We start from the raw sequence: 98619 nt of genomic DNA, 5'->3' as shown, positions 1-98619 counted from the left end.
CCCTGCGCCGACGCCCTCGGGAGGCCCCGCGCAGGCGGCTTGCCGCCCGGCACCCGTGCCGCCTGGCGGGCCGCCGATGCCGGCAGCTCCGGCGGAGGCGCGTCGCGCCACTGCCCCGGCAGCAGACCTTCGAGCCCCCACGGCCCGATCGCGATGCGAACCAGGCGCAGGGTCGGAAAGCCGATCCTGGCCGTCATGCGCCGCACCTGCCGGTTTTTGCCCTCGCGCAGCACGATCTCCAGCCACGACGTGGGCACCGTCTTGCGAAACCGCACCGGCGGATCGCGCGGCCACAGCCATTCCGGCTCCGCCACCCGGCGTGCATCACAGGGCTGCGTGCGGAAGTCGCCCAAATCCAGCCCGGCGCGCAGCGGCGCCAGCGCCGCGTCGTCCGCTTCGCCCTCGACCTGCACCAGATAGGTCTTGGGCAGCTTGTGGCGCGGATCGGCGATGTGATGCTGCAAGGCCCCGTCATCGGTCAGCAGCAACAGGCCCTCGCTGTCCGCATCGAGCCGGCCCGCGGCATAGACGCCAGGCACGGGCATGCAATCCTTCAAGGTCGCGTGCCCGGACTCGGCAGTAAACTGGCACAGCACGCCATAGGGCTTGTTGAGGAGGATCAGGCGGGACATGGGCGGGATGATACCTGTCGACCCGGACACCACGCGATCCGTGTCCAGGTGTCCGGGCTCGGCGGCCGGCGCCTCATGGGCGACGCGCCTCCGGAGAGGCTGTCGCGCGGCAACGGGAGGGCCTGGTGAACACGCCTGCCCGACGGCTCGACCCCATCGCCGAACGCGCCATCGACTGGCTGGTGCGGCTCGACTCCGGCAGTGCCACCGCCGAAGAGCGCAGCGCCTTCGAAGCCTGGCTGGATGCGGACCCGCGCCACAACAACACCTGGCAGGCGATTTCCGGCCTGCTCCACCCGCCCATCGCCGCCCTCCGCGAAGACGACCACCGGGACGATGCGGTCGGTGGCGTACAGTTCGGCCAGGCTGGCGCCGCGCCAAGGGGGTTCAGAGCTGCGGCTCCATGATCCGGCGGTAGAACTCGTGGAAGTGCTGCATGCCGTCCTCGTACGGCGACTGGTAGGGGCCGACTTCGTTGCGCCCTTCCTTCATCAGCGCAAGGCGGCCGCGGTCCATGCGTTCGGCGATGTCGTCGTCCTCGATGGCGGTTTCCATGTAGGCGGCCTGTTCGGCTTCGACGAATTCGCGTTCGAACTCGACGATGTCTTCCGGGTAGTAGAACTCGACGACATTGGTCGTGCGGTTCACATCGGTCGGGATCAGGGTGCTGACGACCAGCACGTGCGGATACCACTCCACCATGATGTTGGGGTAGTAGGTAAGCCAGATGGCGCCGTGCTCGGGTTTTTTCTCGCCATAGTAGTCGAGCACCGCCTTGTGCCACTTGGCATAGGCGGACGAGCCCGGCTTGGCGAGCGAGGTGATGCCGACCTGCTGCACCGAATACCAGTCGCCGAACTGCCAGGAGAGGTCGTCACAGGTGACGAAGCTGCCCAGCCCCGGATGGAAGGGCACGACGTGGTAGTCCTCGAGATAGACCTCGATGAAGGTCTTCCAGTTGTAGTTGCACTGATGCATCTCGACGCGATCGAGCTTGTAGCCGGAGAAGTCCAGGGCCGGGGCGACCTTCATGCCGGCAAGATCGGCATTGGCCGAGCGCGGCCCCTTGAACAGCAGGCCGTGCCAGTTTTCCAGTGCATCGCGCCTGAGCCCGAGACAGGGTTTTTCGGCGAAATGCGGCGCGCCGATCAGTTCGCCCTGCTGGTTGTAGGTCCAGCGGTGTACCGGGCACACGACGTGCTCGGTGCTGCCACTGCCCTGCAACATGATTGCCTGACGATGGCGACAGACGTTGGACATCTGGTGGATGCCGGCGCCGGTGCGGAACAGGAGCTTGGAATGGTCGAGCCATTCGAGGGAGCGGTAGTTGCCGACTTCGGGCACCATCAGCTCGTGGCCGACGTACCCCGGGCCGGCATCGAAGAGGAGTTTCTTCTCCAGTTCGAAAATCTTTTCGTCGAAGTACCACGATACAGGCAGTTGCGAAACGGCCTGGGCCAGTTGAGCCTTGGAAGCGATGTCGGTCATCCCCGAACCTCCCTTGCGGACAAGAAATCCGGAAAAATAAACGGGTTAGTGTAAGCCAGCCTCTGTTTGACCGCCAGACCTGCGATCGGTTATTTTCCCGTTTTTGCCGCGCGAATATTCATCCATGCCAAAGTCGGCGACCGCCCCCAAATCCTTCGAAGCCGCCGTTTCCGAGCTGGAAGCCATCGTGCAGGAAATGGAATCCGGCACGCTCCCGCTCGAGGACGCGCTCGCACGCTATCAGCGCGGTGTCGGCCTGCTTCGCTACTGCCAGGGAACACTGGCCGACGCCGAACAACGCGTGAAGGTCCTGGAAGGCGAGGAGCTCGTCGACTTTGCCGATGGAGGAAAGGCGCAATGAGCAACAGGCCATCGTTCAAGGACTGGATGGGGCAAATCCAGCAGCGCACCGAAAGTGCGCTCGAAGCCCTCCTGCCGGACCCAGGACGCGCCCCGCAGCGCCTGCACCAAGCGATGCGCTACGCGGTGCTGGGCGGCGGCAAGCGCGTGCGCCCGCTGTTGGCACACGCCGCGGGGGAACTGAGCGGCGCCCCGGCCGAACGCGTGGACCGCGTGTCCTGCGCCGTCGAGCTGATCCACGCCTATTCGCTGGTCCATGACGACATGCCGTGCATGGATGACGACGTGCTGCGCCGTGGCAAGCCCACCGTCCATGTCGAATACGATCAGCCCACCGCCCTGCTGGTCGGCGACGCCCTGCAGACCCTGGCCTTCCAGGCGCTGACGGACGCGCCGGCGGCCGACGATGCCGCCACCCAATTGAAGATGGTCGGCATGCTCGCCTGTGCTTCGGGCTCGCGCGGCATGGCCGGCGGCCAGGCCATCGACCTCGCCTCGGTCGGCGTGCAGTTGAGCCGCGAAGAGCTGGAGTTCATGCACATCCACAAGACCGGCGCCCTCATCCGCGCTTCCATCCTGCTTGGCGCGCGCGCCGGGCGCTCGCTGGATGCGGGCGAACTGCAGCGTCTGGACCACTATGCCAAGGTGGTCGGACTGATGTTCCAGGTCGTGGATGACATCCTCGACGCCGAGGCTGACACCGCCACGCTGGGCAAGACCGCGGGCAAGGATGCCGACAACGACAAGCCGACCTACGTCAGCCTGCTCGGATTGAACGAGGCCAGACGCCTCGCCGACGAGATGCTGGCTGACGCTCGTGCGACACTATCGCCCTTCGGCACCGCAGCCGGACGCCTCGAATCCCTGGCCGACTACATCGTGCATCGCGCTTTCTAGGCCCGCGCCCGCACGACTCGACGCCCACGACAATAACGACTCAGCACCGGACCGCACATGTCCTACCCGACCCTGGAACGCATCAGCACTCCCGCCGACCTGCGCGCGCTCGACCGCCGCGAACTGGGCATCGTTGCCGACGAACTGCGCGCCTTCCTGATCGAATCCGTCTCCAGGACAGGCGGCCACCTGTCGTCGAACCTCGGCACCGTCGAGCTGACCATTGCCCTGCACAGCGTATTCAATACCCCCCACGACCGCATCGTGTGGGACGTCGGCCACCAGACCTACGGCCATAAAGTGCTGACCGGCCGCCGCGAAGCCATGGCGGGCCTGCGCCTCTGGGGCGGGATTTCCGGCTTCCCGCGGCGCTGCGAAAGCGAATACGACACCTTCGGCACCGCGCATTCATCGACCTCGATCTCGGCCGCGCTGGGCATGGCCGTCGCCGCCCGCAACAGAAAGGAAAGCCGCCACTCCATCGCCGTGATCGGCGACGGCGCGATGTCGGCCGGCATGGCTTTCGAGGCCCTCAACAACGCCGGCGACATCGAGGACATCAACCTGCTGGTGATCCTCAACGACAACGAAATGTCGATCTCGCCGCCGGTCGGCGCGCTGACCAAGATCCTCGCCCGCATGCTGTCGGGTTCGACCTACAACACCGCCCGCCGCGTCGGCGAGAAGGTGCTGGGCATGGCACCGCCGGTCGCCGAACTCGCGCGCAAGGTCGAGGAATACGCGAAGGGGATGATCAGCCCCGGCACCCTGTTCGAGGAATTCGGCTTCCATTACTACGGCCCGATCGACGGCCATGATCTGGATGCGCTGATCCCCACGCTGCAGAACCTGAAGAAGCTCAAGGGCCCGCAGTTCCTGCACGTGATCACGAAGAAGGGCCAGGGTTACAAGCTCGCCGAAGCCGACCCCATCCTGTATCACGGGGTCTCGAAGTTCGACCACACCGCGGGCATCCAGGCCAACAAGGGCGGCGGCAAGCCGACCTACACCCAGGTGTTCGGCGACTGGCTGTGCGACATGGCCGCGGCCGATCCGCGCATCGTCGGCATCACCCCGGCAATGCGCGAAGGCTCGGGCCTAGTGCGCTTCGCACAGGAGTACCCCGAACGCTACTTCGACGTCGGCATCGCCGAACAGCACGCCGTGACCTTTGCCGCCGGCTTGGCCTGTGAAGGTTTGGTGCCGGTCGTGGCGATCTACTCCACCTTCCTGCAGCGTGCCTACGACCAACTGATCCACGATGTCGCGCTGCAGAACCTGCAGGTCGTGTTCGCGATCGACCGCGGCGGCCTGGTCGGCGCCGATGGCGCGACCCACCATGGCGCCTACGACCTCTCCTACCTCGCCTGCATCCCCAACATGGTGGTCATGGCCCCGGCGGACGAGAACGAATGCCGCCAGATGCTCTACACCGCCACGCAATACCCCGGCCCCACCGCCGTGCGCTATCCGCGCGGCAGCGGCAGCGGCGCGGTGTTGTCCGGCGCGCCCATGAGCGCACTGCCCATCGGCAAGGCCGAAATACGCCGCCAGGGCAGGCGCATCGCCCTGCTCGCCTATGGCAGCATGGTCGATGTCGTCCGACGCGTTGGCGACACACTCGACGCCACCGTGGTCAACATGCGCTTCATCAAACCCATCGACGAAACGCTGCTGGCAGAACTCGCCACGAGCCACGAACTGCTGGTGACGATCGAGGAGAACGCCGTCATCGGCGGCGCCGGCGCCGAGGTTGCGCGTTTCATCGACACGCAGCCGCGCCGCCCTCGCATGCTGCGCCTCGGCCTGCCCGACCGCTTCATCGACCACGGCGACCAGGCCAAGCTGCTGGCCTCCGTTGGCCTGGACGAGGCAGGCATCCTCGCCAGCATCAAGGCAATCGATCAGGCCGATAGTTGAGCATTTTTGTCGGGAAAGCTAAGATGGCAGGCCTGTTGCAACTGGGTTGCATGTCACATGCGAACGGCCTCCGTTCCGCAGCCTTTCCTGAGAGTCGCTCATGAACACCCCCATCGACGCTTTCATGCCGGACGTCCAGAGCAGCGCGGACACCCGGCAGATCGCGATCAACAAGGTCGGCATCAAGTCGATCCGCCATCCCGTCAAGGTCAGCGACAAGGCGGGCGGTATCCAGCATACCGTCGCGAGCTTCAACATGTACGTCGGGCTGCCCCACAACTTCAAGGGCACCCACATGTCGCGTTTCATCGAAATCCTGAACTCGAACGAGCGCGACATCTCGGTCGAATCCTTCGAGCCGATGCTGCGCATGATGGTCGAGCGCCTCGAAGCGGAAACCGGCCACGTCGAGATGAGCTTCCCGTACTTCATCAACAAGGCTGCGCCCGTGTCGTGCGTGAACAGCCTGCTCGACTATGAAGTGAGCTTCGTCGGCGAAATCCGCGAAGGCGGCCGCTACGAATTCACGATGAAGATCGTGGTGCCGGTCACCAGCCTGTGCCCCTGCTCGAAGAAAATCTCGGACTATGGCGCGCACAACCAGCGCTCGCACATCACCGTCACCGCCGTGCTCAACGACCACCTGTGGATCGAGGACATGGTGCAACTGGTCGAAAGCCAGGCCTCGTGTGAAATCTTCGGCCTGCTCAAGCGCCCAGACGAGAAATGGGTCACCGAGCGTGCCTACGACAACCCCAAGTTCGTCGAAGACCTGGTGCGCGACGTGGCCAGCCTGCTCAATGCCGAAGCGCGGGTCGACGCCTACGTGGTCGAATCAGAGAATTTCGAGTCGATCCACAACCACTCGGCTTACGCGCTGATCGAGTGCGACAAGCGTTCAGGCTGAGCCCCCTCTCCGTTCCAGTCAAGCGGCGGCCTGCACTTTGTGCGGCCGCCGTTTCCGTTCACCGGCGGAGCGGCTGCAGCGCACGCTCTTCGAGGATGGCAATAGCAGGAATCATCGATTTCGTATTAACATTAGAATTCTCTTAAATTCTTAAACACGGAGCTGCTGCAATGTCCAAGTCCTTCGTCCAGATCACCACCGACGTCTCCAAGGCGCTCGCCACCTTGCGCAAGGAAGCGCCGGAAACGATGCAGGGCTTCAATGCGATGGCCAAAGGCGCGCTGCAGGACGGGGCACTGGGCGAACTGCAGAAGGAACTCATCGCCCTTGCGATCGCCGTCACTCAGCGCTGCGACGCCTGCGTCGGCTTCCACGTCAAGGCGCTGCTCCGCCTCGGCGCCACCCGCGAGCAAATGATGGAAACCCTGGCGGTGTGTACCTACATGGGCGGCGGGCCGGCGCTGATGTACGCAGCGGAAGCCGTCCGCGCCTGGGAAGAGATGTCCCCCAAGGCCGCGACCGCCTAAAAAATTCGGCCATGGCGTTTACTTGTCCGGAAAACGCCCTATAATGCCGACCTTCGAGCGGAGAGGTGGCAGAGTGGTCGAATGTACCTGACTCGAAATCAGGCGTAGGTGCAAGCCTACCGTGGGTTCGAATCCCACCCTCTCCGCCAAGAAAGCAGTTGAAGAAGTGTGGATAGCAGTTATAATCCCGCTCCTTCGCAGTGCAGTAAAAAAGCGCCCGTAGCTCATCTGGATAGAGTACCTGGCTACGAACCAGGGGGTAGGAGGTTCGAATCCTTCCGGGCGCGCCAGATTTCCGGCCTTTCGATGACGGGCCATAAACGTTTCGAGATTGCGCCCGTAGCTCATCTGGATAGAGTACCTGGCTACGAACCAGGGGGTAGGAGGTTCGAATCCTTCCGGGCGCGCCAGATCCACGCAAAAGGCCCAGTCTCCGGACTGGGCCTTTTGCGTCTTGGCCCTCTTCCCGCGCCCTCACCTGCCGACGAATGCCAACCATGCGCAAAGCCTACGAACTGCTCGGTCTGGCGCCGGGCGTCACCCCGGCCGACATCAAGCGCGCATTCCGCCGGCTGGCAATGCACTGGCATCCCGACCGCAACCCGGCCCCCGCCGCGGCCGAGCACTTCAGGGCGCTGCGCCAGGCGCACGACCGCCTGCTCACTGCATGCGCGTCCCCGGACGCAGGCACGACGGCGGAGACCATGCAAGAAGATGGACACGCGGACGGCCCGGCATCCGCTCACGATGGACCCCCGCCTCCCGGAGACGATGCAGGACCGCGCGGAGCAGACCGCTTCATGGAGCTCGATCTGAGCTTCGAAGAAGCGTTCCGTGGCGGCTCGAAACAGATCTGCCTGCATCAGCCGGCCGCCTGTACGCATTGCACAGGCACCGGCGAGACGCGGCTGGCCGTTACCCGGTTGTGCGAACCCTGCCGCGGCTCGGGGCGGATTCGCAGCAACAAGGGTCTGCAACGCTGTACGGCCTGCGAGGGTCGAGGCTACCGCAACACCGAACCGTGCCGGGCCTGTGAAGGCAGCGGCCGGCAGACGCAGGAACGCTGGCTGGCGGTAAGCCTGCCGGCCGGCCTCAGCAATGGCGACAGTCTGCGCCTGGCCGGCGAAGGCGAGCCCCACCCGGAATACGCCGACCGGCCGGGAGACCTCCACCTCCGCATCCGCCTGATTCCGCATCCCTTGTATACACGCAGCGGGCGCGACCTGCTGATGCAGCGCCCGATCAGCGCGCTGCGTCTGTTGATCGGTGGAACGGTGCGAATCCCGCATCCTGGCGGCTGCCGCGACCTGACGCTCGATGCCGGCAGCGCCTCCTCACGCCGGGTAATCCTCGAGGGCGAGGGCTTTCCCGCACGCCCTGGCCGTGCTGCCGGCAAGCTGGTGATCGATTTCGTACCCCTGATGATGACGCAGGCAGACGACGGACTACGCGTGCACCTCGAAGCCCTGGAAGCGGAACTCCAGCGCCGGCTGTCACATTGCCTGCCCGAACTCGACGCCTGGGAAGCACAGTGGCTGCGCGACGTGCAATGAGCGCTCGCCCTCCTCAGCTCCCACGCTGAGGCGACACCGGGGCAAAGCGACATCTTGCCGAGCCATGCCGGACCGAACTCGGCTATATTGCTCCCCCAGCGCGCTCACAGACGCTGCCTGTATGGCACCCCATCGGTTTTCGCTCCCCGGAGCGAGGTGATCTTGAAGGTCGACAAACCCCATACCCAGGCCGGCCGCCTCACCGACTGGGTTCAACGTTTACGCCCAGTGGCGATTCCCGCCCTGGCCGTCGCCATTCTCATCCTTGCTTGGACGGCAATCAGCCATCTCGCGAGCGAGGTTTCCTACGCCGACGTGGAAGCCGCACTGGCGGCAACGCCGGCAGGTGCGCTGGCAATCGCCCTGGCGTGCGCAGGCCTCAGCTTCGCCGCTTTGGTGGTCTACGATCTGGGCGCGCTGGATTTCATCGGCCGGAAAGTACCGCGCGGCGCCGTCGCACTGACATCGTTTTGCGCCTACGCCGTCGGTAACACGGTAGGTTTCGGCCCCCTGACCGCGGGCGCCATCCGCTACCGCTTCTACACGCCTTATGGCCTGGAACCGGACCAGGTCGCCCGTGTGGTCGCATTCGTCACCGTCGCCTTCGGCCTCGGGCTTGCCGGCACGACTGCCCTCGGCCTGCTCATCGCCGCCGGCGAGTTGAGCATGCTGCCGCTCCCGGCCTTGACGCTCCAGATACTGGGCGCTGGCGTGCTCGCATTCCTGGCAGGGCTTTGCATCACCGCCGGACGGGGACGGACCTTTCGCATGTTCCGCCTCACCCTGCGGTTGCCCTCGGGGCGCCGCATGCTGCATCAGTTCGTCGCCACCCTCGTCGATATCGGCGCATCGGCCAGCGTACTGTGGATACTGCTGCCACCGGACAGCATCGCCCTGCCGGCCTTCATCGCCATCTATGCCGTCGCCGTGGGCTTGGGCGTGATCAGCCACGTACCGGCGGGCCTGGGGGTGTTCGAAACGGTGATCGTGTCCACCTTGAGCAGCCATCTTCCGATCGACAGGATTCTCGCCGCCCTGGTCCTGTACCGCGTGATCTACCACCTCGTGCCGCTGGTGCTGGCCGTGCTCCTGATCACCGGGCTGGAGCTGCGCAAAGCGGCAAGAACACCGTTGATGGATGCACTGCTGAAAAGCGGGCACCGTCTGGCGCCGCCCATGATCGGCGGGTTCACCCTGGTGCTCGGCGCCCTACTCGTCTTTTCCGGAGTCACTCCCGCCGGCAGCCATGCGCTCGAAGCGCTCGGCGCCAAGATCCCCCTGCCCGTGCTGGAAAGCGCACACTTCCTTGGCAGCGTCCTCGGTATGGCCTTGCTGGTCGTCGCGCGCGGACTGGTCTACCGCCTGGACGGCGCCTGGTGGCTCGCCGTCATCATCGTGCCGATATCCGCCGTGCTGGCCCTGTTCAAGGCCCTGGCCATAGGAGAGGTCCTGCTGCTGGCGACCTTGTTCCTGGCCCTGCTGGCTTCGCGGCGGGCCTTTTCGCGGCATGCTTCCTTGCTGCATCAAGCCATGACGCCGGGCTGGCTGGCAGCCATGGCCGTCCTGCTCGTGACGGCGGCCGCATTGCTGCTGTTCATGTACAAGGATGTGAACTACACCCATGCGCTGTGGTGGCAGTTCGAGTTCTCCAGCGAAGCACCCCGCAGCCTGCGCGCCCTCGTCGGCATCGTGCTGGTGGCGGGTTTCGTCGCTTGGTGGTCGCTGATACGGCCGGTGAACACCCCGTCGGCACTACCGGACGGCAATGAGCTCGAACATGCCTTGAGAATCGCATCCGCCCAAGCACGGGCGGACGCCGGGCTGGTGGCCATGGGAGACAAGTACCTGCTGTTCTCTGCCGACGGGCGCGCCTTCATCATGTACGGCCGCCAGGGACGCTCCTGGGTTGCCTTGTCCGACCCCATCGGTCCGCGCGAATGCTGGCCCGAACTGGTCTGGCGCTTTGCCGAGATGGCCCGGCATGCCGGGGGACGGGCCGTGTTCTACCAGGTCGCCCCGGAATCGCTCGGCCTCTATGCAGATGCGGGCCTGATGGCCTTCAAGCTCGGCGAGGAAGCGCGTGTTCATCTGCCGTCCTTCGACCTCAAGGGCGGCAAGCGGGCCAATCTGCGCCAGGCGCTGAACCGCGCCGAGCGGGAGAGCCTGCGGTTCGAGATCGTGGCACCGGATGCGCTGTCGGACTGCATGGACGAACTCGCCGCCGTCTCCGACGCCTGGATGGCACATCACAAGGTACGCGAGAAACGCTTCTCGCTGGGCGCATTCGACCCGGCCTATGTTCGTCGGCAGCCGGTTGCGGTCCTGCGCCGGGAAGGCCGGATCATCGCTTTCGCCAGCTTGTTGCTCACCGGCCTGAAGGAAGAAGCCAGCATCGACCTGATGCGCTTCGCACCCGATGCGCCAAACGGCACCATGGAAGTCCTGCTCCTGCGCCTTCTGATGTACTTCCAGGACACGGGCTACAAGTGCTTTTCACTCGGCATGGCGCCCTTGTCGGGACTGTCCCCAAGCACCGCGGCACCCATCTGGCACCGCGTCGGGCGAGCGGTGTTCGAGCATGGCGAACGCTTCTACAACTTCAGCGGCCTGCGGGCCTTCAAGGCCAAGTTTCAGCCGGACTGGCAAGCGCGCTACCTGGCAGTGGCCGGCGGCATCAATCCGATGCTGGCGCTGGCCGACATCACCGTGCTCATCAGCGGCGGCCTGAAAGGAGTGATCGGGAAATGAAGCTGAAACACTGGCTGGCGGCCTGTACGATCCTGTGCGGCGCGCTGTCCTCCGCCTGCACGAACACTCATGCGGCCGAGAACGGCCCGACGATAGGAGAGCCGGAGATCATCCTGCCAGCGGCGCCGCCCACCGCTGCAGTGGTCTGGTTCTCGGGCGCCGAAGGCTGGGGCAGCACGGAGCGCTCCGCCGCCGGCACCCTCTCCAAGCAAGGAATCGCAGTGATCGGCATCGACCTGCCAGGCACGCTGGTACGCATGGCGGCACGCCGCGAGGATTGCGTGATCCTGATCGGCGAAATCGAAGCCATCAGCCATCGGATACAGCGCCAGGCAAACGCCGACGCTTACCATTTCCCGGTGCTTGCAGGGATTGGCGCCGGAGGAAGCCTGGCGCTTGGCATCGCGCGCCAGGCGGCTGCGGCGACGATTTCCCGCGTCGTTGCCATCGACCCGCTGCCCACCCTGCCTACCGGCAAGGCACTGTGCGGCATGGACGGCCAGAAGGCCGGCGAGGCCCCTCCGCAGCCGCCATCTCCCCAGCCCTTCAGTACCGTGGTCCTCACCACCGGCGAGGCCAGCCAGGCCACCCGGGACTACGTTGCGGGGCTCCGCACCCGCGAGGGTCTCGAAATCGCCGACAGCGGCCAGGCCTCCATGGACACGCTGCTATCGAAGTTGAGGGACAGGCGACACCCAGCCGAGGAGGACGTGCTTGCCGACCTGCCCCTGATCGAGCTGCCGGCAAGACAACCCGATGGAACACTCGCCATCCTGTATTCGGGCGACGGCGGCTGGCGGGATCTCGACAAGGATGTCGCCGCGCTGCTGCAGCGCGAGGGTCTGCCAGTGGTCGGCGTGGACGTGTTGCGCTACTTCTGGACGCGGCGCGCTCCGGAACAGGCCGCGCATGACCTGGCTCGCATCATCGACGCCTATGGCCGTAAATGGCAGGCGCAGCACATCGTGCTGATCGGTTACTCCTTCGGCGCCGACGTTCTCCCCGCGATCTACAACCGCCTTCCCGCACACGCAAAAGCGCGCGTTGCACAAATCTCGCTGCTCGGTTTTGCCGATAGCGCGGCTTTCGAGGTCAGCGTCTCGGGCTGGCTCGGACGCCCGCATGCAGACGCCGCACCCACCCTGCCGGAAGCTGCCCGCATCGCCCCCGGCCTCCTGCAATGCTTCTACGGCACGGAAGACGAAACAGCTGCCTGCACACGATTGAGCGCGGGCGCGGAGATCGTGCGCACAACCGGAGGCCACCATTTCGACGGTGACTACGAAGCGCTGGCTCACCGGATACTATCCGGAGCGCGGCAGAGATCAAGCAGCGCCGTGGCGCGATGAACCGACATGCGCATCTCATTCACCACGGATCGCTTCACGCTTCCACTCCCATCCATGCCGAGCATGCTCGCCAAATGGCTCTCCACAGCCTTGCTGGGCCTGCTGCTGACAGCCTGCGGGCCAGCCGACACGCCGCGCATCGCGGACTACCGCAGTCTGGGCGAGTTGCGCGTCGCCACCCGCCACGACGCCATCTCCTACCGCATCGACGAGGATGGCCGGGCCAGCGGCTTCGAGCATGATTTGTTGCTGGCGCTTGGCGAAACGCTGGGTGTGACGGTCACTTTCGTTCCGTATCCCGACGCCACCCGCGCGCTGGATGCGGTCGTCAATGGCCAGGCGCACATGGCGGCGGCCAGCCTGGGGAAGAACGAGCGGCTGCCCTTGACGTGGTCGAAACCGCTGCGCGAGGTGGAATACGTCATCGTCGGCCGCAGCGACGGGCGGATGACGAACACCGAGAAGGATCTCGCGGGGCGGACGGTATCGGTGCGCCGTGGAACCTTGGCGGCGGAGAAGATCATGGAGATCCGCAAGCGCCTTCCGGGCGTGAACGTGCATTTCCCGATCAGGGCGGGCGAGGAAAAACTGCTTGCCGATCTTGCCGGCGGCACGCTCGATCTCGTCGCCACCGACCGCCTGCACTACGCTTTCGCCGCCCGCCTCCATCCCGAACTGGAAATCGTGCATGAACTACCGGGCCGCTCCGGCATTGCCTGGGCGCTTCCTGCCGACCAGCCCGCCCTTGCCGACGGGGTCGACGCCTTCATCGACGGCATTGGCGCCAACGGCCGTCTCGCGCGCCTGGCCGATCGCTACTTCGACTACGTCCGGCGCCTCGACGATGCCGACATCGCCACCTTCCTCGCCCGCATCCGCGAGCGCCTGCCGCGCTACCGGGATTTTTTCCAAGAAGCCGAAGCCCGGACCGGCGTCGACTGGCGCTATATCGCCGCAGTTGCCTACCAGGAGTCCCACTGGGACCCGCAGGCCACCTCCTTCACCGGCGTGCGCGGCATGATGATGCTGACGGGGGACACCGCCGACCGCCTGGGTGTGGACAATCGCCTGGACCCGCGCCAGAGCATCCTGGGCGGCGCCCGCTATCTCGAGATGCTGAAGGAACAACTGCCCGACGAGATCTCGGAACCGGATCGAACCTGGATGGCGACCGCCGCCTACAACCTGGGCATGGGCCACATGAACGGCGCACGCGCGATCGCCCGCCGGCTGGGCAAGGACGACCGCGCCTGGTGGGAAATGAAATCGGTACTGCCGCTGCTGTCGCGGCCCGACTATGCGCAGCGGCTCAAGTCGGGCCCCGCCCGCGGCGGCGAGGCCGTCGTGATGACCGAGAACGTGCGCAACTACCACGACATTCTGGTGCGTCTGGAGCCGCCCTACGAGCCGGCGCTGCCCCGCCTGCGGCTGGGCCAGGCCGACTGACGATGCGTCAAAGCGCGGGTTCGAGCCGCTCGACGCCGCCCATGTAGGGCACCAGGGCCTTGGGAATCGCGATGGAACCATCGGCCTGCTGGTAGTTTTCCAGCACGGCGACCAGGGTGCGGCCGACGGCCAGGCCCGAACCGTTGAGCGTATGCACCAGTTCGTTCTTGCCCTGCGCGTTCTTGAAGCGCGCCTGCATGCGGCGGGCCTGGAAAGCCTCGCAGTTCGAGCAGCTCGAAATCTCGCGGTAGGTGTTCTGCGCCGGCAGCCAGACTTCCAGATCGTAGGTCTTGGTCGCAGAAAAACCCATGTCGCCGGTGCACAGCGTGATCACGCGGTACGGCAACCCCAGCTTCTGCAGGATGGCTTCGGCATGGCCGACCATCTGTTCGAGCGCATCGTAGCTGGTCGACGGCTCGACCACCTGCACCATTTCCACCTTGTCGAACTGATGCTGGCGGATCATGCCGCGCACGTCGCGCCCGCCGCTGCCCGCCTCCGAGCGGAAGCAGGGACTGTGCGCCGTCATGCGGATCGGCAGCGCATCGAGCGCCAGCACGTCCTCGCGCACACTATTGGTCAGGGTGATCTCGGCGGTCGGGATCAGGAATTGCTCCAGGCCTTCTTCGTCACCGCCACGCAGCACCCAGAACAGGTCTTCCTTGAACTTGGGCAGTTGTCCGGTACCGAACAGCGCCTCGCGGTTGACGATGTAAGGCGTGTAGCACTCGGTATAGCCATGCTCGCGGGTGTGGGTGTCAAGCATGAACTGCGCGAGAGCCCGGTGCAGGCGTGCCACCGGACCGCGCAGGAAGGCGAAGCGCGAGCCCGACAGCTTGGCGCCGGTCTCGAAATCCAGCCCCAGCGGCGCACCGAGATCGACGTGGTCGCGCACGTCGAAATCGAATGCCGCCGGGGCGCCCCAACGGCGGACCTCGACGTTGCCGCTTTCGTCCTCGCCCACCGGCACGCTCTCGTGCGGCAGGTTGGGCAGGCGGGCAACGAAGTCGTTGATGCGTTCGAGCAGCCCGGGCAAGGCTTGCTCGCAGGCCTTCAATTCGTCGCCGAGCTGGGCCACCTCGGCCATGACCGGCGCGACGTCCTCGCCCTTGCCCTTGAGCATGCCGATCTGCTTCGACAGGGCATTGCGGCGCGCCTGCAGTTCCTGGGTCCGGGTCTGAAGCTGCTTGCGCTCTTCCTCGAGCGCCAGGAAGGCGGCATTGTCCAGTTGCATGCCGCGGCTGGCCAGCCGGCTGGCGGCAACGTCGATCTGGTTACGCAGAAGCTGAATATCGAGCATCGGGTTTTCCTGAGGTCGTTAATGAGTGGGCGGGCCAGGATCGAAGCCTTTGGCCGGCGGAGCCCTCGGCGGCCGGAGTTCGGCCCGACGCATGCTCCACCTGCATCCGCCGCGATGCCGCGGCGCACAAATCAATTATCAAAATCAATTACTTGCAAGCTTGTCGAAACGTAAATTGAACTTGCATTTCCGGCCCTGTCAGATACCTTTATAGAATCATCAAGCCGCAACAGACGGCACCATCAATGGAGGAGTTCAGCATGCTATCGATTCGAGACTGCCTCGACTACTGCGATCTGACCGACGACGAAGTCGCCCTCGTAGCCGAGCATGAAGGCATCCCCGACGCCGCCGCCGCCCAGGTGGTTTGCGGCCTGGTCCAGACACCCGAAGGCGTACTGCTATTGACCAATTTCATGCTCGAGCTCGTCGAACGCGCCGATGAGCGCGGCGACAAGGCCAAGGCGGCCAGGGCGCGGTCGGTATGCGCGCGCTTCATGGCCGATCATCCGCTGCCTCACTGAGGCCGGCGCTGCCCGGCTCCGTCCCTGCCTTCGCGCCCCCGTCCGCCCGGCCAGTGGCCGGGCGGACGCTTTCTTGCGCCGCCTCGTCCAGGGCGCGCAGTTGAGCCAGTTTTTCACCGATGCGGCCTTCCATGCCGCGCGGCGTGGGCTGATACCAGCCGGGCCGGGCCATGCCGTCCGGCAGATAGTTCTCCCCGGCCGCATAGGCGCCGGGTTCGTCGTGGGCGTAGCGGTAGGCCTTGCCATAGCCCAGCCCCTTCATCAGCTTCGTCGGCGCGTTGCGCAGATGCATCGGCACCGGCCGTGAAGCATCGCGTTTGACGAAGTCGCGCGCGGCGTTGTAAGCCTTGTAGGCCGCATTGGACTTGGCCGCGCAGGCCAGGAAGAGGGTCGCCTGCGCCAGCGCCAGTTCTCCCTCGGGCGAGCCGAGGCGCTCGTAGGTGGCACAGGCATTCAGGCTGATTTCCAGCGCCCGCGGATCGGCCAGGCCGATGTCCTCCACCGCCATGCGGATCAGGCGCCGCCCCAGGTAGAGCGGATCGGCGCCACCATCGAGCATCCGGCACAGCCAGTACAGCGAGGCATCGGGGTCCGAGCCGCGTACCGCCTTGTGCAGGGCCGATATCTGATCGTAGAAGGCCTCTCCGCCCTTGTCGAAGCGGCGCAGGTTCTGCGACAGCGCGGCATCGACGAAATCCGCGCTGACCGGGTCCACCCCCGCCGTCTCGGCGGCCACCTGCACCTGCTCGATCAGGTTCATCAACCGCCGCGCATCGCCATCGGCAAAACCGATCATGCGCTCGCGGGCGTCGTCGTCGAACACCCGCTCCGGGCAGGCCAGCACGCACGCACGCTCGAAGAGGCCGGCCATGGCCTCGGTGTCGAGCGATTCGAGCACGTACACGGCCGCGCGCGACAGCAAGGCCGAATTGACCTCGAAGGACGGATTCTCGGTCGTGGCGCCGATGAAGGTCACCAGCCCCTGCTCGACGTAGGGCAGGAAGGCATCCTGCTGCGACTTGTTGAAGCGATGCACTTCATCCACGAACAGGATCGTGTGCCGGCCGCGCGCCTTGGCCGCCTGTGCCTGCTGGATCGCCTCGCGGATCTCCTTGACGCCGGAAAACACCGCGGAAAGCGCGACGAACTCGGCGTCGAAGCCCTTCGCCATCAGGCGGGCGAGCGTAGTCTTGCCGACACCCGGCGGCCCCCACAGGATCATCGAATGCAGCTTGTGCGACGCGAAAGCCAGGCGCAGAGGCTTGCCCTCGCCCAGCAGGTGCGCCTGTCCCGCCACCTCGTCGAGCGACTTCGGCCGCATGCGCTCGGCCAGCGGCACCTGCGGCGGCTCGATGGATTCGAACAGATCGGCCATCGAATGGGAGCCGGTCAACGCCCCGGCGCCGCGTCGCTGCCGCTCACGTCGCCGATCACGTCGGCACCGGCCGGCGGCGTAAAGCGGAAGCGGTCGGCCGCGAGTTGGGGGTTCGGCTGCAGGCGTGTGAAACGGATCAGGGTGGTCTGCCCGAAGTTGTCGCGCATTTCCATGCTGTGCAACTGGCCATCCTGCAAGCCGATGCGCAGGGATTCGAAACCGCTGTCCGTCTGCCTGGGGCGCGCTTCCACCCAGATGAGCCCGCCATCGCTACCGCCTTCGGCGAGCGTGAAGCCGTCTTCCAGCGCACCGCTGCCGAACAGGATGGCCGCCGGAGTCGCGCCCAGGGCATCGCCAATCGAGCGCACGGTGACCTGATTCAGGTCCGGGTCCCATGTCCACAGCCTGCTGCCGTCGCCGACCAGCACCTGGCGGTAGGGACGATCGTATTCCCAGTGGAACCGCCCCGGCCGCGCATAGGCGAAGCTGCCCGAAGCCTGCTGCGGCTTACGGCCGGACTGCGCAACGACGGTCTGTTCGAAATCGCCCTCGGCGCTGCGTGTGGCCGACACGAACTGGCGCAGTTGGGCAACCCCGTCCGCCGCCAGCGCGATGCCACCGGTGGCGGCCAAGGCCAGCGCAAGCGAAGCCCGCGCGAAACATCCTGCCGATTTCGCGGCAAAGGACACGGCCGCGGTTCGCGGCCCGAAAACCGACGCCATCACTCGCTCTCCTTGGCAGGCACGATCACCTCGCGATTGCCGTTGCTGCCCATCGCCGACACCAGGCCCGCACGTTCCATCTGCTCGATCAGGCGCGCCGCGCGGTTGTAGCCAATGCGCAGGTGGCGCTGCACCAGCGAAATCGACGGACGGCGGGTCTTGACCACCACTTCGACAGCCTGGTCGTAGAGCGGGTCGGCTTCGCCGTCGCCCCCCTCGCCGCCCAACGCCGCCTCGAGATCGTCTTCCGGCGCGGAAAGAATGCCTTCGATGTAATCCGGCGGCCCGATGCGCTTGAGATGGTCCACCACCTTATGCACTTCGTCATCCGCGACGAAAGCGCCATGCACGCGCACCGGCAGGCCGGTGCCGGGCGCGAGGTAGAGCATGTCGCCCATGCCGAGCAGGGTTTCCGCCCCCATCTGGTCGAGGATGGTGCGTGAATCGATCTTGCTCGATACCTGGAAGGCGATGCGGGTCGGGACGTTGGCCTTGATCAGGCCGGTGATGACATCCACCGACGGGCGCTGCGTCGCGAGGATGAGGTGGATGCCGGCCGCGCGCGCTTTCTGCGCAAGGCGCGCGATCAGCTCTTCCACCTTCTTGCCGACAACCATCATCATGTCGGCGAGCTCGTCCACCACGACCACGATGTACGGCAGCGTGTCGAGCGGCTCGGGATTGTCGGGCGTGATCGAGAACGGGTTGGTCAGCGGCGTCTCGGCCTTGCGCGCCTCCTGCACCGCCTTGTTGTAGCCGGACAGGTTGCGCACGCCGACGGCAGCCATCAGCTTGTAGCGCTTGTCCATCTCCGCGACGCACCAGTTCAGCGCATTCGCGGCATGCTTCATGTCGGTCACGACGGGCGCGAGCAGATGCGGAATGCCTTCGTAGATCGACAGTTCGAGCATCTTCGGGTCGACCATGATCAGGCGCACACGATCCGGCTCGCTCTTGTAGAGCAGCGACAGGATCATCGCGTTGATGCCGACCGACTTACCCGAACCCGTGGTGCCGGCAACCAGCAAGTGCGGCATCTTGGCCAGGTCGGCCACCACCGGCTGGCCGCCGATGTCCTTGCCCAGCACGACGGTCAGCGGCGAAGCCATGTCGTGATAGACCTTGGAGCCGACGATCTCGGACAGGCGCACGGTCTGGCGCTTCGGATTGGGCAGCTCCAGCGCCATGCACGACTTGCCGGGCACCGTTTCGACCACCCGTACCGACACCAGCGACAGCGCACGCGCCAGGTCCTTGGCCAGATTGACCACCTGGCTGCCCTTGACACCGGTGGCGGGCTCGATTTCGTAGCGGGTGATGACCGGCCCCGGATAGGCGGCGAGCACCTTGACCTCGACACCGAAGTCCGCGAGCTTGGTCTCGATCAGGCGCGACGTGAATTCCAGCGCATCGGCCGACGGCGGCTCGACGTCGCCGGAAGCCGGATCGAGCAGGGCCAGCGGCGGCATCGCACCCTCGCCGCTATCGGCGAACAGGGTCTGCTGCCGTTCCTTTTCCACCCGTTCGGACTTCTGCACCGCAGCCACCGCCGGCTCGATGCGCAGGGGCGCAGACGCCGCCTTCTCGGTCTTGCGCCGCCTCGTTTCCACCACGGCCTCGCGCTTCTGCGCCACTTCGCGGCCGACGCGGCGGTCCTGCCAACGCTGCCATCCCTGCCGCACGCCGTCCACGGTCTGCTCCAGCAGCAGGCCCACCCGCTCCACCACCGCCAGCCAGGACACGCCGGTAAACAGCGACAGCCCCGAGGCCGTCAACGCAAGCAGCAGCAGGGTTCCGCCGGTGAAGCCGAAGTAACGCTGGACGAGTCCGCCGATTTCCATCCCCAGCAGCCCCCCGGGCGCCAGGGGCACTTGTGCGCCATGGCTGTGGAAGCGCAGGAACTCGAGGGCGCTGCTGGTCAGCAGCACGACGAGAAACCCGATCATGACGAAGATGAAAGACCGGTGATCGAGCGTGAGCTGGTTCTTCAGCCGCCGGAACCCCCACAGCAGGCTGTAGCCCAGGAAGACCACCCACCACCACGAGGAAATGCCGAACAGGTAGAGCAGCAAGTCTGCAAGCCAGGCGCCGAAGCGCCCGCCCGGATTGACCACGCGCGCGACGTCCGAGGCATGGGACCAGCCCGGGTCGGCCTTGCTGTAGCCGAGCAGGATCAGCCCGACGTAAAGGGACATGACGCCCAGGATCAGCCAGCGAGCCTCCTGCAAGAGCAGCGAGATCTTTTCCGGCAGGGGCTGGGAACGGGACGAGCGAGACTGCATGAGGCGACGGCGCGGAACCTGAATGAAACAACAGCAGCGATTATAAGCGATGCGCCGCAGCACTCGGCCGTCGCGTTGCGCATCCTCACAAAGCCGCGCGACCGACCGTCATGGCATGCAGGCCGTCGGGCTGCGGCAGGGGGCGCCCTGCCTTTTGCGTCACACCTCGCTGAGGCGCTCGCGCAGCACGATTCCCTGGGGACGTTCCTCGATCAGGCCCTGCTGGCCGAGATCCTTCATCACGCGGCTCACCATCTCGCGCGAGGCGCCGATCATCTTGGCGATGTCCTGCTTGGAAATCTTGCGCACCACGACCGATTCGCCACCGACATCCTCGGCCATCTCGATCAGCAGGCGCGCGACACGGCCGTAGACGTCCATCAGCGCAAGGCTTTCTATCTTGCGGTCGGCGTTGCGCAGGCGGCTGGCGAGATTGCACATGATGCGCCAGGCAACGTCGAAGTTGTCGCGCATGATCACGCGGAAATCCTGCTTGGCGATCAGCACGAGATCGGCCGGCACGACCGCCACCACCGAGGCCGAACGCGGCTGCTCGTCGAACATGCCCATTTCGCCGAAGAGTTCGCCCTGCCCCAGGATGGACAGGATCACCTCGCGCCCATCCTCGTCGCTGACGACCACCTTGAGGCTGCCGGTGAGGACGAAGTAGACGAAGTCGGAACGATCGCCCGCATTGACGACCGGCTGACCGCGCGCGATCCGCCGCATCATGGAAACACGGGCCACATTGGCGAGCACGTCATCCGAGAGACCATGAAAAAGCGGAAACGTCTTCAGGGCGATGACGGACACTGCGGTGGGTTTCGACATGCTGACTCCACGGAAGAACCTGCAAGAACAGGCTTGTCTAGACGATATGTCACGAGTGTAAACGAATATTGCACAATCGATTGCAGAGGTGAGAAATCCGTCACGGTCGCCAGCCCCTCCATTCATCTCCGCTATCACGGCCATCGCCTCGGCCCCCCGCAGGGCTCGGCTATAATCGCAGCTTCGTTCGCAACCCGCAGGAAAGCTCCAGATGACCACGAAACACGCCCGCCTGCTCATCCTCGGCTCCGGACCCGCCGGCTACACCGCGGCGGTCTATGCCGCGCGCGCAAACCTCTCCCCCGTCCTCGTCACCGGCCTCGCCCAGGGCGGCCAGTTGATGACCACGACCGAGGTCGACAACTGGCCCGCCGATGCCGACGGCGTGATGGGGCCGGACCTGATGGCGCGTTTCCAGAAGCATGCCGAGCGCTTCAATACCGAGATGATCTTCGACCACATCCACACGGTGAAGCTGGGCGAAAGGCCCTTCCGCCTGATCGGCGATGCGGGCGAATACACCTGCGACGCACTGATCATCGCCACCGGCGCGACGGCCAAGTATCTCGGCCTGCCTTCCGAAGAAAAATTCGCCGGCCGCGGCGTCTCGGCCTGCGCCACCTGCGACGGTTTCTTCTACCGGAACCAGGACGTGGCCGTGGTGGGCGGCGGCAACACCGCCGTCGAGGAAGCGCTGTATCTCGCCAATATCGCGAAGAAAGTCATCCTGGTGCACCGCCGCGAAAAATTCCGCGCCGAGAAGATCATGATCGACAAGCTGATGGAGAAGGTCGCCGCCGGCAGGATCGAGCTCGCCCTCAACAGCACGCTCGACGAAGTGCTCGGCGACGGCAGCGGCGTGACTGGCATGCGCATCCAGGACGTCAACACGGGAGCAAGCCGCGATATCGGCCTGCAAGGCGTGTTCATCGCCATCGGCCATAAACCCAATACCGACATCTTCGAAGGCCAGCTCGACATGGAGGGCGGCTACATCGTCACCCAGGGCGGGCACAACGGCAACGCCACGCAGACCAGCATCCCCGGCATCTTCGCCGCCGGCGACGTGCAGGACCACATCTACCGCCAGGCGGTGACTTCTGCCGGTACCGGCTGCATGGCCGCGCTCGACGCCGAACGCTACCTCGACGCGCTCGGCAGCTGAGCAGAGCAATGAGCCGCCGTTCGCGCACGCCCTCGTCGGCCACAGCGGCCGTCCCGCGTGCCGACGGCAGCCAGCCATTGAAAGCCGCCGCCGGCAACAATCCCTTTGCCGGCCTGCGCAAGCAGCTCCAGGCGAACGGCGACGGCTCGCCGGAGCGCTCCCCGCAGCAGCCCGCGGCGAAAAAGATACGCCCCTCCCGGACGGCCGGCGAAACCGGCGCGCCCGAGCCCGCCAGGGTAGCGGACGAAGCCGAACTGGCGCTGTTCCACAAGATGGTGGGCGCGACGACACCGGTCCGCGGCAGCAACCGGGCCGAAATCGAACACGCACGCCCGGCCCCGCTGCCCCGGCCGCGCCAGTACGGCGACGACGAAGACAGCACCGACCGAGCGGCGCCCGCTGCAAGACACGACCCATTGAGCCTCGCCTATGAAGGCGTGACCCCCTTGCGCGGAACGGGACGGGTCGAGCTCGATACGCCGTTGCGCCACGGCGCACGCCTTTCGGCGCAGGACAAGGCGCCCCAGGCGCAGCGCCCGGACGCGCTCATCCTGCCGGCCGACACCGGCCTCGACGACCCTGCTTCGCTGTTCCGCAGCGTGGTGGGCGATACGCGGCCGGTCGACACCTGCAACCGCGTCGAGCTGCAGCGGCCGGCGCCGCACCCTGCTCCGGTCAAGCGCGAAGAGGACGAGCGCGCCGCGCTCGGCGAGTCCCTGGCTGCTCCCCTGAGCTTCGAGGACAGGCTGGATATGGGAGACGAGGCGGCCTTCCTGCGTCCCGGACTGCCACGCCGGGTGCTGACCGACCTGCGCCGGGGACGCTGGGTGCTGCAGGGCCAGCTCGACCTGCATGGGCTGGTGCGTGACGAAGCCCGCGACGCCCTGGCGCATTTCCTGAATGACAGCCTGCTCCAGGGCAGGCGCTGCATCCGGGTGATCCACGGCAAGGGCCATGGCTCGCCCGGAAAAATCTCCATCCTCAAGCAGTTGTCCCGCGGCTGGCTGGCGCAGCGCGAGGAGATTCTGGCGTTCTGCCAGGCGGGGCCGCACGACGGCGGCGCGGGCGCCTTGCTGGTGCTGCTGCGGGCGCAGAATGCGGCCCGGAGCCCGAACCCCCGGACCTAGGGTTCAGATCGCAGCTTCGTTGATCTCGCCGGTGCGGATGCGGATCACCTGCTCGACAGGCGTGACGAAGATCTTGCCATCACCGATCTTGCCCGTATGTGCCGCCTTCACGATCGCTTCGACGGCGGCATCGACGCGCTCGTCGGTGACCACCACCTCGACCTTGATCTTCGGCAGGAAGTCGACCACGTACTCCGCACCACGATAAAGCTCGGTATGGCCTTTCTGCCGGCCGAAGCCCTTGACCTCGGTCACGGTCAGCCCCGTGATGCCCACGTCGGACAGGGCCTCTCGCACCTCATCCAGCTTGAACGGCTTGACGATCGCTTCGATCTTCTTCATCCACTCCTCCTTGGTCCTAGAACTCATCCTGGTAGCGGGATGTTATCGGATAACGCCAGTCCTTGCCGAATCCGCGCTGGGTCACGCGGACGCCGATCGGCGCCTGGCGGCGCTTGTACTCGTTGCGCTTGAGCATCGCCACGGTACGGCGCACCTCGGCCTCGGGAAAGCCGGCGGCAGCGATCTCGCGCGGCGACTCGTCGCGCTCCATGTAGGCTTCGATGATCGCATCGAGCACCTCGTATGGCGGCAGGCTGTCCTGGTCCTTCTGGTCGGGCTTGAGTTCCGCGGACGGCGGGCGATCGATGATGTTCTGCGGGATCACCGGCCCGACGGTATTGCGCCAGTTCGACAGGCGGAACACGAAAGTCTTGTAGAGGTCCTTCAGCACCGCGAATCCGCCCGCCATGTCACCGTACAAGGTCGCGTAGCCGGTCGCCATCTCGCTCTTGTTGCCTGTCGTCAGGACGATGGCACCGGTCTTGTTCGACAGCGCCATCAGGATCATGCCGCGGATCCGGCTCTGCAGGTTCTCTTCGGTGGTGTCGGCTGGCAAGCCCGCGAACTGCGGCGCAAGCATCCGATCGAAGACTTCCATCGCGGGCTCGATCGGAATCTCGTCGTAGCGCACGCCGAGACGGCGCACCATCTCGCGCGAATCGTCCAGGCTCATCTGCGCGGTATAGGGCGACGCCATCATCACCGCCCGGACCCGATCGGCGCCAAGCGCATCCACGGCGATGGCCAGCGTCAGCGCCGAGTCGATGCCGCCCGACAGGCCGATGATCGCGCCCGGAAAACCGTTCTTGCCGAGGTAGTCCCGCACCCCGGTCTTGAGCGCCTCGTATACTTCCGCCTCCAGGCAGCGCGGCGTCGCCTTCACTTCGCTAGACCAGCGCGCGCCATCGAAATGCAGGATGTCGATGCGCTCTTCGAACGAGGGCGCTCCATAGCCCAGGCGGCCATCGGCGTCGAGCGCGAACGACGCACCATCGAACACCAGCTCGTCCTGCCCCCCCACCATGTTGCAGTACAGCACCGGAAGCGCGGTTTCGCGCACGCGGTCACGCAGCACCTGCGTACGCTGCGCATGCTTGTTCATGTGGTAGGGCGAGGCATTGAGCGACAGCAGGACCTGTGCGCCCGCGGCACGGGCGGCGGCCGCCGGCGCGGGCTCCCAGACATCGGCACAGATATTCACGCCGAAGCGCAGCCCCTTCAGTTCAAACACACAGGGCGCCACGCCGGCTTCGAAATAGCGTTCCTCGTCGAACACCTCGTAGTTGGGCAGCAGATTCTTGTGATAGACGGCGACCACCTGGCCGTCCCGCAGTACCGACGCGGTATTGAAGCGCGCACGCCCCTCTTCCGCGGGATGCCCGAGGACCACGCACAATTCGTCCGCCGCGTCGGCGATTCGCCGTGTTTCACGCGCGCAGGCGCGGTAGAAATCCGGCCGCAGGAGCAGATCCTCAGGCGGATAGCCGGACAGCGCCAGTTCCGGCGTGAGCAGCAGGTCCGCGCCGGCGGCACGCGCCTGCGCAACGGCGTCGATGATGCGGTCGGCGTTGCCGGCCAGGTCGCCGACGGTCAGATTGAGCTGAGCGACGGCAACGGTGATCGAGGTTTTGGCATTGGTATTCATGGAGCGAAACTATACCGCTTCGCCGTCCTTGCAGCGCAGCGCGCCCCCTTCCGCAAACCCACAGCCCAAGTGTGCAAGCCTGTGGATAAGCCGTGGACAGCGCTTGCAAGTGGTCGCCGCCACAGCGTATCTTTGCCGTGCCCAAAAAATAGGCGAAAGACCGCTGCCGCCATGGCACGGCGCCCGGACCTCACAATTTTTAACCTGCCCGACTGCAAGCCATGGCCGCCCTGAACGGACTCCATTTCCTCGACTCGATCGATCTCGTCGCTCCCCGGGACTGGGATGCCCTGCTACCGCGGACACCGCCGCCCTGCCTCCATCACGCCTACCTGCATGCGCTGGAAGCGAGCGCGTGCGTGGGGCCGGACAGCGGCTGGATACCCCGCCATGCCACGCTGTGGAAGGAGGGGCGCTTGATTGCCGCGATGCCCTTGTACCTGAAGGCGCATTCATGGGGCGAGTACGTTTTCGACTGGGCCTGGGCCCGGGCCTACCAGCAGCACGGCCTGGACTACTATCCAAAATGGCTGGCGGCCATCCCTTTCACGCCGATTCCAGGGCCGCGCGTGCTCGGACTCGCCCACGAAGCTCGCCGCACGCTCGTCGATGGCGTGCGCAGCCTCGCCGAAAACAGCGGCCTGTCGTCGCTTCACGTGCTCTTCCCGGACGACGACGATCTCCCCCTGCTGCAGGATGCGGGCCTTTCCGTGCGCCACGGCGTGCAGTTCCATTGGGAGAACGCAGGAAAAGGAGCGAATGCCTACACGGATTTCGCCGACTTTCTCGCCGGCCTCAACCACGACAAGCGCAAGAAGATCCGCCAGGAGCGGCGCCGTGCAGCGATGCACAGTCTGCGGATGCGCTGGCTGGACGGCCACAGCGCCGGCCCCGGCGACTGGGCCTTTCTCTACCGGTGCTACGCGAACACCTATGCCCTGCACCGCTCCACCCCCTACCTGAACCTGGATTTCTTCCTCAGGCTGGCAAGCGGGCTACCCGACAAGGTCTCTCTCCTGCTCGCCGAGCGCGAGGACGGGCCCGTCGCCTGCGCGTTCTTCCTGCGCGACGACGAAGCCCTGTACGGGCGTTACTGGGGTGCGGTCGAAGCCCTGCCCTTCCTGCATTTCGAGCTCTGCTACTACCAGGCCATCGAATACTGTATCCGGCATGGCTTGCGGCGCTTCGAGGGCGGCGCGCAGGGCGAGCACAAGCTCGCGAGAGGGCTCATGCCGGCGCGGACGCAATCGGTGCACTGGATCGCGGACCCGCGCTTTCGCGCCGCGGTGGACGATTACCTGGACCGCGAACGCAGCCAGATGGGTTTCTATCTGGATGAACTGGGCGAACACGCGCCCTACCGGAACGGTCTCTAGAGGCCTGCGGTTTCAGCGCCTCCGCATCGGCCTCAATGCGAAATTCAGCCGGACATCGCCCTGATCAGGGGCAAGCAGCGATAAAGCGCGGAGATCGACTTGCCATCGGTAATCTCGCCGCGATGCACGGCATGCTCGGCCTCATCCAGGGACAGGCTGAACACCTCGAGGAATTCGCCTTCGTCCCGGCAATGGCCGACGTGCGCCAGCCCTGTGGCAAGAAAGATCTCGATGCGCTCGTCCGAATAGCCGATGCAGGGATGCATCACGCCTACGTACTGCCAGTCGGCAGCCTGGTAGCCGGTTTCCTCGCGCAGCTCGCGCCGCGCGCAGTAGAGGATGTCCTCGCCCGGGTCGATTTTGCCGGCAGGCAATTCGACGAACGCCCGCCTCAGCGGATAGCGGAACTGGCGCTCGAACAACAGACGCCCGTCAGGCAATACCGCCACGACGACCACCGCACCGGGATGGCGGACATACTCGCGCCCGCCCTCCGAGCCGTCCGGCAGCCGGACCCGGTCCCGCCAGACCTTGAGCAGCTTGCCGTCGAAAACCTGCTCGCTCGCCAGTTCCCTTTCTTCGAGCGGGTCCTGGCTCACGCAATCCTCAGGCATCGCCGGCAAGGGCACTCAAAGCGAGCCGAGCAGCGCGTAGGCGCACAGCGACATCAGCATCTGCGGCGCAAGCCCGAGGGCGGCGATCGCGATGCCGTTCGCCGACAGCATGACGCGGACTTCGGCGGGAGCGTGGATCGGCGCTTCGTCGTCCGGCGCATCGAAATACATCACCTTGACGACGCGCAGGTAGTAGAAAGCGCCCGCCACCGACATCAGCACCGCGACGACGGCCAGCCAGAAGTAGCCGGCGGCCACCACCGCCTGCAGCACCGACAGCTTGGCGAAGAAGCCGATGAAGAAGGGGATGCCCGCCATCGAGAACATGACGAACAGCATCATCAGCGCAAACCACGGGCTGCGCTTGTTGAGGCCCTTGAAGTCATCGATGTTCTCTGCGTCGAAGCCCGCGCGGGACAGCAGGATGAGCATGCCGAAGGACGCCAGGCTCATGATCACGTAGGACACCGCGTAGAACATCGCCGAGCTGTAGGCATTGAGGGCGAAGTGGCGGTCGCCGTCGACGACCCCGGACAGCAACCCGAGCAGCATGAAGCCCATGTGCGAGATGCCGGAATAGGCCAGCATGCGCTTGATGTTCTGCTGCGCGATCGCCGCCAGGTTGCCGAGCACGATGGAAGCGACGGCAACCAGCATGAGCATGCCCTGCCATTCTTCCGCGATGTCGAACAGCGCCCAGATCAGCAGACGTACGGCCATCGCGAAGGCAGCCAGCTTCGGTGCGGTCGAGATCATCAGCGTGACGGCGGTCGGCGCCCCCTGATAGACGTCGGGCACCCACATGTGGAAAGGCACCACGCCGAGCTTGAAGCAGATGCCGGCGACGAGGAAGACGAGGCCGAACATCAGCACGGTCTGGTTCGCCGCCTGGTTGTAGACCGCCTGGGCGATGGCCGAGAACTCCAGCGAACCGGTCGCGCCATAGATCATCGACATGCCGTACAGCAGCAGGCCCGAAGCCAGCGCGCCGAGGACGAAGTACTTCATCGCGGCCTCGGTCGAGCGCGCGGAGTCGCGATCGAAGGCGACCATGGTGTACAGCGCCAGCGACATCATCTCTAGGCCGATGTACATCGGCAGCATGTGGTTGGCCGTGACCATGACCATCATGCCCAGCGTCATCAGCAGCGCGAGCAGGTAGTACTCCGGCTTGTCGATCTTGCGATCGGCAAGGTAGGCGCGGCCATAGAGCAAGGCGATCGCCGTCGAAAAATAGATCATCAGCTTCAGGAAGCTGCCCATCAGATCGCTGATGAACAGGTTGCTGAAGGTGTATACCGGCTCGCCCTGCATCGTGTAGATCGTGACGAAGGCCGCCGCGATCAGCGTGAACTGCGTGGCGTAGTAAGCCAGCGTTCGCGCGATGCTGCGCGCGAACGTGCTCGCAAGCATGATCACCAGGGCCATCACGGCAACGAATATCTCGGCCGCGGCGGGGTAGAAGTCGGGGACGACAAAGTTCATCTTCTGACCAGTCCGTTAAGTGTCTCTAAGGGTGCCCGGGCGCGCGGCACTCAGAGCTTGCTCACGGCAACATGCCGCAGGAGTTCGTTGACCGAAGCGTGCATCACTTCGGTGAAGGGATAGGGGTAAAGCCCCATCGCCAGCACGCAGGCGGCGAGGATGCCGAGGAAAGCGAATTCGCGGGCATTGATGTCCTCGAGTTCCGCCACATGCTTGTTCGCGACCTTGCCGAACACGACACGCTTGTACATCCACAGCGAATAGGCAGCGCCCAGGATCAGCGTCGTGGCCGCAATGAAACCGATCCAGAAGTTGTACTGCACCGCGCCGAGCACGACCATGAACTCGCCGACGAAGCCCGACGTCGCGGGCAGACCGGAGTTGGCCATGGCGAACAGCATGAAGAAAGCCGCGAACTTGGGCATGGTGTGCACCACGCCGCCGTAGTCGGCGATCTGGCGCGAATGGACGCGGTCGTAGAGCACGCCGATGCACAGGAACATGGCAGCCGACACGAAGCCGTGCGAGATCATCTGCACGATCGCCCCTTCGATGCCCAGCGGGTTGAAGATGAAGAAACCCAGGGTCACGAAACCCATGTGCGAGATCGACGAATACGCAACCAGCTTCTTCATGTCGGCCTGCACCAGGGCGACGAAGCCGATATACACCACGGCGATCAGCGACAGCGCGATCACGAGCCACGAGAGTTCATGCGCGGCATCGGGCACGATGGGCAGCGAGAAGCGCAGGAAGCCATAGGCACCCAGTTTCAGCGCGATGGCGGCAAGCACCACCGAGCCGCCAGTCGGCGCCTCTACGTGGGCGTCGGGCAGCCAGGTATGCACCGGCCACATCGGCACCTTCACGCCAAAGGCGATCAGGAAGGCCAGGAAGATCAGGATCTGCGGCTCGATCGGCAGGGGCAGTTGGTGCCAGTCGAGAATGCTGAAGCTGCCGCCCGACTGCATGAACAGATACAGCAGCACGACCAGCATCAGCAGCGAGCCGAGCAGCGTGTAGAGAAAGAACTTGATCGCCGCGTAAACCCGGTTCGGTCCGCCCCACACACCGATGATGAGGTACATCGGGATCAGCGAGGCTTCGAAGAAGACATAGAACAGCACGCCATCCAGCGCGGAGAAGATGCCGTTCATCAGGCCCGACATGATCAGGAAAGCGGCCATGTACTGCGCGACCTTGTCCTCGATCACCTTCCAGCCTGCCAGCACCACCGTGATGGTGATGAAGGCATTGAGGATCACGAACAGCACCGAAAGGCCATCGACGCCGAGATGGTAGTTGATGTTGAAACGCGGCACCCAGGAGGCGATCTCGACGAATTGCATCGCGCTCGTCGTCGTATCGAAGCCGAGATAGAGCGGAATGGTCACGACGAAACCAGCCACCGCGACCGCGAAGGCGAGCATCCGCGCCAGCGGGGCATTGCGATCGGAGCCGGTCGCGAGCACCAGCAGGCCACCGAAAATCGGCACCCAGATCGCCAGACTGAGGAGAGGAATGTCCGTCATCGTTGCTTTCCGTTCAGTGCGCCGCGAACGGCGCGTTCCATCTTGTTATGTGTACGTTCCTGCTTGTCCCGCTTACCCGCGGTTGAACCAGAAGGTAAGCAGAATGAACACGCCGATGATCATCATGAAGGCGTACTGGTACAGGTGGCCGGTCTGGAACAGGCGCGACATCTGCGCCACCCAGCCCACCAGCCTGGCAGTGCCATTCACCGCGACGCCGTCGATCAGGCCCTGGTCTCCGACTTTCCACAAGCCCTTGCCGAGCGCGCGTGCGCCGCCGGCGAAGACGATTTCGTTGAAGCGATCGAAGAAGTACTTGTTTTCCAGCAGGCTGTGGATCGGCTTGAAGGTGCGCTGAATCGCGGCCGGGATTCCCGGCTTCACCATGTAGAAGAACCATGCCAGGGCGACACCGCCCATCGCCAGCCAGAAGGGCGCGGTCTGCAGGCCGTGGATCGCCATCGCGAGCGGGCCGTGGAAGCTCGCTTCGAGTTCCTTCAGGCCGACGTGGTTGTCGCCGACGAAGATCACGCCCTTGAACCAGTCGCCGAACAGCATCGGCTCGATGGTGAAGAAGCCGATCAGGACCGAGGGTATCGCCAGCAGCACCAGCGGCAGCGTCACCACCCAGGGCGACTCGTGCGGCTTCTGCCCCGGCGCCAGCCCGTGATGGTGCTCGTCATGGCCATGGTCGTCGTCGTGCGCGTCGGCATGATGATCGTCATGCCCGTGATGCGCCTCCTGGCCGAAGCGTTCCTTGCCGTGGAACACCAGGAAATACATGCGGAAGGAGTAGAACGCCGTCACGAACACGCCGAGCATGACGCAGAACAGCGCATAGCCAGCACCCGGAATCGTCGATGCATGGACGGCCTCGATGATCGAGTCCTTGGAGAAGAAGCCCGAGAACAGCGGGAAGCCGATCAGCGCCAGCGACCCCAGCAAGGACGTGAACCAGGTGATGGGCATGTACTTCCACAAGCCGCCCATGTTGCGCATGTCCTGGTCGTGGTGCATGCCGATGATCACCGAGCCGGCGCCAAGGAACAGCAGGGCCTTGAAGAAAGCGTGCGTCATCAGGTGGAAGACCGCCGCCGAATAGGCCGACACGCCCAGCGCCACCGTCATGTAGCCCAGCTGTGAAAGCGTCGAATAGGCCACGACGCGCTTGATGTCGTTCTGCACGATGCCGAGGAAGCCCATGAACAGCGCGGTGGTGGCACCGATCACCAGCACGAAGGACAGGGCCGTATCCGACAGTTCGAACAGTGGCGACATGCGCGCCACCATGAAGATGCCCGCGGTAACCATGGTCGCGGCGTGGATCAGCGCCGAAATCGGGGTCGGGCCTTCCATCGAATCCGGCAGCCACACGTGCAGCGGCACCTGGGCCGACTTGCCCATCGCGCCGATGAACAGGCAGATACAGATCGCGGTGATCAGCGGCCACCCCGTCACGGCCATGTCCTGAGCGGCGAGCTCACCCGCCTTGGCGAACACCTCCGCATAGTTCAGCGTACCCGCGTAGGCGGCGATGAGGCCGATGCCGAGCAGGAAGCCGAAGTCTCCCACCCGGTTGACGAGGAAGGCCTTCAGGTTGGCGTAGATGGCCGTCGGCCTGTCGTACCAGAAGCCGATCAGCAGGTAGGAGACGAGACCGACCGCTTCCCAGCCGAAGAACAGCTGCAGGAAGTTGTTGGACATCACCAGCATCAGCATCGAGAAGGTGAACAGCGAGATGTAGCTGAAGAAGCGCTGGTAGCCTGGGTCCTCGGACATGTAGCCGATGGTGTAGATGTGCACCATCAGCGACACGAAGGTCACCACCAGCATCATCATCACGGTCAGCGAGTCGATCAGGAAGCCGACCTCGAAGGTGATTCCGCCAGCCACCATCCAAGTGTAGACCGTGCCATTGAAGGTATTGCCGGCCTGGACATCCTGGTAGATGTACACCGAAGCTGCGAGGGCGATGGCCACGCCGAGGATGGTGACGACGTGCGCACCGGTGCGCCCGATCGTCTTGCCGAACAATCCTGCCAAGATCGCGCCGACGAGCGGCGCCAGCGGCACGAGGAGATAGAGAGTCTGCATGTCCGTCATCGTGACGCTTCCTTAACCCTTGAGGCTGTCCAGATCATCCACATGGATCGTGCGCATGTTGCGGAACATGACGATCAGGATCGCGAGGCCGATCGCAGACTCCGCCGCGGCGACCGTGAGGATGAAGAAAACGAAAACCTGGCCTGCGATATCGCCCAGATAATGCGAGAAGGCAATGAAATTCATGTTCACCGCGAGCAGCATCAGCTCGATGGCCATCAGCAGCACGATCAGGTTCTTCCGGTTCAGGAAGATCCCGACAACGCTGATCGCGAACAAGATCGCGCCCAGGATGAGGTAGTGGGAAAGCGAAAGCATCTGTGACTCCCTGATCGCACCCGTGTGTCACGGATGCGTTTCTATGTTCGCGTGCTGGTTCAGTCTTCTTTCTCGGCCTGCATCTTGACCAGTTCGACGCGGCCTTCGCGCTTCACCGCCACCTGTTCGGAGGCCGGAATGCCCTTGATGCCCTTGCGCTTGCGCAGCGTCAGCGCGACCGCCGCGACCATTGCCACCAGAAGCACCAGCGAGGCCAGTTCAAACGGATAGACATAATCGGTATAGAGCACGCGCCCAAGCTCACGGGTGTTGCTGTAGCCCTCGCCTGCAGCGGGCGGCGCCGGCATCGCTTCGAGCCCGAAGTAAGAGCCACCCAGCACCATGACCATCTCGATCAGCATCAGGATGCCGACCAGCGCGCCGACCGGCAGGTAGCTCCAGAAGCCCTCCCGGATCCGGTCGAGGTTGATGTCCAGCATCATCACGACGAACAGGAACAGCACCATCACTGCGCCGACATACACCATCACCAGCGTGATGGCCAGGAACTCGGCCTGCAGCAGCAGCCAGATGCCGCCTGCGTTGAAGAAGGTCAGCACCAGGAACAGCGCGGCGTGCACCGGATTCCGGGCGGTGATCACCCTCAGCGCCGCGAACACCATGATCACGGCGAGAAAGTAGAAGACGAAGGTCTTGAATTCCATGTTCTTAGCTCATGGCGCAGAGCGCCTTCCGTTAGCGGTATTTGGCGTCCTGCTCGCGGTCGGCCGCGATCTGCGCCTCATTGCGATCCCCCACGGCAAGCAGCATCTGCTTGGTGTAGTAGAGATCGCCCCGCTGTTCTCCGTGGTATTCGAACACGCGCGTCTCGACGATGGCATCGACCGGACAGGCTTCCTCGCAGAAGCCGCAGAAAATGCACTTCGTCAGGTCGATGTCGTAGCGGCTGGTACGGCGCGAGCCGTCGTCGCGCTGCTCGGACTCGATCGTGATCGCCATCGCCGGGCAGATTGCTTCGCACAGCTTGCAAGCAATGCAGCGCTCCTCTCCATTGGGATAGCGCCGCAGGGCATGCAGTCCGCGGAAGCGGTTGCTTTGAGGCGTCTTCTCCTCGGGAAACTGGACGGTGATCTTGCGCTGGAAGAAATGCCGCCCGGTCAGGGCCATGCCCTTGACCAATTCCTTCAGGAACAGACTGCCGATGTAATCCTTGGCACCCATGGTCTTCTCAACTCCAGATCGACAGAGGCGACATCATCCACACCGCCACCACAAACACCCACACGAGGGTCACAGGGATGAACACCTTCCAGCCCAGTCGCATGATCTGGTCGTAGCGGAAGCGGGGGAAGGTCGCGCGCGCCCACAGGAAGATGAACAGGATGGCAGCGGTCTTGAGCGCCAGCCAATGGAAACCATCAGGCAGAAAGCCGATCGGCGACAACCACCCGCCCAGGAACAGGACCGAGGTCAGGATCGAGACCAGGATCATGTTGGCGTATTCGGCCAGGAAGAACAACGCAAAGGCCATGCCCGAGTATTCGACCATGTGGCCGGCCACCACTTCGGCTTCGCCTTCGACGACGTCGAACGGGGCGCGGTTGGTCTCGGCGATGCCGGAGATCACATAGACGACGAACATCGGCAGCAGGGGCAGCCAGTTCCACGACAGGAACCCCAGCCCCATGTCTGCGAAGCGCCCTTCACCCTGCGACGTGACAATGTCCGTCAGGTTCAGGCTGGCCGAGATCAGCAGGACGCAGATCAAGGCGAAGCCCATCGAAACCTCGTACGAGACCATTTGCGCCGCTGCACGCATCGACCCCAGGAACGGGTACTTCGAGTTGGAGGCCCAACCCGCAACGATCACGCCGTAGACTTCCATCGACGTGATGGCAAGCAGAAACAGCAAGCCGGCATTGACATTCGCCAGTACGAGTCCGTCATCGAAGGGGATCACTGCCCAAGCTGCCAGCGACGGTGCAATGGCGAGGATCGGCCCGAGGATGAAGAGGCCCTTGCTGGACCCGCTCGGAACGATGATCTCCTTGAGCAGCAGCTTGACGCCGTCGGCGATCGGCTGCAGCAGGCCCTTCGGGCCGACGCGGTTGGGGCCGATCCGGACCTGCATGTAGCCGATGACCTTACGCTCGGCCAGCGTCAGGTAGGCCACTGCGATCATCAGCGGCGCAATGATGGCGACGATCTTGGCCAGCGTCCATACGGCAGGCCAGGCGGGGCCGAAGAACTCGGCGACAGGTTGCAGCAACGATTCCATCAGGCACGCTCCAAGCTGAGTTCACCGCTCATCGCGCCGAGCGTCGCGGTCGTGATGTGCGCCGCCGCAATTCTCACACAACCCGCAGCCAGCGCCGGGTCGGCCTGTGCCACAAGTTCAGCCGAGGCAGCGCCCTGCGTAACCCTGACGCGATCGCCCTCGGCGATACCGAGCGCAGCCAGGGTCGCCGGTGCGATGCGCGCCGCCGGCGCTTTCGCGTCCCGGGTCTTCTGCAGCGAGCCGGCGCGACGGACGATCGGATCGGCAAAGTAGATGGGCACATCGGCCACGCGCTCCAGCGCATTGGCCGGAGCTGCGGCAGCGGAAACGATGATGCCTTCGATCGCGTTGCCGAGCCTCGATGCCGGCTCCGTTCCCAGGGCCTCTTCGCGCACGGCCTCGGAGTCGGCCTGCAAGAAACCCTCCAGGGAAAGCAGGTTGCCGAGCACGCGCAGTACCTTCCAGGCCGGGCGGGTCTCTCCCTGAGAACGGGCGACGGCATTGAAGCTCTGCACGCGCCCCTCGCAATTCACGTAAGTGCCGGAGGTTTCGGTAAAGGGCGCGATCGGCAGCATCACGTCCGCCACGCCGCGCAGCGAAGCCGAATCGAATGCGGTCAGGCTGACGACCAACTGGGCCGAACCCAACGCCGCGGTCGCGGCCGAAGGATTGGCGAAATCGAATGCGGGCTCCGCACCGAGCACGACATAGGCTTTGCGCCCCTGCTCGATCATGGCGGCCGCGTCGAGTCCGCCATTCGCGGGAATCGCACCGGCCAGGTAGCCGCCGACACTGTTCGCCGCCTCGCCGATGAAGCCGAAGCTGCCCCCCGTGAGACGGGCCACTTCCTGGGCAAGCATCTGCAGTTCGCTGGCGCGTTCATGCTGCGAGGCCAGGTTGCCGAGCCAGACCGCAATCTTCCGGCCCGATGCGAGACTTTGCGCGATCGCACGCGCCTCCTCGGAAATCTGCGCAGGTAGTTTGCCAACCAGCGCGACCGACACTTCGCCAGCCTTTTCCTCGGCCAGCGCGGCCACAACCTGCGCCAGCGTGGAAACCATCGCCGACGGCGCGACCAGTGCCCGGTGCCTGACCGGCAGCAGCCACTCTTCGGCATTCGGACCGATCGCGCTGACGTGCAGCCCTTTCTTGGTCGCCTGCCGCACACGCTGGGCGAGCAGCGGCGCATCCTTGCGCAGGAAGCTGCCAACGACCAGCAGCCGGTTCAAATCCTTGACCCCCGCGACCGGCATGCCCAGCCACGGTGCGCCCGCGCGCTTTCCGTCGGCGCGGAAGTCCGACTGCCGCAGGCGGAAGTCGACATTGTCCGACCCCAGGCCGCGCGCCAGTTTCTGCAGCAGATAGAGTTCTTCGATCGTGGAATGCGGCGACGCGAGGGCGCCGATCGAATCCCCCCCATGGTCCTTCGCGATGCCGCGCAGGCCGGTGGCGACGAATTCGAGCGCAGCCTGCCAGTCGACCCGCTTCCATTCCCCGCCCTGCTTGATCATCGGGGCAGCAAGGCGTTCATCGCTGTTGAGCGCCTCGTAGGAGAAACGATCCTTGTCGGACAGCCAGCATTCGTTGATCTCTTCGTTCTCGAAGGGCAGCACACGCTTGACCACGTCATGCTTGGTCTGAACGATGAGATTGGAGCCGAGCGAATCATGCGGGCTCACCGTCCTGCGGCGCGAAAGCTCCCAAGTCCGCGCGGCGAAGCGGAAAGGCTTCGAGGTCAGCGCGCCCACCGGGCAGAGGTCGATGATGTTGCCCGACAGCTCCGAGTCGATGGTCTTCTCGATGAAGGGCATGATCTCCGCGTGCTCGCCGCGGAAAGCCTGGCCGAGCTCCATTTCTCCGGCAATCTCGGCCGTGAAGCGAACGCAACGCGTGCAGTTGATGCAGCGCGTCATGTCGGTCGACACGAGCGAGCCGAGGTTCTTGTTGAAGACGACGCGCTTCTCTTCCTGGTAGCGCGAAGCCGAAGAACCATAACCGACCGCAAGATCCTGCAATTGGCATTCGCCACCCTGGTCGCAGATCGGGCAATCGAGCGGGTGGTTGATCAGCAGGAACTCCATGACGCCCTTCTGGGCTTTCACGGCAAGTTCCGAATGGGTCCACACCTTCATCCCGTTGGTCACGGGCGTGGCACAGGCCGGCAGCGGCTTCGGCGCCTTTTCCACCTGTACCAAGCACATCCGGCAGTTGGCCGCGATGGACAGTTTCTTGTGGTAGCAGAAGTGCGGAATGTAGGCGCCTGCGAGCGCGGCGGCATCCATCACGGTGCTGCCGTCGTCGACCTGGACCTGCTTGCCGTCGATTTCGATCTCTAGCATGACGGGCTCACGTAGATTTGACTGCCAGCGCGCTGCACTTCATGCGGCACGAGGCACTTCTTGTTTTCGATGTGGTATGCGAACTCGGCGCCGAAATGCTTGACGAAACTCTGCACCGGCATGGATGCGGCGTCGCCCAGCGCGCAGATCGTGCGGCCCATGATGTTGGCGGTGACCGAGTTGAGCAGATCGAGGTCATCCTCGCGCCCGAGACCATTCTCGATGCGATGGACCACGCGATACAGCCAGCCCGTGCCTTCCCGGCACGGCGTGCACTGCCCGCAGGATTCCTCGAAATAGAAGTAGGACAGGCGCTCGAGCGCCTTGACCATGCAGGTGGTCTCATCCATGACGATGACCGCGCCCGAACCGAGCATGGACCCCGCCTTCGAGATCGAGTCGTAGTCCATCGTGCAGTCCATCATCACGCTGCCGGGAAGGACCGGCGACGACGAACCGCCCGGGATCACCGCCTTCAGCTTGCGGCCGCCACGCATTCCGCCCGCCATCTCGAGCAGTTCCGAGAACGGCGTACCGAGCGGAATCTCGTAGTTGCCGGGGCGATTGACGTGCCCAGAGATCGAGAACAGCTTCATGCCGCCGTTGTTGGGCTTGCCGAGGTTAAGGAAGGCCTCGCCGCCCATGTTCATGATGAACGGCACCGAAGCGAAGGTCTCGGTGTTGTTGATCGTGGTCGGCTTGCCATACAGGCCGTAGCTCGCCGGGAACGGCGGCTTGAAGCGCGGCTGCCCCTTCTTGCCTTCGATCGATTCGAGCAGCGCCGTTTCCTCACCGCAGATGTAGGCGCCGTAACCATGGTGGGCGAAGAGCTCGAAGGAGAAATCCGAACCGAGGATGTTCTGCCCGATCAGTCCGGCTTCGCGCGCCTCTGCCAGGGCATCCTCGAAGCGCTGATAAATCTCGAAGATCTCGCCATGGATGTAGTTATAGCCGCGGGCCGCACCCATCGCGTAGGCAGCGATGGTCATGCCTTCGATGACGCTGTGCGGGTTGTAGCGCAGGATGTCGCGGTCCTTGAACGTACCCGGCTCGCCTTCATCCGAATTGCAGGCGAGATACTTGTCACCCGGGAACGAGCGCGGCATGAAGCTCCACTTGAGGCCAGTGGGGAAGCCCGCGCCCCCACGGCCGCGCAGGACCGACGCCTTCAGTTCCGCAATGATGGCATCCTGCGGCGTCTTCTCGGCGACGATTCTCTTGAGCGCCGAATATCCGCCACGCGCGACATAGTCCTGGAGCCGCCAGGCGCGGTCGCCGTCACAGCCGGCGAGGATCATTCCTTGCGTACTCATTTCTTGTCCAGGTCCGCCAGCATCTGGTCGATCTTCTCGGTGGTCATCCAGCTGCACATCTGATGATTGTTTACCAGCAGCACCGGCGCATCACCACAGGCCCCCATGCACTCACCTTCCTTCAGCGTGAACTTGCCGTCAGGCGTGGTCTCGTTGAAATCGATCCCAAGCTTCTGCTTGACGTACTCGGCTGCATGGACGCCGCCGGACAGGGCACAGGGCAGGTTGGTGCATACGGTGATCTTGTGGCGGCCGACCGGCTCAAGATCGTACATGTTGTAGAAGCTGGCCACCTCATACGCAGCGATCGGCGGCATCTCGAGGTAACGGGCCACGAACTCGATGAGTTCCTTCGGCAACCATCCCTTCTCGACCTGCGCGATCCTCAGCGCAGCCATCACTGCCGACTGCTTCTGATCGGGTGGATACTTGGCGATCTCTCGATCGATCTGTTGCAAGGATTCCTGGCTCAGCATTTCGTTTTGATCTTCCGGATAGCCTGCCGACTCTTGTTAGCGGATGACACGCCCATGGCGCGGTGAGCGATCGACCTCAGCGGTCGATCTCGCCAAACACGACATCCATCGTGCCGATGATGGCGACGACGTCCGCGATCATGTGTCCGCGTGCGATGTCGTCCATCGCGGCGAGGTGCGCGAATCCCGGCGCCCGCAGCTTGAGGCGGTACGGCTTGTTCGCGCCATCCGAAACCGCATACACGCCGAATTCGCCCTTCGGATGTTCGACCGCGGCATACACTTCGCCCTTGGGGACGTGAATGCCTTCGGTGAAAAGCTTGAAATGGTGGATCAGCTCTTCCATGTTGGACTTCATGTCCTCACGGGAAGGCGGCGCCACCTTATGGTTGTCGGTGATGACCGGACCGGGATTCTTGCGCAGCCAGTCGATGCATTGCCTGACGATGCGGTTCGACTGGCGCATTTCTTCCATGCGACACAGGTAACGATCGTAGCAATCGCCGTTCTTGCCGATGGGGATGTCGAAGTCCATGCGGTCATAGACTTCGTAAGGCTGCTTCTTGCGCAGATCCCAGGCAATGCCTGAGCCGCGCAGCATCGGCCCGGTGAAGCCCCAGGCAAGCGCCTGCTCCGGAGAAACGACACCGATACCCACGGTCCGCTGCTTCCAGATCCGGTTGTCGGTCAGAAGCGTTTCGTATTCGTCGCAGTAGGTCGGAAAACGACTGGTGAAGTCCTCGAGAAAATCGAGCAACGATCCTTCACGCGCGGCATTCAGTTCACGAACAGTCTTCTCGTTCTTGAACTTGTTCACCTCGTACTTCGGCATCCGGTCCGGCAGGTCGCGATAGACGCCGCCCGGACGGTAATACGCCGCATGCATCCGCGCCCCCGAAACCGCCTCATAGGCATCCATCAGGTCTTCGCGTTCACGGAACGTGTAGAGCACCATCGTCATCGCACCGATGTCGAGCGCGTGGGTACCGATATTGAGCAGATGGTTCAGGATACGCGTGATCTCGTCGAACATCACGCGGATGTACTGCGCCCGCTCAGGCACCTGAACGCCAAGCAGGCGCTCGATGGCCATACAGTATGCATGCTCGTTGCACATCATCGACACGTAGTCGAGACGATCCATGTACGGGACCGACTGCACCCAGGTACGGGTCTCGGCGAGCTTCTCGGTACCGCGGTGCAGCAGGCCGATGTGAGGATCGGCACGCTCGACGACTTCGCCGTCGAGTTCGAGCACCAGACGCAGAACACCATGCGCAGACGGATGCTGCGGACCGAAGTTGATCGTGTAGTTGCGGATCTCAGCCATGGCCGACGTCCCCGTAGTTCTCTTCGCGCACGATGCGCGGCGTGTTCTCGCGCGGCTCGATGGTGACCGGCTGATAGACGACCCGGCCCTGCTCGGGGTCGTAGCGCATTTCGACATAACCCGACACGGGGAAATCCTTGCGGAACGGGTGCCCGACGAAGCCATAGTCGGTCAGGATGCGGCGCAGATCCGGATGACCAGCGTACATGATGCCATACAGGTCAAAGGACTCGCGCTCGAACCAGTTCGCGCTGGGCCAGATCTCCACGACCGAGTCCAGCACCGGGAAAGCCTCGTCTTCGGCGAACGCGCGCAAGCGCAAGCGCCAGTTGTGGCGAATGGACGTCAAGTGGGCAGAGGACGCAAAGCGCTTGCCCGTCCAGGAGGCATTGCCGTAGGCGGAGAAATCGAGACCCGAGATATCGATCAGCTGTTCGAAATGCAGGTCCTCATGGTCCCGAAGTGTCCGGGCAACACGCAGATAGTCCGAAGCAGCGACCTCGATCGTCACTTCACCACAGTCAAGCACCAGGGACTGCAGCGTTTCGCCGAATACGTCGCGCAGGTTCTGGCTCAGGCGTTCAAGCTTGGCACTCATGTCTGGGGCACCCGTCAGCGCGCGATCGTGTTCGTGCGCTTGATCTTGTTCTGAAGCTGGAGAATGCCGTAGATCAGCGCCTCAGCCGTGGGCGGACAGCCCGGCACATAGACATCGACCGGCACGATACGATCGCAGCCACGCACGACCGAATAGGAATAGTGGTAATAGCCACCACCGTTGGCACAGGAACCCATCGAGATGACCCAGCGAGGCTCCGACATCTGGTCGTAGACCTTGCGCAGCGCAGGCGCCATCTTGTTGCACAGGGTACCGGCCACGATCATCAGATCGGACTGGCGCGGACTGGGACGAAACACCACCCCGAAGCGATCGAGGTCATACCTCGCACAGCCGGCATGGATCATCTCGACCGCACAACAGGCCAGACCGAAGGTCATCGGCCACAGCGAACCCGTGCGCGTCCAGTTGATTACTGCGTCGAGCGAAGTCGTGACGAAACCCTCGCGGAAGACACCCTCAATGCTCATGCCTTACTCCCAGTCGAGCGCACCGTTCTTCCACTCGACGATGTATCCGACAACCAGAATCGCAAGAAAGACCATCACCGAACCAAACACGAACCAGACGTGCTCGCCAGCGGCGATGAACTCCTGGAAGACCGTCGCCCACGGAAACAGGAAGGCGATTTCCAGATCAAACAGAATGAAGAGAATGGCAATCAGGTAGTACCGAACGTCGAACTTCATGCGGGCGTCTTCAAACGCCTCGAAGCCGCATTCGTACGGAGAGAGCTTTTCGCTATCAGGACGATAGGGAGCGAGAATTCGCCCGAGAACTACAGGAGCAATACCGAAACCTAACCCCACGAGCATGAACATCAGGACAGGAAAGTAATTTTCCAGCATGTTCAAAACCCCCTAGCAAGTTTGACAGCCTCATTGCTGCCATTATTGTTTTGGCTGCTCTGCGTGGAAACGCCCGCAACAGCGGGCGCTCTCCGTAATCTGGTGCCGACGATGAGACTCGAACTCATACGGCTTTCGCCACTACCCCCTCAAGATAGCGTGTCTACCAATTTCACCACGTCGGCGCTTTGTTTCAAAGCCAAGCAATTATACGATCTTTTGCGCGGTGCGCAAAGATCGGGATGCGCATTTATTTCGGGATCGACTGCGCCTTGGAGTCGTCGCCAGGCACGGACGGAACGGGAGGAACAGCCTCCTGCGCCGGCGCCGTCTGCAGCCCCTCCATGACGCTCGATGGCGCAGCCGGCTTGTCACTGGCGAGGTAGCTCAGACCCAGGCTCGTAGCGAAGAAGACGGTCGCGAGGACAGCCGTCGTGCGGCTAAGGAAGTTGGCGGAGCCGGACGAGCCGAACAGGCTGCCCGACGATCCGCTACCAAACGCTGCCCCCATGTCGGCCCCTTTCCCGTGCTGCACAAGAACAAGACCGATCACGCCGAGACCGACCAGGACATGCACGATCAGCACGAGAGAAAAAAGATAGTCACCCATCACAAACCCTAGAAAACACTTCGTTGAAAGATCAGACCCCTGCCGCGCGGCAAATGGCCATGAAATCATCGGCGACCAGCGAGGCTCCGCCGATCAGTCCGCCGTCCACGTTCGGCATCGAAAAGAGCTCTGCCGCATTGTCGGGCTTCACGCTGCCGCCGTACAGGATGCGGACCGTTCCCGCATCCACACCCTGCTCCACGAGCCAGGAACGAATGGCGGCATGCACCTCCCCGGCCTGCGCCGCCGTGGCGGAGCGCCCCGTACCTATCGCCCAGACAGGCTCATACGCAAGCACCAGCCGGCCCAGCCACGCCGTCCCCAAGACCTCGCCCACGGCGGCCAGCTGGCGCGTGATGACTCCAAACACCTCACCCGCGTCACGCTCATCCAGGGTTTCGCCGACACAGACGATCGGCACGAGGCCCGCCGACAACGCGGACAGCGCCTTGCGGGCGACCGTCAGGTCATCGTCGCCGAACCTCGCCCGCCGCTCGGAGTGCCCAACGATCACGTAGCGACAGCCGAAATCCAGCAGCATGGCCGCGCTGACTTCCCCGGTATAGGCGCCCTCTGCGAACTCGCTGACGTCCTGCGCCCCCAGCTCGAACCCTGACGGACGCCGCTGGAGCTGCGCCAGATACGGATAAGGAACACATACCGCGACGTCGACCTCCGGCACCGTGCGAAGGCCGGCAAGCAGGACTTCGTTCGCGGCAAGACTGCCGTTCATTTTCCAGTTGCCGGCGACGAGTTTTTTCATCATTGGAGAGTGAGCGACCGACGTCGAGAGCTAAACCGCAGGATTATAGGACGCCCTCGACTGGCCGGCAAATCGGCACCTGGACCAAGACCACATTCCATGTCGCCGAGACACGCAGATCGTGCAGGCACCGACGGCTTCGCCCAAGATACACATCGTGCAAGCCGCAGAGTCGGAAAGAGGAGGACTGGGCCGGCCCCGCATGCGAACCAATCGGCCCAGAGCTTGCCGAACCCCCGTCACCACCCTATTCAGGAGCACCGCGATGGAAAAGCCCGTGCATGTCCAGAAGGACCTCTTCGCTCAGCTTGGACTGCCGAACTCGGCCGCCGAGATCGAGGCCTTCATTACCGCACACACTCCGCTAGCCGACAACGTGAAACTGCCTGACGCGCCGTTCTGGACGACGGGACAGGCAGCTTTCATCAGGGAGCAGCTTGCGGACGACGCAGACTGGGCCGAGCTCGTCGACTGGCTCGATGCCGCCCTGCGCCAGCCTCGCAAGGCATAGCACCGACAGGTACCCGATGCGCACATAAAAAAAGGCGGCCAGGCCGCCTTTCTTGCTCAGCCGAAACGGCCGGTTATGTAGTCCTCGGTTTCCTTCTTCTTCGGCTTCACGAACAGTTCGTCGGTAATGCCGAACTCGATCATTTCACCAAGGTACATATATGCCGTGTAGTCCGAGATCCGCGCCGCCTGCTGCATGTTGTGCGTCACGATGACGATGGTGAACTCGGCCTTGAGCTCGTCGATCAGTTCCTCGATGCGCGCGGTAGAGATCGGATCCAGCGCCGAAGTCGGCTCATCGAGCAGGATGACTTCGGGCTTGACGGCGATACCACGCGCAATACACAGGCGCTGCTGCTGACCGCCCGACAGGCTCATGCCGCTCTGGTGGAGCTTGTCCTTGACTTCCTCCCACAAAGCCGCCTTGCGCAGCGCCCATTCGACGCGCTGATCCATGTCTTTCGACGACAGTTTCTCGTGCAGCTTCACGCCAAAGGCGATGTTGTCGTAGATCGACATCGGGAACGGCGTCGGCTTCTGGAAGACCATGCCGATCTTCGCGCGCAATACGCTGACATCAATATCGGAACCCAGCAGGTTGCGGCCATCGAACAACAATTGACCGTCGGCACGCTGCTCGGGATAGAGATCGTACATGCGGTTGATCGTGCGCAACAGGGTCGACTTGCCGCAACCGGATGGGCCGATGAAGGCGGTGCACTTGTGGCGCGCCATCTTGAAGTTGATGTTCTTCAGCGCGTGGAACTTGCCGTAGTAGAAGTTGAAGTCCTTGAACTCGATTTGCGCGTCGTTGATTAGCATATGTTCTTCTCCAGTCGCGGGCCGGCTGCCGGCCCCGAATTGCTGGCAATGGATCCTTAGTTGATCTTTTCAGCCCGCAGGAAAACGCGAGCGATGATGTTGAGTACCAGGACACCCATGGTGATCAGGAAGACGCCAGCCCAAGCCAGGTCCTGCCAGTTGGTAAAGGGACTCATGGCGAACTTGAAGATGGTGACCGGGAGATTCGCCATCGGCTCATTGAGGTTCAGCGTCCAGAACTGATTGGACAGCGCGGTGAAGAGCAGCGGCGCCGTCTCGCCCGCGATCCGCGCCACCGCCAGCAGGACGCCGGTCAGCACCCCGGCCCGCGCAGCCCGCAGCGTGACCTTGGAGATCACGACGCTTTTTGGCGCCCCCAGTGCGAAAGCAGCTTCGCGCAAGGTATTGGGGATCAACTGCAGCATGTTCTCGGTCGTGCGCACGACAACCGGAAGCACGATCAGCGCGAGCGCGAGCACCCCCGACCAAGCCGAGAACTTGCCCGTCTGGGCGACCACCACCGCATAGACGAACAGGCCGATGACGATCGACGGTGCCGACAGCAGCAGATCGTTGATGAAACGCGTGGTCTGGCCCAGCCAGTGATGGCGCCCATATTCCGCCAGATACACGCCGGTCAGGATGCCGATCGGCGTACCGACGAACGTCGCCAGCACAACCAGGATCAGGCTCCCCACGATCGCATTGAGCAGACCGCCATTCTCCGCTCCGGGAGGGGGCGTCATCTCGGTGAACAAGGCGAGCGACAGGCCGGACAGACCCAGTTCGAACACCGTCCACAAGATCCAGGCAAGCCAGAACAGGCCGAAGACCATTGCCGACAGCGACAGCGTCAGGGCAAATTTGTTAACGAGTTTGCGTCTTGCAAGCAGATTCATGTCAGTCACTCGCTCAGCTCTTGGTGCCTTCGCCCTTGGCGAGTCGCATCAGCAGTAGTTTGGAAACGACCAGCACCACCAGCGTGATCGCAAACAGGATGAGGCCGAGCTCCATCAATGCTGCCGTATGCAGCCCCGGATCCGCCTCGGCGAACTCGTTCGCCAGCGCTGACGTGATGCTGTTGCCCGGCTCGAACAGCGAAGCGGAGTTCAGGAAATTCGTATTGCCGATGACGAAGGTCACCGCCATGGTCTCTCCCAGTGCGCGACCGAGGCCCAGCATCACGCCACCGATCACACCCGTCTTGGTGTAAGGCAGCACCACGCCCCACATCACTTCCCAGGTCGTGCACCCCACGCCATAAGCCGACTCTTTCAACATCGGCGGCGTCACCTCGAACACGTCGCGCATGACCGACGCGATGTAGGGGATGATCATGATCGCGAGGATGATGCCGGCACAGAGCAGACCGATGCCGAGCGGCGCACCGGCGAAAAGCTTGCCGATGATCGGCACCTGCCCGATCGACGACTGCAGCCCGGGCTGGACGTACTGGGCGAAGATGGGAGCAAAGATGAGCAGGCCCCACATGCCATAGACGATACTGGGAATGGCCGCAAGCAGTTCGATCGCAGTGCCGAGCGGGCGGCGCAGCCATGCGGGCGAAAGCTCGGTCAGGAAGAGCGCGATGCCGAAACTGACCGGCACCGCGATCAGGAGGGCGATCGCCGATGTGACCAGCGTGCCATAGATCGGGATCAAGGCCCCGAAATCCTCCATTGGCGGATTCCAGGCATCGGAGAAAAGAAAACCGATGCCAAAGGCCTGAATGCTCGGCCAGGACGCATAGATAAGGGCAATGACGATGCCCGCTAGCAGGATAAGGGTCAGCCAGGCAAAGGATTTCGCCATTCCGCTGAACACCTTGTCGCCGACTCTTCTCGACGCCGAAGACTTGAACTCGGTCGTTCGCATGGACGCACTCGAAAGGGCCGCGGCCTGGGAGCCGCTTCCCGGAGAAAGGGAAACGCCAAAGGCCCCATGGGCCTCTGGCTGTTGGCTACGTTGAACCATGGGGCGGAATTCCGCTTACTTCGCCGAATAAACCGTTGCGCCGGCAGCATCCTTGATCTCGCCCCAGGAGGCGCGAATCAGGTCGATGGTGGCCTTCGGCATGGGGATGTACTCGAGCTCAAGCGCCATGTCGCCGCCATTGGCATAGGCCCAGTCGAAGAACTTCAGCGCCTCGGCGGCCTGGGCCGGCTTGTCCTGCACCTTGTGCACCAGGATGAAGGTCGCACTGGTGATCGGCCAGGCCTTGGCGCCCGGCTGGTTGGTCAGGATCTCGTAAAAGGCCGACTTCGACCAGTCTGCACCCTCGGCGGCGGCGGCAAAGGTTTCGTTGCTCGGCTCGACGAACTGACCATCCTTGTTCTGCAGGATGGCGTGCGACAGCTTGTTCTGCTTCGCATAGGCGTATTCGACATAGCCGATCGAACCCGGCAGGCGCTGGACGAAGGCAGACACACCCTCGTTACCCTTGCCACCCAGGCCCAGCGGCCACTGCACCGCGGTACCTTCGCCGATCTTTTCCTTCCACTCGGCGGAAACCTTCGACAGGTAGTTGGTGAACACGAAGGTGGTTCCGGAGCCATCGGCACGGCGAACGACGCCGATGTCCTGATCCGGCAGAGCGAGGCCCGGATTGAGCGCAACCAGTGCGGGATCGTTCCACTTGGTGATCTTGCCCTGATAGATCTGAGCCAGCAGCTCACCGGTGAGCTTCATGTCGCCCGGCTTGATGCCTTGCAGATTCACCACCGGCACGACGGCGCCGATCACCGTGGGGAACTGCTGCAGACCGCCTTCGGCCAGCTTCTCGGGCGTAAGCGGCATGTCCGAAGCACCAAAATCGACGGTCTTGGCGGTAATCTGGCGAATGCCGCCGCCGGAACCGATCGACTGGTAGTTCACTCGATTGCCCGTGGCCTTCTGGTAGGCGTCAGCCCACTTGGCGTAGATCGGCGCAGGAAAGGACGCGCCCGCTCCAGTGATGTCGGCCGCCTGGGCATTGAACGCAAACAGGACGGCGGAAGAAGCGGCAAGGGCAAACTTGGTGGAGAAACGCATCATGGCTACCTCGGATTGAAAAACCAGGCCCCTAAGGTAGCAATGCATTGTTACAGCCACGTTTCATGTCATCAAACAGGAAAGACCACGCTGACGCAATGACCGCAACCGGCGGTGCAGACCGGCCTGCACCGCCCCGGCGCCTCACTCAAGCCACCGCGTGCTGCACCACATCCGCGATATCACGGGCCAGGCGCTCGACGAGCTCCCCGTCGCGCCCTTCGACCATGACCCGCAACAACGGCTCAGTGCCTGACGGACGCAGCAGCACGCGCCCGCTGTCGCCCAGCGCCTCCTCCGCCCTGCCCTGCGCTGACGCGATGCCACCATCGGCGCGCCAGTCGAAGCCGGCAGGCAGGCGCACGTTGATCAGTTTCTGCGGGTAGAACACGAGGTCGGCGCAGGCTTCCGCCAGGCTGATGCCCTGCTGCTTGAGCGCAGCAAGCACCTGCAACGCGGAGACGATGCCATCTCCGGTGCTGTGCTGGTCGAGGCAGATGATATGGCCGGAGTTTTCGCCGCCCAGCTTCCAGCCACGTTCGTGCAACAATTCCAGCACGTAGCGGTCGCCTACCTTGGCGCGGGCAAAAGGCGAGCCGAGCCGGCTGATGGCGTGCTCGAAGCCCAGGTTGCTCATCAAGGTACCGACGACGCCATCGAGCTTGCCCTCGGCGTGGCGGGCGGCGGCGATCACGTACAGCAATTTATCGCCGTCATAGATCTCGCCGCGATGGTCCACCATGATCAGGCGATCTGCGTCGCCATCGAGCGCAATGCCCAGATCGGCCCCTTGCGCCAGCACGGCCTGGCACAGATTCTCCGGCCTCGTGGCGCCGACACCGTCATTGATATTGAGCCCGTTCGGCTCGACGCCGACCGGCAGCACCTCGGCCCCCAGTTCATGGAACACGTTCGGTGCGATCTGGTAGGCCGCGCCATGGGCGCAGTCCACAGCGATCCGCAAACCGCGCAGATCAAGTTCATTGGGGAAAGTGCTCTTGCAGAACTCGATGTAGCGTCCGGCCGCATCGCTGATGCGCCGCGCCTTGCCGAGCCGGGTCGAATCAACACATCCCATCGGTTCATCCAGGTGCGCCTCGATCTCGGCCTCGAGCGCATCGGGCAGCTTGGTGCCCCCCGCCGAGAAAAATTTGATGCCGTTATCGTAGAAAGGATTATGCGAAGCCGAGATCACCACCCCGGCCTGCAGACGCAAGGCACGCGTGAGATAAGCCACGGCGGGCGTCGGAATCGGGCCTGCCAGCATGACGTCCACGCCGGCGGCGGCGAAGCCCGCCTCCAGCGCGGCTTCGAGCATATAACCGGAAATCCGCGTGTCCTTGCCGATCAGGACAGCAGGATGCTCGCCCGCGGGCAGCTTTTCGCGCGCAACCAGGGTGACCCCGGCCGCATAGCCCAGTTTCATCACGAACTCGGGGGTGATCGGTGCATCTCCAACTTTTCCCCGCACGCCATCGGTACCGAAATACTTGCGCCCCATCATCGCTCCGACTGATTCACAAAACGCGGATTATGACACCGGACGCAGACAACTGTTCAAGACTCGGTGCACACGGCCTGCCAAACCTTGATCGCATCGCAGGTCGGCGCGACATCATGCACGCGCACAATACCCGCTCCGCGCTGCACGGCGATCAGCGCCGCGGCCACACTGGCCGGCATGCGCTCCCCAACGTCTCGCCCCGTCACCGCACCCAGCATCGACTTGCGCGAAAGCCCGGCCAGCACGGCGAGCCCATCCGCGCCAAAACGCTCCAGCGCACGCAGCAAGGCATAGTTATGCTCAGTCCGCTTGCCAAAGCCGAATCCCGGATCGAGCACGATGCGCTCACGCGCCACGCCGGCAGCTTCGAGCACCCGGACACGTTCGTCGAGAAAGCTCTTCACCTCGTCGACCACATCCAGATAGCGCGGATCGTCCTGCATCGTACGGGGCTCCCCAAGCATGTGCATGACGCAAAGGCCGACCTCGCTGCCAGCAACCGCATCGACCGCACCCTGCATGCGAAACGCGTTGATGTCGTTGATCATGTCGGCCCCCGCGTCCACCGCCGCCCGCATCACGGCAGGCTTCGATGTATCGACCGACAGCGGAACGCCCCATCCCCGTGCGCTCTGGATGAAGCTCACCACGCGCTCCTGCTCCTGCCCGTCCGGCACCGGCCCTGCGCCAGGGCGCGACGACTCCGCCCCGATATCGAGCATGTGAGCCCCTTCCTCGACCGCACGCTCAGCGCGCCTCAAGGCTGCGCGCACATCACCATGAAGACCGTCACCCGTGAAGGAGTCATCGGTCAGATTGATGATCGCCATCACGCGTGGCTGGGAAAGGTCGAGACGGAAACGCCCGCATTGAATGATCGGCATGCGTGTTCACCAATGAAAACGGGCCGGAAAAACCGGCCCGCAGGATTACGAGGTAGAGCCCTGATGGATCAGGCTGCAGGGGCCGCGGCCGTCGGCGCCGCACCCGGCGCATCGTCGGTCGGCCGGCTCGGCTGAGTGGCCAGCGGCTTGGGAGCACGCGGCGGACGGCCGGCCATGATGTCGTTCACCTGTTCGGCATCGATGGTCTCCCACTCGAGAAGCGCCTTGGTCATTGCCTCGACCTTGTCGCTGTTCTCTTCCAGCAGACGGCGCGCCAGCGCATACTGCTGATCGATGATGCGGCGGATCTCGGCATCGACCTTCTGCATCGTGGCCTCGGACACGTTGCGGTGCGTCGTCACCTGCCGGCCAAGGAATATCTCGCCTTCCTCCTCACCGTACACCATCGGCCCCAGGGTATCGGACATGCCCCATTGCGTAACCATGCGGCGGGCAAGATCCGTCGCCCTCGCAAAGTCGTTGGAGGCCCCGGTCGTCATCTGCTTCATGAAGATCTCTTCGGCAATACGGCCACCGAACAGCACGGCGATAGTCTGCAGCAGGCGATCGCGATCCTGGCTGTAGCGGTCTTCGGTCGGCAGTTGCATCGTCACGCCCAGCGCGCGACCGCGCGGGATGATGGTGACCTTGTGCACCGGATCGGTCTTGTCGAGCAGGCGAGCAACAACGGCATGGCCGGATTCGTGGTACGCAGTGTTGCGACGCTCTTCCTCGGGCATGACCACCGAGCGGCGCTCGGCGCCCATCATGATCTTGTCCTTGGCACGCTCGAAGTCGTCCATATCCACCAGACGCTTGTTGGAACGTGCGGCGAACAAAGCCGCTTCATTGACCAGGTTGGCGAGGTCGGCACCAGCGAAACCCGGGGTTCCGCGTGCGAGCACCTGCGCATCGACATCAGGCGCGATCGGCACCTTGCGCATATGTACCTTGAGGATCTGCTCACGGCCGCGGATGTCCGGCAGCGCAACCACGACCTGGCGGTCGAAACGGCCCGGGCGCAGAAGCGCCGGGTCGAGCACGTCCGGACGGTTGGTCGCAGCGATCACGATCACGCCGGTCTGCCCCTCGAAGCCATCCATTTCGACCAGCAACTGGTTCAGCGTCTGCTCACGCTCGTCATTGCCACCGCCCAGGCCCGCACCGCGCTGGCGTCCCACGGCATCGATCTCGTCGATGAAGATGATGCAGGGAGCCTGCTTTTTCGCCTGCTCGAACATGTCGCGCACACGCGCGGCACCGACGCCGACGAACATCTCGACGAAGTCCGAGCCCGAGATCGAGAAGAAGGGCACCTTGGCTTCGCCTGCGATCGCCTTGGCGAGCAAGGTCTTGCCGGTACCCGGGGAGCCGACCATCAGCACGCCCTTGGGAATACGGCCGCCGAGCTTCTGGAACTTGGAAGGATCACGCAGGAACTCGACCAGTTCGGAGACCTCTTCTTTGGCTTCGTCACACCCTGCGACGTCGGCGAAGGTCACCGTATTGGCGGATTCGTCGAGCATGCGCGCCTTGCTCTTGCCGAACGAGAACGCCCCCCCCTTGCCGCCGCCCTGCATCTGCCGCATGAAGAAGATCCATACGCCGATCAGCAGCAGCATCGGGAACCACGACACGAAGATGCTCGCAAGGAAGGACTGCTCTTCCTCAGGCTTGGTCGCATTGACCTGCACGCCATAGCGCATCAGGTCGGACACCATCCAGATGTCCTGCACACCAGGCGTATAGACGGTGATCGTCCGCCCTTCCTGAGTGGTCGCCCTCAGCATGCGCCCATCGATCGTCGCCTTGGCAATACGCCCCGCCTTCGCCTCTTCGAGGAACTGGGAGTACTCCATGGTGTTCGGCGCGGTCTGACGCGTATTGAACTGGTTGAACACAGTCATCAGTACGACGCCTATGACCATCCAGATCGCGAGGTTTTTGAATAGGTTGTTCAACGTTCTGTTCCTCAAAAGCCATTTTGGCCATGTACGCGACTGACCGATTCTAGTGCCGAACGTTCCCGCGGGCAAACCAATGGCCGCGATTGGATCGCTCAATCGCAAACGTATTCAGACCGGGCGGGGACCCTTGCCCAGCAAGTAGACTTCCGCACTGCGGTCACGCGAGGCCTTGGGCTTGCGGACCTGCACGGATGCAAACGCGGCCTCCATCTGTTTGCGGTATTCCATGAAGCCCTCGCCCTGGAAGACCTTGACCAGAAACTGCCCGCCGGGCTTCAGATGGCGCACGGCGAAATCGAGCGCGAGTTCGCACAGGTGGATCGAGCGGGCCTGGTCTACCGCAGCCACACCCGACAGGTTTGGCGCCATGTCCGACAGCACGACATCGGCCCTCGCCCCCTTGAGGCGGGATTCGAGATCCTCGAGCACCGCGTCCTCGGTGAAATCCCCCTGCAGGAAGTCAACGCCGGCCACGGCCTCCATCGGCAGAACGTCCAGCGCAAACACCTGCCCTTTCGGGCCGCAGCGCTTGACCGCCACCTGGCACCATGAGCCGGGCGTCGACCCGAGGTCGACCACCACCGCCCCAGGCTTCAGCAAATGATCGCGCTCGTCCACTTCCAGCAACTTGTAAGCCGCGCGTGCGCGGTAACCCTCTGCCTGGGCACGCTGGACGTAGGGGTCATTCAGGTGATCATGCACCCATGCACGGCTTGTCTTGTTCTTTTTCATCGACTTAGAAGAAGTCCGCCTCTAGTAATCGGAGTAGAATCGCCGGTCCCGAGCTTCAAGCATCCAGAGAGATTCAATGACCGAACTCCCCCCGGCTCAGCGCCGCGACCTGCGCGCACGAGCCCATCATCTCAATCCCGTCGTCACCATCGCAGGCAACGGCCTTGCACCCGCTGTCGTAGCCGAAATCGAGCGCTCGCTACAGGCCCACGAACTCATCAAGGTGAAGGTCCAGGGCACCGAACGCGAACAGCGCGAAGCACTGATGCACGAACTCTGCGAAACCCTTGGCGCCGCACCCGTCCAGCACATCGGCAACATCCTCGTCGTCTGGCGCAAGCGGCGTGAAGATACGAAAGATGCCGCCCCCGCGGCGCACAAAGCAACGGCACGCCCGTCCACCGCCAAGTCGGCCGCCGCATTCGCGGCTGCCGCCCGCCGTGCCGCACTTGCAAAGGCAAGCGCCGAAACACGTCGCTCGCCGGCGCGTGGCCCCGCGGCCCGCAACCCCGGCGCCCGAGGCCGCTGAAGAAAACGCAGCGGGACGAAACCGGACGGCGGCTCGGTGGCCGCCGCCTCTTTCTTGCTACCGGGCCCCACCAAGGCAAGAAGACGCCCATTGGGACGGTACCACCTTCCAACGGGCAGTACCGCCAAGCGTTCCTGCTCCGCGGACAACGCTGCCCACGGGCCGACCGAACACGCTCATTCGTAGCGCACGTCCAGAATTTCGTACTCGCGTACCCCCCCCGGCGCCAACACCTCGGCGATGTCTCCGGCGTACTTCCCGATCAGCGCGCGAGCGATGGGCGAACTCACCGATATCTTGCCTGCCTTGATATCCGCTTCGTCCTCGCCGACGATCTGATAGGTGACCACCTGCCCCGACTCGAGATCCTCGAGTTCGACGGTCGACGCGAACACACAACGCCCATCCGCATCAAGCAGCCTGGGGTCGATGATCTGGGCATGCGACAGCTTGCCCTCGACTTCCATGATGCGCCCCTCGATGAAGCCCTGGCGCTCCTTGGCGGCATCGTACTCGGCATTTTCGGACAGGTCGCCATGCGACCGTGCCTCGGCGATCGCGGCGATGACACTGGGACGCTCCACCGCTTTCAGGCGATGGAGTTCCTCGCGCAACTTCTCTGCACCGGCAATGGTGAGCGGAATCTTGTTCATGCCGCACCCGCCAGTTCGGCATGCAGTGCCTGCACCGAATACACATCGAGGCCATTGGCCATGTAACGCATGCCCATGCAGGCGGCACGCGCGCCCTCGATCGTCGTGAAGATGGTGAGCTTGGCCGCGAGGGCGCTGGTACGGATCGAGCGCGAATCGGTGATCGCCTGCCGCTTTTCCTCGACGGTATTGATGACGAACGAGATCTCCTCGTTCTTGATCATGTCGACGATATGCGGACGGCCTTCATTGACCTTGTTCACCACCGCCACCGGGATCCCCGCGGCCTCGATGACCGATGCCGTGCCGCGCGTGGCGACGAGCGAGAAGCCGAGTTCGTGCAGATCCTTCGCCACTTCGACCGCCACGGGCCGATCACTGGGCTTGACGCTGATGAAGGCAGCGCCGCCGGTCGGCAGCCTGACACCGGCGCCGATCTGGCTCTTCACGAAGGCTTCGGCAAAACTGCGGCCGACTCCCATGACTTCACCGGTCGATTTCATCTCGGGCCCGAGGATGGTATCGACACCCGGGAACTTGACGAAGGGGAACACGGCCTCCTTGACCGAGTAATACGGCGGCACGATCTCGCCGGTCACGCCCTGGCTGGCGAGGCTCTGGCCGGCCATGCAGCGTGCCGCGACCTTCGCCAACGGCAGCGAGCAGGCCTTCGAGACGAAGGGCACGGTACGCGAAGCGCGCGGATTCACTTCCAGCACATACACGACCGCATTGTCGCCTTCGCCCTGGATGGCGAACTGGACGTTCATCAGGCCCACCACGTTGAGCGCGCGCGCCATCGCCTCGGTCTGGCGGCGCAATTCGTCCTGCAGCCTAGCCGACAGCGTGTAAGGCGGCAGCGAGCAGGCCGAATCACCCGAATGCACGCCTGCCTGCTCGATGTGCTCCATGATGCCGCCGATGATGACCTGCTGGCCGTCGGACAATGCATCGACGTCGACTTCGGTCGCATCGTTGAGGAAGCGATCGAGCAGTACCGGCGATTCGTTGGAAACCTTCACCGCCTCGCGCATGTAGCGCTCGAGGTCCTTCTGCTCGTGCACGATCTCCATTGCACGGCCACCGAGCACGTAGGACGGGCGCACCACCAGCGGATAGCCGATCTCGGCAGCCAGGCGCACCGCCTCTTCAGGCGTGCGTGCAGTGCGGTTGGGCGGCTGGCGCAGGCCGAGGTCGGTGAGCAGCTTCTGGAAACGTTCGCGGTCTTCGGCGGCATCGATCATGTCCGGCGTCGTGCCGATGATCGGCACACCGTTCTCTTCCAGCGCCTTCGCACGCTTCAGCGGCGTCTGACCGCCAAACTGGACGATGACGCCGACCGGCTTCTCGATGTGCACGATCTCGAGGATGTCTTCCAGCGTGATCGGCTCGAAGTACAGGCGGTCGGAGGTGTCGTAGTCGGTGGATACGGTTTCCGGGTTGCAGTTGACCATGATGGTCTCGTACCCGTCTTCGCGCAGCGCCAGCGCGGCATGCACGCAGCAGTAGTCGAACTCGATGCCCTGGCCGATGCGGTTCGGCCCGCCGCCCAGCACCATGATCTTCTTTTTGTCGGTGGGCCGCGCCTCGCACTCTTCCTCGTAGGACGAATACATGTAGGCGGTCGAAGTGGAAAACTCGGCCGCGCAGGTATCGACGCGCTTGAACACCGGACGCACGCCCAGCGCATGGCGGTGCAGGCGCACGGCCGTTTCCTCGGCGTTGAGCAGCCTCGCCAGACGGCGGTCGGAGAAGCCCTTGCGCTTAAGCTCGCGCAATTCGGCGGCCTGCAGCGCCTTCAGCGAGCGGCCGGCAAGCGCTTTTTCGGACTGCACGATGTCCTCGATCTGCGCGAGGAACCACGGGTCGATCTTGGTCAGGTTGAATACCTGCTCCTGGCTCATGCCCTCGCGGAAGGCCTGGCCGACATACCAGATGCGCTGCGGACCAGCACTCGACAGCTCGTGTTCGAGGTCGGCGCTGTCCGCTTCGATCTCGTCCAGCCCATAAGCGCCGACCTCGAGGCCACGCAAAGCCTTCTGGAAGGACTCCTGGAAGCTGCGCCCCATTGCCATCACTTCGCCCACCGACTTCATCTGCGTGGTCAGGCGGTCGTTGGCCTGCGGGAACTTCTCGAACGCGAAGCGCGGAATCTTGGTGACGACGTAGTCGATCGACGGCTCGAACGAAGCCGGCGTGGCGCCGCCGGTGATGTCGTTCTTCAGTTCGTCCAGCGTGTAGCCGACCGCCAGCTTGGCCGCGACCTTGGCGATCGGGAAGCCGGTGGCCTTGGACGCCAGCGCCGACGAGCGCGACACCCGCGGATTCATCTCGATGACGATCATGCGACCGTCCTTCGGGTTGATCGCGAACTGCACGTTCGAGCCGCCGGTATCCACGCCGATCTCGCGCAGCACCGCGATCGAGGCGTTGCGCAGGATCTGGTATTCCTTGTCGGTCAGCGTCTGCGCCGGAGCCACGGTGATCGAGTCGCCGGTGTGCACGCCCATCGGGTCGAGGTTCTCGATGGAGCACACGATGATGCAGTTGTCGGCGCGGTCGCGCACGACTTCCATCTCGTATTCCTTCCAGCCCAGCAGCGATTCCTCGATCAGCAGTTCGTTGGTCGGGCTGGCCTCGAGGCCACGCTTGCAGATCTCGTGGAACTCTTCCATGTTGTAGGCGATGCCGCCGCCGGTGCCGCCCAGCGTGAAGCTGGGGCGGATGATGACCGGGAAGCCGATGCCGCCCTGCACCTGCAGCGCCTCTTCCATGCTGTGGGCGATGCCCGAGCGCGCCGAGCCGAGGCCGATCTTCGTCATCGCATCCTTGAACTTCAGCCGGTCCTCGGCCTTGTCGATCGCCTCCTCGGAAGCACCGATCAGTTCAACGCCATATTTACTCAGCACGCCATTGCGGCCAAGGTCGAGCGCGCAGTTCAGCGCCGTCTGCCCGCCCATGGTCGGCAGGATGGCGCCGGGGCGCTCCTTCTCGATGATGCGCTCGACCACCTGCCAGGTGATCGGCTCGATGTAGGTGACGTCGGCCGTTTCCGGGTCGGTCATGATGGTCGCCGGGTTCGAGTTCACCAGGATGACCTTGTAGCCTTCCTCGCGCAGCGCCTTGCAGGCCTGGGCGCCGGAGTAGTCGAACTCGCAGGCCTGCCCGATGACGATCGGGCCGGCGCCGATGATGAGGATGCTCTTTATGTCGGTACGTTTCGGCATTGTCTTGCCTCGATGATTCCTTGACCCGGCATCGGACGCCGGCGTCGAACAGTGAGGGCGGCAGGGAAAGCCGCCTGGCGCCGCATTGTGTTACTTGCCTGCTTCCATCAACGTGAGGAAGCGGTCGAACAGATAGGCCACATCATGCGGCCCCGGACTCGCTTCCGGATGCCCCTGGAAGGAGAAAGCCGGCACGTCGGTGCGCTCGATGCCCTGGTTAGTGCCATCGAACAGTGACACGTGGGTGACACGCAAGTTGGACGGCATCGTCGCCGGATCGACGGCAAAGCCGTGGTTCTGGCTGGTGATCAGCACCTTGCCGGTATCGAGATCCTTGACCGGGTGATTGGCGCCGTGATGGCCGGTGGCCATCTTCATGGTCTTCGCGCCGGAAGCCAGCGCCAGCAACTGGTGGCCGAGGCAGATGCCGAAGGTCGGCGTGCGCGTGGCGACGATCTCGCGGATGGCGTCGATGGCGTAGTCGCAGGACTCGGGGTCACCCGGGCCATTCGACAGGAAGACCCCATCGGGCTTGAGCGCCAGCACATCCTTGGCAGGCGTCTGCGCCGGCACCACGGTCAGGCGGCAACCACGTTCGGCCAGCATTCGCAGGATGTTGAGCTTGACGCCGTAATCGTAGGCGACGACATGGAAACGCGGCGTGGCCTGATCGGCATAGCCCTCGCCGAGCTTCCACTCGGCCTGCGTCCATTCGTAAGGCTCGGTGACGCTGACGACCTTCGCCAGATCCATGCCGGCCAGCCCGGGGAAAGCCCGCGCCTGGGCCACGGCCGCTTCGACACTCAGGCTTTCGCCTTCGCCGGCGGTGACGATGCAGCCCGCCTGAGCCCCTTTCTCACGCAGCACGCGCGTCAGTTTGCGGGTATCGAGGCCAGCGATCGCCACCACGTTCTCGGCGCGCAGATAGGCATCGAGGCGCTGGGTCATGCGGAAGTTGGATGGCAGGATCGGCAAATCGCGGATGACCAAACCGGCAGCGTGCGCGCGGGTGGCCTCGATGTCTTCGGCATTGATGCCGGTGTTGCCGATGTGGGGATAGGTCAGCGTGACGATCTGGCGCGAATAGCTCGGGTCGGTCAGGATTTCCTGATAACCGGACATCGAGGTATTGAACACCACCTCGCCAACCGTGCTGCCTACCGCACCGATACCCTTGCCATGGAAGATCGTCCCGTCGGCAAGCGCAAGAAGGGCGGACGGGTATGCACTCACGAAAAACTCCTGGATTCAGCTTTGAAATCAGGGATCAACGAACACTCGCGCCCCGGATATGTGCAAAAAAGCGGGACGACCCTCTGGGCCGATCCCGCTGAATAAACTGCGAAATTGTATATTTTTGGACACTCGAAGGCAAACCGGGACGTCGTGCCCCGGCCACCCCGCTCGGGCGGCCCCGCTCAGCGCAGCCCGAGTACGTCCTGCATGTCGAACAGACCACTGTCACGCCCCTGCAGGAATCTTGCTGCCCTCAACGACCCCAGGGCATAGGGCATCCGGCTGCCCGACTTGTGCGTGATCTCGATCCGCTCTCCGATACCGGCAAACAGCACCGTATGGTCACCGACGACATCCCCGCCGCGGATCGTCGAGAAACCGATCGTTTCCGGCTTCCGTTCGCCGGTATGGCCTTCGCGGCCATAGATGGCACAAGCATCGAGGTCGCGCCCCAGTTCGCGTGCAACCACTTCACCCATGCGCAGCGCGGTACCCGAAGGCGCATCGACCTTGAAACGATGGTGCGCCTCGATCACCTCGACATCGTAACCTTCGGACAGGATGCGCGCCGCCACCTCGAGCACCTTGAACACCGCATTGACGCCGACCGCCATGTTGGGCGCGAAGACGACCGGAATACTGCGCGCAGCCTCGGCAATGGCGGCCTTGCCGTCCGCGTCGAAGCCCGTCGTGCCAATGACCATCGCCTTGCCCAGCTCACGTGCAAGCGCCAGATGCTGCAGCGTGCCCTCCGGACGCGTGAAATCGATCACGCAATCGGCAGCCGCGATCGCGGCATGCGCATCATCAGTGATCGCAATACCCGTCGCGGCACCGGCCATCTCGCCGGCGTCGCGCCCGATGAACGGGGCACCCGGGCGATCGAAGGCCGCCCCAAGCACAATACCCTCCGCCCCCAATGCAGCCTCAATCAGCATCCTGCCCATACGACCGGAGGCGCCGGCAACCGCAACACGAATATCAGCCATGAATCAAATCCTCGAATGCAACGCCTCGATCCGTGGCCACGCCACCCCAACCCATCACCCGCATCAGTCCTCGACCGCGGGCGGAACTTCCACCACGCGGCTACGCTCGGCCGGCGCGGCAGAGGCCTCGCTGCCGCTCTGCACATCCCCCTCGACATGGTCCAGCTGGCCATCGACGAAGAAAACCGAGATCACGCGCTGCTCGGGCTGGCCGGAGCCCGGCTTGAACCGATACACGTAATCCCAACGGTCCTTGCGGAACATGTCGACCACCAGCGGCGAACCGAGCACGAAGCGAACCTGGTCGCGCGTCATGCCACGCTTGAGCTGGGAGACCATGTCCTGGTCCACGTAGTTGCCTTGACGCACATCGATCCTGTAAGGATCGACCACGCCGACGATGGAGTCGAAAGAGCAGCCGGCAAGCAGGCTGGTGGCGAGGAACGCCGCGGGAAGATAGGAGCGCATGTAGGCGTGGGAAGCTGGCGCACGTGAGTGCGCGGTTCTCATGAAAGGGCAAAAAATATAACATAGGGCTGCTTCGCACGGCGCATTGCCCCTGGCCCGCTACTTGGGCGCTCAGGCTTGCCACTACCCAACGGCCATCAAAACGGCCTTTTTCCCCAGAAGACTCATGCCCGACAATTCAAAAAACCTGAAGAGCATCGGCCTGAAGGCGACTTACCCTCGCCTGAAGATCCTCGACCTCTTCCAGAGCTCGGACCAGCGTCACCTGACTGCCGAAGACGTTTATCGCGCGCTGATGAACGACGGCATGGACATCGGCCTGGCAACCGTCTATCGCGTTCTGACCCAGTTCGAGCAGGCAGGCCTGCTCGAACGCCATTATTTCGAATCCGGCAAAGCCGTTTTCGAGCTCCAGGAAGGTGGCCACCACGACCACCTCGTGTGTGTGCAGTGCGGCAGGGTCGAGGAGTTCTTCGATCCCGAGATCGAGAAGCGGCAGAATGCGATCGCCCAGGAGCGCGGCTTCAAGCTACGCGAGCACGCGCTCTACCTTTACGGCGACTGCATGAAGGACGATTGTCCGAGCGGTCAGGCGCAGAAGGAAGCATAAGGTCCGGAAGAGCCTCGCGGCTTGCAGTCCCCGCGAGGCCGGTGGAGCCTGCCGGGCTCGCGCGGAAACCCCTCGCGCCGCGCCTATCAGGGCTGGCGGCGTGGCCGTGCCTGCCGCAAGCCGCCGCGAGCAGCTATTTCCCCGGCGCAAAACCCAGCATTTCGGCCGCATGCTCGCGCGTCGTGGCGGTGATGCTGACCCCGCCGAGCATGCGCGCGATCTCGTCGACACGCCCGCCCTCATCCAGCACCCGTACCTCGCTCAAGGTCTCGCCGGCCTGCTCCCGCTTCGAGATGCGCCACTGCCAGTCGGCGCAGGCCGCAACCTGCGGCAGATGCGTCACGCACATCACCTGGCGGCCGGCGCCGAGTCGTGCCAGCAGCTTGCCCACGATCTCCGCCACCCGGCCGCCAATGCCGACATCGACTTCGTCGAAGATCAGCGTCGGCGTGCCGCTTGCGCGGCTGGTCATGACCTGGATCGCAAGCCCGATACGCGATAGTTCGCCGCCGGATGCCACCTTGGCGAGGCTGCGCAGCGGCTGCCCCGGGTTGGCCGCGACGCGGAACTCGACGGTTTCGACACCGCTCGACGAGGGCTCGCAGCTTTCCAGCGCCACCTCGAAGCGCCCGCCGGCCATCGCCAAAGTCTGCATGGCCTCGGTGATCACGGCCGACAGGGCGGCGGCAGCGGGACGCCGCACGGCGGACAGGGCCGTCGCAGTGGCGTCGAAGGCCTTGTGCGCCCGCGCCTCCTCTGCCGCCAGCCGCGCGGGGTCCGCGGTCGCTTCCAATGTATCGAGCCGGGCCTGCCACTGCGCCTGCAGCTCGGGCAATTCCTCCAGCGCCACCCGGTACTTGCGTGCAATGCCCGTGACTGCCGCAATGCGGTTCTCGATTTCGGCGAGACGCTGCGGATCGAGATCGAGCCGGTCCCGGTAACGGCGCAGGGCGTGCAAGGCCTCGTCGGCCTGGATCGCCGCGGACGACAGCAGTTCGCACACATCGGCCAGCGCCGGGTCGATACCGGCAAGAGCTGCCAGACGCGAATCGAGGCGACGCAGGACGGAGCACACGGCGGCATCCCCCTCGCCAAGGGCAGCCAGGGCTTCATCGGCCCCCTCCATCAGACCGGCAGCATGGGCGAGACGGCTATGCTCGGCATTGAGCTCGATCCACTCCGCGGCATCGAAACCCAGTTCCTGGAGCTCGCGCACCTGCCACGTGAGCAGTTCGCGTTCGCGTGCGGAACTGGCCGAGTCGGCTTCGGCCTCGCGCCGAAGGCGGACGATGTGCTGCCACTCGCGGTAGCGTTCGGCGAGTTCGGCTGCCAGTTCCCTTGCTCCGGCATGTGCATCGAGCAGCAGACGCTGCGCCTCTGGCTTCAGCAGCGCATGGTGCGCATACTGTCCATGGATGTCCGCGAGCCAGTCGCTCGCCGCCCGCAACTGGGCAAGCGTCACGCTCGTGCCGTTGATCCAGGCACGGCTGCGTCCACCAGTGTCGATGGTACGGCGCAGCAGTACGCACCCTTCTTCCACGGGCAGTTCCTGCTCGGCCAGCCATTCACGCAGGCCGCCCTCCGTGGGCAGGTCGAATTCCGCGGCGACGTCGGCACGGTCGCGGCCACTGCGCACCATGCCCGCCTCGCCCCGTCCCCCCAGTGCGAGCCCGAGCGCGTCGAGCAGGATCGACTTGCCGGCACCGGTTTCTCCAGTCAACGCACCGAACCCTGGCCCGAATTCGAGCTCGAGATGATCGACGATGACAAAATCGCGGATGGAAAGGCTTCTCAGCATGGTGGATCAACGGGAAAGGAAACAGGCTGGGCAAACGGCGGGCGTGAGGGCGGCGTTCGCCTCCCCCCGCGCTCCTGACATCAGTTGTGCCGCGGCGTGGCACTCCAGTGAAGCTTCTCGCGCAGCATGGCGAAATAGCTGTAGCTCTCCGGATGCAGCAGCCGCAAGGCATGCTGCGAGCGCGTCATGCGCACGCAGTCGCCGGCCCGCAAGTCGAAACGCGCCTGACCATCGAAATGCACGCGCGCATCCTGGGGCGGCAGCAATTCGATGTCGATTCGGCAACTGTCGGGCAGCGTGATCGGCCGCGCCGTCAGCGCATGCGGACACAAGGGCACCAGCGCGATGCCGCCGACGCTCGGATGCAGGATGGGGCCGTTGGACGACAGTGCGTAGGCGGTCGACCCGGTCGGCGTCGACACGATCATGCCGTCGGAACGCTGGGTATAGACGTATTCACCGTCGATCGACAGGTCGAATTCGATCATCCGGCCTAGGTCGCCCTTGTTGACGACGATGTCGTTGAGTGCCCGCGTCTGGAACATGCGTACACCGCCGCGCAGCACCTCGGCATCGAGCATGAAACGCGTTTCCTCCCGAAAGCGCCCGTCGACGATCTCGTCGAGGCGCGCTCTTGCATCGTTGAGCGCGATGTCCGTCAGGAAACCCAGGCGGCCGAGATTCACCCCCGCGAGCGGCACACCATACTCGACCAGACGGCGCGCGGTATGGAGCATGGTTCCGTCCCCACCGATGACCACGGCGAGATCGGCTTCGCCGCCGATGTGTTCATAGCTCGCAACAGGGAAATCGCCGGCACCGCCGATGGAACTCGCCGTTCCCTGCTCGATCCACACCATCAGTCCGCGTTCGCGCAGAAAACGGGCAATCGCCATGACCGATTCGGCCACGTCGGGACTCTGGTATTTGCCCACGAGGGCGATGCTGTGGAATTTCGTGCTCATGGAGCCGGATTAAACCATATCCCGCCAGCACCTTGGCGACCGCTGCATGTCCGCCGCGGTTGGCCCGGAAGTGCCCGTTCGCCTGGAATCCGGGCTATATTCAGCGCCTGCCATGAACTCGCTAGATGCCCGCTCCCAGATCCTGCTGAAAACCCTGATCGAACGCTATATCGCGGACGGTCAGCCCGTCGGCTCGCGTGCGCTGTCGCGCTTCTCCGGGCTCGAACTGTCGCCGGCAACGGTGCGCAACGTGATGAGCGATCTGGAGGAAGCGGGCTTGATCGCAAGCCCGCACACTTCCGCCGGCCGTGTCCCGACTGCGCTCGGCTATCGCTTCTTCGTCGACTCGCTGCTCACCGTGCAGCCGCTCGACACCTCACGGGTGCACGAACTCCAGGGCCAGCTCCAGCCCGATCAGCCGCAACGCCTGCTCAGCTCGGCCTCGCATCTGCTGTCGAATCTCACGCAGTTCGCCGGTGTGGTCGTCGCGCCACGCAAGGACGCGGTCCGCATCCGGCAGTTCGAGTTCATCAGCCTGTCCGAGAACCGTATCCTGCTGATCATCGTCACCACCGCCGGCGATGTCCAGAATCGCATCCTGATGACCCGCCGCGCCTACAGCGCGAACGAACTGAGCAGCGCCGCGACCTATCTCAACGAACACTTCGCCGGCCTGTCCTTCAACGAAATCCGCCGCCGTATCAAGGATGAGCTGCGGCAATTGCGCAGCGACATGACCGAACTGATGACGGCGACAGTGGACGCCGGAAGCGCAGCCGCGGAAGAAACCGCCACCAGCTACGTGATCTCAGGCGAAACCAACCTGCTCGACGTGGAGGACCTGTCGTCGAACATGTCGCGCTTGCGTGAACTGTTCAAGCTCTTCGAACAGCGCACCGGCCTGATGCAGTTGCTCGAACTGTCGAACAAGGCCGAAGGCGTGCAGATCTTCATCGGCGGCGAATCCGGCCTCGCCCCGCTCGACGCCTGCAGCGTCATCACCGCGCCCTACGAGGTGGACGGCCGGATCGTAGGCTCGGTGGGCGTAATCGGCCCTACCCGCATGGCCTACGACCGCGTGATTCCCATTGTCGACATCACCGCGAGGCTGCTGTCCAACGCGCTGTCGTCGAGCGCCTGAGATCGAACGCCCCACCGCGGCGCAGGCATTGCCCGCTCTGCACAAAACCGCCCCGGCCACACAGACAAGGACAAACATGGCCCGCTACTGGCCCGAACCGCCCTACCTGCACGACACCGCCGCCCGTACCGGAATCCTCCTCGTCAACCTGGGTACGCCGGACGCGCCCACAGCCGCCGCACTGCGCCCGTATCTGAAGGAATTCCTGTCCGACCCGCGCGTGGTCGAGATTCCTCGCCTGGCCTGGTGGCCGATCCTGAACGGCATCATCCTCACCCTCCGCCCGGCCGCTTCGGCAAGAAAGTACGCCAGCATCTGGATGCAGGAAGGCTCTCCGCTCAAGGTGCATACCGAGCGCCAGGCAGCACTTCTCGCGGACCATCTCGCCCAAGGCGGGCACGGCCACGTCGAAGTCGAATTCGCGATGCGCTACGGCAGACCGTCGATACAGGACAGACTGCAGGCGATGCGCGCGCGTGGCTGCACGCGGATTCTCGTCCTGCCGCTCTACCCTCAGTACTCCGCCAGCACCACGGCAACCGTCACCGACGAAGTCGGCCGCAGCCTTGCCCGCATGCGCAACCAGCCCGAAATCCGCTTCGTCCGCGATTTCCACGACGACGCGGGCTACATCGCCGCCCTGGCTCGCAACGTGCGCAAATACTGGGCCGCACATGGCGAGCCGGAGCGACTGGTCATGAGCTTTCATGGCGTGCCGCGACGCTCGCTCGAACTGGGCGACCCTTACTACCATGAGTGCACAAAGACCGGCCGCTTGCTCGCCGAAGCGCTCGGCTTGCCGCCCGAGCGTGCGCTGCTCACTTTCCAGTCGCGCTTTGGCAAAGCCGAATGGCTACAGCCCTATACGCAGCCCACGCTAGAAGCACTGGCCGCCCAGGGAATCGGCCGTGTCGACGTCATCTGCCCGGGATTCGTGGCCGACTGCCTGGAAACGCTCGAAGAAATCGCCATGGAATGCCGCGACGCCTTCCTCCATCACGGCGGCAAGGCCTTCCATTACATTCCCTGCCTCAACGAACGCCACGAATGGATCGAAACACTGGCCGCCATCGCCATCGACCATCTGGGCAACTGGCTGGGCCAGGCCCGAGCCGCCGAAACGTCTCCGCCGGCCCGCGACGCGCGCCCCCGGAAAGCGGGCGCAGGGCACTGATCAAGGCTCGAGCAACTGCAGGTCGAGCCCCCCCGTGGCACTGGACTCTCCACGCACCGCGGGTGGCCCGCCTGCCGACAGCAGCCTCGCCGCCTGTGCGAGGCGGCGTACCATCGCCGTACCCAATTCGCGCCGGAAGCACTCGAGCACCTCTTCGCTGGCCAGCGCGAGTGCCGCGGGATTGATCTCGAGATAGGTCACGGACGACAGCGAAACCACGGACATCATGTGGCGGTGTTCGAGATGATCGAGCCAGGCCTGCGCACCGAAGACCTCGCCCACCCCCAGCTCCATCACCCGCCGCCCATCGATCGACAGTTCCACCCTGCCTTCAAGGACGATGCCGAAACGCTGGTCGCTGTCTCCTTCACGCACCAGCGCGACATGCTGCTCGACCTTGCGCCAGGAAGATATCCGCAGCACCTCCCACAGCTCGACATCCTCGAATTCGGTGAAGAAGGCGAGCTTGCGCAGCCGCGCAAACCGGCTCGTATCCGGCGGCACGTAGTTTTCGTCGAGGATCTTGTAGCGTACTGCGGCAAGGTCCTTGGCGAACTCGGCCCCATTGCGGTAGCGCGAATACAGGTCTTTCTCCAGCGCCTTGCGGATCACCGCATCCATCTGCTCGGGCACGTCGGGGTTGAGCTGCGACACCACCGGCGGATCGGCGTTGATGATCTTGTATACAAGTTGCGCGGGATTGGCCGCGCGGAATGGCAAGCGCCCGGTCAGCATGTGGAACAGCAGCACGCCGAGCGAATACAGGTCCGTCTTCTGATTGAGCGGATAGCCCTTGATCTGCTCCGGACTCATGTACGCGGGCGAGCCCACCCCCATGATGAAGGTCGAATCCGTATCAACCCGCTTGCTGATGTTCATCGCAAGGCCGAAATCGGTGATCTTCACATTGTCCTGATCATCGACCAGGATGTTCGCCGGCTTGATGTCGCGATGCACGATACCCTGGCGGAAGGCATGATCCAGTGCCATGCAGCACTTGAATACGATTCCGATCGTGCGATGTATCGGCAGCAGCTTCTCGAAACTGCAGTAGCGCTCGAGGGATTCGCCCGGAAAATACTCCATCACCACGTAGGCTTCGGCAGGCTCGACCGAGGCGTCGAAGATACGGATGATGTTGGGGTGGTTCAGGCGGGACGAAACCGCCCGCTCGGCCTTGAGCAGCTTCAGCAGGCGGCGGTTCCATTTCGCCTCGTCCTTCGCCCGGTCCTCGAAGCGCACATGCTTCAAGGCCACAGGCTCAGGATAGTCCGGACTCTCGGCGAGATAGACGACCGCCGTCGCCCCGCGGCCGATCTCGCGCAGGATACGGTATTTGCCTATTGTCTCAGGGGTACGACTCATGTTGGCGATGGCGAACGCGAACGGCTCGCCGCAAACCGTGGCTGACGGCCGCGATTGTGGCACGAACTGGGGGCGGCTGCGCGGACAAGCACGACCCGGAAGCCGGCGACACGGAGCCCGCCATTGCGGCGCTGCGCGCCCGCGCTTGAATCGGGACTGAATCCAGGCCACGATTGATCATGCTTCTACCCCCGCCTCTTCAAATATGATGGAATCCGACGCGTGAGCGAACCGATCGACCTCCTGATCAATCCCCGCTGGATCGTCCCGGTCTCTCCCGCCGGCATCACGCTGGAAAACCACGCGGTCGCGATCGACGGCGGGCGCATCCTTGCCGTACTCCCGACCGACGAAGCCCACGCACGATACCAGCCCGCCTCGACGGTCGATCTGCCGCAACAAGTGTTGATACCCGGCCTGGTCAACCTGCACGCCCACGCCGCCATGAACCTGCTGCGCGGCCTCGCCGACGACCTGCCCTTGATGCGCTGGCTGCAGGAAGTGATCTGGCCCGCGGAAAGCCGCCACCTCAGCCCTGTCTTCGTGCGCGACGGAACACTGCTGGCAGCGGCCGAGATGCTCCGCGGCGGCATCACGACATGCAACGACATGTATTTCTACCCGGGCGCTGCGGCCGCCGCCTTTGCCGAGGCTGGCATGCGGGCCGTGGTCGGTCTCGTCGCACTCGAGTTTCCCACTCCATGGGCAAGCGACACGGACGATTATCTGCGCAAGGGGCTCGCCATCCGCGACGAGTGGCGAGGGCACCCGGGCATTTCGTTCTCGATAGCGCCCCACGCCCCCTACACTGTGTCGGACAACAGTTTCCTGCGCATACGGGCGCTTGCCGACGAACTGGATCTGCCCATCCACACTCATCTCCACGAAACCGTAACGGAAATTCGAGACTCCATCGCGGAATACGGCATGCGCCCCCTGGCCCGCCTTGCCAGACTCGGGGTACTGGGAGAAAACCTGATCGGAGCGCACGCCGTGCATCTGGACGACGCCGATATCGAGCTGCTGTCCCGCCACGCCTGCAGCGTCGCCCACTGTCCAACCTCGAACATGAAGCTCGGCAGCGGCATCGCCCCCGTCACTCGCCTGCTGTGCGCGGACATCCGTGTCGGGCTCGGCAGTGACGGCGCCGCGAGCAACAACCGCATCGACCTGTTTCAGGAAATGCGCCATGCCGCGCTGCTCGCCAAGGCCAGCATTCTCGATGCGTCCGCCCTGCCCGCCCACGCCGCCCTGTACATGGCGACGCTGGGCGGAGCCCGGGCACTCGGGCTGGACGCGCGGATCGGTTCGATCTCACCCGGCAAGCTCGCCGATCTGTGCGCGGTAGACCTCGGCGGCATGCTCACCCAGCCCTGCTTCGACCCCGCCTCCCATCTCGTTTATGTTGCCGGTCGCGAACACGTCACACATGTGTGGGTAAACGGCGAATCCCGCGTGGCTAAAGGCGTTCCGCTGTTGCAAATTAACGACATAGAATTGCTCAGGATCGCATCGGTATGGCACACTAGACTCGCTAATTGAACTGGATAGAGTGTTCAAACTCGACACGAATGCGGCTTCACGGCTGTTTTCTCCTTCCGTTGCAGTGGTAATTCCGGCGACTCGCCCTTCAAAGAGGAAACCATGATCAAACAAACCAAGAAACAGATGCTCATGCTGGCCGCCATCGCGTCGATCGGCCTGTCCGCCCCCGGCGCCTATGCGCAGGTCAAGGATGTCGTGGTCGACGGCAAGGGCGAGATTCCCTACGTCATCGACGCCCGCAACGTCGTCGCCCGTAGCGGTGCCGGGCTGTGCTGGCGCACCGGCTACTGGTCGCCGGCTGCTGCCTCGACCACGCTGGCCGGCCAGTTCCCGGTTGGCTGCGAATGCGACAGCGACATCGTCGCCAAGGACAAGTGTGTAGCTCCCGTTGCAGCTGCGCCCGCTCCCGCCCCGGCCCCCGCGCCGAAGCCCAGCGCCGAGAAGATCAAGCTGGCTGCGGATACCCTGTTCGATTTCGACAAGGCCACGCTGAAGCCGGAAGGCCGTGCCACGCTCGACGATCTGGCCGCCAAGTCGAAGCAACTGAAGCTGGAAGTCATCCTGGCCGTCGGCCACACCGACCGCCTGGGTTCCGATGCCTACAACCAGGCTCTGTCCGAGCGCCGCGCCGCCGCCGTCAAGACCTACCTGGTCTCGAAGGGCGTCGAAGCCAACCGCATCTACACCGAAGGCAAGGGCGAAAAGCAGCCCGTGACCGGTAACAAGTGCGACAACATCAAGAACCGCAAGGCTCTGATCGAGTGCCTGCAGCCGGACCGTCGTGTGGACGTCGAAGTCATCGGCTCCAAGTAATCGCGGCTTCAGCCAACCGGCTGTCCGGCTCGCAAAAAGCCCCGCTGAAGCGGGGCTTTTTGTTTTTTACCTTTTGTTTCCTGTAATCTGCGGCTGGAACACTCCGCCCTTCCGGCGGCCCCGACCAACCCCGCAAGCAGTGACGAGAAATGATGAACGCTATCAACGCCGACCCTGCCGAAGTACAGAAATTCAGTGAGCTTGCCCACCGCTGGTGGGATCCTGCATCCGAATTCAAGCCCCTCCACGAAATCAATCCCCTGCGTCTGGGCTGGATCGACGGCAAGGCCGGCCTGGCAGGCAAGACGGTGCTCGACGTGGGGTGCGGCGGCGGAATTCTGGCCGAAGGCATGGCTGCACTCGGCGCCAAAGTGACCGGTATCGACCTATCCGAAAAGGCGCTCAGCGTCGCGCGTCTGCACCTGTTCGAAAGCGGGCACGGCATCGACTACCGTCTGGTCAGCGCCGAAGCCTTTGCCGACGAGGCACCCGGCCATTTCGACGTCGTGACCTGCATGGAAATGCTCGAGCACGTCCCGGATCCGGCAAGCACGATCAGCGCGTGCGCACGGCTGGTGAAACCCGGTGGCCACGTCTTCTTCTCCACCATCAACCGCAACCTGAAGGCCTACGCCCTGGCGATCGTCGGCGCCGAATACGTATTGAACATGCTGCCGCGCGGCACCCATGAGTACGCAAAGTTCATCAAGCCCTCGGAACTCGGCCGCTATTGCCGCAACGCCGGCCTGGACGTGCACGAGCTGATCGGCATGAGCTACAACCCGCTGACGAAAGCGTATTCGCTCGGCCACGACACCGACGTGAACTACCTGCTGCATACCCGGCGCGGCTGACTCCGCATCGGGCGCGGGCCACGCTCAGGCGGCGGCCCGCCGCTGGCGCAGAGAGCTCAGGAACGCCGCACCGATCAGCACCGCCCCGACCAGGCCGGTGACGACCTCGGGGATATGGACATGGACACCGACGAACATCACCGCGGCCAGGGCCCCGATTGCCCAGAACGCGCCATGCTCCAGAAAGCGATAGGCATTCAGCGTCTCGCGGTAGACGAGCATCAGCGTGAACGAACGCACGAACATGGCGCCCACACCCAGGCCGATCGCGATGATCGGCAGGCTCGTCGTCAATGCGAAGGCGCCGATCACGCCATCGAAGCTGAACGACGCATCCAACAGTTCCAGGTACATGAAACCAGCGAAACCGGTCTTCGCGACAGCTTTGCCTCCCTCCCCTTCTCCTCCACCGAGAATCGCCCCCAGACCGTCGGCGATGATGTAGGTGATCAGCCCCCAGATACCTGCGACGACGAATTCGACACGTTTCGTATCATTGTCCAGCCAGGCCGCACTGCCAAGAATCGCTAGCAAGGTCAGCAGGATCTGAGCCGCCTCTAGTCTGCCCAGCTTGGTCAGCGGAGCTTCCAGCAGGTGCAGCCAGTGAAGATTCTTGTTGCTGTCGACGAAGAACTTCAGGAACACCATCGACAGGAAAGCCCCGCCGAAAGCGGCGATCTCGTGATGTGCGGACAACAGGATGCGAGCGTATTCAGCCTCGTCGAACAACGCAAGATTGATCACCGCCACCGGCCCCATGTGCGCCACGATGCCGACGATGGCAAGCGGAAAGACGATGCGCATGCCGAACACCGCGATCAGGATGCCCCACAGCAGGAAACGGCGGCGCCACTTCTCGTCCATGTGCTTGAGGACCGTGGCATTGACCACCGCATTGTCGAAAGACAGCGAGGTCTCGAGAATGGCCAGCACGACGACGATGAAGGCGCCGGACCACCCTGCCAGCAGGTAACCGCCAGCGACACCGAGGATGGTCACGACGATGGACCATTTGAAATAACCGAGATCTTGCATGTGGAGCCTGAAGAGGATGAGGGCAGGCAAGATGCCTGGCCCGAAGCGGCGGATTCTAGCGAAAATCCTCGCTGGCTGTCGTGACGGCGGGCGCTACCCAGTCTGTTCCGTCCAGCGAGGCAGAGCCGTGCGCCAGCGATACGACGAAGGAAGAAGCTCCGGCCCTTGCCCCTTGCCGGACCCGGACGAAATCATCGATTCGTGGCGGCCACGCGCAATGCATTCAAGACCTTCTGCCCTGCGCGGCCGTCCGCGATCAAGCCAAGTTCGGCCTGTACCTGCTTCAGGGCATCGCGCGTGCGCGCACCGATCATCCCGTCCGCTTCGCCGATGTCGTGCCCACGCGCAATCAGCAGTCTCTGCACCTCGCGCCGCTCGGCACGCGACAGTCCGGCATCGTCGGTCGGCCACGCCGCATGGAAAGCCCCTCCGCCGCGCAGGCGGTCGGACAGATGGGCGATCGCCAGCGCATAGCTCTCGGCCGCATTGTAGGAATACAACGCATCGAAATTGCGCGTGACGAGGAAAGCGGGGCCGCCGGTCCCCGCAGGCAACAGCAGGCCTGCAGGTGTCGCACCGGCAGGCAAGGCACCGCCATCGGCCCGCCTCACACCACGCGCCGCCCAGTCCGCCATCGGCTGCTTGTTGCGCCGCCCTGCGCCGGACGCATCGAAACCATTTGGCAAGACCACCTCGAAGCCCCACGGCAAATCGCTGCGCCAGCCGGCACGCTTGAGGAAGTTCGCCGTGGACGCCAGCGCGTCGGGCACGCTATCGACGAGATCGCGTCGGCCATCGCCATCGAAATCGACCGCCAGCCGCATGAAGGTCGAAGGCATGAACTGCGTATGGCCGAAAGCCCCGGCCCACGAGCCGGCCAGGCGCTCGGGCGCGACGTGGCCTTCCTGGATGATCTTGAGCGTGGCAAAGAATTCGCCACGGAAGTAGGCCTGACGGCGGCCGAAACAAGACAATGTGGACAGAGACGTCAACAAGGGGCGGCTACCGAAGTTGCGCCCGAAATTGCTTTCGACGCCCCATACCGCGACCACGGTGGCGGCATCGACACCATAGCGGGTTTCGACGCTGGCAAGCACTTCCTCCCACCGGGCGAGCATGTCCTGCCCGTCGGCAACGCGCTCGGCATCGACCAGGCCAGCCATGTAGTCCCAGATCGGCGTGACGAACTCCGGCTGGGCATCGAGGAAGCCGACAACGGTCATGTCCGGCGTCAAGGCAGCGGCATGCTGGTCGAAGCTTGCCAGCGAAACACCTGCCGACGCGGCCTCGCCACGCAACTGTTTCAGGCAGCTCGCAAACGCGGCATCGGACGCGCTCGCAGGCTGAAACAGGCCGAGCATGCCGGCCAGCACGAGCCCTCGTCCGAGTATTCGCAGCGCACCACCAGGCAAGCGTGGAGAAACGGCGGATCCGGCGCAAAGGGAGAACGGTTTCGTATTCATGTGCGCAATTCTACGCCCCTCATCCAGGCGCCTCGCAAGCACGGCAGGGGATGCGGGCCGCCGCAAGGCGCATGGCCTCGTCAACGCATTTCCACCGGTACCGCGGTGCCCGGCGCATCCCACACGCCACGCTCCAGCACCCGGGCGCCCTCGGCAATCAACCAGCTCTGCCCGCCATAATGCGGCAACGGCCGCTGCAGCGCCGCCAACGCAGCGGCATCACGTACCGACACGACCGCCACTAGCAGACCGGAGGGCGCACGGACGGTCCACACCTGGGCGCTCCCCCGCATGCCCGGTGGCGCCGGCCGGGGCGGAAGGTCCGTCGTCGCCAGCAATCGATCGACCGCGGCATGCGTTCCGATGAGCAGCACGGGCTCACCCCCCTCCCGCAGGGCGCCCTGATCCGCAAGGCGTGCCGGACGTTCGAAGAAGCGCTCCGCCAGTGCCCTGCCCGCCGCCACGGCCTCTCCGCCTTCATCCGCAATCACCAGCCGCGGCGAACCATGCAGCATCCACTGGCGCAGGATGGGCGGCAACTGCCCATCCTCCGGCCTGCGCCACACCCTCAGCTCGGGATCAAGGCGCACCGCCAGCGGAGCGTGATCGAGCGGCAATTCGAGCGCCTCACCCTGCCTGGACAGCGTCACCCAGCGCACCTCACCCCCGTGTTCATACTCCAGGCGGAGGGGCAGGTGCAACGCATGCAAAGGGCCGGACTGCCGCAGGTCCACCTGCAGTACACCGCCTCGCCCTCCCTCCCCGACCACGAAACGCGCACGCTCGATCCGAACCTGCGCCCCACCGGGGATCTCCAGCCACTGTTGGAAGAAGTCCTCCAGCCCTCGCCCCGAAGCCTGCTCGAAGGCCAGCCTCAGGTCTTTCCAGCCTGCGACGCGAAAACGGTTCTGCGCCCAGAAAACACGGATACCGCGCGCGAAGGCTTCCTCGCCGATCAGATCGCGCAGCATGACGAACACCATCGCCGCCTTGCCGTAGCCAACCGCGGCCGCCGCGCCATGCGTGCGCGAACGGAATGCCGCCAGTGGCTGATGGGCCTCGGCGGGCAAAGCCGCGAAATCGCGCAGCCAGCCCAGACGCATCTCGCGCGCCGCCGTCGCGGACTGCGCCTCCTTGTAGGCATAGTCAGCCATGAAAGTCGTCAGCCCTTCCGACCAGTTGCCGCTCTGGTAATCGACGAGCACCCCGTTGCCCCACCAATTGTGCAGCACCTCGTGACCGAGCGAAGTCGCACGAATGAAGGGCAGGCGCAGCACCTGCTCGCCCAGGTAGGTCAGCGTCGGCATGCCGAAGCCGGTCGGCAGCGGGCTGGCAACGACCGAGAATTCGGTGAACGGGTAGGCACCGATGCTCTGGCTGTAGCGGGCGATGTAACGCGCACTGTCGTCAAGATAGGCATCGGCAAGCCCTGGTTCGGCATCGAGCGCGGCCGGGAAGTAGGTCCGCAGGCGCAAGGCCTCGCCGGCCTCGCGCGGCACGACCCGCTCGCGCACGATCCACGGCCCCGCCATCAGATCGATGCCGTCCGCCACATGCTCGAACTCGAAGCGTGCGTAGTAGTGCCGGGCACCGCCGTCGGCATTGGCCGCTTCACCCCCGAATGCTTGGGGCAGCCGTTCCGAAACCAGCCGTCCGGGCACGACAGCCCTGTGTCCTGCCGGAACCCGCACATCGACGCGATAGCCGAACACCTCGGCCGGACGCGGATACCATGCGCCGCCCGCTGGCAGGTAGCTACCGGCTTCCGACGCCATCGGCGGCATACCCTGCAGCACGTCACGATGGTCGAGTTTCGCATCGAGCGGCGGCAGCGTACCGCCATAGCGCAGGTGCAGCACCCCCTGCTCCGGCAAGCGGATGCGCCAGCCGCGCAACGCGCCCCGCCCGCCGTTGGGCTCTATGCGCAGCGCCTTTCCGTCTACGGTAGCCGAGTCGATGCGAAGACTCGCATGCAAGGTGAAGCGGAAATCCCGCTCCGATGGCTGCAACTCGGCTTCAGCTTGCAGGCTGCGGCTCGCCGGGTCGAGCATCACGTCCAGCGCGATCGGCCATTCACCGGCCAGCACGGAACGGGCTGCCAGTACGAGGACGGCAACGAACGAGACCCGTCCGACACGCAACCGGCCCGCTCTGCAGCACGCCAAGATCATTTCGCGGCGGGGAATCGCACGACGAGTTCGACCGTCTCGCCGTCGCGCGTCAGCTTCAGCGGCAACCACGTGCCGGATGGCTGCGCCCTCACCAGGCCGGCAAAAGCCGCCGACCGCTTCAGTGGGGCACCCGCGGCCTCGGTGATCACGTCGCCGGCACGCAAGCCGGTGTCCGCCGCCAGACTGCCGGCATTCACCACGGCAATACGCACGCCATCGCGGTGTTCTTCCAGGCTCACGCCCAGCCGTGGTGGGGGAACGGGCAAGCGCACCGCATCGGGCACGGCGAACACGGCGTCGGCCAGGCCAGCGACGATCTCGGCGCAGGGCGTGGCCGCGGCCACCGGCAGCAGGATGCCGACATCCTCCACACCGAGATCCTTCAACTGATGTGCCACACCATGGCCGAAACGGACATGGCCGCTCCCCATGATGCCGGCGACCAGGGGAGGCCGGCCATCGCCGCGCGCAGCCGCACCACCGGCCGCCGAAGCCAGCACTTCGGCCATGGCGCGGTCCCAGGCGAGCTGGGCGTCGAGGAAATTGCGGAAACCCGCGTCTTCACGCGACACCTCCTCGTCCTTGCCGCCACGCATGCGCGCATGCTGGCGGTGAATCTCGAACAGGAAGTCGACGTAGGCCGGTACCGGCTCCGCCGCATGCCCCACGCCTTCGCGCTCGGCCTCGGGCACCCCGTTCCAGCCACGCGTGGCGACCTCCCTGGCCAGTGTCTGCTCGATGTTGAGGGCGAGCATCGGCACGCGATTGAGGCGCGCAAAGTGGAACAAGGGCAGATAAAGCTCGGCCGGCATGCTCCAGACCTTGTCCCACTCGGCCTGCTCCAGGAACTGCCGCTCGGACAGTTCTCCGGCCACCCAGCGATCGAGCACCGGCTGCATGCGGCGCGGGAACATTTCGAAGCCGATGAACATGTCGGGGCGCTGCGCGTGCAAGGCGGCAAGCGTCTGCAACTGCCAGCGGTGATGGTCGGCATCGTCGTGCTGCTCGCCGAGCAACACGACTGCGCGCCGCGCCATCGCCCCCAGCACGGACACCGGATCCCCGGGGCGTGCCCCGTCCGTACCAGGCATCGTCCAGTTCCCCGGACGAAGGCAGGCGGACGCATCCTCGGCAGCCAGGACGGCGGACGATGGCAACGCGAGCACGAGCGCGAGCAAGGCAGGAAGGAGGCGCGGGGAGGGTCTGCATGAGCAGCGCATGGACGGAGTCTTCATGAGTGCGATGTGTGCGTAGAACCTGCCGGCCGTGGCGAGTTCCGGTCAGGCTGCGTGCACGGCTGGATCGAAGCGGTCTACGCGATCGGTGATCAGCCCCTGCAGCCCAAGCCGCAGCAAGCGCTGCGCCTCGGCATCATCATTGACGGTATAGCTCAGCAAGGCAAGTCCAGCCGCATGAAGCCGCTCCACGAACTGCGGCGTGATGCGGCTGTGCTCCGCCACCATTGCCACGCACCCCAGCTCCAATGCAAGGTCCATGCAGCCGGGGCCGGGATATTCGACCAGCAGCGCACGCGGCAGGCTCGCCCCCCCCGCACGGGCGCCTTGCAATGCCACGGCGCGAAATGAACTGAGCAGGGGAGGCAGCAAGCCCCGCCATCCGCGCGACAAGGTCTCGGCAACGATGCGGCCTGTTTCGTACTCGGAACCCGGCGCAGGCTTCAATTCGACATTCAAGGCAGAACCCGTCGCGTGGCAGAAGCACATCAGCGCCTGCAGGCTGGCAAGCGGCTCGCCGCGGTATCTTTCCGAATACCAGCCGCCGGCATCGAGCTGCGACAGCGCCGCCCAATCGCGCGCCGCGGCTGGCCCCTGCCCATCCGTGGTGCGCTCCAGCACATCGTCATGCAGCAGGAAAGGCACGCCGTCTGCGCTCAGGCGGACATCGCACTCGAACATCCGATAGCCGCAGGCATGCCCCAGCCGAAACGCGGCCAGCGTGTTCTCGGGCGCCAAGCGCCCCCCGCCGCGGTGGGCGATCCACCGCGGATAGGGCCAGTTGGCCACGCCGATGATGGATGGCGGCTTCACGGACCCGGGGCACACACGCGCACGCGACACGGGGTTCAGGCGCCCTCGCCGCCTGTGTCGTCTACCGCCTCGGTGGGCTTGCGGGTACGGCGGCGTGCAGCCGGCTTCCTTGCCTTCGGTGCAGCTTCGGCCTCGCCACCAATGGGCTCGGCGGCCTGGGCCTCAACGATGGCCGGCGGAGCTTCAGGCTGCACCGGCGCCTGCTCGGCGCCTGCGACCTCGGCCCCGGCCTCAGCCTTGCGTCCGCGCTGGCTGGAGCGGCCACGGCCAGTGCTCGATGCCGCAGGGCGCCGCTCCGCCGGCTTGGCTTCGGGCGCAGGCGCTGGTTCCAACGCCGACGGCTCAGTAGGCACGATCGGCTCGGACGCAGTCTGCGCAGCCACGACCTCGGCCGGCACGGCAGCCGGTATCGCCGCATCCGGCTCACCATGCGCCGGCCCCGTATCGCCACTCTTGGCCTTGCGCCCGCCCGTGCCCCGGCCACGCCCATTCTTCCGCCCGGATGTGCGCCCGCCGTCCGCCGGCGCAACCTCGCTCTCGGCCACTTCCCCTACTCCGGCTTCAAGCCCGAATTCGGTCTGCGCCGACCGGCCGTCGGCCGGCAGGTCAGGTTCCAGGGCCGCCACGACGATGGCAGCATTCGGACGATAGACGTAGGTTCCCGATTTTTCGTCGCGCCCGACCACCAGCAGGCCACGCGCCTGGGCCTCGTCAAGCAGGTTGCCAAAGGCACGAAAACCGAAATAGCTCTCGTTGAAGTCGGGCTTGCGCCGCTTGATCGCCTCCTTCAGCATCGACGCCCAGATCTTGCCGCTGTCACCGCGCTCGGACATCAGGGCGTCGAAGGTTTCCACCGCAATCTCGATCGCCTTGCCGCGACGATCCTCCAGCTCTTCCTTGCGCCGCTTCTCCTCTTCCGGCGTCCGTTTCGATGGCGCTTGCGTGTCACGGGCGTCGCGCTTGGCCGCACGCTGACCATCGCGCACCAGGTCGTCGTAGAAAATGAACTCGTCGCAATTGGCGATGAGCAGGTCGGAGGTGGACTGCTTCACGCCGACGCCGATCACCTGCTTGGCGTTTTCACGCAGCTTGGAGACCAGCGGGGAGAAGTCGGAATCGCCGCTGATGATGACGAATGTATCGACATGCGACTTGGTGTAGCACAGGTCCAGCGCATCGACGACGAGACGGATGTCGGCCGAATTCTTGCCCGATTGGCGCACGTGGGGAATCTCGATCAGCTCGAAATTGGCCTCGTGCATCGAGGCCTTGAAACTCTTGTAGCGATCCCAATCGCAATATGCCTTCTTGACGACGATGCTGCCTTTCAGCAGCAGGCGTTCGAGAACGCGCTTGATGTCGAACTTCTCGTAATTGGCGTCGCGGACACCGAGCGCCACGTTCTCGAAGTCGCAAAAAAGCGCCATGCTGATGCTGTCGGCGGAAGACGCCATGGTGTTTCTCCGTGAATGTTGGCACGATGTTACGGCCAAGCGCCAACCCGCGCCAGCCATGGCAAGGAAGGCAAGCCTGTCTTTTACGCGGACGGAATCGTGTCTATCATGACGCTTCGCTCAACCACAATGAGAGATGCACCATGCCCTTCCCGCGCCTTCTCGTGACCTGCGCGATCGCCAGCGTCGCCACAGCCGCCTCCGCCACGGAGCACGCCACCGCCAGCATCATCGATCGCCAGGGACAGGCGATCGGCACCGCAACGCTCATCGAAGGGCCACAGGGCGTGCTGATTCACCTCTCTGCCAAGGGACTGCCCCCGGGGCCGAAAGGCGTCCACATCCACAGCGTCGGCACTTGCGACGATGCCGGCCAAGGCTTCGTGGCCTCGAAAGGCCACCTGAATCCGGACGGCAAGAAACACGGCCTGATGAACCCCGATGGCCCCGACGCAGGCGATCTGCAGAACATTTTCGTGCATGCCGACGGCAGCGTCGAAGCCGAGCTGTACACGCCGCTCGCCAGCCTCGACGGCAAAGGCGGGCGCGCAAGAATCCTCGACGAGGACGGCGCCGCGCTGGTCATCCACGAAAACCGCGACGACCATGCCGCACAACCGATCGGCGGCGCCGGCGCACGGCTGTTCTGCGGTGTGATCAAGGCAAACTGATTCCCGTGCGCTTCGCCGGCAGTGCCCTCGCAATCCTCGCGCTGGCCGCACTGCCGGCCGCCTGCAGCCAGCCCCGGCAAGACATTCCGCGCGCTGTCCGGGTTCAGGCCGACGGCGTCGGCCCGCTGCGGCTCGGCGCCGACTTGCCAGCCACGGCCCTGCAGGCAAAGCGGCTGGACCCCGCTGCGCTCCCGGTCGGCCCCGGCTGCGATGGACGCGACGAATTCGCCATGCACATCGACCTCCTGGGCGAAGCATCCTCGATCATGGCCATGGCAGATGCCGAAGGCCGGATCGAGGAGCTCATCATCCAACCCAGCGCAAAGGCAGACCTCCGCACCACCGATGATCATGCCTGCCTGCGCCTCGCTGAAGCCTTCGCAGACAGGTTCAGCGAAAAACTGGGCCGCTACACAACCGGCAGCCACACCCAGAAAGCGTCAACGATCGAGCAGGTCCTGAGTTATCCCGGAGGGCAGCGCGTGCAGGCACGTTGGTTCCGCGGCGGCGGAAACTGCGATTTCGCGCTACGCATCACACGCCACGCCGGTTGATACACAAGCCCGCCGCGGGGCGAACCCATCACCTGCGCCATGCACGGCAGAAGCCGCGCAGTTGCTTCCCTGAACCGGCTGCCCGCAAGTTGAGGGGGCACCCCGGGCAGCATGACGCTGACAATCCGTTCTCCAAAAGCAATAAGGCCCGATTACTTCCGTGATCGGGCCTTATTGCTTTGTTTGGTTGCGGGGGCAGGATTTGAACCTGCGACCTTCGGGTTATGAGCCCGACGAGCTGCCAGACTGCTCCACCCCGCGTCGGAGAAACAGAACTATAAACAATAGATGATATGAATGCAAGTTTTTTCGTGCCAACAGCCAAAAACCAGCTTTCCACTCCACCAGAAACGCCAAGCGCCCCTGTTGCCTGACTATCTGCGAGTAGGGCGCGTGAGCCCAGCGCATCCCACGCCCTGGGCTTTTACACATCAGCAACCGCTTTCAGCACTCGCCCGCGACCGGCTTCCACGGTCCGAAGCCGCATGGACGGCAAGAGAGGACTCGCTCTGCGCCAGGGATGTTCTTGGAATGAGACGCACGGCGAATTACGGAAGGATGGCGCGCGTCGAGTGCTTATCAGTGTTCTGGTGCCGGCAATAGGAATCGAACCCACGACCTTCTGATTACAAATCAGCTGCTCTACCAACTGAGCTATGCCGGCGTTGGCTGCGGATTATAGCGTAAGCGCGCACAAGGGGCTGCACGGCGCACTTGCGCCGATCACTGTATTTATTTACAGTACACAAACTGAACAAACCACCCCGGAGGCAATCATGACCGAAACCCTTCTCACCCGCTTGCTGCTCACCATCGGCCTGCTTACAGGTCTGATGTTCGGAATCGGAAACACCGCAGCCGGCATTGCACTTGCCGTTCTTGCCGGTTCGGCGGCTTGGCTGCTGCGCTCGCAGAACCTGCTTCAGCAGCGCAGTTGAAGCCCTCCTGGCAGCCGAACTCAGCGGCCGAACTTGCTCACCAGTTGCTGCAGTTTTTCGGTACGGCGCTTCTCGGCGGCCTCGGCTTCACGTTTTTCTTTCTGCTGCTTGGCTATGGCGGCAAAACGCTCCTTGAGGGTTGTCGACGCATGCGTGCGCTGCTCGTCAGTCACCTCCCCGACAGGCTGCCCGTCCAGATCGAAGCGTTGTTGAGAACGCTCGACCGCTTTCAGGTAGCGGGTCGAGGCGGTGTACATGCGCAATGCGGCGCGCAGACTCTTGCGGTCGATTCCGGGCATGCGTTCGACGATACTGGCATCGATTTTCAGCGCCAAAGGCTTACAGTCGCGAAAAGCAGGAAACGCCTTCTGCAGACTTTGCAGCAAGGCGCGCGGCTCGATTCGCTGCTGCGGCACGGCCCCCTCGGCGGAGGGAGATAAAGCGGGCGCTTCGGCCTCGATGTTGTCTTTTTCGGTGGTCATGGGAAGCAAGAACTCTTACAGGCCAGGCGTTGTCAATTGCGCCCGAGGATCGTCAAGTTCTTCATTCTACCCGCCTCGACCGCCCTCCAGACACTACAGGACGCCACCATGCAAGCCGAACAGACCCGCGCCATCGTCGCCATCTGCCTCATGGTCGCCTTCGCGGACCAGCACAAGGACGAGCGCGAACGCGAACACATCCGCAAAATCACCGAATCCCTGAGCGCCGACAGCGGCATCGACCTGATGAAAATCTATCAAGACGTCCTGCTCGGACGCCTTGGCCTGGATGCTGCCGCTTCCGCACTCAAAACCGTGGAGCTGCGCCGGCTCGCATTCGAAATGGCGGTCGGCGTGTGCGATGCAGACGGCGTACACGATGAGCGCGAAACGGCCTTCCTCGATACGCTTCAATCGGCGCTTGCACTCGATCGCGCGGGCGCGGACGCTTTCACCGTCCAGGCGGACACTCTGGCATCGCTGCCGCTGGACGATACTCCGCCTGCCCCCGTGACAGCCGTCACTCCGCCCGCTGCGTCCACCATTCCGCGCGCATCCACGATGAGCGACGCCGAGCTCGACAAGAGCATTCTCAACGCCTCGATACTGAATGGCGCCCTCGAACTACTGCCGCAATCACTGGCCTCGATGGCGATCATTCCCCTTCAGACCCGGCTTGTGTACCGGATCGGCAGATCCTATGGATACGAGCTGGACCGCGGCCACATCAAGGACTTTCTCGCCACTGCGGGCGTCGGACTGACCTCGCAATACATCGAGCAGTTCGGCCGCAAGCTGGTCGGGGGGCTTCTGGGCAAGGTACTCGGCAAGACCGGCCGCACGATTGGCAGCACCGCAACCGGCTCGGCCTTCTCGTTCGCCAGCACTTATGCCCTCGGGCAGCTTGCCCGGCGCTACTACGCCGGAGGGCGGAGCCTGAGCACCGACGCACTGAAGCGTTCGTTCTCCAGCCTGGTTAACGAAGCCAAGGGCTTGCAGCAGCATTACACGCCCCAGATCGAGGAGCGGGCCCGCACCCTGGATGTCGGCAATCTGATGAGCGAACTACGGATCTGACCCACCCGGAGGCATCCCTCGCGGTCGCCTCCGTGCGCCTTGCCCTGTCCGCCCAGCACGGGGAAATTCATTCATCTTGATCCACGACACGTCTCGCGGTACGAGCCTGCCGATATAATTCGCGCATATTCAATCGGCTACCGGCACCTCCATGAGCGCCCCGCGCAATCCTTCCGAAGTCGCCCGCGAAACCCTCCTTCAGCTCGCGCAACGCCGCGTCACGCCGACCCCGGACAACTATCGCAAGCTCTATCACGAAATCGCCGGAACCCGCACTGATGACGACGTGCCCTCCGAAGGCTTCCTGCGCAGGCTGTCGCGCCGCTTGCCCAGGGACGCAGCCGAACGCCAGAGAACCGCACGTGAGCTGGATCAGGCCCTGAACGCGGGCAACCTCAAGGCAGCCGACGACGCCCTGGGGCGCTACCTGGACGGGCTCAAGGCCGTCGATCCTCCCGCCTGGAACGAACTCATCGCCAGCCTGCTCCGCTCCTGGGAGGGACGCCAGCAGGGCTGGACCATCGCGCGCAAGCGCGAATCCCTCGAGCGAGTCCTGAATGCATCGGAACCCTCGGCCCTGTACAACCGCCTCCAAGGCCTGCTGCGCGGCTGGAACCAGGCGCCCGTCGAAGCCATGCCGGCACCGGAACGCGCCAACTCGGCATCGAATCCGGCCTGGGCAGAAACCGCAGTATCGGCAGCGACGGATACCGAAAGCATCAAGCTGGCCGGGTTCCCTCCGGCGAACGGCAATCACGAGCTGATCGAGGGCCTGCGCAAGCTTCTGTTATCGGCCCTGCGCGACGTCGTTCCATCCTTTCTCGGCGGGCATCCGGAATTGGCCGACGAGAGCAAGCGGCTCGCCGACGAAATCGCCCATACGCTCGAACCCAGGCAGCTCGAACGAATCGGCAGCCACATCCGCCGCCTCGCGCATCGCCTCGAGATGATCACTGCCGACGATGCCGAAGTGCGTGCCGGCCTCCTCGAACTGCTCCGCCTTCTGCTGCGCAACATCGACGAACTGGTACTCGACGACAATTGGCTTGCGGGCCAGATCGAGATGCTGCGCGAACTCGTCGACGCCCCACTCAACCCACGCACGCTCGACGACGCCGGACGCCGCCTCAAGGATCTGATCTACAAGCAGAGCCAGTTGAAGCACAACCTCGTCGAAGCCCAGCGCCACCTGCGCACGATGCTCGCAGGCTTCGTCGACCAGCTCGCCCGCTTTTCCGAAACCACAGGAACCTACCACGACCGCATCAGCTCGTGCGCACAGCGCATATCCGAAGCCAACGACATCGGTGCAATCGGGCTGGTGCTGGATGAGGTGATGCGGGAAACGCGCTGCGTCCAGGACGAGGCCCAGCGCTCGCGCAACGAATTGATCGCGACCCGCAAGCAGGCACAGGCTTCCGAAGAACGCATCGCGAAACTGCAGGAAGAGCTCGACGAAGCCAGCCGCATGATGCGCCACGATCAACTGACGGGCACGCTCAACCGCCGCGGCCTGGAAGAAATGTTCGAGACGGAAAGCGCCCGCGCGCAACGGCGCGGCACGACACTCGCGCTGGCCCTGCTCGACATCGACAACTTCAAGAAACTCAACGACACCTTCGGCCACAAGGTGGGGGACGAAGCACTGATCCACCTTGCGCATGTGGTGCGTCAACATCTGCGCCCACAGGACGTACTCGCACGTTATGGCGGCGAGGAGTTCGTGATCCTGCTGCCGGAAACCGACAAAGCCGACGCCTACACTGCGCTGACCCGCTTGCAGCGTGAGCTGACGCGCGAGTTCTTCATGGCGGACAACCAGAAAATCGTCATCACCTTCAGTGCAGGCGTCACGCCGCTCGGCTTCGACGAGCCCCTGCAGTCCGCGCTGGAGCGGGCCGACGGCGCCATGTACCAAGCCAAGCAGGCGGGACGCAACCGCGTCGTCATCGCCGAGCTCAGGTAGCCATCCGCCCACATCCCGCTCGACACCTGCGCGGGCACGTACCCGGGGACTGCACGGCACACTGCCTGCCAGGCGTGCCCGCCGCCCCGGCGCATGCCCGCTGCGGTGGGCACAGCCTGACGGTCAGGCCAGACCCTCGGCCTTCAGTGCCGCCTGCACCGCCGGACGCGCGGCCACGCGTGCCTGGAAGGCGACCAGATTCGAAAAGCGAGCCAGGTCGAACTGGATGTAGCCCATCCAGCCCAGCACGGTAAACAGATAGGCATCGGCCACGCTGAAGTCCTCACCCATCAGGTAGGCCCTGCCGGCCAGTTCGTGGTCGATGTACTCCAGCCGGCGTTCGAGATTGGCCTTTGCCGCGGCTTTCCACGCATCGCCCGAAGCCGGATTGAAGAACGGACTGCAGGACTTGTGCAGTTCGGTGCCGATGAAGGTAAGCCACGACTGCAGCCGGTAGCGCGCCAGGGTGCCGTTGGCGGGCGCCAGCTTCTTCTCCGGAACGAGATCGGCCAGATACTGGACGATCGCCGGCCCCTCGGTCAGCACCTCGCCGCCGTCCAGTTCGAGGGCGGGCACATAGCCCTTCGGATTGGTCCGGGTAAAGTCGCCGCCGCTCGCGGTCACCTTGGTCTGGAGATCGACGGCCTCCGCTTCATAGGGCAGGCCGAGCTCTTCCAGGACGATGTGCGGCGACAGCGAGCAAGCGCCCGACTTGTAGTAAAGCTTCATGGCAAGCACTCCGTGGGGTGGAAAATGTCCAGTATGCCGCAGAGCCTTGCCGCATGCCCACTTGCGTGGCCCCTGGACAAGGACGCCCCCGCCGACCCGCCTCCAAGGGCGAATTGGACTTATTGATAAGAATTTGCTTATATTTATGACTTCGAGACCTCCACACCCCATGTACGCCATGAAACCCCGCCTGCTCGCCTTGCTGCTTTGCGCATCCGCCACCAACGCCCTTGCTCAGGACACGAGGCTCGACGTCACGCTGGCCGGCATCCAGCACGCACGCGGCAGCATCCGCGTGGGGCTGTACGCCGACCCCAAGACCTTCCGCAAGGAAGCACAGGCCTTTGCCGTGCGCCAGGTTGCCGCCGAGGCAGGCACAGTACGGGTCAGCTTCGAAGCGCTGCCGCCAGGGCGCTACGCGATCATGGCTTACCATGATGAAGACGGGAACGGCGAACTCAACCGCCGCTTCGGCATGTTCCCGACCGAAGGCTATGGCCTGTCGAACAACCCCGTGGTTTCCGGCCCCCCCGCGTTCGACGACAGCGCATTCGAACTGGCCGCCGGCACAGCCGCCAGGGAGATCGGCATCGACATCCGGTACTGAGCGAACAGCACGACGAACACCCCCCGAGACCGTCCCCGCCGGCACGGCTTTCCACCAGCGGACACACGAGGCCTTCCACATGAAACACGCCCGGATACAGTCCTTCTTCGACCCCGCCACCTTCACCGTCACCCATGTCGTCTCCGACCCGGAAACCGCCCGGGCCGCGATCATCGACAGCGTGCTGGACTACGACCCCAAGTCGGGCCGCACGTCCCGCGCCTCGGCCGATGCGGTCATCGCCCACGTGCGCCAGGCCGGGCTGGCGGTCGACTGGCTGCTGGAGACCCATGCCCACGCCGACCACCTGTCGGCCGCGCCCTACCTCAAGCAGCAACTGGGCGGGCGCATCGCCATCGGCGCCCACATCCGCCAGGTGCAAGGCGTGTTCAAGCAGGTCTTCAACGCCAAGGACATGAATACCGACGGCGTCGAGTTCGACCAGTTGTTCGAGGATGGCGAACGCTTCCGCATCGGCACACTCGACGTCGCGGTGATGCACACGCCCGGGCACACGCCCGCCTGTCTGACCTACGTCGTCGGCCGCGATGCCTTCGTCGGCGACACCCTGTTCATGCCCGACTACGGCACCGCGCGCTGCGACTTCCCCGGCGGCGACGCCGCCACGCTGTTCCGCTCGATCCGCAAGGTGCTGGCCCTGCCGCCCGAAACCCGCCTGCACCTGTGCCACGATTACCCGCCCGAAAGCCGCGCGGCGGCCTGGGAAACGACAGTCGCCGAACAGCGCAGGAACAACATCCACGTCCATGACGGCGTCACCGAAGCGGAATTCGTCGCCATGCGCAGCGCCCGCGACAAGACCCTGGCCATGCCCACGCTGATCCTGCCGTCCATCCAGGTCAATGTGCGCGCCGGCAATTTCCCCCCGCCCGAAGACAACGGCGTGCGCTACCTCAAGATCCCGCTCGACCTGCTGTGAGCATCCCGCCGATGCCCGCCAGCGCCACGCCCCGCCGCCCCTCCCTCGCCCAGCGCTGGGCCGGATACCGGCGCACGGCGCTGGCCGACGACCTGGTCGCCGCAGTCATCGTCACCATCCTGCTGGTGCCCCAGAGCCTGGCCTACGCCATCCTCGCCGGCCTGCCGCCGGTGGTCGGCGTGATGGCGAGCCTGCTGCCGGCCATCGCCTACGCCGCCTTCGGCTCCAGCACCACGCTCGCCGTGGGGCCGGTGGCGGTGCTGGCGATGATGACCGCGCAGGCGATCGGCGGCGTCGCCATCGACCACGGCATTTCCCCCCATCTCGCGGCACTGGTGCTGTCGCTGGAGATCGCCGCCGTCTGCCTCGTCGCCGCCCTGTTCCGGCTGGAGACCCTGGCCGCCCTGCTGGGCGCGCCGGTGCTGCACGGCTTCATCACCGGCGCCTCGCTGGTGATCGCCATCGGTCAGCTCCCGGCCCTGCTGGGCGCGCCGGTCGGCGGCAGCACGGTCGTCGAGCTGGGCCGCTCGATCGCCGCCAGCGAAGGCGCGGCGCCACACCTCACCACGGCCACCGTCGGCCTGCTGGCGCTGCTCGCGCTGTGGGTCCTCCGCCAGCACGGCAGCCGCATGCTGCAAGCACTGGGCTTCGAAGCGCGCACTGCGCAGTTGCTGGCACGCACCGCCCCCCTCGTCGTGGTTGCAGCATCCATCGCCTGGGTCGCGGGCTTTCCCCAGTTGAACGAGGGCGTGGCTCTGTCGGGGCGGATCAGCCTGGGCGAAGGCATGGCGTTCCCGAAGCTGTGGGACGCGCCGCCCGCCGTCTGGCTCGATCTGTTCGCCCCGGCGGCCCTGCTCGGGCTGGTCGCCTACGTCGAAAGCCTGGCCGTGGCCGAGGCCCTTGCCGCGCGGCGCGGCGAGAAGATTTCGCCCCGCCGCGAGCTGTTCGGCCTCGCCGCCGCCAACGCGGCAGCCGGGGTGTCGGGCGGCATGCCGGTGACGGGCGGCTTCTCGCGCAGCATCATCAATTTCAACGCCAATGCCCGCACGCGCATGGCCGGGGTGTGGACCGCCGCCCTGCTCGCGCTGGCCATCATCCTGCTCGGCGACGTGCTGCAATACCTGCCACGCGCGGTGCTGGCGGCCACCATCATCGTCGCCGTGCTGTCGATGATCGACCTCACCCCCTTCCTGCTGGCATGGCGCTATTCCCGCGCCGAATTCGCGCTGATGGCGGCGGTGACGGCGCTGACGCTGTTCGTGGGCATCAAGGAGGCCTTGCTGGCCGGCGTGATCGCCGCCATCGGCCTGCTGCTCCAGCGTACCGCCCGCCCGCACTGGACGGAGGTCGGGCGGCTGGACGGCACCGAGATCTTCCGCAACGTGAATCGCTTCGAAGTCGAGACACTACCGCAGGTGCTGTCGATCCGGGTCGATGAGAGCCTGGTGTTCACCAACTCCCGCTGGATCTCCGAGACCTTGTCGTCGGCCATGGCCCGGCGTCCGCAACTGCGGCATGTGGTGCTGATGATGAGCGGCGTGAATGGCATCGATCTGACCGGGCTCGAAGTGCTGATGCAGCTCGACCGCGAGTTGCGCGCCAAGGGCATCCAGCTGCACCTATCCGAGCTGAAAGGCCCGCTGCGCGACGGACTGGAACGCAGCGAAATCTCCGAATGGCTGTCCGGGCGCATCTTCATGACCCAGGCCGAAGCCTTCAGCACGCTCGCCGCCGAAACCGCCCGGCAGGACCGGGACGGAAACGGCCCTTGAGGCCCGCGCCCGACGTTCAGGCCGGGGCGCTATCGTCCTCGCCGATCCGCACGAGCGTATCCGCCAGCCACTTGTAGGGCGGCACCTCCAGGTTGGTCGGCGCCGGCTGGCTCAGGAAGACGCGCCCGGCAAGGTCGAAGATCGACCCGTGGCAGGGGCACAGGAAGCCGCCCGGCCAATCGTCTCCCATGCCGCTGGCGGCCCCGGGCGAGAACTTCTCCGACGGCGAGCAGCCCAGGTGGGTGCAGATACCGATCACCACCAGATACTCGGGATTGATCGAGCGATGGCGGTTGGAGGCGTAGCCGGGCTGCTGCGGCTCCTCGGAGGCGGCATCCGCGAGACGCTGCTCATGCGCCTCGAGCGCAGCGAGCATCTCGGGCGTGCGGCGCAGGATCCAGACCGGCTTGCCGCGCCACTCCACGGTCATCATCTCGCCTGCCGCCAGCTTGCCGACATCGGCCTCGACCGGCGCACCGGCGGCACGCGCGCGGTCGGAAGGCGTCAGGCTGGCAACGAAGGGCACGGCTGTCGCAGCGGCGGCCACCGCACCAGCACCGGAGCTTGCGATCAGGAGCCGGCGGCGCTCCTTCAGCGTATCGGACATGTTCTACATCTCCAGGGAATTTTCTGCAGGTGCGCGAACGCGCAAAAAAAGAAGCGGGGCCGGAGAAATCGGCCGAGGTGTCGCCACGGGGGGTCATGACCGCAGAGGAAAGACGGTCTTGGTGGCTGCCACGGCCCAGCCCCGCTTCTGCCCTTCATGTAGCAACGCTCATGCCAGCTTCGGAAAACCTTGCCCATCACGGATTCCGGCAAGCGCAGGATGCCGCCGCATGCGCCACGAGCGCCAGAACTGGCAGCAATCTGACGCCCGACTGCCACGCGGAACGAACTTCCGTCGATCCATGCGCCCCTGCGCTGCGCCGCCAAGAAACACTGCCACTGGCAGCCATATTGGCACCTTTGCTGCCACATTGGGCGAATCCACTGTCCTGGGCCACCGCCGCATACCTGCCATATACAGCATTGATCTTTGATTTACCTCAAAAATCACGACACGTGCCGCACTGGCACGGCGCTTGATACAGGCAGGGCAGACTCCCGGAGCCCGCTCATGAACCTGCCGGACCAAGGCCTGCTGCGCCACCTCGTCCTCGTCGTCCTACTCAAGCTCGCGCTGATCACCGCGCTGTGGTGGGCTTTCGTCCGCGACGCGCACGTCACCGTCGACGCCACGACCATGGCCAGGCAGGTCTCCGCTCCGATGGCCAGCAAACAACAATCGACCGCAGGAGAAACCCATGGTCAGTGAGCAACTCGTCGACCTGTCGCGGCTGCAGTTCGCCGCCACCGCGATGTACCACTTCCTGTTCGTGCCGCTTACGCTCGGCATGGTCTGGATGCTGGTCATCATGGAAAGCGTCTATGTCATGACCGGCAAGACGATCTACAAGGACATGACCCGCTTCTGGGGCAAGCTGTTCGGCATCAATTTCGCGCTGGGCGTCACCACCGGCATCACGCTGGAGTTCCAGTTCGGCACCAACTGGGCCTACTACTCGCATTACGTGGGCGACATCTTCGGCGCGCCGCTGGCGATCGAGGGGCTGATGGCCTTCTTCCTCGAATCGACCTTTATCGGCCTATTCTTTTTCGGCTGGGACCGCCTGTCGCGCCAGCAGCACCTGCTGGTCACGATCCTGATGGCGGTGGGCACCAACCTGTCGGCGCTGTGGATCCTCATCGCCAACGGCTGGATGCAGAACCCGGTGGGCTCCGAATTCAGCTACGAGACCATGCGCATGGAGCTGACCGATTTCTGGGCGGTGGTGTTCAATCCGGTGGCGCAGGGCAAGTTCGTGCATACGGTGTCGGCCGGCTACGTGACCGGGGCGATGTTCGTGCTGTCCATCTCGGCCTGGTACCTGCTGCGCGGGCGCGATGTCGAATTCGCCAAGCGCAGCTTCCGCATCGCAGCAGCCTTCGGTTTCGCCTCGATCTGCTCGGTGATCGTGCTCGGCGACGAATCGGGCTACGCGCTGGGCGAAGCACAGCAGACCAAGCTCGCGGCGATGGAAGCGATGTGGGACACCGAGCCTGCGCCGGCCAGCTTCAACCTCGTCGCCCTGCCCGACGAGGCCGGGATGAAGAACGACTTCGCCCTCCACATCCCTTGGGCCATGGGCATCATCGGCACGCGCTCGCTCGACAAGACGCTGCCCGGCCTGAATGAGATCTACGCGAAGAACCGCGAGCGGGTGACGGTCGGCATCGAGGCCGTGAAGCGGCTCGAAACCCTGCGCCGGAACCCCCGGGACACGGCCGCCCGCGAAGCCTTCGAACAGGTCAGGGACGATCTCGGTTTCGGCCTGCTGCTGAAGAAATACGTCGCCTCGATGGACGACGTCACCCCCGAGCTGATCGACCGCGCCGCACGCGACACCCTGCCCAGGGTCGCGCCGCTGTTCTGGACCTTCCGCATCATGGTGGCGCTGGGCTTTGCCATGCTGGCCTTGTTCGGCCTGGCCCTGTGGCATTCGGTCAAGGGTGACTTCGCCCAGCGGCCGTGGCTGCTGAAATGGGCGCTGTATTTCCTGCCCATGCCATGGCTCGCCTGCGAGATGGGCTGGTTCGTCGCCGAATACGGCCGCCAGCCCTGGACCATCTACGGCGTGCTGCCCACCCACCTGTCGGTGTCGACGCTGACGGTGGAGAGCCTGTACGGCTCGCTCGCAGGCTTCGTCGGCTTCTACACCCTGCTGCTGATCGTCGAGATGTATCTGATGGTCCGCTTCGCCCGCCAGGGACCGGGCAGCCTGGGTACCGGCCGCTACCAGAACGAAGCGCAACATGCCTGACCCGGAGCCACGATCATGATTTTCGACTATCCGACCCTGAAACTCATCTGGTGGCTGCTGGTGGGCGTGCTGCTCGTCGGCTTCGCCATCATGGACGGCCACGACATGGGCGTCGGCACGCTGCTGCCCTTCGCCGGCAGGAACGACGAAGAACGCCGCATCATCATCAACACCGTGGGGCCGCACTGGGACGGCAACCAAGTCTGGTTCATCACCGGCGGCGGCGCCATCTTCGCAGCATGGCCGATCGTCTACGCCACGGCCTTCTCCGGCTTCTACTGGGCGATGCTGGCGGTGCTGTGGGCGCTGTTCTTCCGCCCGGTGGGTTTCGATTACCGCAGCAAGATCCACAACGCCGTCTGGCGCAGCACCTGGGACTGGGGCCTCTTCGTCGGCGGCGCGGTGCCGCCGCTGATCTTCGGCGTGGCCTTCGGCAATCTGCTGCAGGGCGTGCCCTTCCACTTCGACGACACGCTGGTGCCCTACTACACCGGCTCGTTCTGGGCCTTGCTGAACCCCTTCGCGCTGCTGGCCGGCGTGGTGAGCACGGCGATGATCACCTGCCACGGCGCGATCTACCTCGCCCACCGTACCGAAGGCGACATCCAGCGCCGCGCCATCACCGCCGCGCTGGTGTTCGGCGTGCTGATGCTCGCCGGCTTCAGCGCGGCCGGCCTGTGGATCGCCAACGGCAGCTTCGGCTACGCGATCACGTCAGCGGTGGATGCCGCGGCCCTGCCCAACCCACTGGCCAAGACGGTCGAAGCGCAGTCCGGCGCCTGGCTGGCGAACTACGGCAAGGCGCCGCTGACGGTGCTCGTGCCCGCCCTGGCCTACGCCGGCGGCATCGCCGCGCTGCTGCTGGTCCGCAAGCGCCGCACGCTGGCCGCATTCGTGGCCTCTTCCCTCGCCATCACGGGCGTCATCGGCACCGCCGGCGTCTCGATGTTCCCCTTCGTCATGCCCTCCTCCACCGCCCCCGGCGCCAGTCTCACGGTGTGGGACGCGGTTTCCAGCCATCGCACGCTGGGCATCATGTTCTGGGCCACGCTGATCTTCATGCCGATCATCGTCGCCTACACCGGCTGGGCCTACAAGGTCATGGCCGGCAAGGTCACCGCCGCCTATATCCGCGAGAACGAGCACTCCGCGTACTGAACGCGCGCACGGCACGAAAGGAGAACGACATGTGGTATTTCGCCTGGGTCCTCGGCATCGGCTTCGCCGTCCTGCTGGCCATCCTCAACGCCCTCTGGGGCGAAAACGAAAGCGCCCGCGAGCAGGCGCGGCGCGGCAGCGGACAGGGCCCCGGCGGCGCAGAACGCCCCTGACCCGCAGGCGAACGCCAGACATGGACCACTCCCATTCCACGCAGGCAGCAGCGCCCCGGCAGGGGCGCCTCAACCCGCTGCCCCTGCTGGCCGCGATCACGATCATGCTGGGCATCACCGCATGGCCAGCCGCGCTTTCCGGACCACAGGGGGAAGCAGACCACTGGGCGGCGACGGCGCTGTTCTGGGCCATGAGCGCCGGATTCGTCACCGGCGTCGGCTTCAGGCCGCGCAGGCCGCTGTGGTGCTGGCTGTTCTCGGGCAGCGCCTGCCTGCTCGGCATCGGCCTGGCCGCACTGCGCATGGCGCTGCTGCACGGCGCCGCCTGAGCACCGGCGCGCTTTGTGACACAGGTCACATACGCCTAGCCTGCACGCGGCTAATTCAGAAAACACTTATATGATTGACGAAACACAGGCACGAACGGCGGCCCGCCCGCACTGGACGACGCCGATACAAAAGGGGAGAGACATGTCCGACAAGCCCGAACGACTTTCTTCCACCCAACCCGCCGACGGCGGCCGGCGCCGCTTCCTGTTCGGCGCCTCGGCACTGCCCGCCGTCGCCGGCGCCGGCCTGCCCACGGGCCTGGCGCTCGCCAGCACGCCCGCGCGCGCAGCCCTCAAGACCGCGGCACGCATCGTCATCGCCGGCAGCGGGCTGGGCGGGCTGGCCATCGCCTCGCGCCTGGCGCGCGAACTGGACGGCGCGAAGATCACCGTCATCGACCGCAAGGAGATCCACAATTACCAACCGGGCTACACCCTGGTCGGGACGGGGATCTGGCCGGTCGGCAAGGTCAGCGACCGGAACGCCGACCTGATGCCGCAGGGCGTCGATTGGATGCGCGAGATGGTCGCGGAGTTCGATCCCGAGGCCGATGCGGTGGTCACGGACCGCGGCCAGCGCATCGAGTACGACTACCTGATCGTCGCCACCGGCCTGCATCTGGACTACGCGCAGATCGAAGGCATGGACGTCGCCGCCATCGGCAGCAAGGGGCTGGGCAGCATCTACCCCGGCCCCGACGCGGCGGAAGCGACCTGGCGCGCGATGGACGCTTTCCGCCAGAAAGGCGGCTCGGCGCTGATGACCCTGCCCGAAACCTTCCTGAAGTGCGCGGGCGCCCCGCTCAAGGTGACCTTCATGGTCGCCGACCGCCTCAAGCAAGCCGGTACGCGCGACGCCTCCAGGATCGCCTTCCATTCCGCGCTGGACAACATCTTCAGCGTGCCGCGCATCAACGACGAGGTGCTGCGCCGCTGGGAGAAGCTGGATATCCCGGTCACCTTCCACAGCAAGCTGGTGGCGATAGACATCGGCTCCCGCCGCGCGACGATGGCACGCCCCGAGGGCGGACGCACCGAGATCGACTACGACTTCATCCACGTCGTACCGCCGATGCGCGCACCGGACGCGATCGTCAACAGCCCCCTGCCCTGGCGGGACGGCGGTTTCGCCGCGGGCAGCTGGCTGGAGGTCGATCCCAAGACCCTGCGCCACCGCCGCTTCCCCAACGTGTTCGGCCTGGGCGACGTCAATGGCACCGGCAAGGGCAAGACCGCCGCGACGATCAAGAAAAGCGCACCGATCGTCGCGCAGAACCTGATCGACGTCATCGCCGGCCGCGAGCCTTCGCAACATTTCGACGGCTATACCTCGTGCCCGCTGCTGCTGCGCGAAGGCTCGGCCCTGCTGGTGGAATTCGACTACAACAACAACCTGACGCCCTCGCTGCCGATGATCGATCCACTGCAGGACAGCTACTTCGCCTGGGTCATGAAATACCGCCTGCTCAAGCCCGCCTACATGGCCGTGGCCAAGGGCCGCGTCTGAGGGGAGAGACGACATGTACGAAATCTGGCTGACCCTGAACATCCTCTTCGAACTCGGCCTGCAGTACCTGCCGGCGGTCATCGGCACCATGCTGCTGTGGCTGATGCTCTTCGCCGCTACCCGGCCGGGCGTGGGCTGGCGGCGGGCACTGCTCCCGGCCGTGGTGGTCGGCGCGATCGCCACGGTGATCACCTTCTTCATCACCCCGGGCATGACCCTGTCGTCGTTCGACGACATGGGCTACTGGGTGGACTGGATGAATCTGTTCTTCTATGCAGCAGCCTTCGGCGCGGTCGCCGCCGCGCTGGCCTGGCCGATCGCCGCCAGCCTGTGCCGGAAAGCCTGAACCCCGCAACCTGAAATGGGAGTCTCCCGATGAAACGTCTTCTGATCGCCACCGCCCTCGGTTTCGCCTGCCTGTCGGCGCAAGCGGCCGACATGGCCATTTCGGCCGAGGAAACCTACGCCAAGATCCGGCAAGCAGAGCCCGACGTGCTGTTCGTCGATGTGCGCGACCCGGTCGAGATCATGTTCGTCGGCTTCAGCGATGCGGTGCATGCGAATGTGCCCTTCATGCTGGTGGACCGCAGCCGGTGGAATGCCGAGAAAGGCGTGTTCCGCCTGTACCAGAACCCCGACTTCGCGGCGCAGATCAAGGCCGAACTGGAAAAGCGCGGCATGAATGCCGACGCCGAAGTCATCACCATGTGCCGCTCGGGCAGCGAACGCGGAGAGCCCAGCGCCGCCTTCCTGCGCGCCAACGGCTTCCCCAACGCCCGCTATGTGGTCAACGGCTTTCAGGGCGCGGCGATCAAGGAAGGCCCGCAAGCAGGCCTGCGGCTGCAGAACGGCTGGCAGAACAGCGGCCTGCCGTGGTCGCCGAAGATGAACCCGGAAAAAATCCATCGCATCGACCCGCGCTGAACACGGCCCATCCGGCGAGGAAGCACGGCCCACGGCACGCTGGACCCTGCTTCCGCTGTGCCGCTCCGGCTCCACAATTCCGGCGCGCGCTCCTCTATCATGCTGGCTCCATTGCCTCACGTTGAAGAGCCGAGCATGTCAGACACCACCTCGTACACGCCGCCCAGGATCTGGACCTGGAACCAGCCCAACGGCGGCCGCTTCGCCAGCATCAACCGTCCCGTCGCCGGCCCGACCCACAGCCGCGAACTGCCGCGCGGCAAACATCCGCTGCAACTGTATTCGCTGGCCACGCCGAACGGCGTCAAGGTCGGCGTGATGCTGGAAGAACTGCTGGCCCTGGGCCACGCCGGCGCCGAATACGATGCCTGGCTGATCCGCATCAACGACGGCGATCAGTTCGGCAGCGGCTTCGTCGACGTCAACCCCAACTCCAAGATCCCCGCCCTGCTCGACTGCAGCGGGCCGGAGCCGGTCAGGGTGTTCGAGTCGGGCGCCATCCTGCTCTATCTCGCGGAAAAATTCGGCGCCTTCGTGCCAGCCGACTCCGCACGCCGCGCGGAATGCCTGTCCTGGCTGTTCTGGCAGATGGGCAGCGCGCCCTATCTGGGCGGCGGCTTCGGCCATTTCTACGCCTATGCCCCGAGCAAGATCGAGTACGCCATCGACCGCTTCGCGATGGAAGCGAAGCGCCAGCTGGACGTGCTGAACCGCAGGCTGGCCGAAAGCCGCTACATCGCCGGCGACGACTACACGATCGCCGACATCGCCATCTGGCCCTGGTATGGAAACCTCGCACTGGGGCAGCTGTACGACGCGGGCGAATTCCTGCAGGTACAGGAATACACCCATGTCGTGCGCTGGGCCACGGAGATCGCCAGCCGCCCCGCCGTCGGGCGCGGACGCATGGTCAACCGCGTGAGCGGGCCGCTCGACCAGCAACTCCACGAGCGCCACGACGCATCCGACTTCGACACCCGTACCCAGGACAAGCTGCAAGCCTCCGCCTGACCCGGGCCTGTGCCTCCGGCAGCGGCGCCTCAGCCCGCCGCCGGCTGCACTTCGACGGTGACGTGCGACAGTTCGTGGATGTGCGCGAGCCGCAGCTTGTAATGCGCGGGTGCCTGCGGCGTCCGCGCAGCCACCGAAATGATCGCACCGAAGTGGCCCGGCCCGAGCTGCCAGACGTGGAGGTCGGTGATCCGGTCGCCGGTGGGCTCGATGGCCTCGCGGATTTCCTGCCGCACCGCCATCCCCTCGCCCGCGGCATCGAGCAGCACGCTGCCCGCATCGCGGATCAGCCCCCACGACCAGCGGGCGATCACCACCGCGCCGACCACGCCCATCAGCGGGTCGGCCCACCACCAGCCCTGGCTGCGCCCCAACAGCAAGGCCAGGATCGCCAGGATGGACGTCAGTGCATCGGCCAGCACGTGCAGATAGGCGGCGCGCAGGTTGTTGTCGCGGCCCTTCGCGTGGTCATGTCCGCCGTGGTCGTGCCCATGGTCGTGGTGATGGCCGTGATGATGATGGGCGTGCTCGTCCCGCAACAGCCATGCGCATGCCAGATTGACGGCCAGCCCCACGACGGCCACGGCGATCGCCTGCTCGAAGCTGATCTCCACCGGATTGGCAAAGCGGACGAGGCTTTCCCAGGCGATCAGCAGTGCGACCAGGGCGAGCACCACGGCGCTGGCGAAGCCGGCGAGATCGCCCAGCTTGCCGGTGCCGAAGGTAAATCGCGGATCACGCGCATGGCGGCGCGCGTAACGGTAGGCCAGCGCGGTGATCAGCATCGCGCCGGCATGCGTCGACATGTGCCAGCCGTCGGCGACGAGCGCCATCGACCCGTAGAGCGTGCCGGCGACGATCTCGATCAGCATCATGCTGGCCGTGAGCGCGATCACGAGCCAGACCTTGCGTTCGTTGCGCTGATGGTCCCCGCCCAGGAAAAAATGGTCGTGGCCCGGCGTGGAAACGTCTGTCGTGCTCATCGAACGGCTTCCTGTGCGCACTGCGGTTTCACTTCATGTAGGTCCGGATGACCTCGATCATTTCCTCGCCGCCCTGGCGGCGCTCAGCGTCGGTCCCGGCGGCAAGGACATGCTCGCGCAGGTGGTCCTCCATGACCTCGACCGTCAGCCCGCTCACCGCGCCGCGCACGGATGCGATCTGGCGGAGCACCTCGGCGCACGCGGCCTCCGCCTCGAGCGCGCGCTCGACCCCTTCGAGCTGCCCCTTGATGCGGCGGATGCGGGCAATCAGCTTTTCCTTCTGGCGAACGGTATGGGCCATCGCGGTACGACCGGGCTATATAATATAGGGGGGTATGCTACTCCAGTGCATGGAGGCGGTAAACCGCCGCGATGCGGCCCCTGCGTCCGGAGCACCGCGGATTCCGCCACGGGCATTCTGCTGTTAGAATCGCGGCCGCTCGTCATCGGGGAGTAGCCGCCCTGCGCAATGCAGGGGCGCGCGTCAACATGCTTGGCCGACAGGCCATGGCGCGTGCAGCTTTCAGGCCTGGCAAGACCTTTGACCGCGCTGCCTACGGGAAGGGCCGGGAGGCGGTGTGGTCTTTCGTCCGTCCGGCCCTGGAGTTCCCTTGTTCATGGAAGCATTTCTGGTATCGACCGGCGTCGTCGCGCTCGGAGAAATGGGCGACAAGACCCAGTTGCTGGCCATCATCCTGGCCGCCACCTTCTGTCGCCCCTGGCCCATCGTCGCCGGCATCTTCGTCGCGACCCTCGTCAACCATGCGGCGGCGGGTGCGGTCGGCGGCTGGGTGGCCGAGGCGCTCGGGCCGGACGTGATCCGCTGGGTCATCGGCGCCTCGTTTATCGCGATGGCGGCATGGATGCTGATTCCGGACAAGATCGAGGACGGTGCCGCGCAGGACAGCCGCGGGCTGGGCGTGTTCGGCACCACCGTGGTCGCCTTCTTCCTCGCCGAGATGGGCGACAAGACGCAGATCGCCACCGTTGCCCTCGCCGCGCGCTACACCGAGGTGGTGCAGGTCGTCATCGGGACCACGCTCGGCATGATGCTGGCGAACGTGCCCGCGGTCTTCCTCGGCGACAAGATCGCCAAGAAGATCTCCATGCGGGTCGTGCACGGCATCGCCGCCGCCATCTTCTGTATCCTGGGCGTGCTGACGCTGTTCAACGTCGGCAGCCTGTTCTGAAAACGGCGGCACAGCCTCGCTGCCGCTCTCCGGCACAAGCAGCACATCCATCCAAGAACCGGCCGCGCAAAGCAAGACAGCGCATCACACTGAGAAGTGTCATGCGCTGTCTTTACGATGAATTCCTGGTGGACCGAAAGGGGATCGAACCCTCGACCTCTGCATTGCGAACGCAGCGCTCTCCCAGCTGAGCTATCGGCCCCGAAAGAGCGCGCATTATAGAGAGCCGCGGCACGAAATGGAAGCCCCGCAGCGCGTCATCCAGCGGGACTGGCGCCGGAACCGACCGCCGCCCGTCCCAGCCTGTCGGCAATGGCACGCCACGCCGGGCCATCGGGCAGGGCCTCGACCAGGATGAAGTCGGCATCCAGCATGTCGGCCGTGCGCAGGCTGGCGTAGAGTTCCTGCGCATAGGCGGCGGGATCGGCCGGCATGGCCTGCCAGATCAGGCGCGAATCCCGCGGATCAGGCAGGCCATGCGCGAGCACCGCGACACGGCTGCCCTCGCCCGCCAGCGCGGCGGCCTCAGCGGCCAGCAGGCCGGACTGCACCAGGCGCAGCGGCGTGCGCGGCGCATAGTGCGCGGCCAATGCGCCGGAGACGCGCGGCGCGTGCGCGGCATCGGCGGAATGGGCATCCGCCCGCCCGCCGCCCG

94 protein-coding genes, 7 tRNA genes and 1 riboswitch are annotated in these 98619 nt (G+C 64.6%); of the genes, 43 read left to right on the top strand and 58 right to left on the bottom strand.

Annotated elements, in window-relative coordinates; all coding sequences use genetic code 11:
- Nucleotides 1-632: pseudouridine synthase (locus C666_RS03570; RefSeq protein ID WP_004333862.1), on the bottom strand; the 632-nt coding region annotated here is incomplete at its 3' end.
- Nucleotides 633-757: 125 nt separating this feature from the next.
- On the opposite strand from C666_RS03570, the gene C666_RS03565 reads away from it, so the two are divergent.
- Nucleotides 758-1039 (top strand): FecR/PupR family sigma factor regulator, encoded by a 282-nt coding sequence (locus C666_RS03565; protein ID WP_004333860.1) that lies wholly within the window; start codon nt 758-760, stop codon nt 1037-1039.
- Here C666_RS03565 and C666_RS03560 read toward each other — a convergent pair.
- Nucleotides 1020-2120, bottom strand: coding sequence for an aromatic ring-hydroxylating oxygenase subunit alpha (locus tag C666_RS03560; RefSeq protein ID WP_004333857.1), 1101 nt, complete (start codon nt 2118-2120; stop codon nt 1020-1022). The genes C666_RS03565 and C666_RS03560 overlap by 20 nt on opposite strands.
- Nucleotides 2121-2244: 124 nt before the next feature.
- On the opposite strand from C666_RS03560, the gene C666_RS03555 reads away from it, so the two are divergent.
- The 12 genes from C666_RS03555 (at nt 2245) to mltF (ending at nt 13827) form a co-directional block, all read left to right on the top strand.
- Nucleotides 2245-2481 carry an exodeoxyribonuclease VII small subunit gene (locus C666_RS03555; RefSeq protein ID WP_004333854.1) on the top strand — a complete coding sequence of 79 codons (237 nt, stop codon included), beginning with the start codon at nt 2245-2247 and terminating at the stop codon, nt 2479-2481.
- Entirely contained in the window at nt 2478-3377 is a 900-nt protein-coding gene (locus C666_RS03550) for a polyprenyl synthetase family protein (protein ID WP_004333852.1), read from the top strand. The genes C666_RS03555 and C666_RS03550 overlap by 4 nt, the downstream gene beginning before the upstream one ends.
- 57 nt (nt 3378-3434) lie before the next feature.
- The gene (gene dxs / locus C666_RS03545; RefSeq protein ID WP_004333849.1) at nt 3435-5297 is read left to right on the top strand and encodes a 1-deoxy-D-xylulose-5-phosphate synthase; all 1863 of its coding nucleotides are present in this window, start codon (nt 3435-3437) and stop codon (nt 5295-5297) included.
- Between the two features lie 100 nt (nt 5298-5397).
- Nucleotides 5398-6204, top strand: a complete 807-nt coding sequence (gene folE2, locus C666_RS03540; RefSeq protein WP_004333845.1) for a GTP cyclohydrolase FolE2 — start codon at nt 5398-5400, stop codon at nt 6202-6204.
- A 170-nt stretch (nt 6205-6374) separates the two neighbouring features.
- Nucleotides 6375-6731: a carboxymuconolactone decarboxylase family protein gene (locus C666_RS03535; RefSeq protein WP_004333842.1), complete on the top strand. Its 357-nt coding sequence runs from the start codon at nt 6375-6377 to the stop codon at nt 6729-6731.
- Nucleotides 6732-6790: 59 nt separating this feature from the next.
- A tRNA-Ser gene (locus C666_RS03530) sits at nt 6791-6880 on the top strand.
- 64 nt (nt 6881-6944) lie between these two features.
- A tRNA-Arg gene (locus C666_RS03525) sits at nt 6945-7021 on the top strand.
- Between the two features lie 43 nt (nt 7022-7064).
- A tRNA-Arg gene (locus tag C666_RS03520) sits at nt 7065-7141 on the top strand.
- Between the two features lie 87 nt (nt 7142-7228).
- Nucleotides 7229-8284 carry a DnaJ C-terminal domain-containing protein gene (locus tag C666_RS03515; RefSeq protein ID WP_004333839.1) on the top strand — a complete coding sequence of 352 codons (1056 nt, stop codon included), beginning with the start codon at nt 7229-7231 and terminating at the stop codon, nt 8282-8284.
- A gap of 156 nt (nt 8285-8440) precedes the next feature.
- Nucleotides 8441-11032, top strand: coding sequence for a bifunctional lysylphosphatidylglycerol flippase/synthetase MprF (gene mprF, locus C666_RS03510; RefSeq protein ID WP_004333837.1), 2592 nt, complete (start codon nt 8441-8443; stop codon nt 11030-11032).
- The gene (locus C666_RS03505; protein ID WP_004333834.1) at nt 11029-12381 is read left to right on the top strand and encodes a virulence factor family protein; all 1353 of its coding nucleotides are present in this window, start codon (nt 11029-11031) and stop codon (nt 12379-12381) included. Before mprF ends, C666_RS03505 begins: the two co-directional genes overlap by 4 nt.
- Nucleotides 12382-12444: 63 nt before the next feature.
- Nucleotides 12445-13827 (top strand): membrane-bound lytic murein transglycosylase MltF, encoded by a 1383-nt coding sequence (mltF, locus tag C666_RS03500; protein ID WP_038001638.1) that lies wholly within the window; start codon nt 12445-12447, stop codon nt 13825-13827.
- Between the two features lie 7 nt (nt 13828-13834).
- On the opposite strand, the gene serS is transcribed toward mltF, so the two are convergent.
- Nucleotides 13835-15127 (bottom strand): serine--tRNA ligase, encoded by a 1293-nt coding sequence (serS, locus tag C666_RS03495; RefSeq protein ID WP_004333830.1) that lies wholly within the window; start codon nt 15125-15127, stop codon nt 13835-13837.
- A gap of 260 nt (nt 15128-15387) precedes the next feature.
- Between serS and C666_RS03490 the strand changes: the two genes are divergently transcribed.
- Nucleotides 15388-15651 carry a hypothetical protein gene (locus C666_RS03490; protein WP_028792484.1) on the top strand — a complete coding sequence of 88 codons (264 nt, stop codon included), beginning with the start codon at nt 15388-15390 and terminating at the stop codon, nt 15649-15651.
- On the opposite strand, the gene C666_RS03485 is transcribed toward C666_RS03490, so the two are convergent.
- The 4 genes from C666_RS03485 to C666_RS03470 all read right to left on the bottom strand — a co-directional run bounded on the left by C666_RS03485 (nt 15623) and on the right by C666_RS03470 (nt 20861).
- Nucleotides 15623-17026, bottom strand: a complete 1404-nt coding sequence (locus tag C666_RS03485) for a replication-associated recombination protein A (RefSeq protein ID WP_038001573.1) — start codon at nt 17024-17026, stop codon at nt 15623-15625. The two genes, C666_RS03490 and C666_RS03485, sit on opposite strands and share 29 nt — an antisense overlap.
- 14 nt (nt 17027-17040) lie before the next feature.
- Nucleotides 17041-17748: an outer membrane lipoprotein periplasmic chaperone LolA gene (gene lolA, locus C666_RS03480; protein WP_004333825.1), complete on the bottom strand. Its 708-nt coding sequence runs from the start codon at nt 17746-17748 to the stop codon at nt 17041-17043.
- Entirely contained in the window at nt 17748-20030 is a 2283-nt protein-coding gene (locus tag C666_RS03475; protein ID WP_028792483.1) for a DNA translocase FtsK, read from the bottom strand. Before C666_RS03475 ends, lolA begins: the two co-directional genes overlap by 1 nt.
- Nucleotides 20031-20189: 159 nt before the next feature.
- Nucleotides 20190-20861, bottom strand: a complete 672-nt coding sequence (locus C666_RS03470) for a Crp/Fnr family transcriptional regulator (RefSeq protein WP_004333821.1) — start codon at nt 20859-20861, stop codon at nt 20190-20192.
- A 211-nt stretch (nt 20862-21072) separates the two neighbouring features.
- Between C666_RS03470 and trxB the strand changes: the two genes are divergently transcribed.
- Nucleotides 21073-22026: a thioredoxin-disulfide reductase gene (trxB, locus tag C666_RS03465; protein WP_004333820.1), complete on the top strand. Its 954-nt coding sequence runs from the start codon at nt 21073-21075 to the stop codon at nt 22024-22026.
- Between the two features lie 8 nt (nt 22027-22034).
- Nucleotides 22035-23153 (top strand): Smr/MutS family protein, encoded by a 1119-nt coding sequence (locus C666_RS03460; protein WP_004333817.1) that lies wholly within the window; start codon nt 22035-22037, stop codon nt 23151-23153.
- A 3-nt stretch (nt 23154-23156) separates the two neighbouring features.
- Here C666_RS03460 and C666_RS03455 read toward each other — a convergent pair whose 3' ends face one another.
- Both C666_RS03455 and C666_RS03450 read right to left on the bottom strand, forming a co-directional pair.
- Complete coding sequence (locus C666_RS03455; protein WP_004333816.1) at nt 23157-23495, bottom strand: P-II family nitrogen regulator; 339 nt, start codon at nt 23493-23495, stop codon at nt 23157-23159.
- A gap of 16 nt (nt 23496-23511) precedes the next feature.
- Nucleotides 23512-25140, bottom strand: coding sequence for an NAD+ synthase (locus tag C666_RS03450; protein WP_004333814.1), 1629 nt, complete (start codon nt 25138-25140; stop codon nt 23512-23514).
- A gap of 221 nt (nt 25141-25361) precedes the next feature.
- Here C666_RS03450 and C666_RS03445 point away from each other — a divergent pair, with 221 nt between their 5' ends.
- Nucleotides 25362-26516: a GNAT family N-acetyltransferase gene (locus C666_RS03445; RefSeq protein WP_004333813.1), complete on the top strand. Its 1155-nt coding sequence runs from the start codon at nt 25362-25364 to the stop codon at nt 26514-26516.
- 44 nt (nt 26517-26560) lie between these two features.
- Here the strand turns inward: C666_RS03445 and C666_RS03440 are convergent, their stop codons facing one another.
- From C666_RS03440 to tpiA, 18 genes are all read right to left on the bottom strand, one after another.
- Complete coding sequence (locus C666_RS03440) at nt 26561-27130, bottom strand: NUDIX domain-containing protein (RefSeq protein WP_038001568.1); 570 nt, start codon at nt 27128-27130, stop codon at nt 26561-26563.
- A 15-nt stretch (nt 27131-27145) separates the two neighbouring features.
- The gene (gene nuoN, locus C666_RS03435; protein ID WP_004333809.1) at nt 27146-28615 is read right to left on the bottom strand and encodes an NADH-quinone oxidoreductase subunit NuoN; all 1470 of its coding nucleotides are present in this window, start codon (nt 28613-28615) and stop codon (nt 27146-27148) included.
- A gap of 50 nt (nt 28616-28665) precedes the next feature.
- Nucleotides 28666-30147, bottom strand: a complete 1482-nt coding sequence (locus C666_RS03430) for an NADH-quinone oxidoreductase subunit M (RefSeq protein ID WP_004333807.1) — start codon at nt 30145-30147, stop codon at nt 28666-28668.
- A gap of 72 nt (nt 30148-30219) precedes the next feature.
- Nucleotides 30220-32250, bottom strand: coding sequence for an NADH-quinone oxidoreductase subunit L (gene nuoL, locus C666_RS03425; RefSeq protein ID WP_004333804.1), 2031 nt, complete (start codon nt 32248-32250; stop codon nt 30220-30222).
- A 12-nt stretch (nt 32251-32262) separates the two neighbouring features.
- Entirely contained in the window at nt 32263-32568 is a 306-nt protein-coding gene (gene nuoK / locus C666_RS03420; RefSeq protein WP_004333802.1) for an NADH-quinone oxidoreductase subunit NuoK, read from the bottom strand.
- A 59-nt stretch (nt 32569-32627) separates the two neighbouring features.
- Nucleotides 32628-33233 carry an NADH-quinone oxidoreductase subunit J gene (locus C666_RS03415; RefSeq protein WP_004333800.1) on the bottom strand — a complete coding sequence of 202 codons (606 nt, stop codon included), beginning with the start codon at nt 33231-33233 and terminating at the stop codon, nt 32628-32630.
- A gap of 31 nt (nt 33234-33264) precedes the next feature.
- A complete protein-coding gene (gene nuoI / locus C666_RS03410; protein ID WP_004333798.1) occupies nt 33265-33750 on the bottom strand; it encodes an NADH-quinone oxidoreductase subunit NuoI in 486 nt (161 codons plus the stop codon).
- A 7-nt stretch (nt 33751-33757) separates the two neighbouring features.
- Entirely contained in the window at nt 33758-34807 is a 1050-nt protein-coding gene (gene nuoH / locus C666_RS03405) for an NADH-quinone oxidoreductase subunit NuoH (RefSeq protein WP_004333796.1), read from the bottom strand.
- Complete coding sequence (gene nuoG, locus C666_RS03400; RefSeq protein WP_004333794.1) at nt 34807-37146, bottom strand: NADH-quinone oxidoreductase subunit NuoG; 2340 nt, start codon at nt 37144-37146, stop codon at nt 34807-34809. The genes nuoH and nuoG overlap by 1 nt, the downstream gene beginning before the upstream one ends.
- Entirely contained in the window at nt 37140-38444 is a 1305-nt protein-coding gene (gene nuoF / locus C666_RS03395; RefSeq protein WP_004333792.1) for an NADH-quinone oxidoreductase subunit NuoF, read from the bottom strand. Before nuoF ends, nuoG begins: the two co-directional genes overlap by 7 nt.
- A gap of 11 nt (nt 38445-38455) precedes the next feature.
- Nucleotides 38456-38935 carry an NADH-quinone oxidoreductase subunit NuoE gene (nuoE, locus tag C666_RS03390; RefSeq protein ID WP_004333791.1) on the bottom strand — a complete coding sequence of 160 codons (480 nt, stop codon included), beginning with the start codon at nt 38933-38935 and terminating at the stop codon, nt 38456-38458.
- 76 nt (nt 38936-39011) lie between these two features.
- Complete coding sequence (locus C666_RS03385; RefSeq protein ID WP_004333789.1) at nt 39012-40265, bottom strand: NADH-quinone oxidoreductase subunit D; 1254 nt, start codon at nt 40263-40265, stop codon at nt 39012-39014.
- Nucleotides 40258-40863: an NADH-quinone oxidoreductase subunit C gene (locus C666_RS03380; RefSeq protein WP_004333787.1), complete on the bottom strand. Its 606-nt coding sequence runs from the start codon at nt 40861-40863 to the stop codon at nt 40258-40260. The genes C666_RS03385 and C666_RS03380 overlap by 8 nt, the downstream gene beginning before the upstream one ends.
- Before the next feature lie 14 nt (nt 40864-40877).
- Nucleotides 40878-41354 (bottom strand): NuoB/complex I 20 kDa subunit family protein, encoded by a 477-nt coding sequence (locus C666_RS03375; protein WP_004333786.1) that lies wholly within the window; start codon nt 41352-41354, stop codon nt 40878-40880.
- A 3-nt stretch (nt 41355-41357) separates the two neighbouring features.
- Nucleotides 41358-41732, bottom strand: coding sequence for an NADH-quinone oxidoreductase subunit A (gene ndhC / locus C666_RS03370; protein WP_004333784.1), 375 nt, complete (start codon nt 41730-41732; stop codon nt 41358-41360).
- 100 nt (nt 41733-41832) lie between these two features.
- Nucleotides 41833-41917, bottom strand: a tRNA-Leu gene (locus C666_RS03365).
- Between the two features lie 65 nt (nt 41918-41982).
- Nucleotides 41983-42342 carry a preprotein translocase subunit SecG gene (secG, locus tag C666_RS03360; protein ID WP_004333782.1) on the bottom strand — a complete coding sequence of 120 codons (360 nt, stop codon included), beginning with the start codon at nt 42340-42342 and terminating at the stop codon, nt 41983-41985.
- 31 nt (nt 42343-42373) lie between these two features.
- Nucleotides 42374-43105: a triose-phosphate isomerase gene (gene tpiA / locus C666_RS03355; RefSeq protein WP_038001633.1), complete on the bottom strand. Its 732-nt coding sequence runs from the start codon at nt 43103-43105 to the stop codon at nt 42374-42376.
- 265 nt (nt 43106-43370) lie between these two features.
- On the opposite strand from tpiA, the gene C666_RS03350 reads away from it, so the two are divergent.
- The gene (locus C666_RS03350) at nt 43371-43616 is read left to right on the top strand and encodes a DUF2789 domain-containing protein (protein ID WP_004333779.1); all 246 of its coding nucleotides are present in this window, start codon (nt 43371-43373) and stop codon (nt 43614-43616) included.
- 56 nt (nt 43617-43672) lie between these two features.
- Here the strand turns inward: C666_RS03350 and pstB are convergent, their stop codons facing one another.
- From pstB to C666_RS03310, 8 genes are all read right to left on the bottom strand, one after another.
- Nucleotides 43673-44437, bottom strand: a complete 765-nt coding sequence (pstB, locus tag C666_RS03345; protein ID WP_004333777.1) for a phosphate ABC transporter ATP-binding protein PstB — start codon at nt 44435-44437, stop codon at nt 43673-43675.
- Nucleotides 44438-44493: 56 nt separating this feature from the next.
- Complete coding sequence (pstA, locus tag C666_RS03340; protein ID WP_004333775.1) at nt 44494-45336, bottom strand: phosphate ABC transporter permease PstA; 843 nt, start codon at nt 45334-45336, stop codon at nt 44494-44496.
- Nucleotides 45337-45349: 13 nt separating this feature from the next.
- Nucleotides 45350-46312, bottom strand: a complete 963-nt coding sequence (pstC, locus tag C666_RS03335) for a phosphate ABC transporter permease PstC (protein WP_004333773.1) — start codon at nt 46310-46312, stop codon at nt 45350-45352.
- Between the two features lie 114 nt (nt 46313-46426).
- Nucleotides 46427-47470 carry a phosphate ABC transporter substrate-binding protein PstS gene (gene pstS, locus C666_RS03330; RefSeq protein ID WP_154666276.1) on the bottom strand — a complete coding sequence of 348 codons (1044 nt, stop codon included), beginning with the start codon at nt 47468-47470 and terminating at the stop codon, nt 46427-46429.
- A gap of 145 nt (nt 47471-47615) precedes the next feature.
- Nucleotides 47616-48968 (bottom strand): phosphoglucosamine mutase, encoded by a 1353-nt coding sequence (gene glmM / locus C666_RS03325; RefSeq protein WP_004333769.1) that lies wholly within the window; start codon nt 48966-48968, stop codon nt 47616-47618.
- 56 nt (nt 48969-49024) lie between these two features.
- Complete coding sequence (gene folP / locus C666_RS03320; RefSeq protein ID WP_004333767.1) at nt 49025-49855, bottom strand: dihydropteroate synthase; 831 nt, start codon at nt 49853-49855, stop codon at nt 49025-49027.
- Nucleotides 49856-49923: 68 nt separating this feature from the next.
- Nucleotides 49924-51816 (bottom strand): ATP-dependent zinc metalloprotease FtsH, encoded by a 1893-nt coding sequence (ftsH, locus tag C666_RS03315; RefSeq protein ID WP_004333765.1) that lies wholly within the window; start codon nt 51814-51816, stop codon nt 49924-49926.
- A gap of 114 nt (nt 51817-51930) precedes the next feature.
- Nucleotides 51931-52554 (bottom strand): RlmE family RNA methyltransferase, encoded by a 624-nt coding sequence (locus C666_RS03310; protein ID WP_004333764.1) that lies wholly within the window; start codon nt 52552-52554, stop codon nt 51931-51933.
- A 76-nt stretch (nt 52555-52630) separates the two neighbouring features.
- Between C666_RS03310 and C666_RS03305 the strand changes: the two genes are divergently transcribed.
- Complete coding sequence (locus C666_RS03305) at nt 52631-53083, top strand: YhbY family RNA-binding protein (protein ID WP_004333761.1); 453 nt, start codon at nt 52631-52633, stop codon at nt 53081-53083.
- A gap of 176 nt (nt 53084-53259) precedes the next feature.
- Here C666_RS03305 and greA read toward each other — a convergent pair whose 3' ends face one another.
- The 5 genes from greA to C666_RS03280 all read right to left on the bottom strand — a co-directional run bounded on the left by greA (nt 53260) and on the right by C666_RS03280 (nt 59656).
- A complete protein-coding gene (gene greA, locus C666_RS03300) occupies nt 53260-53736 on the bottom strand; it encodes a transcription elongation factor GreA (RefSeq protein ID WP_004333759.1) in 477 nt (158 codons plus the stop codon).
- On the bottom strand, nt 53733-56963 hold the full coding sequence (gene carB, locus C666_RS03295; protein ID WP_004333758.1) for a carbamoyl-phosphate synthase large subunit: 3231 nt from the start codon (nt 56961-56963) through the stop codon (nt 53733-53735). Before carB ends, greA begins: the two co-directional genes overlap by 4 nt.
- A gap of 90 nt (nt 56964-57053) precedes the next feature.
- Complete coding sequence (carA, locus tag C666_RS03290; RefSeq protein ID WP_004333756.1) at nt 57054-58196, bottom strand: glutamine-hydrolyzing carbamoyl-phosphate synthase small subunit; 1143 nt, start codon at nt 58194-58196, stop codon at nt 57054-57056.
- A gap of 185 nt (nt 58197-58381) precedes the next feature.
- Nucleotides 58382-59188, bottom strand: a complete 807-nt coding sequence (gene dapB / locus C666_RS03285; RefSeq protein ID WP_004333754.1) for a 4-hydroxy-tetrahydrodipicolinate reductase — start codon at nt 59186-59188, stop codon at nt 58382-58384.
- A 63-nt stretch (nt 59189-59251) separates the two neighbouring features.
- On the bottom strand, nt 59252-59656 hold the full coding sequence (locus C666_RS03280) for an outer membrane protein assembly factor BamE (RefSeq protein ID WP_004333752.1): 405 nt from the start codon (nt 59654-59656) through the stop codon (nt 59252-59254).
- Nucleotides 59657-59822: 166 nt separating this feature from the next.
- Between C666_RS03280 and fur the strand changes: the two genes are divergently transcribed.
- Nucleotides 59823-60266, top strand: coding sequence for a ferric iron uptake transcriptional regulator (gene fur, locus C666_RS03275; RefSeq protein ID WP_004333751.1), 444 nt, complete (start codon nt 59823-59825; stop codon nt 60264-60266).
- Between the two features lie 133 nt (nt 60267-60399).
- On the opposite strand, the gene recN is transcribed toward fur, so the two are convergent.
- Nucleotides 60400-62064 carry a DNA repair protein RecN gene (gene recN / locus C666_RS03270; RefSeq protein WP_004333750.1) on the bottom strand — a complete coding sequence of 555 codons (1665 nt, stop codon included), beginning with the start codon at nt 62062-62064 and terminating at the stop codon, nt 60400-60402.
- Between the two features lie 80 nt (nt 62065-62144).
- Entirely contained in the window at nt 62145-63029 is an 885-nt protein-coding gene (locus C666_RS03265) for an NAD kinase (protein WP_004333748.1), read from the bottom strand.
- A 112-nt stretch (nt 63030-63141) separates the two neighbouring features.
- On the opposite strand from C666_RS03265, the gene hrcA reads away from it, so the two are divergent.
- Nucleotides 63142-64170: a heat-inducible transcriptional repressor HrcA gene (hrcA, locus tag C666_RS03260; RefSeq protein WP_004333746.1), complete on the top strand. Its 1029-nt coding sequence runs from the start codon at nt 63142-63144 to the stop codon at nt 64168-64170.
- 76 nt (nt 64171-64246) lie between these two features.
- Nucleotides 64247-65344 (top strand): ferrochelatase, encoded by a 1098-nt coding sequence (gene hemH, locus C666_RS03255; protein ID WP_004333744.1) that lies wholly within the window; start codon nt 64247-64249, stop codon nt 65342-65344.
- Here hemH and C666_RS03250 read toward each other — a convergent pair whose 3' ends face one another.
- Nucleotides 65345-66709, bottom strand: coding sequence for a protein kinase domain-containing protein (locus C666_RS03250; protein WP_028792480.1), 1365 nt, complete (start codon nt 66707-66709; stop codon nt 65345-65347).
- Between the two features lie 222 nt (nt 66710-66931).
- Here C666_RS03250 and C666_RS03245 point away from each other — a divergent pair, with 222 nt between their 5' ends.
- From C666_RS03245 to ubiG, 3 genes are all read left to right on the top strand, one after another.
- Nucleotides 66932-68251 (top strand): TRZ/ATZ family hydrolase, encoded by a 1320-nt coding sequence (locus tag C666_RS03245; RefSeq protein WP_004333740.1) that lies wholly within the window; start codon nt 66932-66934, stop codon nt 68249-68251.
- Nucleotides 68252-68353: 102 nt separating this feature from the next.
- Nucleotides 68354-69067, top strand: coding sequence for an OmpA family protein (locus tag C666_RS03240; protein WP_004333738.1), 714 nt, complete (start codon nt 68354-68356; stop codon nt 69065-69067).
- Nucleotides 69068-69219: 152 nt separating this feature from the next.
- Nucleotides 69220-69921 (top strand): bifunctional 2-polyprenyl-6-hydroxyphenol methylase/3-demethylubiquinol 3-O-methyltransferase UbiG, encoded by a 702-nt coding sequence (gene ubiG / locus C666_RS03235; RefSeq protein WP_028792479.1) that lies wholly within the window; start codon nt 69220-69222, stop codon nt 69919-69921.
- Between the two features lie 24 nt (nt 69922-69945).
- Here the strand turns inward: ubiG and C666_RS03230 are convergent, their stop codons facing one another.
- The 6 genes from C666_RS03230 to C666_RS03205 all read right to left on the bottom strand — a co-directional run bounded on the left by C666_RS03230 (nt 69946) and on the right by C666_RS03205 (nt 78092).
- Nucleotides 69946-70956, bottom strand: a complete 1011-nt coding sequence (locus C666_RS03230) for a DUF475 domain-containing protein (protein ID WP_004333734.1) — start codon at nt 70954-70956, stop codon at nt 69946-69948.
- A 191-nt stretch (nt 70957-71147) separates the two neighbouring features.
- The gene (locus C666_RS03225; protein WP_086013346.1) at nt 71148-72317 is read right to left on the bottom strand and encodes a lytic murein transglycosylase; all 1170 of its coding nucleotides are present in this window, start codon (nt 72315-72317) and stop codon (nt 71148-71150) included.
- A 182-nt stretch (nt 72318-72499) separates the two neighbouring features.
- Nucleotides 72500-74506, bottom strand: a complete 2007-nt coding sequence (locus C666_RS03220) for a M1 family metallopeptidase (protein ID WP_004333730.1) — start codon at nt 74504-74506, stop codon at nt 72500-72502.
- An 80-nt stretch (nt 74507-74586) separates the two neighbouring features.
- Nucleotides 74587-75681, bottom strand: a complete 1095-nt coding sequence (locus C666_RS03215; protein ID WP_245603964.1) for a ChaN family lipoprotein — start codon at nt 75679-75681, stop codon at nt 74587-74589.
- Nucleotides 75682-75870: 189 nt separating this feature from the next.
- Complete coding sequence (gene ugpQ / locus C666_RS03210; protein WP_004333726.1) at nt 75871-76638, bottom strand: glycerophosphodiester phosphodiesterase; 768 nt, start codon at nt 76636-76638, stop codon at nt 75871-75873.
- A 35-nt stretch (nt 76639-76673) separates the two neighbouring features.
- Nucleotides 76674-78092 (bottom strand): NYN domain-containing protein, encoded by a 1419-nt coding sequence (locus C666_RS03205; RefSeq protein ID WP_004333724.1) that lies wholly within the window; start codon nt 78090-78092, stop codon nt 76674-76676.
- Nucleotides 78093-78235: 143 nt separating this feature from the next.
- Between C666_RS03205 and C666_RS03200 the strand changes: the two genes are divergently transcribed.
- A complete protein-coding gene (locus tag C666_RS03200; protein ID WP_004333723.1) occupies nt 78236-78763 on the top strand; it encodes a superoxide dismutase family protein in 528 nt (175 codons plus the stop codon).
- A 5-nt stretch (nt 78764-78768) separates the two neighbouring features.
- Entirely contained in the window at nt 78769-79317 is a 549-nt protein-coding gene (locus C666_RS03195; protein WP_004333721.1) for a hypothetical protein, read from the top strand.
- A 184-nt stretch (nt 79318-79501) separates the two neighbouring features.
- Here C666_RS03195 and C666_RS03190 read toward each other — a convergent pair.
- Together C666_RS03190 and C666_RS03185 are read right to left on the bottom strand one after the other, a co-directional pair.
- A tRNA-Met gene (locus C666_RS03190) sits at nt 79502-79578 on the bottom strand.
- Between the two features lie 327 nt (nt 79579-79905).
- Nucleotides 79906-79981: transfer RNA gene (locus tag C666_RS03185), tRNA-Thr, on the bottom strand.
- 112 nt (nt 79982-80093) lie between these two features.
- Between C666_RS03185 and C666_RS20305 the strand changes: the two genes are divergently transcribed.
- On the top strand, nt 80094-80255 hold the full coding sequence (locus C666_RS20305; RefSeq protein WP_154666274.1) for a hypothetical protein: 162 nt from the start codon (nt 80094-80096) through the stop codon (nt 80253-80255).
- Between the two features lie 20 nt (nt 80256-80275).
- On the opposite strand, the gene C666_RS03180 is transcribed toward C666_RS20305, so the two are convergent.
- Nucleotides 80276-80737, bottom strand: a complete 462-nt coding sequence (locus C666_RS03180; protein ID WP_004333719.1) for a ProQ/FINO family protein — start codon at nt 80735-80737, stop codon at nt 80276-80278.
- Between the two features lie 108 nt (nt 80738-80845).
- Between C666_RS03180 and C666_RS03175 the strand changes: the two genes are divergently transcribed.
- Nucleotides 80846-81814: a YcjF family protein gene (locus C666_RS03175; RefSeq protein ID WP_004333717.1), complete on the top strand. Its 969-nt coding sequence runs from the start codon at nt 80846-80848 to the stop codon at nt 81812-81814.
- A 151-nt stretch (nt 81815-81965) separates the two neighbouring features.
- Nucleotides 81966-83780, top strand: a complete 1815-nt coding sequence (locus C666_RS03170; protein ID WP_004333715.1) for a GGDEF domain-containing protein — start codon at nt 81966-81968, stop codon at nt 83778-83780.
- A gap of 123 nt (nt 83781-83903) precedes the next feature.
- Here the strand turns inward: C666_RS03170 and gstA are convergent, their stop codons facing one another.
- Nucleotides 83904-84509 carry a glutathione transferase GstA gene (gene gstA / locus C666_RS03165; RefSeq protein ID WP_004333712.1) on the bottom strand — a complete coding sequence of 202 codons (606 nt, stop codon included), beginning with the start codon at nt 84507-84509 and terminating at the stop codon, nt 83904-83906.
- A 178-nt stretch (nt 84510-84687) separates the two neighbouring features.
- Between gstA and C666_RS03160 the strand changes: the two genes are divergently transcribed.
- The 3 genes from C666_RS03160 to C666_RS03150 all read left to right on the top strand — a co-directional run bounded on the left by C666_RS03160 (nt 84688) and on the right by C666_RS03150 (nt 87828).
- Nucleotides 84688-85116 carry a DUF2141 domain-containing protein gene (locus tag C666_RS03160; RefSeq protein ID WP_038001625.1) on the top strand — a complete coding sequence of 143 codons (429 nt, stop codon included), beginning with the start codon at nt 84688-84690 and terminating at the stop codon, nt 85114-85116.
- A gap of 79 nt (nt 85117-85195) precedes the next feature.
- On the top strand, nt 85196-86056 hold the full coding sequence (locus tag C666_RS03155; protein ID WP_004333709.1) for an MBL fold metallo-hydrolase: 861 nt from the start codon (nt 85196-85198) through the stop codon (nt 86054-86056).
- A gap of 11 nt (nt 86057-86067) precedes the next feature.
- Complete coding sequence (locus C666_RS03150) at nt 86068-87828, top strand: SulP family inorganic anion transporter (protein WP_038001622.1); 1761 nt, start codon at nt 86068-86070, stop codon at nt 87826-87828.
- A 16-nt stretch (nt 87829-87844) separates the two neighbouring features.
- On the opposite strand, the gene petA is transcribed toward C666_RS03150, so the two are convergent.
- Nucleotides 87845-88435 (bottom strand): ubiquinol-cytochrome c reductase iron-sulfur subunit, encoded by a 591-nt coding sequence (gene petA / locus C666_RS03145; RefSeq protein ID WP_004333705.1) that lies wholly within the window; start codon nt 88433-88435, stop codon nt 87845-87847.
- A gap of 510 nt (nt 88436-88945) precedes the next feature.
- On the opposite strand from petA, the gene cydP reads away from it, so the two are divergent.
- The 9 genes from cydP to yghU all read left to right on the top strand — a co-directional run bounded on the left by cydP (nt 88946) and on the right by yghU (nt 95791).
- A complete protein-coding gene (cydP, locus tag C666_RS03140) occupies nt 88946-89143 on the top strand; it encodes a cytochrome oxidase putative small subunit CydP (RefSeq protein WP_004333703.1) in 198 nt (65 codons plus the stop codon).
- The gene (locus C666_RS03135; RefSeq protein WP_004333701.1) at nt 89133-90689 is read left to right on the top strand and encodes a cytochrome ubiquinol oxidase subunit I; all 1557 of its coding nucleotides are present in this window, start codon (nt 89133-89135) and stop codon (nt 90687-90689) included. Before cydP ends, C666_RS03135 begins: the two co-directional genes overlap by 11 nt.
- A 15-nt stretch (nt 90690-90704) precedes the next feature.
- Nucleotides 90705-91847: a cytochrome d ubiquinol oxidase subunit II gene (gene cydB / locus C666_RS03130; RefSeq protein ID WP_004333699.1), complete on the top strand. Its 1143-nt coding sequence runs from the start codon at nt 90705-90707 to the stop codon at nt 91845-91847.
- Nucleotides 91848-91876: 29 nt separating this feature from the next.
- Nucleotides 91877-92020 (top strand): cytochrome bd-I oxidase subunit CydX, encoded by a 144-nt coding sequence (cydX, locus tag C666_RS03125; RefSeq protein ID WP_004333697.1) that lies wholly within the window; start codon nt 91877-91879, stop codon nt 92018-92020.
- A gap of 20 nt (nt 92021-92040) precedes the next feature.
- The gene (locus C666_RS03120) at nt 92041-92349 is read left to right on the top strand and encodes a cyd operon YbgE family protein (protein WP_004333695.1); all 309 of its coding nucleotides are present in this window, start codon (nt 92041-92043) and stop codon (nt 92347-92349) included.
- Between the two features lie 142 nt (nt 92350-92491).
- On the top strand, nt 92492-93856 hold the full coding sequence (locus C666_RS03115; protein WP_004333692.1) for an NAD(P)/FAD-dependent oxidoreductase: 1365 nt from the start codon (nt 92492-92494) through the stop codon (nt 93854-93856).
- 13 nt (nt 93857-93869) lie between these two features.
- Nucleotides 93870-94202, top strand: coding sequence for a hypothetical protein (locus tag C666_RS03110; RefSeq protein ID WP_004333690.1), 333 nt, complete (start codon nt 93870-93872; stop codon nt 94200-94202).
- A 29-nt stretch (nt 94203-94231) separates the two neighbouring features.
- A complete protein-coding gene (locus C666_RS03105) occupies nt 94232-94780 on the top strand; it encodes a rhodanese-like domain-containing protein (protein ID WP_004333688.1) in 549 nt (182 codons plus the stop codon).
- Between the two features lie 135 nt (nt 94781-94915).
- Nucleotides 94916-95791: a glutathione-dependent disulfide-bond oxidoreductase gene (yghU, locus tag C666_RS03100; RefSeq protein WP_004333687.1), complete on the top strand. Its 876-nt coding sequence runs from the start codon at nt 94916-94918 to the stop codon at nt 95789-95791.
- A gap of 29 nt (nt 95792-95820) precedes the next feature.
- Here the strand turns inward: yghU and dmeF are convergent, their stop codons facing one another.
- Nucleotides 95821-96774, bottom strand: a complete 954-nt coding sequence (dmeF, locus tag C666_RS03095; protein WP_004333685.1) for a CDF family Co(II)/Ni(II) efflux transporter DmeF — start codon at nt 96772-96774, stop codon at nt 95821-95823.
- Between the two features lie 28 nt (nt 96775-96802).
- Nucleotides 96803-97075 (bottom strand): metal/formaldehyde-sensitive transcriptional repressor, encoded by a 273-nt coding sequence (locus C666_RS03090; RefSeq protein WP_004333683.1) that lies wholly within the window; start codon nt 97073-97075, stop codon nt 96803-96805.
- A 135-nt stretch (nt 97076-97210) separates the two neighbouring features.
- Nucleotides 97211-97383, top strand: a riboswitch (yybP-ykoY riboswitch).
- Between the two features lie 8 nt (nt 97384-97391).
- Between C666_RS03090 and C666_RS03085 the strand changes: the two genes are divergently transcribed.
- The gene (locus C666_RS03085) at nt 97392-97964 is read left to right on the top strand and encodes a TMEM165/GDT1 family protein (protein ID WP_004333681.1); all 573 of its coding nucleotides are present in this window, start codon (nt 97392-97394) and stop codon (nt 97962-97964) included.
- 126 nt (nt 97965-98090) lie between these two features.
- Here C666_RS03085 and C666_RS03080 read toward each other — a convergent pair.
- Nucleotides 98091-98166, bottom strand: a tRNA-Ala gene (locus C666_RS03080).
- A 55-nt stretch (nt 98167-98221) separates the two neighbouring features.
- On the bottom strand, nt 98222-98619 hold a 398-nt coding region (locus C666_RS03075), incomplete at its 5' end, for a Sua5 family C-terminal domain-containing protein (protein ID WP_004333679.1).

The organism is Thauera linaloolentis 47Lol = DSM 12138 (assembly GCF_000310205.1).
GTDB classification, from domain to species: Bacteria; Pseudomonadota; Gammaproteobacteria; order Burkholderiales; family Rhodocyclaceae; genus Thauera; species Thauera linaloolentis.
Note: the sequence above shows the minus strand (reverse complement) of the source record. Positions and strands in the feature narration are given on the sequence as shown.

Bases quoted from the DNA above. Each gene is read 5' to 3' on its own strand.
- C666_RS03515 (WP_004333839.1), top strand. From the start codon at position 7,229: ATGCGCAAAGCCTACGAACTGCTCGGTCTGGCGCCGGGCGTCACCCCG.
- C666_RS03535 (WP_004333842.1), top strand. From the start codon at position 6,375: ATGTCCAAGTCCTTCGTCCAGATCACCACCGACGTCTCCAAGGCGCTC.
- C666_RS03115 (WP_004333692.1), top strand. From the start codon at position 92,492: ATGTCCGACAAGCCCGAACGACTTTCTTCCACCCAACCCGCCGACGGC.
- C666_RS03475 (WP_028792483.1), bottom strand. From the start codon at position 20,030: ATGCAGTCTCGCTCGTCCCGTTCCCAGCCCCTGCCGGAAAAGATCTCG.
- C666_RS03105 (WP_004333688.1), top strand. From the start codon at position 94,232: ATGAAACGTCTTCTGATCGCCACCGCCCTCGGTTTCGCCTGCCTGTCG.
- C666_RS03225 (WP_086013346.1), bottom strand. From the start codon at position 72,317: ATGCTCGGCCTGTTTCAGCCTGCGAGCGCGTCCGATGCCGCGTTTGCG.
- C666_RS03560 (WP_004333857.1), bottom strand. From the start codon at position 2,120: ATGACCGACATCGCTTCCAAGGCTCAACTGGCCCAGGCCGTTTCGCAA.
- C666_RS03085 (WP_004333681.1), top strand. From the start codon at position 97,392: ATGGAAGCATTTCTGGTATCGACCGGCGTCGTCGCGCTCGGAGAAATG.
- recN (WP_004333750.1), bottom strand. From the start codon at position 62,064: ATGCTGAGAAGCCTTTCCATCCGCGATTTTGTCATCGTCGATCATCTC.
- cydX (WP_004333697.1), top strand. From the start codon at position 91,877: ATGTGGTATTTCGCCTGGGTCCTCGGCATCGGCTTCGCCGTCCTGCTG.
- C666_RS03380 (WP_004333787.1), bottom strand. From the start codon at position 40,863: ATGAGTGCCAAGCTTGAACGCCTGAGCCAGAACCTGCGCGACGTATTC.
- C666_RS03205 (WP_004333724.1), bottom strand. From the start codon at position 78,092: ATGGCGTCTTCCGCCGACAGCATCAGCATGGCGCTTTTTTGCGACTTC.
- hrcA (WP_004333746.1), top strand. From the start codon at position 63,142: ATGAACTCGCTAGATGCCCGCTCCCAGATCCTGCTGAAAACCCTGATC.
- C666_RS03170 (WP_004333715.1), top strand. From the start codon at position 81,966: ATGAGCGCCCCGCGCAATCCTTCCGAAGTCGCCCGCGAAACCCTCCTT.
- C666_RS03230 (WP_004333734.1), bottom strand. From the start codon at position 70,956: ATGCAAGATCTCGGTTATTTCAAATGGTCCATCGTCGTGACCATCCTC.
- dmeF (WP_004333685.1), bottom strand. From the start codon at position 96,774: ATGAGCACGACAGACGTTTCCACGCCGGGCCACGACCATTTTTTCCTG.
- C666_RS03505 (WP_004333834.1), top strand. From the start codon at position 11,029: ATGAAGCTGAAACACTGGCTGGCGGCCTGTACGATCCTGTGCGGCGCG.
- C666_RS03160 (WP_038001625.1), top strand. From the start codon at position 84,688: ATGAAACCCCGCCTGCTCGCCTTGCTGCTTTGCGCATCCGCCACCAAC.
- C666_RS03090 (WP_004333683.1), bottom strand. From the start codon at position 97,075: ATGGCCCATACCGTTCGCCAGAAGGAAAAGCTGATTGCCCGCATCCGC.
- C666_RS03430 (WP_004333807.1), bottom strand. From the start codon at position 30,147: ATGACGGACATTCCTCTCCTCAGTCTGGCGATCTGGGTGCCGATTTTC.
- nuoF (WP_004333792.1), bottom strand. From the start codon at position 38,444: ATGATCCTCGCCGGCTGTGACGGCGACCGCGCCTGGCGGCTCCAGGAC.
- C666_RS03265 (WP_004333748.1), bottom strand. From the start codon at position 63,029: ATGAGCACGAAATTCCACAGCATCGCCCTCGTGGGCAAATACCAGAGT.
- ndhC (WP_004333784.1), bottom strand. From the start codon at position 41,732: ATGCTGGAAAATTACTTTCCTGTCCTGATGTTCATGCTCGTGGGGTTA.
- C666_RS03440 (WP_038001568.1), bottom strand. From the start codon at position 27,130: ATGCCTGAGGATTGCGTGAGCCAGGACCCGCTCGAAGAAAGGGAACTG.
- dapB (WP_004333754.1), bottom strand. From the start codon at position 59,188: ATGGCTGATATTCGTGTTGCGGTTGCCGGCGCCTCCGGTCGTATGGGC.
- yghU (WP_004333687.1), top strand. From the start codon at position 94,916: ATGTCAGACACCACCTCGTACACGCCGCCCAGGATCTGGACCTGGAAC.
- C666_RS03120 (WP_004333695.1), top strand. From the start codon at position 92,041: ATGGACCACTCCCATTCCACGCAGGCAGCAGCGCCCCGGCAGGGGCGC.
- hemH (WP_004333744.1), top strand. From the start codon at position 64,247: ATGGCCCGCTACTGGCCCGAACCGCCCTACCTGCACGACACCGCCGCC.
- C666_RS03240 (WP_004333738.1), top strand. From the start codon at position 68,354: ATGATCAAACAAACCAAGAAACAGATGCTCATGCTGGCCGCCATCGCG.
- C666_RS03445 (WP_004333813.1), top strand. From the start codon at position 25,362: ATGGCCGCCCTGAACGGACTCCATTTCCTCGACTCGATCGATCTCGTC.
- C666_RS03180 (WP_004333719.1), bottom strand. From the start codon at position 80,737: ATGACCACCGAAAAAGACAACATCGAGGCCGAAGCGCCCGCTTTATCT.
- C666_RS03310 (WP_004333764.1), bottom strand. From the start codon at position 52,554: ATGAAAAAGAACAAGACAAGCCGTGCATGGGTGCATGATCACCTGAAT.
- C666_RS03215 (WP_245603964.1), bottom strand. From the start codon at position 75,681: ATGCCTGGTACGGACGGGGCACGCCCCGGGGATCCGGTGTCCGTGCTG.
- mltF (WP_038001638.1), top strand. From the start codon at position 12,445: ATGCTCGCCAAATGGCTCTCCACAGCCTTGCTGGGCCTGCTGCTGACA.
- C666_RS03385 (WP_004333789.1), bottom strand. From the start codon at position 40,265: ATGGCTGAGATCCGCAACTACACGATCAACTTCGGTCCGCAGCATCCG.
- tpiA (WP_038001633.1), bottom strand. From the start codon at position 43,105: ATGAAAAAACTCGTCGCCGGCAACTGGAAAATGAACGGCAGTCTTGCC.
- C666_RS03350 (WP_004333779.1), top strand. From the start codon at position 43,371: ATGGAAAAGCCCGTGCATGTCCAGAAGGACCTCTTCGCTCAGCTTGGA.
- lolA (WP_004333825.1), bottom strand. From the start codon at position 17,748: ATGGCGTCGGTTTTCGGGCCGCGAACCGCGGCCGTGTCCTTTGCCGCG.
- C666_RS03175 (WP_004333717.1), top strand. From the start codon at position 80,846: ATGCAAGCCGAACAGACCCGCGCCATCGTCGCCATCTGCCTCATGGTC.
- ubiG (WP_028792479.1), top strand. From the start codon at position 69,220: ATGAACGCTATCAACGCCGACCCTGCCGAAGTACAGAAATTCAGTGAG.
- nuoN (WP_004333809.1), bottom strand. From the start codon at position 28,615: ATGAACTTTGTCGTCCCCGACTTCTACCCCGCCGCGGCCGAGATATTC.
- C666_RS03250 (WP_028792480.1), bottom strand. From the start codon at position 66,709: ATGAGTCGTACCCCTGAGACAATAGGCAAATACCGTATCCTGCGCGAG.
- C666_RS03550 (WP_004333852.1), top strand. From the start codon at position 2,478: ATGAGCAACAGGCCATCGTTCAAGGACTGGATGGGGCAAATCCAGCAG.
- nuoK (WP_004333802.1), bottom strand. From the start codon at position 32,568: ATGCTTTCGCTTTCCCACTACCTCATCCTGGGCGCGATCTTGTTCGCG.
- C666_RS03135 (WP_004333701.1), top strand. From the start codon at position 89,133: ATGGTCAGTGAGCAACTCGTCGACCTGTCGCGGCTGCAGTTCGCCGCC.
- C666_RS03150 (WP_038001622.1), top strand. From the start codon at position 86,068: ATGCCCGCCAGCGCCACGCCCCGCCGCCCCTCCCTCGCCCAGCGCTGG.
- nuoH (WP_004333796.1), bottom strand. From the start codon at position 34,807: ATGGAATCGTTGCTGCAACCTGTCGCCGAGTTCTTCGGCCCCGCCTGG.
- C666_RS03305 (WP_004333761.1), top strand. From the start codon at position 52,631: ATGACCGAACTCCCCCCGGCTCAGCGCCGCGACCTGCGCGCACGAGCC.
- C666_RS03415 (WP_004333800.1), bottom strand. From the start codon at position 33,233: ATGGAATTCAAGACCTTCGTCTTCTACTTTCTCGCCGTGATCATGGTG.
- pstS (WP_154666276.1), bottom strand. From the start codon at position 47,470: ATGATGCGTTTCTCCACCAAGTTTGCCCTTGCCGCTTCTTCCGCCGTC.
- folE2 (WP_004333845.1), top strand. From the start codon at position 5,398: ATGAACACCCCCATCGACGCTTTCATGCCGGACGTCCAGAGCAGCGCG.
- folP (WP_004333767.1), bottom strand. From the start codon at position 49,855: ATGCCGATCATTCAATGCGGGCGTTTCCGTCTCGACCTTTCCCAGCCA.
- C666_RS03110 (WP_004333690.1), top strand. From the start codon at position 93,870: ATGTACGAAATCTGGCTGACCCTGAACATCCTCTTCGAACTCGGCCTG.
- nuoG (WP_004333794.1), bottom strand. From the start codon at position 37,146: ATGCTAGAGATCGAAATCGACGGCAAGCAGGTCCAGGTCGACGACGGC.
- carB (WP_004333758.1), bottom strand. From the start codon at position 56,963: ATGCCGAAACGTACCGACATAAAGAGCATCCTCATCATCGGCGCCGGC.
- petA (WP_004333705.1), bottom strand. From the start codon at position 88,435: ATGTCCGATACGCTGAAGGAGCGCCGCCGGCTCCTGATCGCAAGCTCC.
- nuoI (WP_004333798.1), bottom strand. From the start codon at position 33,750: ATGGGTGCCAAGGATTACATCGGCAGTCTGTTCCTGAAGGAATTGGTC.
- C666_RS03280 (WP_004333752.1), bottom strand. From the start codon at position 59,656: ATGCGCTCCTATCTTCCCGCGGCGTTCCTCGCCACCAGCCTGCTTGCC.
- nuoL (WP_004333804.1), bottom strand. From the start codon at position 32,250: ATGACGGACATGCAGACTCTCTATCTCCTCGTGCCGCTGGCGCCGCTC.
- greA (WP_004333759.1), bottom strand. From the start codon at position 53,736: ATGAACAAGATTCCGCTCACCATTGCCGGTGCAGAGAAGTTGCGCGAG.
- C666_RS03455 (WP_004333816.1), bottom strand. From the start codon at position 23,495: ATGAAGAAGATCGAAGCGATCGTCAAGCCGTTCAAGCTGGATGAGGTG.
- glmM (WP_004333769.1), bottom strand. From the start codon at position 48,968: ATGGGGCGCAAGTATTTCGGTACCGATGGCGTGCGGGGAAAAGTTGGA.
- pstC (WP_004333773.1), bottom strand. From the start codon at position 46,312: ATGCGAACGACCGAGTTCAAGTCTTCGGCGTCGAGAAGAGTCGGCGAC.
- gstA (WP_004333712.1), bottom strand. From the start codon at position 84,509: ATGAAGCTTTACTACAAGTCGGGCGCTTGCTCGCTGTCGCCGCACATC.
- serS (WP_004333830.1), bottom strand. From the start codon at position 15,127: ATGCTCGATATTCAGCTTCTGCGTAACCAGATCGACGTTGCCGCCAGC.
- C666_RS03555 (WP_004333854.1), top strand. From the start codon at position 2,245: ATGCCAAAGTCGGCGACCGCCCCCAAATCCTTCGAAGCCGCCGTTTCC.
- nuoE (WP_004333791.1), bottom strand. From the start codon at position 38,935: ATGCTGAGCCAGGAATCCTTGCAACAGATCGATCGAGAGATCGCCAAG.
- C666_RS03490 (WP_028792484.1), top strand. From the start codon at position 15,388: ATGCTATCGATTCGAGACTGCCTCGACTACTGCGATCTGACCGACGAC.
- C666_RS03375 (WP_004333786.1), bottom strand. From the start codon at position 41,354: ATGAGCATTGAGGGTGTCTTCCGCGAGGGTTTCGTCACGACTTCGCTC.
- C666_RS03200 (WP_004333723.1), top strand. From the start codon at position 78,236: ATGCCCTTCCCGCGCCTTCTCGTGACCTGCGCGATCGCCAGCGTCGCC.
- secG (WP_004333782.1), bottom strand. From the start codon at position 42,342: ATGGGTGACTATCTTTTTTCTCTCGTGCTGATCGTGCATGTCCTGGTC.
- trxB (WP_004333820.1), top strand. From the start codon at position 21,073: ATGACCACGAAACACGCCCGCCTGCTCATCCTCGGCTCCGGACCCGCC.
- cydB (WP_004333699.1), top strand. From the start codon at position 90,705: ATGATTTTCGACTATCCGACCCTGAAACTCATCTGGTGGCTGCTGGTG.
- fur (WP_004333751.1), top strand. From the start codon at position 59,823: ATGCCCGACAATTCAAAAAACCTGAAGAGCATCGGCCTGAAGGCGACT.
- C666_RS20305 (WP_154666274.1), top strand. From the start codon at position 80,094: ATGACCGAAACCCTTCTCACCCGCTTGCTGCTCACCATCGGCCTGCTT.
- C666_RS03450 (WP_004333814.1), bottom strand. From the start codon at position 25,140: ATGAATACCAATGCCAAAACCTCGATCACCGTTGCCGTCGCTCAGCTC.
- cydP (WP_004333703.1), top strand. From the start codon at position 88,946: ATGAACCTGCCGGACCAAGGCCTGCTGCGCCACCTCGTCCTCGTCGTC.
- C666_RS03470 (WP_004333821.1), bottom strand. From the start codon at position 20,861: ATGTCGAAACCCACCGCAGTGTCCGTCATCGCCCTGAAGACGTTTCCG.
- pstA (WP_004333775.1), bottom strand. From the start codon at position 45,336: ATGAATCTGCTTGCAAGACGCAAACTCGTTAACAAATTTGCCCTGACG.
- C666_RS03485 (WP_038001573.1), bottom strand. From the start codon at position 17,026: ATGGCCGATCTGTTCGAATCCATCGAGCCGCCGCAGGTGCCGCTGGCC.
- pstB (WP_004333777.1), bottom strand. From the start codon at position 44,437: ATGCTAATCAACGACGCGCAAATCGAGTTCAAGGACTTCAACTTCTAC.
- C666_RS03460 (WP_004333817.1), top strand. From the start codon at position 22,035: ATGAGCCGCCGTTCGCGCACGCCCTCGTCGGCCACAGCGGCCGTCCCG.
- dxs (WP_004333849.1), top strand. From the start codon at position 3,435: ATGTCCTACCCGACCCTGGAACGCATCAGCACTCCCGCCGACCTGCGC.
- C666_RS03155 (WP_004333709.1), top strand. From the start codon at position 85,196: ATGAAACACGCCCGGATACAGTCCTTCTTCGACCCCGCCACCTTCACC.